General features: G+C 39.1%; 92 protein-coding genes, 8 tRNA genes, 1 rRNA gene, 2 pseudogenes and 2 riboswitches (1 of these 105 cut by a window edge). Of the genes and pseudogenes, 44 read left to right on the forward strand and 59 right to left on the reverse strand.

Translation table 11 applies throughout. The annotated features are described in order from the left end of the window. The 3 genes from ASU03_RS09215 to ASU03_RS09225 all read left to right on the forward strand — a co-directional run. Positions 1-75, forward strand: partial view of an NADH-quinone oxidoreductase subunit N gene (locus ASU03_RS09215; protein ID WP_057831557.1) — the end only. 1,353 nt of this gene lie to the left of the window's left edge; 75 of the gene's 1,428 nt are visible here — the last part of the coding sequence; its start codon lies beyond the left edge, outside the window; it ends in the stop codon at positions 73-75. A gap of 207 nt (positions 76-282) precedes the next feature. Further along, positions 283-1,728 (forward strand): exodeoxyribonuclease I, encoded by a 1,446-nt coding sequence (gene sbcB, locus ASU03_RS09220; RefSeq protein ID WP_057831558.1) that lies wholly within the window; start codon positions 283-285, stop codon positions 1,726-1,728. A 92-nt stretch (positions 1,729-1,820) separates the two neighbouring features. Beyond that, the gene (locus tag ASU03_RS09225; RefSeq protein WP_057831559.1) at positions 1,821-2,330 is read left to right on the forward strand and encodes a DUF2780 domain-containing protein; all 510 of its coding nucleotides are present in this window, start codon (positions 1,821-1,823) and stop codon (positions 2,328-2,330) included. 102 nt (positions 2,331-2,432) lie between these two features. Here the strand turns inward: ASU03_RS09225 and ASU03_RS09230 are convergent, their stop codons facing one another. Then, positions 2,433-3,296, reverse strand: coding sequence for an NAD(P)-dependent oxidoreductase (locus tag ASU03_RS09230; protein WP_057831560.1), 864 nt, complete (start codon positions 3,294-3,296; stop codon positions 2,433-2,435). Between the two features lie 220 nt (positions 3,297-3,516). On the opposite strand from ASU03_RS09230, the gene ASU03_RS09235 reads away from it, so the two are divergent. Together ASU03_RS09235 and ASU03_RS09240 are read left to right on the forward strand one after the other, a co-directional pair. Next, the gene (locus tag ASU03_RS09235) at positions 3,517-4,017 is read left to right on the forward strand and encodes a glutathione peroxidase (protein WP_057831561.1); all 501 of its coding nucleotides are present in this window, start codon (positions 3,517-3,519) and stop codon (positions 4,015-4,017) included. Between the two features lie 16 nt (positions 4,018-4,033). Beyond that, entirely contained in the window at positions 4,034-4,465 is a 432-nt protein-coding gene (locus tag ASU03_RS09240; protein WP_057831562.1) for a MarR family winged helix-turn-helix transcriptional regulator, read from the forward strand. 97 nt (positions 4,466-4,562) lie between these two features. On the opposite strand, the gene lysC is transcribed toward ASU03_RS09240, so the two are convergent. Beyond that, a complete protein-coding gene (gene lysC, locus ASU03_RS09245) occupies positions 4,563-5,933 on the reverse strand; it encodes a lysine-sensitive aspartokinase 3 (RefSeq protein WP_197411232.1) in 1,371 nt (456 codons plus the stop codon). 171 nt (positions 5,934-6,104) lie between these two features. After that, positions 6,105-6,326, reverse strand: a riboswitch (Lysine riboswitch). A gap of 170 nt (positions 6,327-6,496) precedes the next feature. On the opposite strand from lysC, the gene ASU03_RS09250 reads away from it, so the two are divergent. Continuing rightward, a complete protein-coding gene (locus tag ASU03_RS09250; protein ID WP_057831563.1) occupies positions 6,497-7,261 on the forward strand; it encodes an ElyC/SanA/YdcF family protein in 765 nt (254 codons plus the stop codon). Positions 7,262-7,302: 41 nt separating this feature from the next. Here the strand turns inward: ASU03_RS09250 and ASU03_RS19870 are convergent. The 5 genes and pseudogenes from ASU03_RS19870 to ASU03_RS09260 all read right to left on the reverse strand — a co-directional run. After that, positions 7,303-7,482 (reverse strand): annotated as a pseudogene (locus ASU03_RS19870) (Nif3-like dinuclear metal center hexameric protein); the annotation flags it as partial. A 69-nt stretch (positions 7,483-7,551) separates the two neighbouring features. Further along, entirely contained in the window at positions 7,552-7,725 is a 174-nt protein-coding gene (locus tag ASU03_RS20720; RefSeq protein WP_442855134.1) for a Nif3-like dinuclear metal center hexameric protein, read from the reverse strand. 74 nt (positions 7,726-7,799) lie between these two features. Beyond that, positions 7,800-7,979 (reverse strand): annotated as a pseudogene (locus ASU03_RS19875) (Nif3-like dinuclear metal center hexameric protein); the annotation flags it as partial. Positions 7,980-8,056: 77 nt separating this feature from the next. After that, entirely contained in the window at positions 8,057-8,815 is a 759-nt protein-coding gene (locus ASU03_RS09255; RefSeq protein ID WP_057831564.1) for a Nif3-like dinuclear metal center hexameric protein, read from the reverse strand. A 66-nt stretch (positions 8,816-8,881) separates the two neighbouring features. Further along, positions 8,882-9,658, reverse strand: coding sequence for a class I SAM-dependent methyltransferase (locus tag ASU03_RS09260; protein WP_057831565.1), 777 nt, complete (start codon positions 9,656-9,658; stop codon positions 8,882-8,884). A gap of 128 nt (positions 9,659-9,786) precedes the next feature. Here ASU03_RS09260 and gloB point away from each other — a divergent pair, with 128 nt between their 5' ends. Together gloB and ASU03_RS09270 are read left to right on the forward strand one after the other, a co-directional pair. Continuing rightward, positions 9,787-10,584 carry a hydroxyacylglutathione hydrolase gene (gloB, locus tag ASU03_RS09265; protein ID WP_057831566.1) on the forward strand — a complete coding sequence of 266 codons (798 nt, stop codon included), beginning with the start codon at positions 9,787-9,789 and terminating at the stop codon, positions 10,582-10,584. A 104-nt stretch (positions 10,585-10,688) separates the two neighbouring features. Next, a complete protein-coding gene (locus ASU03_RS09270) occupies positions 10,689-12,338 on the forward strand; it encodes a lytic transglycosylase (RefSeq protein ID WP_057831567.1) in 1,650 nt (549 codons plus the stop codon). A gap of 68 nt (positions 12,339-12,406) precedes the next feature. Here the strand turns inward: ASU03_RS09270 and ASU03_RS09275 are convergent, their stop codons facing one another. Further along, a complete protein-coding gene (locus ASU03_RS09275) occupies positions 12,407-12,964 on the reverse strand; it encodes a hypothetical protein (RefSeq protein ID WP_231731546.1) in 558 nt (185 codons plus the stop codon). A 505-nt stretch (positions 12,965-13,469) separates the two neighbouring features. Here ASU03_RS09275 and ccoN point away from each other — a divergent pair. From ccoN to uspE, 10 genes are all read left to right on the forward strand, one after another. After that, positions 13,470-14,894 (forward strand): cytochrome-c oxidase, cbb3-type subunit I, encoded by a 1,425-nt coding sequence (gene ccoN, locus ASU03_RS09280; protein ID WP_057831568.1) that lies wholly within the window; start codon positions 13,470-13,472, stop codon positions 14,892-14,894. 11 nt (positions 14,895-14,905) lie between these two features. Beyond that, positions 14,906-15,550, forward strand: coding sequence for a cytochrome-c oxidase, cbb3-type subunit II (ccoO, locus tag ASU03_RS09285; RefSeq protein ID WP_057831569.1), 645 nt, complete (start codon positions 14,906-14,908; stop codon positions 15,548-15,550). An 8-nt stretch (positions 15,551-15,558) separates the two neighbouring features. Then, a complete protein-coding gene (locus tag ASU03_RS09290; protein ID WP_442855135.1) occupies positions 15,559-15,765 on the forward strand; it encodes a cbb3-type cytochrome oxidase subunit 3 in 207 nt (68 codons plus the stop codon). Next, on the forward strand, positions 15,758-16,729 hold the full coding sequence (gene ccoP / locus ASU03_RS09295) for a cytochrome-c oxidase, cbb3-type subunit III (RefSeq protein ID WP_057831570.1): 972 nt from the start codon (positions 15,758-15,760) through the stop codon (positions 16,727-16,729). Before ASU03_RS09290 ends, ccoP begins: the two co-directional genes overlap by 8 nt. A 301-nt stretch (positions 16,730-17,030) precedes the next feature. After that, positions 17,031-17,525, forward strand: a complete 495-nt coding sequence (locus ASU03_RS09300; RefSeq protein WP_057831571.1) for a FixH family protein — start codon at positions 17,031-17,033, stop codon at positions 17,523-17,525. Positions 17,526-17,626: 101 nt separating this feature from the next. Next, positions 17,627-20,107: a heavy metal translocating P-type ATPase gene (locus tag ASU03_RS09305; RefSeq protein WP_057831572.1), complete on the forward strand. Its 2,481-nt coding sequence runs from the start codon at positions 17,627-17,629 to the stop codon at positions 20,105-20,107. Positions 20,108-20,135: 28 nt separating this feature from the next. After that, positions 20,136-20,342 (forward strand): cbb3-type cytochrome oxidase assembly protein CcoS, encoded by a 207-nt coding sequence (gene ccoS, locus ASU03_RS09310; protein ID WP_442855136.1) that lies wholly within the window; start codon positions 20,136-20,138, stop codon positions 20,340-20,342. Positions 20,343-20,345: 3 nt separating this feature from the next. Further along, positions 20,346-21,092: a sulfite exporter TauE/SafE family protein gene (locus ASU03_RS09315; protein ID WP_057831574.1), complete on the forward strand. Its 747-nt coding sequence runs from the start codon at positions 20,346-20,348 to the stop codon at positions 21,090-21,092. A 53-nt stretch (positions 21,093-21,145) separates the two neighbouring features. After that, on the forward strand, positions 21,146-21,865 hold the full coding sequence (gene fnr / locus ASU03_RS09320; protein ID WP_057831575.1) for a fumarate/nitrate reduction transcriptional regulator Fnr: 720 nt from the start codon (positions 21,146-21,148) through the stop codon (positions 21,863-21,865). A 159-nt stretch (positions 21,866-22,024) separates the two neighbouring features. Then, the gene (gene uspE, locus ASU03_RS09325; RefSeq protein ID WP_057831576.1) at positions 22,025-22,972 is read left to right on the forward strand and encodes a universal stress protein UspE; all 948 of its coding nucleotides are present in this window, start codon (positions 22,025-22,027) and stop codon (positions 22,970-22,972) included. Between the two features lie 88 nt (positions 22,973-23,060). On the opposite strand, the gene ASU03_RS09330 is transcribed toward uspE, so the two are convergent. From ASU03_RS09330 to ASU03_RS09365, 9 genes are all read right to left on the reverse strand, one after another. After that, positions 23,061-24,041, reverse strand: a complete 981-nt coding sequence (locus tag ASU03_RS09330; protein WP_057831577.1) for a biotin-dependent carboxyltransferase family protein — start codon at positions 24,039-24,041, stop codon at positions 23,061-23,063. A gap of 79 nt (positions 24,042-24,120) precedes the next feature. Beyond that, a complete protein-coding gene (gene pxpB / locus ASU03_RS09335) occupies positions 24,121-24,837 on the reverse strand; it encodes a 5-oxoprolinase subunit PxpB (RefSeq protein ID WP_057831578.1) in 717 nt (238 codons plus the stop codon). A gap of 36 nt (positions 24,838-24,873) precedes the next feature. After that, complete coding sequence (locus tag ASU03_RS09340) at positions 24,874-25,599, reverse strand: 5-oxoprolinase subunit PxpA (RefSeq protein WP_057831647.1); 726 nt, start codon at positions 25,597-25,599, stop codon at positions 24,874-24,876. A gap of 335 nt (positions 25,600-25,934) precedes the next feature. Then, the gene (gene rimO, locus ASU03_RS09345; RefSeq protein WP_057831579.1) at positions 25,935-27,380 is read right to left on the reverse strand and encodes a 30S ribosomal protein S12 methylthiotransferase RimO; all 1,446 of its coding nucleotides are present in this window, start codon (positions 27,378-27,380) and stop codon (positions 25,935-25,937) included. 311 nt (positions 27,381-27,691) lie between these two features. Continuing rightward, entirely contained in the window at positions 27,692-28,021 is a 330-nt protein-coding gene (locus ASU03_RS21920; protein WP_331456667.1) for a transposase, read from the reverse strand. Positions 28,022-28,111: 90 nt separating this feature from the next. Further along, on the reverse strand, positions 28,112-28,240 hold the full coding sequence (locus ASU03_RS21925; protein WP_331456668.1) for a transposase: 129 nt from the start codon (positions 28,238-28,240) through the stop codon (positions 28,112-28,114). Between the two features lie 626 nt (positions 28,241-28,866). Further along, a complete protein-coding gene (locus tag ASU03_RS09355; RefSeq protein ID WP_057831580.1) occupies positions 28,867-30,444 on the reverse strand; it encodes a transporter substrate-binding domain-containing protein in 1,578 nt (525 codons plus the stop codon). Positions 30,445-30,515: 71 nt separating this feature from the next. After that, positions 30,516-30,602: riboswitch (cyclic di-GMP riboswitch) on the reverse strand. A gap of 719 nt (positions 30,603-31,321) precedes the next feature. After that, entirely contained in the window at positions 31,322-33,514 is a 2,193-nt protein-coding gene (locus tag ASU03_RS09360; RefSeq protein WP_057831581.1) for an OsmC domain/YcaO domain-containing protein, read from the reverse strand. A gap of 306 nt (positions 33,515-33,820) precedes the next feature. Then, complete coding sequence (locus tag ASU03_RS09365) at positions 33,821-35,425, reverse strand: SulP family inorganic anion transporter (RefSeq protein ID WP_057831582.1); 1,605 nt, start codon at positions 35,423-35,425, stop codon at positions 33,821-33,823. A gap of 672 nt (positions 35,426-36,097) precedes the next feature. On the opposite strand from ASU03_RS09365, the gene ASU03_RS09370 reads away from it, so the two are divergent. Next, positions 36,098-37,552 carry an NCS2 family permease gene (locus ASU03_RS09370; RefSeq protein WP_057831583.1) on the forward strand — a complete coding sequence of 485 codons (1,455 nt, stop codon included), beginning with the start codon at positions 36,098-36,100 and terminating at the stop codon, positions 37,550-37,552. A gap of 166 nt (positions 37,553-37,718) precedes the next feature. After that, entirely contained in the window at positions 37,719-38,270 is a 552-nt protein-coding gene (gene hpt / locus ASU03_RS09375; protein WP_057831584.1) for a hypoxanthine phosphoribosyltransferase, read from the forward strand. A 365-nt stretch (positions 38,271-38,635) separates the two neighbouring features. Here the strand turns inward: hpt and ASU03_RS09380 are convergent, their stop codons facing one another. The 6 genes from ASU03_RS09380 to ASU03_RS09410 all read right to left on the reverse strand — a co-directional run bounded on the left by ASU03_RS09380 (position 38,636) and on the right by ASU03_RS09410 (position 42,203). Next, positions 38,636-38,836, reverse strand: coding sequence for a response regulator (locus ASU03_RS09380; RefSeq protein ID WP_057831585.1), 201 nt, complete (start codon positions 38,834-38,836; stop codon positions 38,636-38,638). Further along, positions 38,837-39,169 (reverse strand): response regulator, encoded by a 333-nt coding sequence (locus ASU03_RS09385; RefSeq protein ID WP_157465877.1) that lies wholly within the window; start codon positions 39,167-39,169, stop codon positions 38,837-38,839. Next, positions 39,141-39,812, reverse strand: a complete 672-nt coding sequence (locus ASU03_RS09390; protein ID WP_057831587.1) for an ATP-binding protein — start codon at positions 39,810-39,812, stop codon at positions 39,141-39,143. Before ASU03_RS09390 ends, ASU03_RS09385 begins: the two co-directional genes overlap by 29 nt. 30 nt (positions 39,813-39,842) lie before the next feature. Further along, positions 39,843-40,604, reverse strand: a complete 762-nt coding sequence (locus tag ASU03_RS09395) for a CHASE3 domain-containing protein (RefSeq protein WP_082627227.1) — start codon at positions 40,602-40,604, stop codon at positions 39,843-39,845. 297 nt (positions 40,605-40,901) lie between these two features. After that, positions 40,902-41,522 (reverse strand): PEP-CTERM sorting domain-containing protein, encoded by a 621-nt coding sequence (locus ASU03_RS09405; protein ID WP_057831590.1) that lies wholly within the window; start codon positions 41,520-41,522, stop codon positions 40,902-40,904. 222 nt (positions 41,523-41,744) lie between these two features. Next, on the reverse strand, positions 41,745-42,203 hold the full coding sequence (locus ASU03_RS09410) for a Spy/CpxP family protein refolding chaperone (RefSeq protein ID WP_057831591.1): 459 nt from the start codon (positions 42,201-42,203) through the stop codon (positions 41,745-41,747). Between the two features lie 232 nt (positions 42,204-42,435). Here ASU03_RS09410 and ASU03_RS09415 point away from each other — a divergent pair, with 232 nt between their 5' ends. Continuing rightward, positions 42,436-43,164 (forward strand): response regulator transcription factor, encoded by a 729-nt coding sequence (locus ASU03_RS09415; RefSeq protein WP_057831592.1) that lies wholly within the window; start codon positions 42,436-42,438, stop codon positions 43,162-43,164. Between the two features lie 2 nt (positions 43,165-43,166). Next, positions 43,167-44,591 carry a sensor histidine kinase gene (locus tag ASU03_RS09420; protein WP_057831593.1) on the forward strand — a complete coding sequence of 475 codons (1,425 nt, stop codon included), beginning with the start codon at positions 43,167-43,169 and terminating at the stop codon, positions 44,589-44,591. A gap of 101 nt (positions 44,592-44,692) precedes the next feature. Here the strand turns inward: ASU03_RS09420 and ASU03_RS09425 are convergent. The 20 genes from ASU03_RS09425 to ASU03_RS09515 all read right to left on the reverse strand — a co-directional run bounded on the left by ASU03_RS09425 (position 44,693) and on the right by ASU03_RS09515 (position 59,412). Beyond that, a tRNA-Ser gene (locus ASU03_RS09425) sits at positions 44,693-44,782 on the reverse strand. 351 nt (positions 44,783-45,133) lie between these two features. Next, complete coding sequence (gene nadA / locus ASU03_RS09430; protein WP_057831594.1) at positions 45,134-46,192, reverse strand: quinolinate synthase NadA; 1,059 nt, start codon at positions 46,190-46,192, stop codon at positions 45,134-45,136. Positions 46,193-46,462: 270 nt separating this feature from the next. Further along, positions 46,463-46,590 (reverse strand) — tRNA-Met (locus ASU03_RS20725). A 161-nt stretch (positions 46,591-46,751) separates the two neighbouring features. Continuing rightward, positions 46,752-46,827, reverse strand: a tRNA-Lys gene (locus ASU03_RS09435). A gap of 35 nt (positions 46,828-46,862) precedes the next feature. Continuing rightward, positions 46,863-46,938, reverse strand: a tRNA-Lys gene (locus ASU03_RS09440). Between the two features lie 110 nt (positions 46,939-47,048). Further along, positions 47,049-47,124, reverse strand: a tRNA-Lys gene (locus ASU03_RS09445). A gap of 113 nt (positions 47,125-47,237) precedes the next feature. Beyond that, positions 47,238-47,313 (reverse strand) — tRNA-Lys (locus tag ASU03_RS09450). Positions 47,314-47,349: 36 nt separating this feature from the next. Then, a tRNA-Lys gene (locus tag ASU03_RS09455) sits at positions 47,350-47,425 on the reverse strand. 113 nt (positions 47,426-47,538) lie between these two features. Continuing rightward, a tRNA-Lys gene (locus ASU03_RS09460) sits at positions 47,539-47,614 on the reverse strand. A 172-nt stretch (positions 47,615-47,786) separates the two neighbouring features. After that, on the reverse strand, positions 47,787-48,578 hold the full coding sequence (gene ybgF, locus ASU03_RS09465; RefSeq protein ID WP_057831595.1) for a tol-pal system protein YbgF: 792 nt from the start codon (positions 48,576-48,578) through the stop codon (positions 47,787-47,789). Between the two features lie 43 nt (positions 48,579-48,621). Continuing rightward, positions 48,622-49,176, reverse strand: coding sequence for a peptidoglycan-associated lipoprotein Pal (gene pal, locus ASU03_RS09470; protein ID WP_057831596.1), 555 nt, complete (start codon positions 49,174-49,176; stop codon positions 48,622-48,624). A 57-nt stretch (positions 49,177-49,233) separates the two neighbouring features. After that, entirely contained in the window at positions 49,234-50,583 is a 1,350-nt protein-coding gene (gene tolB, locus ASU03_RS09475; RefSeq protein WP_057831597.1) for a Tol-Pal system beta propeller repeat protein TolB, read from the reverse strand. A 112-nt stretch (positions 50,584-50,695) separates the two neighbouring features. After that, entirely contained in the window at positions 50,696-51,640 is a 945-nt protein-coding gene (tolA, locus tag ASU03_RS09480; protein ID WP_057831598.1) for a cell envelope integrity protein TolA, read from the reverse strand. Between the two features lies 1 nt (position 51,641). Next, entirely contained in the window at positions 51,642-52,067 is a 426-nt protein-coding gene (tolR, locus tag ASU03_RS09485) for a protein TolR (protein ID WP_057831599.1), read from the reverse strand. A gap of 2 nt (positions 52,068-52,069) precedes the next feature. After that, positions 52,070-52,762 carry a protein TolQ gene (gene tolQ, locus ASU03_RS09490; RefSeq protein ID WP_057831600.1) on the reverse strand — a complete coding sequence of 231 codons (693 nt, stop codon included), beginning with the start codon at positions 52,760-52,762 and terminating at the stop codon, positions 52,070-52,072. Then, the gene (gene ybgC / locus ASU03_RS09495; protein ID WP_057831601.1) at positions 52,752-53,186 is read right to left on the reverse strand and encodes a tol-pal system-associated acyl-CoA thioesterase; all 435 of its coding nucleotides are present in this window, start codon (positions 53,184-53,186) and stop codon (positions 52,752-52,754) included. The genes tolQ and ybgC overlap by 11 nt, the downstream gene beginning before the upstream one ends. Before the next feature lie 203 nt (positions 53,187-53,389). Next, complete coding sequence (locus ASU03_RS09500; protein ID WP_057831602.1) at positions 53,390-55,222, reverse strand: DEAD/DEAH box helicase; 1,833 nt, start codon at positions 55,220-55,222, stop codon at positions 53,390-53,392. 401 nt (positions 55,223-55,623) lie between these two features. Continuing rightward, complete coding sequence (locus ASU03_RS09505) at positions 55,624-56,229, reverse strand: hypothetical protein (protein ID WP_057831603.1); 606 nt, start codon at positions 56,227-56,229, stop codon at positions 55,624-55,626. Between the two features lie 132 nt (positions 56,230-56,361). Further along, positions 56,362-58,779, reverse strand: a complete 2,418-nt coding sequence (locus tag ASU03_RS09510; protein WP_057831604.1) for a Lon protease family protein — start codon at positions 58,777-58,779, stop codon at positions 56,362-56,364. Positions 58,780-58,926: 147 nt separating this feature from the next. After that, positions 58,927-59,412 (reverse strand): zinc ribbon-containing protein, encoded by a 486-nt coding sequence (locus ASU03_RS09515; protein WP_057831605.1) that lies wholly within the window; start codon positions 59,410-59,412, stop codon positions 58,927-58,929. A 196-nt stretch (positions 59,413-59,608) separates the two neighbouring features. Between ASU03_RS09515 and leuS the strand changes: the two genes are divergently transcribed. The 13 genes from leuS (at position 59,609) to lipA (ending at position 73,333) form a co-directional block, all read left to right on the forward strand. After that, positions 59,609-62,203, forward strand: a complete 2,595-nt coding sequence (gene leuS, locus ASU03_RS09520; RefSeq protein ID WP_057831648.1) for a leucine--tRNA ligase — start codon at positions 59,609-59,611, stop codon at positions 62,201-62,203. A gap of 15 nt (positions 62,204-62,218) precedes the next feature. Then, on the forward strand, positions 62,219-62,737 hold the full coding sequence (locus ASU03_RS09525) for an LPS-assembly lipoprotein LptE (protein ID WP_057831606.1): 519 nt from the start codon (positions 62,219-62,221) through the stop codon (positions 62,735-62,737). 65 nt (positions 62,738-62,802) lie between these two features. Then, positions 62,803-63,867 (forward strand): DNA polymerase III subunit delta, encoded by a 1,065-nt coding sequence (gene holA / locus ASU03_RS09530; RefSeq protein WP_057831607.1) that lies wholly within the window; start codon positions 62,803-62,805, stop codon positions 63,865-63,867. A 5-nt stretch (positions 63,868-63,872) separates the two neighbouring features. Beyond that, a complete protein-coding gene (gene nadD / locus ASU03_RS09535) occupies positions 63,873-64,556 on the forward strand; it encodes a nicotinate-nucleotide adenylyltransferase (RefSeq protein WP_057831608.1) in 684 nt (227 codons plus the stop codon). A 93-nt stretch (positions 64,557-64,649) separates the two neighbouring features. Then, the gene (rsfS, locus tag ASU03_RS09540) at positions 64,650-64,970 is read left to right on the forward strand and encodes a ribosome silencing factor (RefSeq protein ID WP_057831609.1); all 321 of its coding nucleotides are present in this window, start codon (positions 64,650-64,652) and stop codon (positions 64,968-64,970) included. Between the two features lie 197 nt (positions 64,971-65,167). Further along, positions 65,168-65,638, forward strand: coding sequence for a 23S rRNA (pseudouridine(1915)-N(3))-methyltransferase RlmH (gene rlmH, locus ASU03_RS09545; RefSeq protein WP_057831610.1), 471 nt, complete (start codon positions 65,168-65,170; stop codon positions 65,636-65,638). 65 nt (positions 65,639-65,703) lie between these two features. Next, positions 65,704-67,665 (forward strand): penicillin-binding protein 2, encoded by a 1,962-nt coding sequence (gene mrdA, locus ASU03_RS09550; RefSeq protein WP_057831611.1) that lies wholly within the window; start codon positions 65,704-65,706, stop codon positions 67,663-67,665. Then, positions 67,665-68,780 carry a rod shape-determining protein RodA gene (rodA, locus tag ASU03_RS09555; protein WP_057831612.1) on the forward strand — a complete coding sequence of 372 codons (1,116 nt, stop codon included), beginning with the start codon at positions 67,665-67,667 and terminating at the stop codon, positions 68,778-68,780. Before mrdA ends, rodA begins: the two co-directional genes overlap by 1 nt. 52 nt (positions 68,781-68,832) lie before the next feature. After that, entirely contained in the window at positions 68,833-69,696 is an 864-nt protein-coding gene (locus ASU03_RS09560; RefSeq protein ID WP_057831649.1) for a septal ring lytic transglycosylase RlpA family protein, read from the forward strand. Positions 69,697-69,900: 204 nt separating this feature from the next. Continuing rightward, complete coding sequence (locus ASU03_RS09565; protein WP_057831613.1) at positions 69,901-71,100, forward strand: serine hydrolase; 1,200 nt, start codon at positions 69,901-69,903, stop codon at positions 71,098-71,100. Positions 71,101-71,330: 230 nt separating this feature from the next. Continuing rightward, positions 71,331-71,594, forward strand: a complete 264-nt coding sequence (gene ybeD / locus ASU03_RS09570) for a DUF493 family protein YbeD (RefSeq protein WP_057831650.1) — start codon at positions 71,331-71,333, stop codon at positions 71,592-71,594. Positions 71,595-71,646: 52 nt separating this feature from the next. Next, positions 71,647-72,354 (forward strand): lipoyl(octanoyl) transferase LipB, encoded by a 708-nt coding sequence (gene lipB / locus ASU03_RS09575; protein WP_269433005.1) that lies wholly within the window; start codon positions 71,647-71,649, stop codon positions 72,352-72,354. Further along, on the forward strand, positions 72,347-73,333 hold the full coding sequence (gene lipA, locus ASU03_RS09580) for a lipoyl synthase (protein WP_057831614.1): 987 nt from the start codon (positions 72,347-72,349) through the stop codon (positions 73,331-73,333). Before lipB ends, lipA begins: the two co-directional genes overlap by 8 nt. 198 nt (positions 73,334-73,531) lie before the next feature. Here lipA and ASU03_RS09585 read toward each other — a convergent pair whose 3' ends face one another. Both ASU03_RS09585 and ASU03_RS09590 read right to left on the reverse strand, forming a co-directional pair. Then, a complete protein-coding gene (locus ASU03_RS09585; protein ID WP_057831652.1) occupies positions 73,532-73,888 on the reverse strand; it encodes a HopJ type III effector protein in 357 nt (118 codons plus the stop codon). 20 nt (positions 73,889-73,908) lie between these two features. Next, positions 73,909-74,169: a DUF2999 family protein gene (locus ASU03_RS09590; RefSeq protein ID WP_057831615.1), complete on the reverse strand. Its 261-nt coding sequence runs from the start codon at positions 74,167-74,169 to the stop codon at positions 73,909-73,911. A 309-nt stretch (positions 74,170-74,478) separates the two neighbouring features. On the opposite strand from ASU03_RS09590, the gene ASU03_RS09595 reads away from it, so the two are divergent. From ASU03_RS09595 to ASU03_RS09605, 3 genes are all read left to right on the forward strand, one after another. Continuing rightward, entirely contained in the window at positions 74,479-75,018 is a 540-nt protein-coding gene (locus ASU03_RS09595) for a M48 metallopeptidase family protein (protein WP_057831616.1), read from the forward strand. Positions 75,019-75,132: 114 nt separating this feature from the next. Next, positions 75,133-75,954, forward strand: coding sequence for a substrate-binding periplasmic protein (locus ASU03_RS09600; RefSeq protein ID WP_197411233.1), 822 nt, complete (start codon positions 75,133-75,135; stop codon positions 75,952-75,954). Positions 75,955-76,096: 142 nt separating this feature from the next. Next, a complete protein-coding gene (locus tag ASU03_RS09605; RefSeq protein WP_057831618.1) occupies positions 76,097-76,294 on the forward strand; it encodes a hypothetical protein in 198 nt (65 codons plus the stop codon). A gap of 96 nt (positions 76,295-76,390) precedes the next feature. Here ASU03_RS09605 and ASU03_RS09610 read toward each other — a convergent pair whose 3' ends face one another. The 6 genes from ASU03_RS09610 to ASU03_RS09635 all read right to left on the reverse strand — a co-directional run bounded on the left by ASU03_RS09610 (position 76,391) and on the right by ASU03_RS09635 (position 83,388). Then, positions 76,391-77,107: a response regulator gene (locus tag ASU03_RS09610; protein WP_057831619.1), complete on the reverse strand. Its 717-nt coding sequence runs from the start codon at positions 77,105-77,107 to the stop codon at positions 76,391-76,393. Between the two features lie 59 nt (positions 77,108-77,166). Next, positions 77,167-78,765: an ATP-binding protein gene (locus tag ASU03_RS09615; protein WP_057831620.1), complete on the reverse strand. Its 1,599-nt coding sequence runs from the start codon at positions 78,763-78,765 to the stop codon at positions 77,167-77,169. A gap of 116 nt (positions 78,766-78,881) precedes the next feature. Next, positions 78,882-80,414: a tripartite tricarboxylate transporter permease gene (locus ASU03_RS09620; RefSeq protein ID WP_057831621.1), complete on the reverse strand. Its 1,533-nt coding sequence runs from the start codon at positions 80,412-80,414 to the stop codon at positions 78,882-78,884. A 4-nt stretch (positions 80,415-80,418) separates the two neighbouring features. Further along, positions 80,419-80,901: a tripartite tricarboxylate transporter TctB family protein gene (locus ASU03_RS09625; RefSeq protein WP_057831622.1), complete on the reverse strand. Its 483-nt coding sequence runs from the start codon at positions 80,899-80,901 to the stop codon at positions 80,419-80,421. Between the two features lie 83 nt (positions 80,902-80,984). Next, positions 80,985-81,968: a tripartite tricarboxylate transporter substrate binding protein gene (locus ASU03_RS09630; protein ID WP_057831623.1), complete on the reverse strand. Its 984-nt coding sequence runs from the start codon at positions 81,966-81,968 to the stop codon at positions 80,985-80,987. An 82-nt stretch (positions 81,969-82,050) separates the two neighbouring features. After that, complete coding sequence (locus ASU03_RS09635; RefSeq protein WP_082627229.1) at positions 82,051-83,388, reverse strand: OprO/OprP family phosphate-selective porin; 1,338 nt, start codon at positions 83,386-83,388, stop codon at positions 82,051-82,053. A gap of 391 nt (positions 83,389-83,779) precedes the next feature. On the opposite strand from ASU03_RS09635, the gene ASU03_RS21100 reads away from it, so the two are divergent. Further along, entirely contained in the window at positions 83,780-83,950 is a 171-nt protein-coding gene (locus ASU03_RS21100; RefSeq protein WP_197411234.1) for a hypothetical protein, read from the forward strand. 137 nt (positions 83,951-84,087) lie between these two features. Here ASU03_RS21100 and ASU03_RS21105 read toward each other — a convergent pair whose 3' ends face one another. Further along, positions 84,088-84,255 carry a hypothetical protein gene (locus ASU03_RS21105; RefSeq protein WP_197411235.1) on the reverse strand — a complete coding sequence of 56 codons (168 nt, stop codon included), beginning with the start codon at positions 84,253-84,255 and terminating at the stop codon, positions 84,088-84,090. A gap of 383 nt (positions 84,256-84,638) precedes the next feature. After that, positions 84,639-85,556, reverse strand: coding sequence for a universal stress protein (locus ASU03_RS09640; protein WP_057831624.1), 918 nt, complete (start codon positions 85,554-85,556; stop codon positions 84,639-84,641). Positions 85,557-85,997: 441 nt separating this feature from the next. On the opposite strand from ASU03_RS09640, the gene ASU03_RS09645 reads away from it, so the two are divergent. The 4 genes from ASU03_RS09645 (at position 85,998) to ASU03_RS09660 (ending at position 90,209) form a co-directional block, all read left to right on the forward strand. Next, positions 85,998-86,291 carry a DUF1294 domain-containing protein gene (locus tag ASU03_RS09645; RefSeq protein WP_269433006.1) on the forward strand — a complete coding sequence of 98 codons (294 nt, stop codon included), beginning with the start codon at positions 85,998-86,000 and terminating at the stop codon, positions 86,289-86,291. Beyond that, the gene (locus tag ASU03_RS09650) at positions 86,288-87,094 is read left to right on the forward strand and encodes a DUF3108 domain-containing protein (protein ID WP_057831654.1); all 807 of its coding nucleotides are present in this window, start codon (positions 86,288-86,290) and stop codon (positions 87,092-87,094) included. The genes ASU03_RS09645 and ASU03_RS09650 overlap by 4 nt, the downstream gene beginning before the upstream one ends. Before the next feature lie 1,418 nt (positions 87,095-88,512). Further along, on the forward strand, positions 88,513-88,806 hold the full coding sequence (locus ASU03_RS21475) for an L-rhamnose mutarotase (RefSeq protein WP_057831626.1): 294 nt from the start codon (positions 88,513-88,515) through the stop codon (positions 88,804-88,806). A 185-nt stretch (positions 88,807-88,991) separates the two neighbouring features. Then, positions 88,992-90,209 (forward strand): HD-GYP domain-containing protein, encoded by a 1,218-nt coding sequence (locus tag ASU03_RS09660; RefSeq protein ID WP_057831627.1) that lies wholly within the window; start codon positions 88,992-88,994, stop codon positions 90,207-90,209. Between the two features lie 360 nt (positions 90,210-90,569). On the opposite strand, the gene ASU03_RS09665 is transcribed toward ASU03_RS09660, so the two are convergent. From ASU03_RS09665 to ASU03_RS09680, 4 genes are all read right to left on the reverse strand, one after another. Continuing rightward, positions 90,570-90,872 carry an antibiotic biosynthesis monooxygenase family protein gene (locus ASU03_RS09665; RefSeq protein ID WP_057831628.1) on the reverse strand — a complete coding sequence of 101 codons (303 nt, stop codon included), beginning with the start codon at positions 90,870-90,872 and terminating at the stop codon, positions 90,570-90,572. Positions 90,873-91,063: 191 nt separating this feature from the next. Then, a complete protein-coding gene (locus tag ASU03_RS09670) occupies positions 91,064-91,537 on the reverse strand; it encodes a hypothetical protein (protein ID WP_157465879.1) in 474 nt (157 codons plus the stop codon). 24 nt (positions 91,538-91,561) lie between these two features. Next, positions 91,562-92,245 (reverse strand): 2OG-Fe(II) oxygenase, encoded by a 684-nt coding sequence (locus ASU03_RS09675; protein WP_057831630.1) that lies wholly within the window; start codon positions 92,243-92,245, stop codon positions 91,562-91,564. A gap of 118 nt (positions 92,246-92,363) precedes the next feature. Then, positions 92,364-92,867 (reverse strand): regulatory protein RecX, encoded by a 504-nt coding sequence (locus ASU03_RS09680; protein ID WP_057831631.1) that lies wholly within the window; start codon positions 92,865-92,867, stop codon positions 92,364-92,366. A 769-nt stretch (positions 92,868-93,636) separates the two neighbouring features. On the opposite strand from ASU03_RS09680, the gene ASU03_RS09685 reads away from it, so the two are divergent. Further along, positions 93,637-95,049, forward strand: coding sequence for an MATE family efflux transporter (locus tag ASU03_RS09685; RefSeq protein WP_057831632.1), 1,413 nt, complete (start codon positions 93,637-93,639; stop codon positions 95,047-95,049). A 236-nt stretch (positions 95,050-95,285) separates the two neighbouring features. Here the strand turns inward: ASU03_RS09685 and ASU03_RS09690 are convergent, their stop codons facing one another. Then, on the reverse strand, positions 95,286-96,473 hold the full coding sequence (locus ASU03_RS09690; protein ID WP_057831633.1) for a hypothetical protein: 1,188 nt from the start codon (positions 96,471-96,473) through the stop codon (positions 95,286-95,288). Positions 96,474-96,615: 142 nt separating this feature from the next. Further along, a 5S ribosomal RNA gene (gene rrf / locus ASU03_RS09695) occupies positions 96,616-96,730 on the reverse strand. Positions 96,731-96,737 lie beyond the last annotated feature (7 nt).

The raw sequence follows: 96,737 nt of genomic DNA on the forward strand, positions 1-96,737 counted from the left end.
ATATTATTTTTAGTGATAGGTTTCGGTGTATTCCCCTCTTCATTAAGCCAATTTATTCAACAAATATCAGGTTAAAATGAATTAAAATCACAGCTGTAAGCGCGACTTTGCAAACGCTCACATGTTTGTTACCAGGAAATATCAGGATAACGTGCCAATGCAATGCGAGATGGTTTATCATGGTAAAATATTGAAAAGTAATTGTTCCAAAATGCGTAAAACAACTAACAACAATACTAAACACTTTGATTAAAAGAACTAAAAAGATAAGAGTTAACATTAATGAACAACACCGAACAGCCCTCAATTTTTTGGCACGATTATGAAACCTGGGGTATATCACCAAAGTTTGATAAGCCTTCTCAATTTGCCGGCATTCGTACCGATCTCGATTTAAACATTATTGGCAAGCCAGAAATGTTTTATTGTCAACCGCCGGTTGATTATCTGCCGCACCCTGAAGCATGTTTAGTAACCGGTATAACGCCGCAAAAAGCACAACGTGAAGGGTTAACCGAAGCGGAATTTGCTGCGCGCATACATGAATTATTTTCAGCGCCTAATACTTGTGTCGCCGGCTATAACAATATTCGCTTTGACGATGAAGTTACTCGCTATTTATTTTACCGTAACTTTTACGACCCTTATGCGCGTGAATGGCAAAATGGTAATAGCCGCTGGGATATTATCGATATGGTGCGGGCCACTTATGCCCTACGCCCTGAAGGTATTAACTGGCCAACCGTTGATCGCGACGGCGAAGAAGTTGTTAGTTTCCGCTTAGAGTTATTAACCAAAGCCAATGGAATTAGTCATGAGTCTGCCCATGACGCCATGAGTGATGTTTACGCCACTATTGCCATGGCAAAGTTGATCAAAGAAAAACAGCCGAAACTCTATGAGTTTATTTTTAACTTAAAAAATAAAAACCACGTTAAAGATTTGATTAATACTGCAGACATGACCCCCATTGTGCATACCTCAAGTAAAATATCCTCGGCACACGGTTGTACCAGTTGGTTTGCGCCGATAATTTATCATCCCGTTAATAAAAATGCGGTAATTTGTGTCGATTTGGCCCAAGATATTTCACCATTATTGACACTTAGCAGTGAAGAAATAAAAGCGCGTTTATATACCCGTCATGATGAGTTAGCGCCGGACGAAAAGCCTATTCCGGTCAAGCTTATTCATGTAAATAAATGCCCGGTTATTGCGCCAGCAAAAACATTATTACCTGAAAACGCCAAGCGTTTGGCCATACCAAGGGATTTTTGTTTAGAGAATTTAGCGTTATTGAAAAAGCATGCTGATCTAAGAGATAAACTCAGTGATGTTTTTGCCACCTCTGATTTTGATAATACTGACGTAGATGCCGAGCAAGCGTTATACGGTGGTAGTTTCTTTAGCCATAGCGATAAAGCGCAAATGGATATTTTACGTGATTTACCGCCAGAGCAATTAGGCAGTCATCCTTTTAAATTTCAAGACCAGCGTCTTGCAGTCATGCTTTTTCGATATCGAGCACGAAACTACCCACACACCTTAACGAGTGAAGAACAACAAAAGTGGCAGCAGTATTGTAGTAACAAATTACAAGATGGTGAAAAAGGGTTATTGAGCATTGAAGAGTATATGCAAAAAGTTGAAAATTTAGCTCATCAATATGAAAATAATGATGAAAAGATGAAGGTATTAAAAGCACTATATCTTTATGTTCAACCTTGATTAATTTAACTACCTTAGCTCTTAAAATAAAAGGCTAACGTCAAATCAATTAACTTGCTAGACTTACTTTTTAAATTAAAGGAATAACGTCAATGAAATTACCAGCGCTACTAATATCAAGCCTTTTTATCGTTCAGGCTATGCCTGCACACGCTAATGACTTTACTAAATCATTAACCAGCCAATTACAAAAAAGTGATACTAAAAAAGTAGAATCAAATGCATTAGTTAGTTATGCAGCTAATCAATTAGGCATGTCTGAAGATACCGTTACCTCGGGTTTAGGCTCTCTTTTTAAAGTGGCTAAAGATAACTTGAGTAAAGATAATTTTGCGATGATCACTAAGGCTATTCCAAGCATTAATACTTATATAAACCAAGCGCCAAAATCTTCTAGCTCTTCTTTTACCTCATTATTAAGCAAAAGTAGTGATACCGGTAAAGCAGCTGTAGGCATGGATTATTTAAATTCTTCTTTTAAAAAATTAGGCATTTCTCCAGATAAACTTCCGGCCATGCTTAACTCAGTTACTGGCTATTTAGATAAATATGGTTACGGTGAAGCATCCGGCTTACTTAAAAAAGGTTTGAGCTTTCTATAAATAATATAGTGCTAACTTGCGATGAATAATAAAAACCAAAGTCGTTCGATCTCTTTGGTTTTTAGCTTTTTATCCTTCGAACCTTTAATATAAATCAGTTTGTTAGTTTTTAAAACGTGATATCAAGCTTGAGGTATCCCAGCGGTTACCACCTTTTTCTTGAATTTCTTGATAAAAACCGTCCACCATTTTGGTCATAGGTAGGTCTACTTGTTTTTTCTTTGCTTCTTCAAAAGCAATAGCTAAGTCCTTACGCATCCAGTCAACGGCAAAGCCAAAGTCATACTCACCGGCAAACATAGTTTTATAGCGATTTTCCATTTGCCAAGAACCCGCAGCACCTTTGGCTATGGTTTCTACTAATGCTTCTGGATCTAAACCAACTTTTTCAGCAAAATTAAAGCCTTCCGCTAATCCTTGTACTATGCCGGCAATACAAATTTGATTGACCATTTTAGCTAATTGGCCACTGCCTACTGGCCCCATTAATTTACTAAATTTTGCATAGGCCGCAATTACCGAGGAAATTTTTTCAAATTCCGCTTCATTACCCCCTAACATTACTGTTAATTGACCATTTTCAGCGCCCGCTTGGCCACCTGATACTGGCGCATCTAAAAAATATTTTCCTTGGCTATTAGCATTTTCTGCTAATTCACGAGCGACTTCTGCGGATGCCGTGGTATGGTCAACAAAAATAGCACCTGGAGGCAAACCGGCTAATATACCATGTTCACCTAAAGATACTTGGCGGACATCATCATCATTACCGACACAACAAAAGACAATCTCACAATTTTGTGCAGCTTTAGCGGGTGTTTCAGCATAACGTCCACCATATTCAGCTTGCCATTGCTCAGCTTTTGCTAAAGTACGGTTATAAACACAAACGTCAAATCCTGCTTTTTGTAAATGCCCGGCCATTGGGTAGCCCATGACACCTAGACCAATAAACGCTACTTTCATATGCCAACCTTTTCTCATTAATTTGTTAATTCATTCAATAGCGTCAGTTTACGATAGTTTACTATTTTGCTCTAGCAACTTTGCAAACCAGCAGTTTTTCATCTAGAATAACAAATGAGTTGTACACAATCAAATAGCGCAAAATTTAAATTGGCACTATAATATCGACCGCTTGCTTAGTAAAACCAGCTTGCTATTTTATCTTTAGGAGATAACCAATATGAGTAATATTTATCAATTTTCAGTTGAGAACAATAAACAAGAAAAGACTGATTTAACTCAGTTTACCGATAAAGTATTACTTATCGTTAATACTGCCAGTCAATGTGGTTTTACCCCACAATATCAGGGTTTACAAACACTGCATGATACTTTTAAAGCAAAGGGTTTTGAAGTTTTGGCCTTTCCTTGTAACCAATTTAAGCAACAAGAAAGTGGTAGCAATGAAGAAATTCAGCAGTTTTGTGATTTACACTTCAACATTAAATTTCCTTTATTTAATAAAATAGAGGTCAACGGTAATAACGCTCACCCACTGTTTAACTATTTAAAACAACAAGCGCCTGGCATCCTCGGCTCTACATCAATAAAATGGAACTTTACTAAATTTTTAGTTAATCGCCAAGGTGAAGTCGTACAACGTTATGCACCAACAACTAAACCTGAAGCAATAACCGCTGATATTGAAAAGTTATTGTCAGTGCCGCTGAAAACCAATTGAGAATAAGTAATTGAGAATGAGTAATAATTTACAGCTAGAAAAGCAATTGTGTTTTCGCCTGTATAGTTTGAATAAATTAATGTGCCGCCTTTATGCTCCGCTATTAAAAGAGTTAGCGTTAACCTATCCGCAATATTTAGTCATGATGGTGTTATGGCAATATCAAGAGGGGATTTCGGTTAAAGACTTAGGTGGTCAGCTTGATTTAGATTCAGGCACCCTTTCGCCGTTATTAAAACGTATGGAAAAGCAAGCGCTTATCAAGCGAGAACGTCAGACAAAAGATGAACGAGTAGTGCTTATCAAGCTCACTCAAGCAGGCATTAACTTGCAACAAAGCGCCGAACATATTCCCGCTAAAATGTTTGCTGTGACAGGCTTGTCTGCCGAAAATCTGCAAGCATTAAACCTGACACTTGATCAGCTTATTGAGAATATAGGTAATTAAACGCTGAACATTTAAGTAATTAGGCGGGTTGCGCTATGTATAGCCCAAGGCTGTTAACATAAGCTTGGGCTAATATAAGGTGTTATTAATTTATAGTTTAGGAAAATAAGCTGTTATGCAATTTCTCAACCACAGAGTTAGCATCAGCTTCAGCAACTAAAAAGCATATATTATTGGCACTAGCGCCATGGCAAATCAAACGAATATTGATATCATTTATCGTTTGAAAAATGCTTTGGCCTATCCCTTTCGCAGACGTTAAACCATTACCAATAACCGCAACAAGTGATAAACCATGCTCGACAGTCACTTCACAAAGCTGTTCTAATTCAGTAACAACTGCATTGGTAATTAATGATTGTGTTGAGCCACTTGGGTTATCAAAGGTTAAAGCAACACTGATCTCACTGGTAGTGATTAAATCAACACTCAGATCATGTTTTGCTAACACAGTAAATACTTTCGCTAAAAAACCACTGGCATGTAACATAGCAGGACTTTTTACCGTCACTAAGGTTTGCTCACGTCGCAAAGCAATTGAGCGATAGGTAGGGTTTGAGTCGACTTTCTGCTTAATTTGGGTACCACCCTTTTCCGGCTCTTTACTTGAGCCGACAAAAACAGGGATATTACAACGCATTGCCGGAATAAGTGTCGCTGGATGTAATATTTTAGCGCCAAAAGTTGCCATTTCGGCCGCTTCACCAAAACTGATTTCTTTAATCGCTCGAGCTTGATCGGTAATACGTGGGTCGGTAGTAAAAATACCCTCTACATCGGTCCAAATAGACAAATTATCGCCATTTATCGCTTCAGCCAGTAATGCGGCTGAATAATCTGAGCCGCCTCGCCCTAGCGTAGTGGTATGGCCTTGACTATCTTGACCAATAAATCCTTGGGTCACAATAACTTTATCATGAAGTTTAGGGACTAATAATTGTGCACTTTGTGTTGCCAGCAGCTTGATATCAACTACAGCTTTACCATATAAGCTATTGGTTTTCATCACTTGTTGAACATTAAAATACTCAGCCGCTACGTTAATCGACTGGAGAACTTGGGTAAAAACACGTGAGCTTAATTGCTCGCCAAAGGCAAGGATCGCATCGGTAGTTTTACGACTAAATTGTAGTGATTGTGTTAAAGCCTGCTGGGTTAATGCATCAAGCAAGCTATTAATTTCTTGATTAAGCTCACTGGCAACGTCCTTGGCTAGGTGCTGGGTAATATTAACTTGAATGGTACGAATATTTTCCACAATGTTTTTTTGCTCATCAACAGCAACATTTTCCTGACTTAAGCGCACCAAATAGTTGGTTACGCCGGCACTGGCGGAAACAACCACTAAGCGATTACTGGTATCGTTTTTAATAATATTGGCGCAGCGCAGCATGGCTTGGAAATCAGCGACACTGGTGCCGCCAAACTTGGCTACGGTTAATGATGATATAGATTGTACTGGATTCACAAATTTCTCCCCTAAAAACACTAGCTAGTTACCGAGCTTTTGCGGAACTCTTTACTGAATTAATAATTGAGTAAACTAGCGATTGGAAGAGCATGACTGAGTAGTTAGCGCATGGGTATTCTGCCTTGTTAGCAGACCCAGCTCATAAACGGCAAAAGAGACGAAACTTTTTCAGCCAGAAGCTCTCCACCCTTTTATTTAATGTTAATGATGCCTAATAAACTAGGCTATATTTAACAAATACGTCAGGTGACAGCCATAAGGATTCAACCTTAGTGACCGAGTATTTAAGCCCACCATCAAATACTCTCGGCGATAACCTCCCTCAAAAACGGTCATAGGAAGTGTGGTTCCTCACGTTTTCTACCTAAGTTTCGCACCTCTTCTGGTGTATTGAAATATAGAGTATTAACCCTAAACCACAATAGGCTATATTAGACCCGATTTTGGCTATTATTGCAACAGTTTTTTGTTTATCCAATTGACATTTTTCAACAAGCACTTTAGCAAAATACTTGATATAGTAGCTTTATATCAATGTTGTCGGTAAGTTAGCAAAAATTATGGATTTATTTCTCCTTAAAAAGATCATCACTGTCTTAATCATGCCTATTAATATAGTGCTGTTATTACTTATTCTTGCCCTCTTTCTTCATGGGAGAAAGCCAAAAAAAAGCATAAAAAGCTTATCGGCGGCAATTTTCATCTTACTGATCAGCGCTTTTCCGCCCTTTTCTGATACTGTTATGACCGCGATTGAAAATGATTACCCAGCTTATGTTAACAGCAATGACAGTATCGATTATATTGTCGTGCTAGGTTGTCGCCATACTAACAATAGCAATTTACCGGTTACCAGCCAATTAGCAACGTGTTCATTACAGCGCATGGTTGAAGCCTTGCGACTATATCAATTACATCCTGAAGCAAGAATAATCACTTCAGGCTATGGTGGAAAAAACCTGATATCTAATGCTGAGATCGTCAAGCAATCATTGGTACTTTTAGGTGTGCCGGCACAAAAAATCATTACGGAGAACTTCCCCAAAGATACTGAAGAAGAAGCTGAGCTGATTGCGCCTAGGGTGCAAGGTACAAAAATAATACTGGTGACCAATGCCGACCATATGCCTAGAGCGATGAATTACTTTCAGGCACAAGGTATTTACCCTATTGCGGCACCCACAGGTTACTGGGTTAAAAATCCAGACAGTAGCAAAAACTGGGCACATTATGTACCCGACAGTAAAAAATTACAGCAGAGCACTATTGCCTGGTATGAAAGTTTAGGATTATTAGTGCAGTGGTTTAAGTCGCTGTTTAATTAGCAAACTACATTAAAAAACGACCACTAGCTTTTTGTTAGTTACTAAACCGGGTTATCAATATCAACAAAGAGCACTTCAAGACCGTGCTCTTTCGCCAAATGCTCGCCTAAAGCCTTTATGCCGTAACGCTCAGTAGCATGGTGACCGGCCGCAAAACAATGAATATCCATCTCATGAGCAATAATAGGACTAGTACGGCTGGTTTGCTCAGACACTTCCCCCTCGTTAGATAGTTGCTTCTATTGAATTGAGTTGAGTTAAGCTAAGTTGAGTTGAGCCCAGCTTAAACCTTAAACGGGATTATCAATATCAACAAAGAGCACTTCAAGACCGTGCTCTTTCACCAAATGCTCACCTAAAGCCTTTATGCCGTAACGCTCAGTAGCATGGTGACCGGCCGTAAAAAAGTGAATATCCATCTCATGAGCAATAATATGACTAGTACGGCTGGTTTGCTCAGACATTTCCCCCCGTTAGATAGTTGCTTCTATTGAATTGAGTTGAGTTAAGCTAAGTTGAGTTGAGCCCAGCTTAAACCTTAAACGGGATTATCAATATCAACAAAGAGCACTTCAAGACCGTGCTCTTTCGCCAAATGCTCACCTAAAGCCTTTATGCCGTAACGCTCAGTGGCATGGTGACCGGCCGCAAAAAAATGAATATCCATCTCATGAGCAATTATATGACTAGTACGGCTGGTTTGCTCAGACATTTCCCCCCGTTAGATAGTTGCTTCTATTGAATTGAGCCCAGCTAAGTTGAGTTGAGCCCAGCTTAAACCTTAAACCTTAAACCTTAAACAGGATTATCAATATCAATAAAGAGCACCTCAAGCCCATGCTCCTTGGCCAAATGCTCGCCTAACGCCTTTATGCCGTAACGCTCAGTAGCATGGTGACCCGCCGCAAAAAAATGGATATCCATCTCATGTGCAATATGGGTGGTTTGTTCAGAAACCTCTCCCGTTAAAAAGGCATCAATACCTTGCTCAGCAGCAAGTTCGATATAACCTTGCCCGCCGCCAGAACACCAAGCAATGGTTTTTATCGGCTTATTACTCGGTGGGGCTATATGCAAACATTCACGCTCAAGGGTTGTGTTTATTAGCGTGGCAAAGTCTTCGCCACGCCACTCTTGTTTAAAGCAGCCCTGCATAGCCACACTTAATGGGTTGCCCAGCTCAAGTGGCGCGACATTTTCAATGTTAAATAACTTAGCAAGCTGGGCATTGTTACCCAAGGTAGGATGAATATCTAGCGGTAGGTGGTAAGCAAATAAGTTGATGTCATTGACCAATAACGATTTGATGCGATCATGCTTCATGCCGCGAATAACATAGGACTCATTTTTCCAAAAATAGCCATGGTGAACCAGAATGGCATCGGCTTGTTCACTGATTGCACGTTCAATAAGGGCTTTAGAGGCGGTAACCCCAGTGATCACTTTATTGATGTCTTTACACCCTTGAATTTGTAAACCATTAGGGGTGAAGTCTTTTATTTGCTCTGGCTTTAATAAAGCAGTTAAATAATCTTCTAAATCTTTACTTTGCATAAGTCAGGTACTTTTTAAGTATGGGCAATAATGAATAGCTAATCGTTCATTTCAAAAGATAAATAGCTATCTACTCTTAGGGATTTTTTTGTTATTTTCGACTGACTCTCTATGTGTATTCATAGTAGTCACTTTTACTGGATTAAACTCAGGCCGTATTTGCCATTTAGGTTTAATGGGTGTTAGCGGTAACACGCGTTTTTTCGCTACAATCACATAAACAGAGCCCAAGGCAGGTAAATAGTTTTTAGCAAAATTATGCCAACTGCTATTTAAGGTGTCAGTGCTCAACTTCCCTGTTAATCCGGAATGTAAACAGCGTTGGTCGGCTAAAATTTCAAAGCCCATTAAGTGCAGCCAATCTTTGACTCGCATCGGTGAGAAAAAATGTTCATTCCATGGTGTTTTACTGCGCCGATAGGGTAATAGCCGATTTAAACCGACCAGGCTTAACGGATTAAAGCCCGTTAACACTAAATAGCCATTAGGGATCAACACTCTATTAGCTTCACGTATGACATGATGAGGATCAAGAGAAAACTCTAAGGCATGACTCAACAAACAAACATCGACACTATGCTCTTGCAAGGGTAAATCATCAATATCTCCGAGCACATCCGCTAAATTACTTTTACCGCTGATGCTGACTTGATGGTTTATGGTGCAATTGCTTATCTCTATTTCACTACTTAAGGCACCCAGTTTAACCAAATGATAACCGAAGAATTTTTGCCACCAAGGAGCAAGCTCTTGCTCAATGGCTTTTTTAATGACCTCACCATTAGGTAAAGCCTGCCACGAGCTTGGATAATACGGTTGTCGAAAAGCTAACGCTGGTTTCATAGAGTCTTCTTTAGGCGTATAATGAGAAAAATTGTTGTGATGCCACAAATAGCGCCAATGTAAAAGCTTTATTTGCAAGTTAACACGGTAAACACTAAGTATATAACGAACGAAAGGTAAAATCTCATATGTCTAATACTCATCATATTGTTAGCGCAATAAAGGCCTTTAACGATAATTATATTTGGGCGCTAGCAAGTGAAAATAGTGATAAAATTGCCCTAGTTGATCCCGGTGATGCCTTGGTATGTATTGAGTATTTACAAACGAATAAGTTAGTTTTATCAGCCATTTTGATCACCCATCATCATCGCGATCATGTCGGTGGTATCGAAAAATTACTGGCTTATGCCAAAAATAATGCATGGCCGGTGACTGTTTATGGCCCAGCTAATGAAAATATTGCTCAGCTCGATGTTACCCTTAAAGAAAACGATATTGTCACCTTAACAGAGCTCAATTGTCAGTTGCACATACTCGACCTTCCCGGTCATACTAGCGGCCATATTGCTTATTACAATAATGACCTGCTATTTTGTGGCGATACCTTATTTTCAGGTGGCTGTGGTCGGTTATTTGAAGGCACAGCGGAGCAAATGCATAGTTCACTGACTAAATTAGCAAATTTACCCACAAATACCCTAATTTACTGTGCCCATGAATATACTCAAGCAAACTTAGCATTTGCCTTAGCTGTTGAGCCCAGTAACAGCGACCTGCATACCTATGCCGAGCAGGTAAATTTAAAACGTCAGCAAAACCAAACAACTCTGCCCAGTAATATAGCGTTAGAACGTCAAATTAATCCTTTTTTACGTTGTCATAAAGCCAGCATTAAATTAGCAGCACAAGCTTATACTAACCAAAGTCAAAGTAGCGACAGTGAAGTTTTTGCCGCTATTCGAGCGTGGAAAGATAATTTCTAGCAACTTAGCTTATATCGGAAGTTATTTACCGCCCAAGACTAGTTAGGTGAATTATGCTAATCTGCTAAATCATTTTTATTTCCCGCTGATTTTACTGGTTATCCATGAAGTATTTATTATTACCTGCAATTGTTCTTTTAGCTGGCTGTCAAAGCCTTTCCCCAAATGATGTTAATACCGATAATGACTCCGTTGCTACCCCCCATCTTGAAGCGGCAAATTCCGTAGAAATTAATCAAGCACTGTTAGCCGACGAAAACATTGATGTTATTCACCCCTTTGCTGATGTAGACATCGTTTTAACAGACCAAGACAGTGTTGAACAGCATAACATTTGGCCACGCATTCGCAGCCAACTAAGCTTTGATATTCCTGAAGAAAAGCGCCTTATAGCGCAGCGTAATTGGTATGTTAACCACCCAAGTTACCTGAAACGTGTCGCTAAACGCGCCGAGCCCTTTCTTTATTATATTGTTGAAGAATTAGAAAAAAATGATATGCCTATTGAATTGGCTTTATTACCCGTGGTTGAAAGTGCCTTTGACCCTTTTGCCTATTCACACGGCAGGGCTTCAGGTATGTGGCAATTTGTCCCAGCCACAGGTGAACGCTTTGGCATGAAACAAAACTGGTGGTATGACGGCAGGCGAGACATTGTAGCCTCGACCGAAGGTGCCATTAAATACCTTAAGTATTTGCATAAATTTTTCGATGGCGACTGGATGTTAGCGCTGGCCGCTTATAACTCAGGTGAAGGTCGAGTCAGGAATGCCGTTAGAAAAAATAAACGTTTAGGTAAACCAACCGACTTTTGGTCGCTCGACTTACCAAAAGAAACTCGCGCTTATGTGCCAAAACTATTAGCCTTAGCCGATATTATAAAGCGCCCGGAAGATTTTAATTTATCACTTTACCCCATAGACAATAAAAGTGTTTTGACACAAGTTGATATTAAATCACAACTTGATTTAGCAAAAGCGGCAACATTGGCAGGTTTGTCATTAGCAGAATTACAACGCTTAAACCCTGGTTTTAATCGTTGGGCAACGGATCCTGACGGACCACATAGGTTATTATTACCCTCGCATACGGTAGAAAAATTTGAGTTGGGCTTAAGTAAACTCAGTAAAAATGACCGTCTAGCTTGGCAACGCTATAAAATCAAAAACGGTGATAATTTAGGTGTCATTGCCAATAAATTTAATACTCGTATTGATTTGATACAACAAGTTAATAATATCAACGGTAATCAAATTCGTGCTGGTAAATATTTACTTATTCCAGTAGCCGCGAAGTCACTCGACAGCTATGTATTCTCACAAGATCAACGCATTGCAAAAAAACAAAATAGACCTCAAAAAGGTCGTAAGATTGTCCATACAGTAAAATCCGGTGATAACCTGTGGGACATTGGCCGTAAATATAAAGTCAATGGTAAAAGTATTGCTAAGTGGAATGGTTTTGCCCCAAGAGATACCTTAAAGCTAGGTCAAACATTAGTAATTTGGCAGAAGAATGGCCGTAAAACCAACGCATCGAACTACGCCAATAGTAAAATGGGTAACATTGTAGAAAATGCAATCATACGTAATATTACTTATAAGGTACGTCGGGGTGACTCTTTTGCTCGTATAGCGGATAAATTTAATGTCCGTATCCGTGATATTGAGCGGTGGAACAACCTTGATAGAAAAAAATACCTTCAACCAGGTCAACGCTTAAAACTATCGGTTGATGTGACCAATAATATTTAACACTTAGCTCAATAACTTATTCAAGCCCTCCTCTGACAAAAAAGCGAGCAACACGGCTCGCTTTTTCCTTATAGACGCTGACTGGTAAAGTCGACAAAAAATGTTTGCTCCTGCCCCTTTAACTCTACCGTAAGCCATAAACGCCAAGCCATATGTTCATCACCGCAACTGGCCAGCAAGCTTTGCGCTATAAACACCCCGGTATTATCGGTTTGTTCAAAAAAAACCGGCACCTTGCCCATAAACATTTCCTTACCCTCTAAATAAGCTGAGATGTGAGTTATGTTTTGCTTAGTAACTTGTTCAGATTGAGATGACTCAGCTAATTCAACTAATTCAGTTAACTCAATGAAAAAAGGTAACTCTGTTTTAATCTTATCGGCTAACTGCGGCTGCGAAAATTTAATGGTAAAATCAGCCAGATCTGTATTGATTTGGCATTGACTCTGACTAGTAATGCATAAGGGCGCCAAGGTATGCAGACTATCAGCCAAACCCTGTTCACTTACTGGCTTACAAGCACTAATAAAGAATAAAAAACCTACCAGGGGGAGTTGTTTGAACACGTTATAGCCTACCTTCTCTGAAAAAAAGCTATTATCCACTAACGTCAATAAACTAGCCACTATTAGTCTTAGCGGGTTGAGCTTAATGCAGAACATCATTCATCAAAGCAACGGACTAAAGCTATTAATAGTCACCTTGCTAACGATTAATAGCTTAGCCGCACTGTTAATTTGTTGAGAAACGTCTATAAATAAGGTTATTCCGGTGCGTGGCAATGTTGGTGAATTGATAAAAAGTGAACCACATCGAATGTTTTTTAACTCATTGAGGTTACTATTGTATTTTTATTGTTCAGTTAATATCCACCCCTAATTACAGAGTAATTATCATTTATTGATCTACATCAAATTAAAACGCGCATAGTTGTTGATTTATAGCCTCGCCAAAGGGTAAAATTACTGGGATTTTGACACATTTGCTTACAGCGATGCTACATATCTCACGGCTCAATGAGCAAACACATAGAATTAGTATAAATTGTGTCCTATACCTAAGACTTTTCACGTTTAGGTATTACAGCAAGAAATACTTTCTGATTAATAATAACACTGCGGAATTCTTAACATGACCACAAGTAATACGTCAGCAGTAGACTACAACTTCGATGTTGTACGTCAGTTTACTGTAATGACTGTAATCTGGGGAATCTTTGGTACACTTGTAGGTGTACTTATCGCGGCACAATTAATTTGGCCTGCGTTAAACTTTGATACACCTTGGTTAACCTACTCCCGTCTTCGTCCACTTCATACTAATGTTGTAATTTTTGCATTTGGTACAAGTGCTTTATTTGCCACATCTTATTACGTTGTCCAGCGTACCTGCCAAACACGACTGTTTGGTGGTAAGTTAGCAGCTTTTACCTTCTGGGGCTGGCAAGCAGTCATTGTAGCCGCAGTTATAAGCTTACCTTTAGGTTATACCTCTTCAAAAGAATACGCTGAGCTAGAATGGCCAATCGATATTCTTATTGCCGTGGTTTGGATTAGTTATGCTGTTGTATTTTTTGGCACACTGGTCAAACGTAAAACCTCACACATCTATGTAGCTAACTGGTTCTTTGGTGCCTTTATTCTGGTTATTATGGTTTTGCATATTGGTAACAGTATGGCGATACCTATTTCAGCAATGAAATCCTACTCCATTTATTCTGGTGCCATTGATGCCATGATGCAGTGGTGGTATGGACATAATGCCGTTGGTTTCTTATTAACTGCTGGTTTCTTAGGTATGATGTATTACTTTGTTCCTAAACAAGCAGAGCGTCCAGTCTATTCTTATCGCTTATCCATTGTACATTTCTGGGCGTTAATCTCGCTTTATATTTGGGCCGGTCCTCATCACTTACATTACACGGCATTACCTGATTGGGTACAAACCGTGGGTATGACCATGTCTATCGTATTATTTCTGCCTTCATGGGGCGGCATGATTAACGGTATTATGACGTTATCGGGTGCTTGGCATAAACTTCGTACTGACCCTATTTTACGTTTCTTAATTGTTTCTTTATCTTTCTACGGTATGTCTACCTTCGAAGGACCTATGATGGCAATTAAATCAGTTAATGCTTTATCTCATTATACTGACTGGACTATTGGCCACGTTCATTCTGGTGCCCTAGGTTGGGTTGCTATGATTTCAATTGGTGCCATGTACCACTTAATCCCAATATTGTTTAACCAAGGTCGCATGTACAGTATTCGCCTAATCAACGTGCATTTTTGGATTCACACCTCGGGTGTTATTCTTTACATTGTCGCCATGTGGATTTCAGGTGTTATGCAAGGGTTAATGTGGAGAGCAGTTAATACGGACGGTACCTTAACTTACAGTTTTGTCGAAAGTTTAACCGCATCATACCCCTTCTATTTTATTCGTTTCATTGGTGGTGTGTTAGTCGTGTCTGGCTTTATCTTAATGGGCTACAACATGTTTAAAACCATTTATGCGAAAGACGGAAGTCTGCAGCCTGTTGAAGAAACATAAGGAGAACAAAGATGAAAAACATACATGAAAAAGTTGAAAAGAATGTTGGCTTGTTCTTTCTGTTTACGGTAATGGCTATCAGTATTGGTGGTTTAGTCGAAATAACCCCCTTATTTTTTCAAAAAGAGCTAGCACAACCGGTTGATAACTTAAAACCTTATACTGCCTTGCAAATGGAAGGACGTGACATTTATATTCGTGATGGTTGTCACGTATGTCATAGCCAAATGATTCGTCCATTTAGAGCAGAAACCGAGCGTTACGGTCACTATAGTGTTGCGGGTGAACACGTTTGGGAACATCCATTCTTATGGGGTTCAAAACGTACTGGCCCTGATCTAGCACGTGTTGGTGGCCGTTACAGTGACGATTGGCATAGAGCACATTTATTAGACCCTCGTTCGGTTGTACCTGAGTCTAATATGCCCTCGTTTAAATGGTTAGCTGAGAATATCCTTGATGGTGAATTAACGGGTAAGAAACTAGCTACCTTTAATTGGTTAACAAAAAACCGTAGTCATAAAGACGAAAATGGCAAAGCAATTCCGCTTTATACTCAAGCAGAAATTGATGGCGCTAAAGATGCGGTTAAAGGTAAAACAGAAATGGATGCCTTGATTGCTTACTTGCAATCACTTGGCCATGCTTTGAAGTAGCCGGAGTAATGATGGATTACGGAACACTTAGAGGGCTAGTGGCCCTCCTTATATTCGCCTTGTTTATTATTATTGTCATGTGGAGTTATTCGAAAAAACGAAGTGCTGCATTTCAAGATATAGCAAATTCTATTTTTGAAGAAGATGAACTAAACAAGCAAACAAAACAAAGCCACCTTGGCATAAACAACAAACAGGAGACTAATAATGTCTAGCTTCTGGAATATATGGATTTGGGTGCTCACCCTAGGTTCACTCGTTGGTTGTTTTCTACTACTACGTTGGTGTTTAAACGACCATACTGGTGTTAAAGAAGGTGAGTCTATGGGGCACTCCTTCGATGGTATAGAAGAATTAAATAATCCACTACCAAAATGGTGGAGCACATTTTTCTTATGTACCATTGTTTGGGCCTTTGGTTATTTGTCACTTTATGGCCTAGGCAGTTGGGGTGGGCTTTTAGGTTGGAAAAGCTCGAATCAAGGCATACTAAACCTGGCGGAATCAAAAGCTAAAACGGCCGCAAGTTTAGCGGAAGGCTCTCAGCTTTTGGTGCAGTATGACCGTGAAGTAGCACAAGCAGATGCTAAGTACGGTCCGATTTTTACGGCTTACGCAGCGCGTAGCATTGAAGATTTAGCCACTGATGAGGAAGCATTAAAAATAGGCCAACGCTTATTTATTCAAAACTGTTCACAATGTCATGGCTCTGATGCACATGGTACGACAGGCTTCCCTAACCTAGCGGATAAAGACTGGTTATACGGCGGCAGTCCGCAAACCATTAAAGAAACCATTATGAATGGTCGTAAAGCATCTGGCATGATGGCTTGGCAAGGCGTATTAGGCGGCGAGCAAGGTGTTAAAGAAGTTGCCGCTTACGTTATTAGTTTAAGTGGTCGCTCTGTTGACCCTGAATTAGCGAAAGCGGGTCAAGGTAAATTTGCTTTATGTGCTGGTTGTCATGGCCCTGAAGGCAAAGGTAGCATAGCCTTAGGTTTACCAATGGGTGCTCCAAACTTAACCGATAACATCTGGTTGTATGGTGGTTCAAAACGGGTAATTGAAGAGTCAATCCGTAATGGTCGTGCCGGTGTTATGCCTCCTTGGAAAGACATTCTTGGTGAAGAGAAAGTTCACCTAATTAGTGCCTATGTTTATAGTCTTTCTCAAGATTAATAATCAAAAAACACTAAGGTTAAGCGGTGTTGCTTACAGCCATCAGGACAATGTGCATCCTGCATTGCCTAGTAAGCTACATCCGTGTAGCGTCATGGCACCGTGAGCTACCGTTATCCTGAACATACTCTCTCCTTCACATCCTTGTGATCGAGAAGTACCGTTCATCCTGAACATAAAGCCCTTGTTACACATTGTAACAAGGGTTTTTTTATGCCTTTAACCGAGGAGAAAACTAGCTGCTAGTTGATAAAAAAGGTATAATCACACCCCCTATCCTACTGTCAAAATAAGCTATTTTATGAAAACCTCTTGGTACCGCGAGCCTTGGGCTTGGTTAGTTTTTATCCTTCCTTTTACTGCTGTTGTAGCAGGTATTACTACTTATATTATTGCCAATACTAATCCCGATACCTTAGTTATTGGTGATTATTATAAAAAAGGCAAAGCCATCAACTTAGAAGTTGGCAAAGTAAAAATGGCGCAAAAATTGGGTATGCGCTTTGCGCTGCAGCTAAAGGATAATGAGTTAATAATTAAACCAACGGGTATTGAAAAATCTTTTCCGTTACTCAATGTGACTTTTTTTCACCCTACCCTTGAAGACAGAGATTTTTATCTGGCGCTAACACAAGATGGTAATGGTTATTTCAGACACCACTTTGAGCAAGCAGTTACCGGCAAGTGGAAACTCACTATCAGTCCTTTTGAAGGCCATTGGAAAATTCAAGACACCATTTACTTACCACAAAGTGATTTTATCGATTTAATTCCAAATCCGATTAAAGCTCAGTAAATGCTCAATAAGTTAAACTCCGCTAAACATATCAACATTACATTATTATAGTGAGCACCTATCGCTCACTATTTTATTCCCAGCCCTTAAGAAAGTAAGCCATGACTAGCCAATGTTTTCACTGCAATGAAGCAATTCCCTCGGGTATTAAGCTGTTTGTTACCATTAATAACACAGCAAAAATAATGTGTTGTGTGGGTTGCCAAGCGGTAGCTCAAACCATTGTTGATAATGGTTTAACGCAATATTATGCCGTAAGAACTGAACCGGCGCATAAAAGCCAAGCGTTAGTGCCTGAACAATTACAAAAGCATAAATTACTTGATGAAGCGGTATTGCAAAGTGAGTTTATTTATCAAGATAAAGAAAGTAAAGAGGCGATACTAAGTATTGATGGCATGAGTTGTGCTGCCTGTGCTTGGCTTATCGAGATGAAGCTAGGTAAACTAACCGGCCTGCTTAGTATTAACGTCAATGCGACGACCCAAAGAGCCACGGTTAAATGGCGAGATAGTGCGATAAAATTAAGTGCTATTTTATTAGCTATCGAAAAAGTTGGCTACCAAGCACTGCCTTTTAAAGCCAATGATGCGGAATTAAGCAATAAAAAACAAAGTAAAGCTTTTATTAAACGCTTGGGTATTAGCGGTATTTTAATGATGCAAATCATGATGATAGCCTTTGGTCTTTATTTTGGTGCCTTTACAGATATGACTGAACACAATAAAGTCTATTTACGCTGGGTCAGCTTTATATTGACTACACCCATTATTTTTTATGGTGCCTGGCCCTTCTATATTGGGGCAATAAAAGCCCTTAAAGCCAAGCGTTTATCTATGGATGTGCCCGTCTCTATTGCCATTATTTTAGCCTTTACCGCCAGTGCTTGGGCAACAATTACCCAACAAGGAGAAGTGTACTTTGAGTCAGTTGCTATGTTCACCTTCCTGCTGCTTATTGGTAAATTTTTAGAATTTAGAGCCCGCTCGCGCGCCGCACAAGTATCGGCTAACTTATTAAAATTAATGCCGATGATGGCAACCAAAGTGCTTTCTTTAAATGATAGCAAGGTGGGCGATAGTATTGACGCTAAAACGCAAAACAAAGAAACTTACAGCAAAGAAGTATTAGTAGCCGCAAAGCAGTTGCTTAAAGGCGATATCGTTATTATAAAACCCGGTGAAGTAGTCCCCGCTGATGGTGTTATTATTTCGGGTATTAGCCAATTAAATGAGGCCATGCTCTCGGGCGAGCAATTACCTATTAGTAAAACAATAAATGACAGTGTTTTCGCTGGTACACTCAACGGTGACGGCAATATTACCGTACAAGTAAAACAAGCGACTAGCCAATCTTTTTTGAGCCAACTGATTCGTTTAAGTGAGCAATCACAAGCCCACAAACCCAAAATTGCCCAGTTATCGGATAAAATAGCTCAGTACTTTGTTGCCCTTATTCTATTAACCTCCATTGCTACGGCAATTTATTGGCAGCAACACCTGCCAGAAGAAGCCTTTTGGATTACCCTTTCCGTTTTAGTCGCTACCTGCCCTTGTGCACTTTCTCTTGCAACACCTACCGGCTTAACGTGTGCAACCACGCGGTTAAATCGCGCTGGCATTATGATTAAAGGCGGTCATGTTATGGAGACCATGCCAAAAATAAATTGTTTTGCTTTTGATAAAACGGGTACCTTGACCACGGGTGAATTTACCATTCACCAGGTTGAGTTAATCGATAACGATGCAAGTATTACTGGTTCAAAATACAGCAAAGAGCAAGTACTCGCCATTGCCGCAGCATTAGAAGCGCACTCTGAGCACCCTATTGCCAAGCCTTTTGGCGAACATAGAGATTACAGTTTAACGACGCAACAGATAAAAGTACATTCTGGTCAAGGTGTTAGTGGTATTATTGATAACATTGACTATGCCATTGGTAAACGCTCCTGGTTAGAGAAAAACGCTGTTCTAAAGGATAGTCATACACCATCATTTAATGGTACCAGCTGCCTTTTAATGGCTAATAAAAGGATTATTGCTGCTTTTTACTTAATTGATAAAGTTCGCGATGAAGCCTTTGCCACCATATCTAGCTTAAACAAAGACAACAAAACCTTATTGTTATCGGGTGATGGTCAAATAGCTTGCGACAATTTAGCGCAAACACTGCCGCTTAATATCGTCTTGGGCGGATTAAGTGCCCAAGATAAAATGCAGCAAATTAAATATGCCCAAGAGCAAGGTTTTAAAGTCGCTATGATCGGAGATGGTGTTAACGATTCACCGGTATTTGGCGCGGCCCATGTGTCTATTGCCATGGGCTGTGGTGCAGATATTACTAAAAGTGGCGCCGATGTCATATTGCTTAATAACAAACTAAGCAGTATCAATACCTTGATAGAAATCTCTCGTAGAACGCGTCGAATAATTTTCCAAAATTACTTATGGGCCTTTGGTTATAATGCTATGGTATTACCCTTAGCTGTGACAGGTTATATAACACCTTATATGGCAGTCATTGGTATGTCGGCCAGCTCGATTCTAGTGATTACTAATTCATTACGTATACTTAAACAGTAAGTTACAGGGTAAATTAAGAATGAGCATTATGTATATTTTAATCCCAGTCGCCGTTATATTAAGCATTTTAGCGATTTACCTATTTTTCTGGGCGGTGAAGGCTGAACAATTTGATGACCTTGAAAAACAAGGCATGAGTATTCTTTTTGATGAAGAACAACCGCCTAAAAGTAACAAAGAAAGGCCTGATGATGAAATAGCAAGCAGTACCAGACCACAGAAAAGTCCCAAATAACCAATGAGCTTAGATCTATTTTCCGCTTTTATCATCGGTTTACTCGGCTCTGGTCACTGCTTGGCTATGTGTGGAGGCATTACCACTATGCTGACCTCGGCTATCAAACCGACTCACTTAGCAAGGGCTAAAAACACCAGCCCAGGCGATATCCCAGTTAAGGTAAACCTTGCACCGTCTAACTGCTCCCCACCAACATCTCGTTTGAATTTAGTCTTTTTCTACCATATGGGACGTATTGCCAGTTATTGTTTAATTGGCGCGATTGTCGGTTTTACTGGTTCTATTGCCGCTAAGAATATTGGTGTACCTATTGCTGGCTTGCGTTTACTCGCCGCTGTTTTCCTTATTTTATTGGGTTTATATATAGGACAATGGCTTTTCTGGCTTAACCGAGTCGAATCACTTGGTAAAGGTTTATGGGCTTTTATATCGCCCTTGGCCAAACATGTGATCCCTGTTGATAATAGTAAAAAAGCACTGGGCTTAGGCGCTTTATGGGGCTGGTTACCTTGTGGCTTAGTCTATTCGACCCTAACGTGGGCACTCGCTAGCGGTAGTAGCCTAACAGGCGCAGCCATTATGCTTTTTTTCGGTTTAGGCACATTACCTGCCTTAATAGCATTATCACTGGGGATCGTTAGCATAAAAAAACTACTAGTCAACCACGTTTTTAGGAAAATCATGGCAATTACACTTATTGGCTATGGCTGCTATAGTTTTATTGTTGCATATCAACTTATGTTCTAATAACATAGACTTGCCTTATTTTAGTGTAACTAGTTAGATCACAGAGTAATAACATGCCCAATATAAATTGTCCTTCGACACAACATATCAATTGTCAAAACTGTAGTATTAGTGAGCTATGTTTACCCTTTTCTCTCAATGATAAAGAACTTGATACCCTTGACGGAATTATTGACCGTAAACGTCCGGTTCATAAAGGCGATAAAATTTTTCATGATGGCCAAAAATTTAATGCCTTATATGCCATACGTTCAGGTACATTCAAAACATTCACCGTTAATAAACAAGGCGAAGAGCAAATTACTGGCTTTCATTTAGCGGGTGATTTACTTGGCTTTGATGCCATCGCTGAAGATTCTCACCCAAGTTTTGCCCAAGCACTAGAAACCTCAATGGTCTGTGAAATTCCATATACTCAGTTAGATGTATTATCTAATACTATGCCTAAGCTGAAAAAACAGGTATTACGCTTGATGAGTCACGAAATTAAAACCGATCAGCAAATGCTTACCCTGCTTAATAGGAAGAATGCCGAACAACGTGTCGCCACTTTCATCGTTAACTTAAGTGAGCGCTACCATGCCCGTGGTCTATCTGCGACAGAGTTTCGTTTGACCATGACCCGTAGTGACATTGGTAATTATATTGGTTTAACCGTGGAAACGGTTAGCCGCTTATTTAATCGCTTCCATAAAAGTGGTTTAATCAAAGTCGATGGTAAATTAATTACCATCTTAGATACCGAAAAACTCTGTGAGACTGCCGCGCTCTAACGCCCCCCAACTAGTTTCTTGCTCTTGATTTTATTTCTTTTAACAAAGAATAAAACCAAAGAAAATTAAACTTGATTTAAAACAAGCATTAATTTGTCAACTTTGCTATAAATAAGCTAGCGTTGCTGAACTTTACATTTTATTTTGCTAGAGGTTGCCATGGACATGTATCAAAATATCCTTGTTGTGATTGATCCGACAACAGAAGAACAAAAAGCACTTAAAAGAGCTATAGACCTTGCTGAAAGAATTCACACGGCTCGCCCTGATCAGCAAATAAATATTACCGCTTTTTTTAGTATTTTTGATTTTTCTTATGAAATGACCACTATTTTATCCAGTGTCGACCGGGATAACATGCGCCAAATGGTTATTAATGAAAGACAAGTATGGCTAGATGACATTATCTCAGAAACAAATTGCCAAATGAAGATTACCAGCCAAGTGGTTTGGCATAACCGACCTTTTGAAGCCATTATCAAGCAAGTTATTGCACATAATTATGACTTGGTAATTAAAGGCACACATCAACATGATAAGTTTAAATCGGTGGTCTTCACCCCAACTGATTGGCATATATTGAGAAAATGTCCTTGTCCGGTGTTACTCGTTAAAGAGCACAAGTGGCCACTACAAGGCAATATATTAGCGGCGGTCAATGTTGGTAGTGATGAAACTGAACACTTATCTTTAAATAATACCATAACCACACACGCAAAAAATCTTGCGCAGTTAATTACTGCAAATGTGCACTTAGTTAACTCTTACCCGGGCACACCAGTCAATATTGCTATTGAAATCCCAGAGTTTGATGCCAGCGAATACAACAGTACCATGCAAATACACCATCAAGAAGCGATGAACCAGCACGCGAATAGCTTTGACATTCCCTTAGCTAACACTTATGTTGAAGAAGGCTTGCCCGAAAGCGTTATTGAGCAAGTCGCGTTAAAAATTGATGCCGAATTAGTTATCTTGGGTACTGTTGGTCGTACCGGCATCTCTGCGGCGCTGATTGGTAATACTGCCGAACATGTTATTGACCAGTTAAACTGTGATGTACTGGCCCTCAAACCTGATGGTTATGTGTCACCACTTGCTGATTAAACGGACCGCGCAGACGAATAGCTTAAATGAACGGCAAAACTACCCTAGTGTTGCCGTTTTGTCTTTTAAATATTGGTAATGCCGCTAGTTATAAGTGAATAAGCTGCGTTTGTTTAAGTCGACTTAAGCTAAGGTGAAATAAGTTATCTGCTTGTGACATGGAAATAGCCTCAAAGTGCACACTATCACCTTGGCGTAATTGCGAAAGCTTCGCGCAATCGGATGAAATAACCGCACCAATTTTAGGATAGCCGCCAATAGTTTGTCTGTCATTAAGTAACACTATCGGCTGACCATCTGCCGGTATTTGCACCGCGCCATAACAAATTCCTTCCGATAATATGCCATTAATATCAGCCTTTATCGCTCGCCCTTGCAAACGATAGCCCATACGATCCCAGTGTTTACTAACTTGATATTCATTAGTAAAGAACAACCTTTTCTCTATCGCAGAGAAATGTTGCTGCTGATAACTGAGTACCGTGTGTAATAGCACCTCTTTAGCATAGTGAGGTTGTCGATGCTCAGGTAGCATTAATTGTTTTCGCTGATAACCTTCTCTCGACACAATATGGCAAGGTAATACCTCATTGACGGCAAGTTTCTCACCATTTAAGCCGCCGACCGACTCTCGACAAACGGTGGCTGTGCTACCAAAACTGGCTTTAATGACAAAGCCACCCGCTACCGCTAAATAGCAACGTACACCAACGGGCGCAAACCCAAAGCAAACACTATCACCGGCTTTAACAAGGAAGCTTTGCCAAAGTGCTTTTGCGCGGCCATTGACGGTTAGCGGCATGGGTGCACCGGTAACCGCAATAATACAATCGACTTGTGCTATTAACTGTAAACCACCTAAACTAATTTCAATAACGGTCGCATTAAGTGCATTACCACATAAGCTATTGGCCCAATAAAAGGCTAAGGAGTCTGCAGGGCCGCCGTTGGTCAATCCTAAATTAAAGACGCCAAAACGGCCAGCATCTTGAACTAAGCTCAACACCCCTGCATTAGTGACTAAAAAGCCGCGGGGCTTATTATCCGCTTTAGTTAGTACTTTACTCATAAGGCTATAACCTTCATATCCGTACTCACCGGCCCTCGTCTAACCTTATTTAAATAACTATTGAATATCGTCACAAACATCAAGATAATTTACCACCTAGGTTAAGATACTGCTGTCTATCAATGGCGATGAACTTTACCCTATCGCCTACTGCAAGTGGCATTACCGGCTTTGCCTGCGGATTAAACATATCAACAGGACATAAACCTATGATATTCCAACCACCGGGAGATTGGGCTGGATAAACTGCTGTTTGTCTATCCGCAATAGCGACCGCTCCTTTGGGCACTTTTAATCTAGGGCTAGTTAGCCTTGGCATGGCAATGCGCTCATCAACTTCACCTAGATAAGCAAAACCTGGGGCAAAACCTATGGCATAAACACGATACTCTTGCCCTTGATGTAAAGCGATAACTTGCTCGACACTCAGCTTGGCGTGTTTAGCAATGCGCACTAAATCCATGCCTGATTCGAGCGAATAATAACTAGGTAGCTCAATTAACCTGCCCGGCTTACTGTTGGCCTGGTTACATTGCTTTAATAGTTCTTGCAGCTGGTTACGTAAATGGTGATGGTCAATTTTAAGTAAATCGAATACCACTAAAATAGAGGCATATGAAGGGATAAGATCAACAATCACGGCTGATAGATGTTGCCGAATAAGCTGCTCTGCTTGCTGAACTGTGCGGTTAATTTCAGCAGAAACAACAAGCGAACTCTGCTCACGGGGTGAGAAATAAAGTATCAGAGCATTTTCACCGGCAACGTCGAGGTGGATAGTATCGTTAATTTTCATCGGCGGTAAGTATCATTAGTCTTTACTACCATGGTATCAGCTCAGTAAAGCTTTAATTTCGCTAATGGCTTGCACCCCGGCAAGGTTATCTCCATGAACACATAAACTATCGACGTTCAGTGCAAGTACCTTACCTGATACAGTAGTGATTGTGCCCTGTTCAACTAGTTGCTTAACTTGCGCCAACATGGCAGATTTATTTAACACGGCCCCTGCTTGACTACGTGCTAGTAACCGACCTTCATCGTCATAACAGCGGTCGGCAAAGGCTTCTGCGTATACTGAGATGCCAAACGTATTAGCTTGTGTTTTAAACGCCGCCAACTCGGGCGTAGCTTGTAACATCAGAGTGAGTTGCTGTGGATATTGACTTAAGGCCATTAAAATAGCGGTAAATACTGCCGGCTTTTGCATCATATCGTTATAAAGCGCACCATGTGGCTTTACATAATCTATCGACAGTCCTTGTGCCCTTGCCATACCGTCTAATGCTGCTACTTGATAGTGGATTAGGGCAATAATTTCCTCGGTTGAGCAAACCATAGCACGTCGGCCGAAACCAACTAAATCAGGGTAGCTAGGATGTGCACCGACACTCACTTGATGTTGTTTTGCTAAGGCCAATGTTTTTTGCATGACTAAGGGGTCGCCGCCATGAAAGCCGCAGGCAATATTTGCTTGGTCAATATGGGGTATGACTTCATTATCGAGTCCCATGGTCCAAGCGCCAAAGCTCTCCCCTAAATCACAGTTTAATTTCATTGCCATTATTTGTCGCCAGTGTTTTATTTAATGAATCATCTAATCAATCAAAACATATTGTTATCAAGGATTATATACCCAAAATTAGTGGTTAAAATAGTAACTGAATATATGTTTAATAGAAAGAAATTGGCAAGAACAACGATTGGCGTGGTTAACTAAGTTAAGATGATTCAGTTAAGTCGACTTTTTAAATATATTTATTACAGACGCTGTCAGCACTTAGTTAATGCCAAAGTGCAGGGATAATATAAAGCAACAACCCAAATGATTATTGCTTTATATTGATAGCGAAAACTTAACTTGGGTAATTCAGCTTTTATAGGCGACTAGAGTTAAGCCTCTTCATCTTCTACTCTAACGCCCCAAACATCATGTTCATCGGCGTGAATAATTTGTACCCAAATCAGATCGCCAGGCTTGGCATCAAAATCATCAGACAAATAAACTTTACCATCAACTTCTGGAGCATCCGCATAAGATCGCCCTACCGCACCAAGCTCATTAACTTCATCAATGAGAATTAAATATTCTTGGCCAATGCGTGCTTGTAATTTATCAGCACTAATTTTGGCTTGCACCGCCATAAATTTTTGTAAACGGGCTTGTTTAGTCGCTTCATCAACATGGTCTGGCAAATTATTGGCGGTAGCGCCGTCCACATCGGAATAGGCAAAACAGCCAACACGGTCTAATTGTGCTTCTTCTAGAAAATCTAATAACTCTTGAAACTCGTCTTCGGTTTCACCTGGAAAACCAACAATAAAGGTTGAACGAATGACTAATTCAGGGCAAATTTCACGCCATTTTTTAATGCGCTCTAGTGTTCTATCTGAACTACCAGGGCGTTTCATTAACTTCAAAATACGTTTACTGGCATGTTGTAATGGTATATCGAGATAAGGAAGGATTTTACCTGCCGCCATTAACGGAATAACTTTATCAACACTTGGGTACGGATAAACATAATGCAAACGTACCCAAATCCCTAATTTACCAAGCTGCTCACATAACGCCAGCATGCTTGTTTTTACCGGCATACCATCCCAGAAATCAGTTTTATTTTTAACATCAACACCATAAGCCGAGGTATCTTGAGAAATAACCAATAGCTCTTTAACGCCAGCATTCTTTAATCGCTGCGCTTCTCCTAAGACATCACCAATGGGGCGTGAGTCTAAATCGCCACGCATTGATGGAATAATGCAAAAAGTACAACGATGATCACAGCCCTCTGATATTTTTAAATAAGCATAATGCTTAGGCGTAAGTTTAACCCCTTGTGGCGGAACCAAGTCAATAAATGGATTATGTTCAGGTTTAGCAACATGTTCATGCACTTGTTTTAATACTTCATCATAAGCATGGGGGCCAGTGACACCGAGGACATTAGGGTGAAGTTCAATAATTTCATCTTTTTTAACACCTAAACAACCAGTAACCAACACTTTGCCATTTGCAGCTAAGGCTTCACCGATGGTATCTAAAGACTCTTGTACTGCGCTATCAATGAAACCACAGGTATTAACAATCACCAGTTCAGCATCTTCGTAGCTATTGGTTACATCGTAACCTTCGGTACGAAGTTGAGTAAGAATACGCTCTGAGTCGACTAAATTTTTTGGACACCCAAGAGAGACGAAGCCTATCTTTGCAGCGCGAACTGGACTTTGCTCACCTTGATTAGCTTTAGAGGTGAAAATAATTGACTGCTCTTCAATGACCTTTTTAGGTGTTTCTAGGGTGGTAGTTTGTTTCGGGTCAAATTGAGTAACTGTCATAGGGCGCCTTTACAATAGTAAATGATTCAGGTGAATTTTAGTGCGCAGATTATACAGGAAATTGACGGAGATGTCTTTAGTGTTTGGACTTGGTGATTACAGCACCATAAGTGGTTGTTTAACTGCCTTTATTGCAAATTCAATGATCACATAGGCATTTATTTAAAGCACGGGAATTACAGGAATCTATTAGGGCCTAGCTATTAGCACTTGTTAAATGATAACGACAATAATAATTACTTACGATTATTTAAGTGTCTGATTACTTTAATCCTTTTAAACTTAATTTTTCAACAAAACGAATCAAGGGGTCAGAACCCTTGATTTTTTTGTTTATACACTGAAGATTTTCGATCACCGCCATGGCTATCAGAAATAACTTTTCTTCCTAATAAGTTTTCAAGTTCAACAATGAACTTTTTATTACCAAGCGCTTGTGATTTATGTGCCGATAAACGCAACTCAGTAAGAACTTTTAATGGAATTGTATTTTCAAATAGTGATTTGTAATTTTTTTGTCTTTCTAAATTCGTTTTTCCCAACATCATGAAGCATTGGTGGTGTGTTATTAGTTCATCAAAATATCCTAATGCATTAGTACGATAACTCGACCAATCATAGTTTTCTGGTTTTTCAACCATATTAGCCCTCACTGGGTTTAACTCGAGGTAACGACTAACAATCAAGAAATAATTTTCACTGTCAATCAATGAAGATTTGAAACGCCCTTCTCACAAGGTGCCGCTTCGCTTATAACTTTTGTTAAAATAACGTACATAACTTCTACCAAGGGACTGCATTAACAGACTTACTGAAAACTTTTCTTCTGGTGAAAGCAATAAATGGACATGGTTATTCATCAGCACATAAGCATGAATTTTGACTATATTCTTGCAGTTTGTTCAAGTAATATTGCCTATCCCTGTCTAATAAAAAACAAGCATTTCGATTATTACCACGTTGTATCACATGCTGTGGAATATTTGCTAAATTAAGGCGGGGTAATCTAGGCATAGTGTAAGTCCATTTACGTGATGATAATTTAAACTTAGCGTGTATTTAATTAATTACTATGTACTTGGCTAGTAAGTAAATTAAATTAACAGTTCTGACCCCTTGAATATACAAAACAACGCTTGGATTAGTTTAGGTCGCCAAGAGAGACGACTCCTATCTTTGCAGCGTGATTTGAACTGTGTTCACCTTGGCTAGCATTGGCTGTGAAAATAACTGACTGCTCTTCAATGACCTTTTTAGGTGTTTCTAGGATGATTGTTTAACTGTCTTTATTGCAAAGTGAAGACATTTACTAGGGCAATTGTCTAATTCGAGGGAATATACTGGAAAAGTCCATTTATTGTCAGAACTTGAAACGCCTTTAATTACTCATTACGGGGGTTGTCTAAGGTTTGTATTGTTGCTTAATAGTAATGGATATTTAATAGCAGCTTTCAATTACTTACTCCTACTGTGGAAAATAAAGTGCTCAGTATGAGTTAAATACCTGCTGATAATACTGTTCGAATAGGACAGAGTCCTGCATTGCCACTCCTTTTCGTAAGTTTTTTTTGAATATGTCTTTACCATAAAGCCCTGTTAAATAATGGTTTAATTGCCCAATAAAATCGTTATTGGCAGGGGTTTTGTTACACATTATATGACCTACGGCGTAAGCAGAAGATGCTGCCAAAGGCGCATTGCTAAATTGCACTTTATCATCTGTTTGACTTAAAAAGTTATTGGCTATGTTTGGATATTCAATAAGGTAGTCAAATTTACCCTGTACCAATAATTGCAACATGCTATCTTCACGCAAGGCCTTTTCGGTGGTATATCGACTACTTTCAGGTAGGTGGGAAATTTGTTGGTCCAGTGCCTTGCCATAAGAGCGCGCTTTGACCAGTCCTAGGCGTTTACCCGGTTGTTGTGCCATAAATGCAGTTAAGAAAATAGGCTCCTCTGTTTTGTTATTATGTTTTGCCACATAATACAGCCTTTGCCCTAATGAAAAAGTATATGGCTGGCTAAACAGGTACTTACCTACCCTTTCTGGGGTTTTTAACTGCTCCCCCATACAAACATTGTAATTTTGTTCCAAAAGCATTGAGGCTTGGTCCAAGGATATTACATGGGCTTCAATGTCATAGTTATTCAGTTGAGAAAACAACAGCTTGCGGCTCTGTAGCTCGCTAGACAAATATTTATAATCAATTTGACCTATATAAGATTTAGCATTATCAACCAACCAGATTATTTTGGGCTTTTTTACATCTACTGTAGCCAGTATGCTTCTATCATATAGGTCACCAAATATGCGCTGTAACTCACCACTTTCTCTTAGTTTAGCCATACCTAAATCCAATTGCTTGGCTAGCTGCTCCCCCTTTGGCGAGTTTTGAAATGCAGCATAAATTCGTTTAGCTGGCGCAATTTCAAAACTCGTCAAATTTTTTGGTCGAGTACCAGGTAACATATAATCGTAATCAATAAAGGCATCAATCCTGTTGCCCTGTAATAATTTCATACCCAGTTCAAAGTTGTCCACTGGGTAGTGCTGTAAATGCTCACCAATAAAGCGATTAATATTGTAGCCATCAACCCAAGCAAGTTGTAAATTTTTGAGTTGCCATTTTTTGCTCAGATGCACACGATTTTTGTTATAAAAAGCTAACAAGGGGGCTTCCATATCCAGGTGCCACCGAGGAAGTACAGCATGCTCAACATCTTCACGATAAACCCCAAGAATGATGTCGACATCACTGTCTGCGAAGCTACGTAATGCACGGTTATACGGTAAGACATCGAATTGCAAGGGATATTCCCCGTATAGTGCACGCATCAGGTTCCAGTAAATACCGGTGCCGTCAACTTCACTGTAACCTTGCCATTCGCCGCTGACGACACGCAATGACTCATTTGCAAACGTAGTGCTAATACATGAGCATGTCAGTATCAATAAGAGTATTAATTTTTTAAGAAAACTACTCACGGATACACTCAAAATGGCATGCAACTTGACTAAGGAAGGTTTTATCTGAAAAGTTTTGATTTGGAAAAATGGCATTTATTACACTCCCTAAAAACATCTAAAATTCAGGGCGCAATAATGTTAAGACAAAAATCAATCATTCCGTTCGATGAAGCCCCGCTGTCATAAGTATTAACCCACAGACCGGTTGCTTTGCGTGCGTAGACTTTCGTCAATGCTTGCCCTGAAGAACTAGGCATATCTTATAGTTAATTGTTATACATGCAACATAAATATCAACTGATACAAAGCAAATAACAACCATATTGTTGGTAATTCATACTAATTATTAGCTAAGCTTGTACTATATCAGCAATATTTCTTAAAAAATATCTGTGCTTTTTTGCAAGTTTTAACTTTTTCCTGTGTTATTCCTATACTGGGTAATGGAAGATTATTTGATGACCATTTTATCCGCATGAATTTGAGGGTTGCTAATGAGCGCAGTGTGGCAAAAGTGAATATTAGATTGTCTTAATTGAGTTTCCCCCAAAATCACATACTATAAAACCAAGTTTGAGCAATGCAACTTACCATGCCATTTATTGAAATCAACTCAAAGTTCGACTGTCAAATTTTAAAACTAATCAAAGTCTAGTTTCATCAAATCGTTTATGATTTGTTATTAAAGGAGTTATAGGAACGATTGAAATGGGTATGCGCACTGTTGTATCTCTACAACAATTATAGTGTGTCCACGAAAACGGGCTAAGACAACAGAAAAGTCATTACAGCTTATTCATTAAATAACTATATTTGTATCAAAACAGTAGATTATGAGATTGTTTTTTACAGACAAAAAAGCCAATATTCATTACAAATATTGGCTTTTCATCATTGAGTTTTCTACCGTACTAGTTTTCTCACATAAAGGTTTTCTATCAAGTAATTTTTATGTCTGAAATGTGACTAATTAGGCTGTTTTCTCTGCCGCAAGTTTACGTGCTTGATGCAGTTTCTTGTAGCTCTCAATCAAACGTTGGTGTTTATCTAAACCTTCAAGTTTCATGCTCGTAGGTGTTAGACCAAAGAATCTTACTTCACCAAATACTGAGCCAACAACATTGGCCATATTCTCTTCACCAAACATGCGATTAAAGTTGCCGATAAAGTCTTCCAGTTCCATCTCTTCATCGATAGTAACTTCAAGGACAGCATGAATTGCTTGATAGAATAAACCGCGCTCTACGGTATTATCGTTATATTGTAAAAACTCGGCGACTAACTCAATAGCATCTTCAAGTGCGCCTAATGCTAAGCAGATGAGAATTTTCAATTCAAGAATCGTTAACTGGCCCCAAACGGTATTTTCATCAAATTCAATACCAATTAAGGTTTTGATGTCGATGTAATTATCTTGTTGGCTTTCTTCTAAACGGTCAAACAAACTGGTTAATTGCGCTTCACTTAAGCTGTGTAGATTTAAAATATCTTCGCGATAAGCAAGTGACTTATTAGTATTATCCCAAATCAAGTCTTCTACTGGATAAATTTCTGAATAATCTGGTACTAGAATACGACAAACAGTAGCACCCAGTTGATTAAACTCAGCAATATACACTTCTTTACCTAGGTCTTTTAAAATGGCCATTAAACCGGCGTTTTCTTCTTCATTGCTGCCAGAGAAATCCCATTCAACAAAATCATAATCATGCTTGGCACTAAAGAAGCGCCATGAGATAACACCGGTTGAGTCAATAAAGTGATCAACAAAGTTTTCCGGCTCAGTTACCGCCATGCTATTAAACGTTGGCTTAGGTACGTCATTTAAACCTTCAAAGCTACGACCTTGCAATAATTCAGTTAAGCTACGCTCTAACGCTACTTCGAAACTTGGATGGGCGCCAAAGGAGGCAAATACACCACCATTTTTAGGATTCATCAAGGTGACGCACATCACTGGGAATTTACCGCCTAACGAGGCATCTTTTACTACCACAGGAAAGCCCTGTTTTTCTAAGCCTTCAATGCCCGCTAAAATAGCAGGGTATTTAGCAATAACTTCTTTAGGGACATCAGGTAAAACAATTTCTTCGGCGATAATTTGCTTTTTAACCGCACGTTCAAATATTTCTGACAAACATTGTACTTTCGCTTCGGCTAAGTTGTTACCGGCGCTCATGCCATTACTTAAAAATAAATTTTCAATTAAGTTGGATGGAAAGTAAACCGTTGCACCATCAGACTGACGTACATAAGGAATTGAACAAATACCACGTTCAGTCATACCTGAGTTAGTATCTATCAGATTTGAACCGCGCAACTCGTCTTCAGGATTGTATATAGCTAAACAATAGTCATCTAAAATGTCCTTGGGTAGCGCATCATCATTGCCCGGCTTAAACCATTTTTCATTGGGGTAATGCACAAAGTCACTGTTAGCAATGTCTTGACCGAAAAATTGATCGTTATAAAAGAAGTTACAGTTAAGGCGTTCAATGAACTCACCTAAGGCTGAAGCAAGTGCACTTTCTTTGGTTGCGCCTTTACCATTAGTAAAACACAGTGGCGATGCCGCATCACGAATATGTAATGACCATACATTAGGGACTATATTGCGCCACGATGAGATTTCGATTTTCATGCCAAGGTCAGCCAAAAGGCCTGACATATTGGCAATGGTTTCTTCTAGTGGTAAATCTTTACCTAAAATAAAGGTGCTAACACCATCTTCAGGTCGTTGCATCAACATAGCTTGAGCATCTTCTTCAAGGCTAGTAACGGCCTCAACTTTAAATTCTGGCCCATTCTGCACGACTTTTTTCACGGTACAGCGGTCAATTGACCTTAAAATACCTTTTTTGTCTTTTTCAGAAATACTGTCAGGCAACTCCACCTGAATTTTAAAGATTTGCTTATATCTGTCTTCGGGATCAATAATATTATTTTGTGACAAACGAATATTATCGGTTGGGATATCACGAGCATTACAATATACCTTAACAAAGTACGCTGCACAAAGCGCCGAAGATGCTAGGAAGTAATCAAAAGGACCTGGTGCTGAGCCGTCACCTTTATAGCGAATAGGCTGATCAGCAATGACAGAAAAGTCGTCAAACTTGGCTTCAAGCCTTAGGTTGTCGAGAAAGTTAACTTTGATTTCCATTGATATATTTCCGAAGTTGTATGCAGCCAATCTATAGACTGGTGTTAATGGCGTTAATTATCGGATTTTTTGCGCCATTAGTCTTGGATTAATTAAGCAATAATGAAATAAAATGAATAAAGCGCTATTTCTCGATGAAATAGCGCTTACTTCAGGTTAAGTTTTAAAAGTAAAGCTGACCGTCTGTTCTTCAGCTTCTGTTGGCTTAATAGTAAAATCTTGATCAGAGTAGTTACCATCAGGCAATGAGGTTGCCAAACCTTATTCAGTATTTGTTAACAGTCTATATTTTCTTTAAACTCTTCCTTAAGCCCTTTCCTTAAGGTAAGTCAGTGCATCTAAGCGGGTTGCAAAGACATGCTCAGCAGGAATTTTATCAAGTAATTTTAATTTATTAAAATCTTCTCGTACACGCTCACAGACACTCGATAGTAAAATATCGCGCCCTTGATTTCGATAACTGACAATAATTTCTTCGATAGCAATGGTACTGGTAATACCAACAAAGCGGGCATCGGTTAAATCAATCAATAACGTTTTATTTTGATCCGTCTCTGAAACACTTTGTTTTAATCCGCGCGCCACACCAAAGCCGATTGGACCTGAGATATTAAGTAATAACACGCTATCATCCATAGATTCTAATAACTGTCTCTCTGGCTTTGATAGATGCTCGGCCTCTTTGGCGGTGCATAGCTTTATATTATCGAGTTGGATGTCTGACAAACGGCGAATTGTCACTAGGTTTGCTATAAAAACACCCACTAATACCGCGGTAACTAAATCAAAGGCGACTGACATTATCATAGTAGAGATCATCAAGCCGACACTAAACAAAGGCACTTGATGAAGGCGTTTAAGGAAGTTCCAATCAATAATGCTGATGCCAACATGGGTCAAAATTGCCGCTAACACAGCCACAGGAATATACGCTGTGTATTCCCCTGCCCATAAGACAATAGCTAAAATAAACAGTGCATGAAGAATGCCCGATAAAGGCGTAGTACCTCCAGCCCTTAAATTGGTTACTGTGCGCATAGTCGCGCCACCACCCGGTAATGCGCCAAAAAGGCCGGCAACAATATTACCAATACCCTGGCCGACAAGCTCTTGGTCAGAGTCATGTAATTCGTTGGTGATACTATCCACCGTTAATGAAGTCATTAACGAATCTAAAGTGCTTAAGGTGGCAATTAATAACGCCGATTTAATCATTTCACTGGCTAAAGAACTCTCCCACACCGGCATATTAAAAGCAGGTAATTCGCTGGCAATAGCGCCTACAACCGGCATTTCTGCGCCAGAAAAAACATAAAAACAGGTTGCGCCAGCAACCGCGATAATACTGGCGGGTACTACCCGACTATATTTTTGCGGCCAAATGAAGAGTATTGCTAAACAAGCTAAACCCAATAAAGTATTCGTGCTAGTTAAAGTGCTTAATGACAGCTCTAATTCAGCTAATGAGTGACCAAATAAGGGCTCAATTTGCGAGAGAATAATGAGTATGCCAATACCCGAGGTAAAACCTGAAATAACCGGATATGAGACTAAAATGAAGTACTTACCTAGCTTAAAAAATCCAAATAACATTTGAAATAAACCCGCCAGACTGACCACAGTAAATGCTGCGGCAATACCATTGTCCGGAGATTGCGCGACAAAGCTGGTTAATATAGCAACCATAGCAACCGTTAAACCGGTATTAGGGCCCGAAATTTGTTGATTGGTACCACCAAATAAAGAAGCAAATAATCCGGTTATAATCGCACAATAAATACCGGCACTAGCACCCGCGCCCGAGGTGACGCCGAAAGCTAAAGCAAAAGGTAGAGCAACGATGGTTGATGTTAACGCACCAAAAATATCACCTTTAATGGTTTTTCGGTTAAAATGTGCTAGAGAAAGCATGGCTACCTAATTTAATTTATTGTTAGTGGCATTTACTTACCTTAAAAGTATTCTCGCAGATAGATATCGCATACTTTTCTCGCGTAATGCCATGAAAACACTATTACTAAACGATTTACAACATTATTGCTATAACTCGAATCAGAACCTAATTCAAATTGTACACTAAAAAGACATTCTTGACACTATTGACAAGTTTTCTATTTTAAGGATAGGATGAAGTGGTAATTATCAGATAAAAAACCAAAGACAATAACGACTTTAACAAGAATGAAATTCTGAGAGCCATGTTTAAACCTTTGAATTTATATAATTAAGTTCAACTCGATTTACCAAGTAAAATTGTAACATTTAATTTTTCACCGTACTTCTAGTCAACTTAAATTTTATAGGCTATAGCGAATACCCTATAGTTTCGATGAGTTTCACCATGTGGAATTAACAAACTGTTATACTTATTAACTTTAAATTTTATTTGTGCACTAATGAGTCAGTTAAACGGAAATGGGTCTAACACAACCTCTTTCTAATACTTAGCAAGCGCTGGCATTACCTGCTTTATCGGTAGCACTACGACAAACAGGTCAAACTTTAAAATCATTACAAGCAGGTCACACTTAAAAAAACACTAATAAACGACCTTAAATATAAACCAATGAGAGAACTGTACTTATGGAACAGGTTAGTAAATCTTACAAAAACGAAGAAGACCAAGAAGATAAAACTAATGACGTCGGTCTGTTAGAACGTCTTTTTAAACTATCAGAGCATAATACATCGGTAAAAACTGAGCTTATGGCCGGTCTTACCACCTTCGTGACCATGTCATATATTATGTTTTTAAACCCGGTTATTATGTCAAATACCGGCATGCCATTTGATGGTTTGTTCTTAGCAACCTGTTTAGGTGCTGCTATTGCCACTATCATAATGGGTATGTACGCAAACTGGCCTGTTGGTCTTGCGCCAGGAATGGGCTTAAATGCCTTCTTCACTTTCTCCGTCGTCGGTGGCATGGGTTATAGTTGGCAAATTGCTTTAGGTGCGGTATTCCTGTCAGGGGTTCTTTTTGTTTTTATGAGTGTTACCCGACTTAGGGAATGGATGCTTGACAGTATTCCCATGAGCTTGCGGCTTGCCATGACCGCAGGTGTTGGGCTTTTCTTAGGCTTCATCGGCCTACGTTTCACCGGTATTATTGTTGCTAGTCCTGATAACATAGTTGCCCTTGGCGACATGACTCACTTTGGCTTTGGTCAATTTGGGCCAGAAGCACCAGCACTAGGTTTCTTAAGTTTCTTACTTATTTCTGTGCTTAGCTATCGTAAAGTCTTTGGTGCGGTAATCATTGGTATTGCGTCAGTAACCTTACTTGCATTTGTTATGACTTGGGTGTTACCTGTTGATTTCTTTGTTGTTGCAGAGGCTGCTGAATCTTTTGCTCCTCAATCTGGTTTTGTTGCTTATAATGGCATACTAGCTGTTCCTGAGTTTTCTGCTCTTGAACCCATTTTATGGAAAGCCGATATTGCTGGCGCTTTTCAAGTAGCGTTAATTCCTGTCATTGTAACTTTCTTATTCGTTAACATTTTTGATACCGCGGGTACCTTAATGGGTGTTGCTGAGCGCGCTGGCTTACAAGACAAAAATGGTAAGATTAAAGGCTTAAGCAAGTCTTTAAAAGCTGACTCTATTGCTTCTGTTATTGGTACAGGTTTTGGTTGTCCTCCGGTAACTTCTTATGTTGAGTCTGCTGCTGGTGTAGCTGCTGGTGGTCGTACTGGTCTAACCGCAGTAACCATCGGCTTATTATTTGCTGTTGGTATGTTCTTCTTACCCCTGGCAAAAATGCTACCTGCCTTTGCCGTAGATGGCGCGCTTATCTATGTAGCTATGTTAATGATGAGTTCACTTAAAGGTTTAGATTGGGATGACTTGACGGAATACGCTCCAGCTGTGTGTACTACGATTATGATGGCGTTTACTTTCTCTATTGCTAACGGTATTGCTTTTGGTTTTATCACTTACACTGTCTTAAAAGTGGGTACAGGTAAATCTAACCAAGTATCTAAAGGTGTTTGGGCGTTAACTGTTTTATTTATTGCTAAGTTTATCTTCTTAAACTAATAAAACAGCATTTCCTTAACGTTAATAAAAAGCCTTTGCTCGCAAAGGCTTTTTTACATGAATAATAGTTACAAAAAGCTAACACCTACTATTGATATCAGTTCGATATCCGACCAGGCAGCTAATCGCTGCCTTTAATAATTAATTCAATAAGAAATAAATAACAATGAAACATACCATTGAGGTAATGATCTCAGAAGAGCAAATCAAAACACGGGCAAGCCAATTAGGCCAACAAATCAGTGAACATTATCAAGATAGTGATAACTTAGTTATGATTGGTTTACTGCGAGGTTCCTTTGTATTTATGGCTGATTTAACCAGAGCCATTTCTGTTAATCATAGCGTTGATTTTATGACCGCATCGAGCTATGGCAATAACACGGAAAGCTCTCGTGATGTTCATATTCGAAAAGACCTTGATGATAATATTGAAGGAAAAGATGTTTTGCTGGTAGAAGATATTATTGATACTGGCAATACTTTAAGTAAAGTGCTGCAGATATTAAATTTACGTGGCCCTAATTCTATCCAAATATGTACTTTATTAGATAAACCGACTCGCCGTAAAAAACATGTCGATGTTAAATGGGTAGGTTTTGAAATTGCCGATGAGTTTGTCGTTGGTGTCGGCATTGATTACGCGCAAAAATATCGTCAGCTGCCTTATATACCCGTTACCATTCAAAGTGCTCGATTTCAGTGGGAATTTAAATGACTTTAGGCAAGGAGAAAAACGTAAACATAGTCAGTCTATATTTTTGTTATTTAACGCTGCATAAAGTCGTTTAAAACCCATCGCAGAAGCGCTTGAGCAAAATCACTTCATCGTTACATCCATTTGAAATGGAATAACCATGGCTACATTGATATGCCTTGAATTGAAATAGCTCAAGCACTCTGAAACATGCATCTTGAGTGGTAACGGGTATATAGGTAGATAATTGCTACTGAGTAACTTAGCTTTTCTATACAAGTCAGACGATGAAGTGTCACTTGATAAAATAGCCAATGGCAAGCTTTGATGGCAAAGGTTTGCCATTGCTAACGGCTAACAACAAGATGCATTGACACCTATTGTCGCTAACTCTTTAGCCGGACAATTTCACTGATAACATCCCCAATATTAATAGGTTTACCAACAAAACCCACCATGCCAGCCTCAAAACATCTATTTTTGTCTTGTGGCAAGACATTGGCGGTCATGGCAACGATGGCAATATTATCGCTGCCAGGGAGTTTCAGGATTTCTTTCGTCGCTGTGACACCATCCATTTCTGGCATTTACATATCCATAAACACCATATCGTACGTTTTATTTTCTATGGCTTTTACCGCTAATAAACCATTGACGACAATATCTACTTTATAACCCAGTTTGCTAAATAACTTACCCACAATAATTTGATTAATTTTATTATCTTCTGCAACAAGGATAGTTAATGGAATGTCACAGGCTAGATCATCTTGATGATTATCGGCTAAGGTCCGCTTATTTAGCTCTACACTTTTTTCTTTATGGTCAATGACTAAGCTTAGCTTTAATGAAAAAGTAGAGCCCTGTCCCATTTTACTTATAACGGTGATACTACCCCATCTGCTTAACAAGCTGCGCACAAATGATTAACCCTAGACCTGTACCGCCGTATAATCGAGTTGTTGAATTATCAACTTGAGAGAATGGCTTAAATAATTTATCAATATCCTCGGTAGAAATGCCAATACCTTGATCAATAATTTCTAAATTAATATTGCAATGATTATCAGTCATTGAGTCAATAGTAAGGATAATTTGAACATCGCCTTGATTGGTAAATTTAATGGCATTACTTAATAAATTTAATAATATTTGCCTTATGCGTAATCTGTCCCCTACGAGGTAACCAGGGAGATTATTATCCATTGAGATGGAAATAGTTAACCCTTTTTGTGATGCTAAACTATCCAATAAAAAACAAATTTCATTAATCAATGCCCTCAAATCAAACGATTGCTGCTCAAGCGCTAACTTGCCTGCCTCTAATTTTGAAATATCAAGAATGTCATTGATAACAACCAATAAACCGTCACCGCAAGAACGAATACTTTCAATATACTCTGACTGTTGTTTATCAAGATGAGTATCTTCCAACAAGGTAAGCATACCTAATATGCCATTCATTGGTGTGCGTATTTCATGAGACATATTTGCTAAAAAGTCAGTTTTGACCTGAACCGCCGACTCCATTTTTTCAATCGATTGTTTTACCGAGGTTGTCATGCGGTTAAAACTATCGGCAAGTAAAGAAAACTAATCTTGAGAGTTTACTTGTATTTTATGGTCATAGTCGCCCTCTGATATTTTTTCGGTGCTACTTACTAGAATTTTAAGGTTTTTGACAAGCTGAGTGGTTATGTACAAAGCAATTAATATTGCTAGCATAACGGCTGATGCACCGCCAACTAAAACCACTAGTTTAGCATGGTTAATCGCTTGACTTGCTGCCTGTTGCCGCTCGGTCATTAACCTTTGTTCTACCTGAATAAACTGCTGTTTAATTTGCCTAATTCGATCAATAATATTTTTGCCCGTTTGCGCTTCAATTAACTGAATGACTTTTTCCATAGTCGCTAATTCAGTATCATTTATCTGCCTTCTCGCCGTTATTTCTTTCTCTGCAGCTTGTGTTAACCACTGTTGTTGTAAGGCATCTATTTTATTTAATCGCTCTACCTGATCTTGATTATCGGCAACCAACTCGGTTAAATTAGTTATTTTAGCTGACCAAACCTCTAGTGCATTATCAAAGGGCTCTAAAAACAATGAATTTCCTGTGATAAGGAAACCACGTTCACCCGTTTCCATATCCACTAATAATTTTATTAACTCATGCCCTTGTGAAATAACCTGATGGGTATGCTCAACCCACTTAGCCGTAGCATGTTGTCGCTCGGTGCTCACATATAAAAGCGTAGAAATAACCACCATAAGCAACAAAGGTACACAAAAGCCCAAAATTATTTTATTGCGTATTGATAAATTAAAACGCTTTAAGAAGTTATTAGCTGGCAAAGTTATTTACTCGGGCGTAGGTTTATCTTTTTTTATCGATGTGAGAATCGAAAAAAACTGATTTTAATGCTAGTAAAAATGGCAGGTTTTTTAGGATTTTGCAAGGTTAGCAAAGTAATATGCTATTGATTAATTGGCTTAATTGGATTTGATGGCTTAGTTGACTTTACCTTGAATAAACTCAATACCAGGAGTGATGTTCAATTAACAGGGGGGTTAAGAAATAGCTGAATAAAAAAATCCGACACTCGGTCGGATTTTGTATATTTTACAGGACGTATAGTTTAAAACTACAGTTTAGCGCTTACTTTTACGACGAGAAGCACCAATACCTGCAAGACCTAAACCAAGTAATAATAATGAAGCTGGCTCAGGTACCGCTGTTGTTAGCGTAGAGATATTTACTTCAGTACCAAAACCGGCTAATTGCGATAAAGTATAAGTACCGACTGTTTTTAAGCCATTATCAAAATACGCGGTAACAGTTGCGCCAACAAATTGATTGCCATCAATGCCTGGTTGGTCAATGGCATTAAATTTATCGGTATCAACACCAAACGTGAACGTTTCACCAACACTAAAATTTAAGAATGAAATTTCTAAAATACTAGACCCATCAAGAGCTGAATTTGAGGGGAAAAGATGACCAACATTGTCAGATAAACTACCTAAAGTTAGCGGCTTAGGTTGAGTACCTGGCGCAGTGCCATAACTATCAAAAAAACCATTAATAGGACTTAAATCCCATACTAGTTTAATAATACTCTCACCAGCGTCAGAGGTATTAGTAAAACGAAAAGCATTAGTATTATTGTAAGTAGAGCCATCCTGAATAAGGCCAGTTGCCATTGGTGTTGCTTGAGCAAAACCTGCCATTGACATTAAACCAACAACCGTAGCAATTTTTAAAAGATTCATTTTTCATCCTAATTAATGAGTTTGTTATTTTAATAATAACATTACAAAGTTACTCGCAACATGCAAATACCAGACCAATAATAATTAACACATCAAAAACAATAACTTAGTATCACAAAATTATTTTAAGCTATTAAATTTTCACCTAGGTGTAAATTTATCGGACACCTTTATTGAATTCAAAAAGTTCAAACAATTCAAACAATTCAAACAATTCAAATCTTAACGCTGTGAACGTTTATTTTTCATGGTGCGAAATTTTTCACGTTGCTCCTTAGTCAAGATACTTTTCATGGCAAACTTACTCTTAGCCTTAATTAGCGCCATAGCCGCAAACACATCTTGGTTACTTGCTTGTAATTGGCTAAAAGCTTGTTCATCTAAGCTTTCTGCCGACATTAAGGTTTTAACTTGTTCTCGAAAAGCAAGCATTGCTGGCTTTAATGCTTGCATATCTATCTTCGCTTCACTTTTAAGGGCCTTAAACTCAACTAGTTGAGACTCTGACAACCCCAGTTTTTTGCTAAGTTTAGCCAGTTTTTTTTCACTCATTTGCTGATGGTTTTTATCATGGCCAGCTTGATGGGTTGAACTGTCATTACCAGCAAAACTTACCGGCGTTAAAACCAGCGCTGAACAAAGTGACGTGGCAATGGCAATATTTTTAAGTACATTTTTCATGTGATGATTCCTTTGATAACTATTATGAGTTTATTGATAAAGAGCTAACATTAGTTCTCTTCAGTTTTAGTTCTGTTTTAGTTCTGTTTTAGTATATCGAGGTTTTTTGCAAATACAGTGCAAGGCAGTGTAAAGCTATGTAAAGTTATTTTCTGCTTAGCTAAGATGACGTAAACTAGTAATGTGCAACCGACGGTGATCCCCGCTTAACATTCAAAAAGAAGCCATTGAAATGACCCCGCAGCCAGAGCAAACTAAACACATTTTACTGATAGATGGTGATAATGTACTTGCCGAGCTACTTACTGAGTACCTTGCCTGCGAAGACATCCGCGTGACCTATTGTTTAGATGGTGCCAGTGGTTTAGCGAAAGCATTTGACGACTGCTTTGATTTGATTTTACTTGATGTCATGATGCCAGTACTCAATGGCTTTGAAGTGCTAAAAGCATTAGGAGGCAATCATAAAATCCCTATTTTAATGCTAACAGCTAGAGGCGATGATAATGATGAAATTTTAGGCCTAGAGTTAGGTGCCGATGATTACCTAGCAAAACCGTTCAAACATAGAGAGTTATTAGCACGTATAAATGCCATTTTTAGACGTATCGCCATTGTAAAAAACCAAAATACCACAGCGATAAATGAACCGACCGAGCAACTTTTCATTAATCAGGTCAGGATAAACCAAGCGACTCGTGAAATATTTTGTCGAAATAAATTACTTGAACTAACGGGCACTGAATATTTAGTACTGGTTTATATGCTTAAACATCACGGTAAAATTCTCAGTAAAGCAGAAATATCCGAGCAAGTGTTACAACGTAAACTAAGCCCGTATGATAGAACTGTCGATGTGCATGTCGGCAATGTCCGTAGAAAGCTACTCGCTATTGACCCAATAGATAAGATAAAAACAGTGCGCGGAGCGGGTTATGTGTTTTTACAAGGAGAACAGTAACTATGCTCAAGCAATTATCACAGTGGTATAAAAATTTTTCTTTAGGCATTAGCTTAAAGCTCTTTCTGGCGTTTTGGCTGGTCATTCTCACCTCAGTACTGATCAGCTACCTAGTGACCATACAATTTAGGCATACTCCCACTCAGGAGCAAGCCAACCCTGAGCAATTAAAGCTATTAACAAACTACCAGCAGAAACTGGCGGGTAAATCGCACATTAGACTTAGGGAAATACAGCATAAGTTTCACCAAAAACATCAACAGTATTTAATTTTTAAAAGACTAAGTACCAACGATATCTATACACCAAGGCAGCGTATTTGGTCAAAAGTAAAAAACTATTTAAAAAGACACCCGTTAGAGAACCCAGTCACTATTGATTTTGCCTTTACCCAAGTGACCAGTTCGCAACCTATGATGCTCAATGGTCAATGGTTTCAATTATTTATTGCCAGTGAACCACACCATAAACGCTTGGTTAGCTTGGTCTACCAACTCCCGGTTGCTTTGCGTCTGATCTTGTTGCTTGCTATTAGTTTTTTGTGTTGCTGGTTACTAGCAAAAAGTTTTACTAGCCCCTTAATCGCACTGCAAAAAGCCAGTAAAGCCTTAGGTGACGGTAAATTAGCAACCCGCATCACAAAATTTGATCAACGCTCAGATGAATTTGGTGATCTAGCACGAAGTTTTAACCAAATGGCGCAGCAATTAGAAAACAATATTACCACGCATCAACGTTTATTAGGTGATGTCTCCCATGAACTAAGGTCGCCACTAACGCGCTTACAGTTAGCCATCGCTTTAGCAGAAAAAAATATCGGCAATAGCGCTGAGCAACAAAAACATTTGACCCGTTGTGAAACTGAAGTCGACCGTCTAGATGAAATGATAGCCGATGTACTCACGCTCTCAAGACTCGAGCATAGCCATAATAATTTTACTGTCGATGAGGTAGAGTTAAAGACATTACTCACCCAGGTTGTTAATGATTGCCAATACTTTGCTACCAGTAAAGATGTCACGATAGCGATAAAGGGGCTAGTTAGCTGCACCCTTTTCGCCGACAGTAAACTGCTCGCCAGTGCTATTAGTAACATATTAAATAATGCGATAAAATATTCGCCTAATGGACAAGTAGTGACGGTAGCATTATCTCAGCAAGATGAGAAAATAAGGCTAAGTGTTGTCGATCAGGGTTCTGGTGTACCAAGTGATATGATAGCAAAAATTTTCACGCCATTTTTTCGAGTTGCTGATGGTAGAGAACGCAGTAGCGGTGGCACAGGTTTAGGCTTAGCCATTGCCCAGCAAGCTATCCATTTACATCAAGGTCAGATATTGGCACAAAACCAACCAAAAGAAGGATTAAAAGTAACCATTACATTACCGGCATTATTGAATAAAAATAAAAGCAATACGTCATTCTAGACAAGAAGAAATTCAAGCTTTCTATTGTCGATTTTAATCAAGACCTCTTCGAATAGGTCTAAAAAAAGGGTCTCAGATATTAATCTAAGACCCTTTAATAATGGCGGAGAGCATGAGATTCGAACTCACGGAAGGGATAAACCTTCACTCGCTTTCCAAGCGAGCGCCTTAAACCACTCAGCCAACTCTCCAAAACTTTCTCAATCCCGATAGTATAAAAAACTGTCTATCGAAATTGTATAATTACTGTATAACAATCTCTTTTTCAGCATTCTAAGTTATTTTTTTAGTAATAACTCTACACGTGATGGTGTGCATTTAAACTCTCGTTAGGGAGTAAATCTAAACACTCTTCCATGTGTGTCAATTCAACTTACCAACCACTCAGCTAGCGCACTACAATTTAACAAGCGCTATGGTAAAAAAAAAGCTGCACAGGTGCAAGGCTATTTTAGCTTAATTGTTGTTTAATTTGAGCAAAACAGTTTAACTGCTGTTTATTTATTCATAAATACCAAGAAATGAATAAACTAGGCGACTAACTAAGTATTACCTTTAACTTTTAACTTATTTTTAGCAGCAAAGTTAAGCATTCTATTTAACGGAATTAATGCTTTTTCAGCTAAGTCTTCATCTACGTTTATTTCTTTACCCACTGGACTTACTAACGCATCATGAATCGATTTCAAGCCATTCATTGCCATCCAAGGGCAATTAGCACAACTACGACAGGTTGCGCCGTTACCGCCTGTAGGTGCAGCGACAAAGGTCTTTTCTGGGCTGGCTTGTTCCATCTTATAAAAAATGCCTTTATCGGTTGCGACGATAAAATGTTTATTCGGCATATCTTTACTTGCTTGAATTAGCTGACTAGTAGAGCCCACTGCATCAGCAAGCTCTATGACATTGGTAGGCGATTCAGGGTGTACTAATACCGCAGCATCCGGATATTGCAGCTTAAGGTCACGTAGTGCCGAGGCTTTAAACTCATCATGGACAATACAAGTGCCCTGCCACATCAGCATTTTGGCACCGGTTTCTTTTTCTATATATGCACCTAAGTGACGGTCAGGACCCCATAAAATCGGCTTACCTTGACTATCAAGCATATCGACTATTTCTAAGGCTATACTCGAAGTAACCACCCAGTCAGCTCGCGCTTTAACGGCAGCAGAGGTATTAGCATAAACTACCACGGTGTGATCTGGGTGCTGATCACAAAAAGCTGAGAACTCTTCAATGGGACAACCTAAGTCTAATGAGCAAGTTGCTTCCAGTTCAGGCATCAATACTCTTTTTTCGGGCGTTAAAATTTTAGCCGTTTCGCCCATAAACTTAACACCAGCAACGATTAATGTTTCTGCTGAGTGTTGCTTACCAAAACGAGCCATTTCAAGAGAGTCAGCAACACAGCCTCCCGTTTCTTCGGCAAGCGCTTGAATTATAGGATCAGTATAGTAATGAGCAACCAATACGGCATTTTTTTCGACTAAGAGCAGTTTAATTTTCTTTATGTATTGCGCCTTTTCATCATTTGTTAAAGGCTTTGGCTTAGCTGGGAATTGAAAATCAAAATCTACCGCGATATTACTTACACTCATGGGTTCTCTCTAAATCAGGACACGTTCAAACGCGGTAATTATAAGGGAAAGTGCTACTAATGTGTAGTATAGAATAAGCAGTATAACCGCTTCGCTATAGAGTAACTGTCAGCTATCTATCAAGACATGTTAATAAAGTGTTTTAACTGAGTGAAATTGGCTTAAATAAGCTAGCTAGGGTAAATGAGGTGTATTAAATTTTATTCAGGGAGTTATAAGTAATAATTTTTTATTTATTAGTAGGGCTGGGGATTTTATCTGTATTAGCAGTGGTCAGCCGTGAAGGATTTGAACCTTCAGCTAACTGGTTAACGGTTAAGAGCTTGGCTTGAATTATGAGTAAGTGCTTTCAATTAGGAGTGGTCGGCCGTGAAGAATTTGAACCTTCGAGCTAACTGAGTTAACGGTTAAAAGCTTGGCTTGAATTATGAGTAAGTGCTTTCAATTAGGAGTGGTCGGCCGTGAAGAATTTGAACCTTCGAGCTAACTGAGTTAACGGTTAAAAGCTTGGCTTGAATTATGAGTACTTGAATTACCAGTAAGTGTTATCAATTAGGAGTGGTCGGCCGTGAAGGATTTGAACCTTCGACAAATTGGTTAAAAGCCAACTGCTCTACCAGCTGAGCTAACGGCCGTGCCTAATTGTGAGTAAACGATAAATAGTCTTGAATGGTCGGCCGTGAAGGATTTGAACCTTCGACAAATTGGTTAAAAGCCAACTGCTCTACCAGCTGAGCTAACGGCCGATTCAAGTTTCTACTTTACATTTACTTGCTCCACTACCTATGACGATAAGGAGACTTTTTATTCAAACTCAACTTAACAACTTTTAAAGTCATTACTTTGAATTAGAAAGTGGTCGGCCGTGAAGGATTTGAACCTTCGACAAATTGGTTAAAAGCCAACTGCTCTACCAGCTGAGCTAACGGCCGAGTCAAATTTTCTATTTTACAATTTACTTGCTCCACTACCTATTTACGATAAGGAGACTTTTTATTCAAACTCAACTTAACAACTTATAAAGTCATTACTTTGAATTAGAAAGTGGTCGGCCGTGAAGGATTTGAACCTTCGACAAATTGGTTAAAAGCCAACTGCTCTACCAGCTGAGCTAACGGCCGTGTCTAATTGTGAGTAAACGATAAATAGTCTTGAATTGGTCGGCCGTGAAGGATTTGAACCTTCGACAAATTGGTTAAAAGCCAACTGCTCTACCAGCTGAGCTAACGGCCGATTCAAGTTTTCTATTTTACAATCTACTTGCTCCACTACCTATTTACGATAGGGAGACTTTTTATTCAAACTCAGCTTAACAACTTATAAAGTCATTACATTGAATTAGAAAGTGGTCGGCCGTGAAGGATTTGAACCTTCGACAAATTGGTTAAAAGCCAACTGCTCTACCAGCTGAGCTAACGGCCGACGTTGTGTTGAGTCACTGCCTCAACGCGGGGCATATAATACTCATAATATATTTAAGTGCAACAATAAATTCAATTTTTATCGATATTATTTTCTGTTAGTGCGTTTTCTCAACAATACGCTAGTTTTATCGACAACGAAAACCAATAACTGTGATTTTTGTCCAATTAGCTTAATTTGTTAAACTAGCTAAGCGGGGCTTGGCAAGTTTTGCTGCAGTTGATTCCGGGTATTCTTTTAATAATTGCTGATAGCGAGCAATGGCTTTTTTATTATCATTTTGCTTTTGAGCAACAATAGCAAGTTTTAATAGCGCATCAGGACGCTTAGATGAGCCTTTATGCTGGTTAACGACAATGATAAACTCTTGGCTTGCTTGGGCAAGTTTCCCTTGATTAAAGAGCAACTGACCTAACCAGTAATGGGCATTGGGTGCGTAATTAGAATTTGGAAAGTGCTTATTAAAGCCTTTAAATTCTAGAATAGCTTGCTGATAACGTTTATCCTTTAACACTAAATTAAGGGCACGGTCATACGCTTCATTTTCAGTTAAATTATCGCTATAACTGCCCGCATTGACTACCGTATTAAGACTCGTACTAAGACGAGTAGTCACTGAAGCAGGCTTACTGGTTGAGGCAAGTACTTCATTGACTCGTCTATCAATTTCTTGATAAAGCTCTCGTTGGCGCTCTAATACTTGGCCTAATTTATGAGTATGTAATTCTGTTATACCACGAAGTTCATTGACTTCGCTTTGTAATTGGTCCAACTGACGCTGAATATTTACTTGCGCCTTATTACGTGAGTCTAACTTACGTGACAAGGTGCTTAATTGCTCTATCAATGCAGCAGAATCAATAGAATTAGCGTTAACATCAATGACTGGCGCTTTAGCTACAGCTAACGCACTCATGGCGCTAGCTGTAATCATCATGCCAAATAAAACTTTATTTAGTTTCATTCAGTTACCTGTTTAGTTGAGACGTATTAAGTCTTAGTAAGTATTAGTAAACTAATACGGCACGACGGTTTTTAGCAAAAGCATTTTCGCTACGATCTTTAAGCATTGGTTTTTCTTCACCATAGCTAACCACAGTAATTTGGCTAGCGGCAACACCCATATTTTCTAAATAAGTAACGACAGCTTTAGCACGACGTTCACCTAAAGCGATGTTGTATTCTGGCGTACCACGTTCATCGGCATGTCCTTCAACTAAAATTTTAACCTCTGAATTAGCAGTCAAAAATTGAGCATGAGCATCTAAAATTGCTGAAAATTGCTCATTTACATTTGAAACATCAAAGTCAAAATAAACAATGTGCTCTGCACGTAATGTATCTAACTCTTGACGTTTTTGTTCTTCAATTTCTGCAGCACGTTTAGCAGCAGTAACGAGTACGGCTTCTTGCTCTTTTTGAGCGGCTTCAGCATTTTGAGTAACTTGGGCATTAGTATCTACTTGGCTTTGCTCATCTGTATCTGAGTTTGAGCTACAAGCTGACAAAACGGTAAGAGGTAAAGCAATTGCTAAGCATTTTACTATGTTATTAAAGCGCATTTTATTTTCCTTTATTCTAAAATATAAATTAAAAGTTCATTCGATTTTTGTATATTATTATAAAAATGGCGACCAGGCTGGTGCCTTCACTTGACCATCAAGTGCCGGCAATCTAGCTTTAAATCGTCCATCTACCGACACTAAACCCAACACTTGTCGATTATTATGTAAGGTACTGTATATGATCATACCACCATCAGGTGACACACTTGGCGACTCATCTAACCGTGTTTCGGTTAGTACCTGGAATAAGCCTGAAGCTAAGTCTTGTTTCGCTAAACGATATTTACCGCGAGTTCTATTGACCATGATCAGCTGTTTACCATCAGGGGTTACTGAACCTCCAAGGTTCATTTCACCATCAAATGTCAAACGTCTTACTTTTCCCCCGGCTAAATCTACGCGATATAGCTGAGGTTTTCCACCCCGTTCTGAACTAAATATCAATGATTTACCATCAGGGGTCCAACTTGGCTCAGTATCAATAGCTCTATTACGAGTTATACGACGTAATTTCATCGTAGCTAACTCCATAATATATAAATCAGGATTGCCATCTTTTGACAATACCATAGCCATACTTTTGCCGTCAGGAGAAAAACGCGGCGCACTGTTTATGCCTTTAAATGAGCTGATCAGCTTTCGCTCACCAGTATAGATATCAATGGTATGTATTTGTGCTTGACGATTTTCAAAGGAAACATACGCCAACTGCTCGCCATTTGGTCGCCAGGTGGGCGACATTAGTGGTTCTTTAGAACTTAACAAGACGTGTTCGTTAAAACCATCATAATCAGAAAAAGCGAGTTGATATGGGTATTTCCCTTGATCGCGAACAATAATATAGGCAATTTTACTTAAAAAGGCCCCTTTGGTGCCGGTGAGTTTTTCATAGATAACATTACTAATACTATGAGCATAACGACGAGCCTGGTTAGTATTAATATTGGCACTGCTTTGCGCTAAAATATGATCTTGCGCTTGCACCAGTTTACCATTACTGAGCATTGACGTTTGACCGCCGGTAATTTGACCGCGAATAACATCAACTAATTGGTAGCTTACTTGATAACGGCCGATGGAAATTTCTTTGATTTGACCAATAACAAGGGCTTCAGCACCCAAGCTAGCCCAAGCACTGTAATCAATATTTTTCTCATCAATAATAGTCTCAGGAAATTTGTTTGCTGCAATAGGACTAAATTTACCACTGCGCAATAAATCATCACTAATAACCTGTGCTAATGACTCAGGTCTGACGCCACTACCCATCCATTGAAAAGGAACTATAGCAATAGGACGAGCACTATCTACGCCGCCGGTAATGACTATTTCTAATGCTGCCATCGCACGAGGTGAGGCCAACACTATAAGTGCGCTGATTAGTATGCTTGGTAATAATCTCATGTTCTCTATTTTATTCCTTTTAACTAGATGCACTTTTAACGTAATACCTAGGGCAAAACTACGTCCTGCACTAAATATACTCTACTTATAACCACGTTATCGCTAATGAACGCTAAAACTCAGGTACAACGGTTACCGCTAATCGACGCATTTCTTTAAAGACTTCAGGATCTTTAGATACAGGTAACGTACCCGCTTTATAAATAGCATTTTTAGCCGCAGCACATACCGTTTTATCACCTTGCCCCACTTTAACGTCGGTAACAAAGCCTGAAGGCGCCAAACTGATGGTCAATTTACAAGACTTATCAGCCATGGTGCTACGATCTTTTCTCATATGACGGTTAATACTCTGGGTGATCAAGGCGGAATACCGTGCTATCTCGGTCATCACTTGTTGCTGACGAGCTTGATTACGACTTACCATTTCAGCCGCCATTTGTTTTGCTAACATATCATCTTGAATTGCTTGTTCTTTAGCGGCTATTTCTTGTCTCTTACGTTCAGCAATTTTTTCAAGACGAAGCTCTGCTACTTTTTTAGCTGCAGCTTCTTCTTTTAAACGCTTTGAGCGAGCAACAGCAGCCGCTTTTTCAGCCGCTTGCTTTTCTTGCTCCTTTTGCTGACGAATTTTTTCAGCCTTGGCCGCTTTTGCATTCGATAACTTAGCCGCTTTATCCGCTTTAATTTTTTCTTGTTCTTTTTGCTTACGCTGACGCTCTAATTTCTTGATACGAGCTTCTTCTCTGGTCCGACGTTTTTTGGCATCAGTTGCCCGTTTTTCTACCGCCTTTAAACGTTTTTTCTCTGCATCAAGTTGTGCTGATTTTTGTTGCTGTATTCTCTTTATTGCTTGTTCAAATTTTGCTTTGTCGATAATCACAGCTTTTATCGGCTCTAAAGTTTGTGCTGACGGGGTGGGTTTCGGCTCGGGAATGGAGGAAAAATCCCCGGCAAACAAGCCAAAAAGTAACACTAGGTGTAAAGCAATACTGAACAAGATAGCTTTGAAGTAAACTGATTCAACAGTAAAAATTGAAGCTCGTTGCTGTGCCACGCTATTCCCCTATAGAGTCTGTCATTAAACCTATCGATGGCACACCGGCAACAGTTTGCAACAAGACCATAAGTTGAATAACCGCATTATAAGAAACAGCGCCGTCACCATTTACCAGCACAGGTGTTCCCGGTTCAATCGCTAGATGCGCTTTTACTAATATTGCCACTTCTTCTGCCGACATAGGTTCTTTATCGTTGGCCCCGACGGTGAGGTAATACCGTCCTTGCGCATCAACACTGGCCACTAATGGCGTTTTACTTTGCTCATCTAAGGGCTCGGCGTCCGCTTGTGGTAAGTCAACTTTAACCCCTTGGGTAATTAACGGGGTGCTAATCATAAAAACAATTAGCAATACCAACATTACATCGATATAGGGTACTACATTAATTTCAGCCACTATACGGCGTCTAACTCTTTTGTACATAGTTATGCCTTACGTGCAGATTGCTCAGCGGCGGATTGACGTTGTAATATACTTGAAAATTCATCCATAAAATTGCCATAGCTGTTCTCCAGCTTTTCTACTTTATGACTAAAACGGTTAAAAGCAATGACGGCAGGAATAGCAGCAAAAAGCCCCATGGCGGTAGCGATTAATGCTTCGGCAATGCCGGGGGCCACCATAGCAAGTGTCGCCTGTTTTACCGCACCTAAAGCAATAAATGAAGTCATGATACCCCACACGGTACCAAATAAACCAATATATGGACTAATAGAGCCAACGGTTGCCATAAAGGGCAAGTGGGTCTCTAAACTATCTACTTCTCGGGATAATGCGACACGCATGGCACGATAAGTACCATCGATAATAATTTGTGGGTTATCAATATGACTTTTTCTTAATCGGGCAAATTCTTTAAAGCCGGCAATAAATAAGGTTTCAATACCTTGCACTTGAGGTTTAGCCGAGATATCACTATAGAGCTTACTTAAATCGGCACCACTCCAAAATTTATCTTCAAACGCCTTTAACGCTAACTCGGCCGTTTTCAGTACGTTTCTCCGCTGGAATATCATTGCCCAGCACATAATTGAGAAGATGAGTAAAACAAGCATAACAAATTGCACTAATATGCTTGCTTCTATGACTAATCGAAAAAAGGAAATTTCAGCTGACACGTTTAAAGGCTCCTAGTATTTTTTTGGGAATAGCACAGGGTTTATGCTGGCTAAAGTCAACACAAGCAACACGTATTTTAGCGGTACAAAGTACTTGCTGTGCTTGGTTGGTTATTTGTTGTTGAAACACTAAACTGGCACGTTTCAAGGTTATTATCGTTGTCTTTACCTCAAGTAAATCATCGAGCTTGGCTGAGGCTAGGTTATCCATTTCAACCTTTCTGACCACAAAACCTAGTTTTTGTTGCAAAAAACTTTGTTGATTTATCCCTATTTCTCGTAACCACTCGGTACGTGCTCGCTCAAAAAACTTTAAGTAATTGGCATAATAGACAATACCGCCAGCATCCGTATCTTCGTAATAGACCCGAATAGCGAAATGATGCGCTGTTGCTTTTGATAATTTAGAGACTTCTTCAGACATATACTATGGGTATTATTTTGTAGTTGATTGATGACTTAAGCGAGATGGCTCTATAGTAATAGATAAAGCAACAGGCAAACAAGGTGGCAGAGATAAAAACTTACATTATTTAGCATAAAAAGTGATAAAAATACTTTTCTTATATTAAAAAACAAAAAAAGCGCCATCAGGCGCTTTTTAAAAGACAATTAAGTCATTATCAACTAGTTATTACGTGGCGCTCGTTCAGCACGACGAGGGGTACGATTTTGGCTAACAATAACTTCGTCTGAAGTAGTTATAGCAAGAGGTTGACGACGAACACGTACACTTTTCAATTGATTGAACAAGTCAGCCGGGATGCCTTTTGGCAATTGTACAAATGTATGCTTCTCGTGCAAGTTAATCGCACCAATATAGCTACTATCAAGTGAAATTTCGTTGGCGATAGCACCAACAATATCACCTGGACGTGCCCCATGATCTTTACCTACTTCAAGACGGTAAGTCTGCCAATCGACATCGTTACGGTTTACTTTTTCTTTACGAGGTCTGTCATCACGTGAACCACGGTTGCCATTTCGGTCGCCACGGCTATCACTACGGGCGTCACGACGATTATCTCTACCACCGCGGTCATTACGATCTCGGCTGCTTCTGTCGCGATTATTATCACGAGAATCACGAGTATCTCGACGCGGCTTAGGATCTTCTTTCGGCTGTAGTGGTTGCTTTAACTGTTTTTGATATAACAAAGCAGCGGCTAAATCAGTCATTGACAACTCAGACTCTGCAGCCATGGCTTCAATAATTTCGCGCATATTAGTTAAGTCTTTATCACTGACAATAGTTGAAATTTCAACACGAGCACGTTCAATACGTTTTTTACCAAGTTCTTCAATATTTGGTAACTCATACATATTCACTGTGCCAGAGGTTAAACGCTCATAGTGACGTAATGAATACATTTCACGAGGACGAACAAATGAGATTGCCGTGCCTTCACGACCTGCACGTCCGGTACGACCAATGCGATGCACATACGCTTCGTTATCACCAGGCAAGTCATAGTTAATTACATGAGAAATACGTGGGATATCTAAACCACGGGCAACAACGTCGGTTGCTACTAAGATAGACGATTGACCCGACTTCATTTGAGTAATACAACGTTCACGTTGTGCTTGGTTCATATCACCATTTAAGGCTAGTGCTGGATAACCAGCACGCTCTAACTTTTCAGCAACATCAACGGTATCATTACGTGTACGAACAAAAATAAGCATGGCATCAAATTCAACAGTTTCAGCAATACGCTCCAATGCCGTCATTTTGCTAATGCCGCTAACTTTCCATGCATATTGAGTAATATTTGCTTTGGATTTTTTTAATGCTGCAATTTTTATATGCTCCGGATCTTTTAAGAAACGGTTAGCAATTTTTCTGATTGCTGGTGGCATAGTTGCCGAGAACAAACACATTTGTGTGGCTTTTGGTAAGTGATCTAAAATCCACTGGATATCTTCTAAGAAACCCATGTTTAACATTTCATCGGCTTCATCTAATACACAGACGCGTAAGTCATCTAATTTTAAGCTTTTACGACGTAAATGGTCCATTAAACGACCTGGAGTACCGACAACAACTTGTGCGCCACGTTCTAGTTGTTGAAATTGTGGTCCATAGGATTGACCACCATATAAGGTAGCAACACGTAAACCTTTCATGTTTTTACCGAAAGATTCTATGGCTTCAGCAACTTGCATTGCTAATTCACGTGTTGGTGCTAAAACCATCAATTGTGGTTTTTTAATTGAAGTATCTATTTTTGCTAGTGCAGGTAAGCCAAAAGCGGCGGTTTTACCTGTACCTGTTTGCGCTTCACCTAAAACATCTTTACCAGCTAAAAGCGGAGGAATAGTTTGTACTTGAATATCAGTTGCTGAGGTGAAACCGATAGACGTTATCGCTGATAATAAATCTTTAGGTAAACCTAAAGAATCAAAAGAAACAGCTTCAGTATTTTCGGTATTTTCAGTATTGCTTTGATCGGTCATAATAAATTTTCATCTTCTCAAGGCAGGCATATTACTTGGGAGCAATATTAAAAATCAATCACAAAGATGCCGCTAAATTAACGGTTGTTAATTAGCTGCACTTATATAGCATTTGATTTAAATTGCTAAGTCTTAACCTGCGTAAATATACGAGGAAACCACCAGGAAGACTTTAGGCATATAGCGTGCTCTTGACGCTATATTTCTTGCTAATTCTAGGGGCGAATTAGCTGGGCAAGTCTATTGGGCGGTAAAACCCCACTCATCTCGATATACTTATACATTTGTTTAACTATTTGATAATTAGTATAAGTAAGCCGTCGGACTAACTTAAGGTGAAAAACATTCACCTTGTTATCGAGGCGCGCATTATACAGAGAACGATACAATTAACAAGAACTTTATAAAATAACGTCTTGATATAGGTTGGGGTATTTGATTTTGTGTGAATTAAATAGAAAGGTTCTTAATGCCTCCCGACCTTGTTGTAAGTCTTTAAATTTAGCGGCAACAACATTTTTTTCATGTCGAACCAAGTCAAGTTCGAGTTTTAGCGGCTCTTCACCCGCTAAGCTCATTTCTAATGAAGCCTGCTGTAGATCTAAGATCTTACCCTCGGAGCTAGCAATTTTTAACGTTAACCCAGTGGCAGAAAGTGATAGAATTTCAATTTTTCGCTCATGAAATACGTCAAAGATTGCCACATTTTTAGGTGTATTAACTCGCCAACTACGGCCACTACCATTGACATCAATTATTTCGGGAGTACCTAACTTAGGTGAGAACTCACCTTGTTTATTCAGTGATAGTGAGACAGGAAACAATAATTGATAGTGACTAATTTCTGCTAATAGTGTTAATTTACTGCCAACTAACACTTGTTTTAATGATTGAGGCACATCTGTCTGCGTACTGAGCTGGTGTTGTGTACCAGTCTCCATACAATCAGTTGATGTTTTAGTAAAAATATTATTGAAAAAATCCAATTCTTCCGTCGAGAATTCCATTTAAATGTCATGCCGCAGGTTTTGTTAGGTAAAATACCATAACAAAAACCTGGACACAGTGCAATTATTGAGCTACCGAAGCTTATATTTCCACTAGGCATGAATACAAATAAGATTACTCTTCGGCGCCATTTATTCCTCAGCACCATTAAGTAAATCGGCAAAGTTTTTGAGTTTATCAAGGGCTAAACCATGAATAGATTTACGTGGATAGCGCCCAGTTCGACTAATAACACCGGCATCAACTTTCATTAAGAGTTCCAGTGCTTGATCAATAGTTTCAACGGCATAGATGGAAAATTCACCGCGAGTAACCGCCGCTATCACCTCATCATTAAGCATTAAATTAATAACATTGGTTTGTGGAATGATGACCCCTTGGTTTCCAGTTAAACCTTTGTCTTGGCACAACTGGAAGAAGCCTTCTATTTTCTCATTAACACCGCCAATAGATTGCACTTCACCATGTTGATTAATGGAACCTGTTATCGCGAGGCTTTGATCTATCGGTAATAAGGTAATGGCAGAGATAAGTGCACAAAGTTCAGCCATTGAGGCACTATCACCATCAATATGGCCATAGGATTGTTCTATGGCAATATTAGCGGAAATATTTACCGGAAAATTTTGCCCGTATTTATGGCCTAAATATCCCGTTAACAGTAAAACCCCTTTTGAATGAATAGACTTGCCTAAATCTACCTCTCCTTCAATATCGGTTACGCCTTCACTACCCGCATAAACGGTTGCGGTTATACGAGCTGGGGTACCAAAAACACTATCACCTATTTCTAATACAGTTAAACCATTTACCTTAGCGAGGCACTCCCCTTCTGTATTGATTAAAACTTGCCGCTCTTTAATTTCACTGAGCCAGGTTTCACTGATTCGACCAATACGACGTTTTTTAGCCGCTTGTGCCAAAGCAATATGCTGTGCGGTTAAATTACCCGTAGCGCCTTGCTGTTGCCAGCAATAATTTGCTTCATCGAGTAAATCATTTACTTGCACTATATTGGCTGAAATTTTGTATTTATGTTCACCGCGTCTTAGTGCATAACGAACTAGCTCTAATACGGCTTCATTACTAACCTCGGGGTAATTATATTGCTCAGCACGTCGCCTTATTAAACGACCAAAAGCAATTAAATTACTATCTGTTTTATCGAGATGGCGATCAAAATCAGCTAACACCCGAAAAAGTTCAGTAAACTCTTGATCATAATCTTGTAAGGTATAATAAATTTCGGCATCACCAAGTAGTACCACTTTAACCTGCAGAGGGATTTTTTCTGGCTGCAAGCTATAGCCATTTGGCTGACTATATTCCGAATGAGGATTTTCAATGGTAATTTGCTGAGTTTTCAAGGCAAGTTTTAAGCGCGACCACACCATAGGTTGGCTTAACACTTTATCGGCATCTAATAATAAATAGCCGCCATTAGCCTTATGTAAAGCACCAGGTCTGATTAAACGATAACTCGTATAACTACTGCCTTGAAAGCTAGCAAAATCGACATGACCAAATAGGTTTTGATAGCTTGGGTTTTGCTCATAAATGACCGGAGCGCCTTGAGATTCATCACGAGGCACAAGTAAATTGGGCAAAAAACGCTCCACCATCAATTTTCGTAACTCTTTATCTGTTGGTGCATCATCAGATTCGCTGACTAAAATCTCTAATACCACATCTACTACATGGTTTTTTACTGTCTCTAAATATTTCAATACATCTTGATTATTACTAAACGATTTTTCTAATTCAGTTAAATAAGGTTTAATGGCTTTTTCAGCGGTATCATTTTTAAGTTTTCTTAATTGTTCAAAAGACAGCCGTTTCCACAGTGGTAATTCTAATAATTGCTCAGAAAGAACATTCTCTAACACGCTCAGTAGTTGATAAAACTTGGTTCGTTCTGTTTCCTTTAAATTAGCAAATTCTTTATCACTTAAGGGTTTACCGTCAACCAAAGGCGAGAAGCCCAATTCGCCATTTTCTTCATATAAAACCACGTTATCTTTTAAGGCGGCGTCTTCCACAATACCAATGGCCTGATCGTATTTTTTATTAAACTCCCTATCAATGGCTGATTTTTGTCTTTGGTAACCTGGGTTATCGAAAACATCAGGGAATAAACTGAGTAAACCATCAATAAACTTATTCATGCTGACTAATAATTGCTTACCTTCGCCAGGTTTAAGGGACAAGGTTAATGGAATATGGCTTTCATCAAAATTATTGATGTAGCACCATTCATCAGGTGCTTTTTTCTCAGTGGCCAGCGAGGTTAACATTTGCTTAATTAATGTTTGTCGCCCCGTGCCGTGTTCACCCATAGCAAAAACATTAAAACCTATGGTCGACATTGATAAACCGAATGCTAAGGCCTCTTTGGCCCGTTCATGGCCAACAAAGCCTTGTGAGTCAGCATCAAGGGCGGTACTGGCTGATTTTTGATTATCGGAAAATAATGAAGCTGACAAGGGAGACGTTAGATCATCTACCCCAATACGGGTTTGATCTGCAAGGGAAGTAAAAGTTTTAGTCATATAAATCCTTTAAAGAGCGTTATTAAATAACGAGTCTAATAAATAACGAATCGACGCTAATATTTGGAAATCATTGCATCGAATTAAGGTATCGGAAATTGCGCTAGTGTACTGGCAAACATTTAGGCTAACAAGTTGATTATAAAACTAAGGGTTGAGGGGCAGACGAATAAAGTCTGTTGAGCCACAATGAACACAGTCACCAATTTCACTAAAATGCAAAATAGTTATTTTTTCATCGCATTGTTGACATTGCAGCTCACCAAAGCCAATGAAGTCACCACTTTTGTATAAACCATCATGATTAAAGTCTTCAATAAGCTCTGCCCATTCCACTTGTGATTTATCGGTTAACTTGGCAAGAGTATCCCAAAGGCTTTCATTTAATAAACCCAAGTAGAGCGAATGTTTGGCTTGTGAGCGATTTAATTGATAAAAATCATGGAGATCATATTTTAAATTATCGGTAAATTGTTTTAGCTTTTCTTCAGACATAGCTTCAGCGGCATTAGCATACAACTTTGCCTGTTTAATAAACTCATCAATGTGTGGCTTTTGCTCAGCTTTTACTGAGACTAACCAGTTATTGAGACTTTTGTAGATATCAGCAAAGTAATCATTTTGATGTGACATTAGTATTCTCCCTCACGCGTATTACTTTCACTATAAATTCAAGTATAGGAAAAGTTGAAATATATGCTTGTTGTTACCCAACGAGATAAGGTATTCTACTGCGATAATCTAACATTGGTTTATTCACTATTCATGCAAATTCCCCTTGGGTAGTAAGCAAGCTGGTAACACCTTAAAAGCATTCGAGAAAACCTTAATGGAAGCCATTTATAATCATCAAGCGATTGAAGCAACAGTACAAAAATTTTGGACTGATAACAACACATTTAAAGCGACCGAAGACCCTGACAAAGAAAAGTTTTATTGTTTAGCTATGTTCCCTTACCCAAGTGGTCGGTTACACATGGGACATGTGCGTAATTACAGCTTAGGTGATGTTATTTCTCGCTACCAACGTATGCAGGGCAAAAATGTTATGCAGCCTATGGGTTGGGATGCTTTTGGTTTACCCGCTGAAAATGCCGCCATTAAAAATAAAACCGCACCCGCTAAATGGACCTATGAAAACATTGATTATATGCGTAACCAATTACAATCATTAGGTTTTTCTTATGACTGGTCTCGAGAGTTAACAACATGTAAAAAAGATTATTACCGCTGGGAACAGTGGTTCTTCACTAAGCTTTATGAAAAAGGTTTAGTTTATAAGAAAAATTCTACCGTCAATTGGGATCCCGTTGATCAAACTGTGCTAGCAAACGAGCAAGTGATTGACGGTCGTGGCTGGCGTTCAGGCGCTATTGTCGAGCGTAAAGAAATTCCACAATGGTTTATCAAAATTACCGATTACGCCGAAGAATTACTCGATGACTTAGATCAGTTAACTGAATGGCCTGAGCAAGTAAAAACCATGCAGCGCAACTGGATTGGTCGTTCGCAAGGTGTTGAGATGACTTTTGTGCTTGCAGATTCAACAGAAAGTTTTGATATTTACACCACCCGACCTGATACCTTAATGGGTGTTACCTATGTAGCGCTCGCCGCGCAGCATCCATTAGCGCTAGCAGCAGCAAAAGACAATGCCGATTTAGCGGCTTTTATTGCTGAATGTAAAAACAGTAAAACCACTGAAGCCGACATGGCAACAATGGAAAAGAAAGGTGTCGATACCGGTCTTAAAGCTATTCACCCTATTACGGGTAAGTTAGTTCCTGTTTGGGCGGCTAACTTTGTCTTAATGGATTATGGCTCAGGTGCAGTTATGTCAGTACCCGGTCATGATCAACGCGATTATGAGTTTGCCACTAAATATGGCTTAGCCATAGAGCAAGTAATTGCTGGTCAAGAGTCTGATGATATTAGCAAAGCCGCTATCACAGAAAAATCGACCTTAATTAATTCTGGTGAGTTCGATGGTTTAGATTTTGAACAAGCATCTAAAGCCATTAGCGATAAATTGATCCGTGAAAATAAAGGTAAAGTTACCACAAAGTACCGTTTGCGTGACTGGGGCGTTTCTCGTCAACGTTATTGGGGTACACCTATTCCAATGATCAACCTTGCTAATGGTGAGTCTGTCCCTGTACCTGAATCTGAACTGCCGGTAGTATTACCAGAAGATGTGGTAATGGATGGTGTTACCTCACCTATTAAAGATAATTCTGCTTGGGCAAAAACCACCTATAATGGCGAAGACGCTTTACGTGAAACTGACACCTTTGATACCTTTATGGAATCATCTTGGTATTACGCGCGTTACTGTTCACCCAATGACGATAGCCAAATGATTGATCCAGAAAAGGCCAACTATTGGTTACCGGTCGATCAATATATTGGTGGTATTGAGCATGCTATTTTACATTTGTTATATTCACGTTTTTTCCATAAATTATTACGTGATTTCGGGCTAGTAAAAGGCGATGAACCGTTTAAAAAGCTGTTATGTCAAGGCATGGTATTAGCTGAAACTTATTACCGTGAAGCTGACAATGGCGCGAAAGATTGGATTGCACCAACTGATGTTGAAGTATTAGAGCGTGACGATAAAGGTCATGTTACTTCAGCAATAAGTAAACTTGATGGTCAGCCAGTATTATCTGCTGGCATGAGCAAGATGTCTAAATCGAAAAATAACGGTATTGACCCACAAAAAGTGATTGAAAAATACGGTGCTGATACCGTGCGTTTATTTATCATGTTCACTTCACCACCAGAGCAAACTTTAGAATGGTCTGATGCCGGTGTCGAAGGCGCGTATCGTTTTGTTAAACGTGTTTATAAATTAGCCCATGATTTCGTTGAAATGACCACGGATACCCCCGTGGCTGATATTACTGGCTTAACCTTAAACAGTGACCAGAAGAAGTTACGTCGTGAGTTACATAAAACCATTGCAAAAGTAACCGATGATATAGGTCGTCGTAATACCTTTAACACGGCTATTGCTGCCATCATGGAGTTAATGAATCACTTAGGCAAAGCTAAACTTGAAAGCGCTGAAGATAAAGCGGTAATGCAAGAAGCTATTCGTGCTGTGGTGTTAATGCTAACACCTATCACCCCGCATGTATGTCATCACTTATGGCAAGCGGTTGGCGGTAGCGACTTACATGTTGAAGATGTCAGCTGGCCAGTCGTTGACCAAAGTGCTCTCGTTGAAGATGAAAAATTGATTGTGGTACAAGTGAACGGCAAGTTACGGGCAAAAATCACCGTTGCTATTGATGCCAGTAAAGAAGAGGTTGAAACACTGGCTTTAAATGATGTAAACGTGTTGAAATTTACCACGGGTAAAACGGTACGAAAAGTTATTTATATCCCAGGTAAGTTACTTAATATTGTCGCTAATTAACGTGGTAAATGCCCAATGACTAAATTAAGCCTTGTCATTAAAAGCTTAACCTTTAGAAAATTAGCTATCGCTCTGTTAACCACAAGCTTATTGTCTGCTTGTGGTTTTCAACTTCGCGGTGATTATTTACTCGACGATGAGTTGCAAACACTTTACCTTAGTTCAAGTGATGTGCACGGTGAATTAACTCGCTTAGTTAAACTCAGTTTAACTCGCAACCAAGTTAACGTATTAAAGCACGCTAAAACTGACATTCCTGAATTACGTATTCTTGCTGATAAATTAGATAGACGAACCTTATCAGTATTTTCTAACGGTCAGGTGGCAGAATATGAATTGATTTATTCAGTGCATTATCAAGTACGCTTTACCGGCGAAGATGCGCTAGATTTTCGCTTTGAACTCTATCGCGATTATCAAGACGATCCTAACCTCGCCCTAGCAAAAAGTCGCGAGTTATCATTATTGTTGAGTGAAATGAGAACATCAGCGGCCGATAAAATACTACGTGATTTAGCAAGAATCCAACGTTAGTTATTTGTTATTAGCAAAGCGATTTTGTTAAAAATCCCGTTACTGTAAACTTACCTAGGGTATTTATGAAAATTTACCATAACCAGCTAGACAATACCTTACGACAGGGGTTAAAACCTGTTTGGTTGGTTTTTGGTGATGAGCCTTGGCAAAAAGATAATAGCCTAGCGGTTATTAAAGCTCATGCAAAAAACCAAGGTTTTAGTGAAGTTATTCGTTTTAGCAGTGACGCCAGCTTTGACTGGCAACAATTACTTGATGAGTATCAAGCGTTAAGTCTTTTTGCCAGTCAACGTATCATTGAAGTGGAGTTAACTACGGTAAAAGTAGGCGATTCAGGTAATAAAACCTTATTAGCTTTAGCAGAACGATTAACACAAGACTTCACGGGTGCCCATGCCCCACAAGATGTAATGTTCATATTTCACGGCGCAAAACTTGATGCGGCGAGTGCTAATCGAAAGTGGTTTAAGAGTCTATCGCAATTAGGCTGCTATTTACCCTTGTACGATATTGAATTAAAAGCCATGCCGCAATGGTTGAATAATCAAACCAGACAGCGGCACGTTAATATATCTAGCGAGTTAAACGCGCTACTTATTGAACTTTATGAAGGTAATTTACTCGCCCTTGCCCAAGAGCTAGATAAACTTGCTTTAGTATTTGGCTCACAACCCATCAGCATTGAGCAAGCCGAGCCGTTAATACTAAAACAAGCAAAGTTTAACCCCTTTCAAGTTATCGATGCCTTACTTAGAGGAGATTGCGCAAAATGTATCGTTATGCTCGATCAACTACAGCAAGAAGGCATGGCACCCGCACAATTAATTTGGGTTTTCCATAAAGAAGTAAACCAGCTCTACACTATGCTAACTCAATTGGCTCAAGGTGAGAGTCTTGCTAATATTTATAAACAATATCGTATTTGGGACAAGCGTAAACCCTTGTACCAACATGCCTTAACTCACATCAAACTTGATAACATAAAACGTGCCATCAGTCGTATTGCAGATATAGATTTATTAAGTAAAACCAGCAGCGAATTTAATGTTTTTATCTTGTTAGCTGACTTGTGTATCACTGTGTATCACGGCGAAAAAACTGCCGCCTTTAGCCTTAACTATGGCTAATACTGATGACTAGTGACATGACTTCAGCAACGCTTGCTATGACTAAGGGTATCGGTATTTTAGGCGGTACTTTTGATCCAATCCACTTAGGGCACACTCAATCAGCGCAAGCGGTTGCCAATGAATTGGGTTTAACTAAGGTACTGTTAATTCCTGCCCATATCCCCCCCCATAAAGCCTCAGCAGAGCTTGTGCCCAATGCCAGTGCTGAGCAACGCGCTGCTATGGTAGAAATTGCTTGCCTGGACAGTAGACTATTTAGCTGTGATCAACGAGAAGTAAAACGTGCTGGCCACTCTTACACTGTTGATACCCTGAAAGAGTTAAAGCTGCAGTACCCTGAGCAACCCCTTTATTTTATAATTGGTATGGACTCACTGATGAGTTTTACCTCCTGGTATCAATATCAGCACATATTAACCCTTTGTCACCTAGTGGTTAATACCCGGCCTAACTACCCCATGGCACAGTTTAATGAGGCCACAAAAAAGTTGCTCGCTAATTATCAAACAACTGATATTACACAGTTATCTTGTAAAACATCCGGTAATATTTTTTTTGCCCAAGCGAATTTCTTTGATATTTCATCAACACAAATTCGTCAACGTTTAGCGCATCAACAAAGTTGTCAGCAGCAGCTACTACCGGCAATAGCAGAATTTATTCACAAAAATAAGCTTTACCGTTAACCCTGAGCGTAAAAAGTGTTAATATTGCAATATTATGTATTGTTGCTCGTAAAGAGCAGCTCAAACGTTACGATTAACGATAGGAATAACACCTTGCAAACTGAACAACTTAAAGCATTTGTCATAAAAACACTTGAAGACATGAAAGGCAGAGATATCATCGCCCTTAATATTAGCGACAAAGCAAGCTTTGCTGATTACATGATTATTTGTTCAGGTAATTCAAAACGCCATGTAAAATCTATTGCGCAATCGGTAGCTATTGAGTATCGAGCTCAAGGCCAAGAGCCGCGTGGTATGGAAGGTCTCGATGTTGGTGAGTGGGCATTAGTCGACTTAGGCGATATCATTGTTCATGTAATGACGGATGAACAGCGTGATAAATATAACCTAGAGCAGCTTTGGGCAGAATAGTTAACTTTGCTTAATGAAAAAACGAGTGCGAGTGGGTTTTAAACGAGAGGACGTACTGTCCTCGGTCAACCGCCAGCTCTCGTTACTTTTTTCAGTAGCATTTCGCTTGAGTCTACTTTGCAGCGCGTTAGTTTTAACCGAACAAAGAATGCAATAACCTTTTCTATGATAATAAACCTAATAATCAAAATAGATTTATGAAACTCACCTTATATGCTGTTGGCAACAAAATGCCTGCATGGGTTAGCCTAGGCTTTGCTGAATACAGCCGTCGCTTCCCCCGTGATTTAAGCTTTCATCTAGTTGAAATTCCCGCAGGAAAGCGCGGTAAAAATGCAGATATCACCCGTATCCTAGCGAAAGAAGGTGAATTGTTATTGGCGGCAATCCCTAAGGGCAACCGTATTGTCACCCTTGAAGTTGAAGGACAAGCATGGACAACACCAAAACTTGCCAAGCAACTGCAAAGCTGGCAACTTGATGGCAGAGATGTCGCTTTACTTGTCGGTGGGCCTGAAGGTTTAGCGCCCGCGTGTATTAAAGCCTCTGAGCAAAAGTGGTCATTGTCCGCCTTAACACTACCTCACCCCATGGTACGAATACTCATCGCAGAGAGTCTATATCGCGCTTGGAGTGTCAATACTAACCATCCTTATCATAGAGAATAGCTTGTGTTGATGACTACGTTAGCCATACTTTTAGTAAATAATTTTATTTTTGATAGCGTGCGCTAGTGTCTCCACGTCGTATTGTCATTCGCAATCGCTCCGCTGAAGCAAACTTATTTGCCCGACGGACTTTTATTGCTTTTATCGGCGTGGTGCTAGTAGTGCTGATACTCTTTGCCAATATTTATAACTTACAAGTTGAATCTTTCGAGAAATATCAAACACGCTCAAACTCTAATCGTATTAAGCTACTGCCGGTAGCGCCAAATCGTGGTTTGATTTATGACAGAAATGGCGTATTACTTGCTGATAATAAGCCAGTATATAGTTTAGAAGTGATAGCCGAGGATGTCGACGATATAAAAGCCAGCATAGCGCAAGTAAGCCTGTTGCTAAATATCAGCGCAGACCGACAACGTAAGTTTTTCAAATCGATGAAACGCAAGCGTCGCTTCAAACCTGTAGAATTGCACTCGCGTTTAAGTGATCAACAAGTGGCTTTGTTCTCGGTAAATCAACATAAATACCCCGGAATTTTTGTTAATGCCCGTTTAAAACGCTATTACCCTTTTGCTGATTTAACCACCCATACCCTGGGGTATGTGGCTCGTATCAATAGAAAAGATCTCAATAAATTAGAGCAAGCAGATCAGTCTGAAAACTATGCAGCCACCTATGCTATTGGCAGGTTGGGTATTGAAAGATATTATGAAAACATGTTGCATGGCACCATTGGCCATCAAGAAGTAGAGGTCAATAACCAAGGCCGAGTGATCCGCACGCTAAATTACACGCCGCCTATACCGGGCAAAGACCTGACCTTGACCTTAGATATTGAATTACAAATGATCGCTAAACGTGCCTTATCCGGAAAACGAGGTGCTGTAGTTGCTATGGACCCACGAACGGGGGGCATTTTAGCCATGTATTCAAATCCAAGTTACGACGGTAATTTGTTTGTTCATGGTATTAGCACTAAAAACTATAAAAAGTTACTTGAATCAAAGGATCTACCGCTTATTAACCGCAGTGTACAAAGTGGTTATCCACCCGCCTCTACTGTTAAGCCCTTTCTGGCGTTAACCGGTTTAGAAGAGAATGTGATCACGCCAAGCACAACCATTAACGATCCAGGCTGGTATCAGTTGGCAGGTTTACCTAATAAATACCGTGATTGGAAGCCCTGGGGCCATGGTATAGTGAATTTAAACAAGGCGATTGAACAGTCTTGTAACATCTACTTCTATGATCTCGCCTTTAAATTAGGTATCACCAAAATCAGTAATATGATGCAACGATTTGGCTTTGGCGAACGTACCGGTCTCGATATTCACGGAGAAAGCAAAGGTATTATGCCCAGTATCGCTTGGAAGCGTGCCCGTTATAATGAACCTTGGTACACCGGAGAAACACTTTCAGTGGGCATTGGCCAGAGTTTTTGGACCGTTACACCACTGCAACTAACCCAAGCGTTAACAACCTTAGTAAATCATGGTGAGCGTAAAATCCCACACCTATTAAAAGCCAATACTGAGTTGATTATTGAAAGTAATGGCAATACTTATCATCAAATTACGCCCATCAATTATGAGCCACCCGCTCCTTTAGTATTAAAGCAAGAAAAAAATTGGGATCTGGTCTTAAATGCCATGCATAATACCGTGCAAAAATTTGGTGCTACCGCTTACAAACCGTTTAAAGGCACTACCTATGATGTCTCAGGTAAAACTGGCTCAGCTCAGGTTGCACGTATCAAACAAGATGAAAAATATGACGCTAAAACCACATCCGAAAACAAACGTGATAACGCCATGTTTATTGCTTTCGCTCCCTTTGATAACCCTGAAATTGTCATTGCGGTAGCCATTGAAAATGTCGCCAAAGGTGGTGGTGCCACTAATGCTGCGCCAGTGGCAAGGCAGATTATGGATCAGTATTTTGGTGACAGAGTGATTACCAGCCAAGCGTCTACCATGACATACCAAATACCTGCAGCCATAGCAATGTTACCCCAAGAGGCTGACTAATGCGCAGAAACAGACAAGAGCAACAAAAAAATCACAGTATTGCCCAGCGGCTTCATATAGATATACCCTTGTTGTTAGGTATTTTATCCTTATTAGCTTTAGGGCTTTTTCTGGTCTATAGCGCTGGTGGTCAGGAAACCGCCGTGGTTTATCGAAAAGCTCGAAGTATCGGTGTAGCTCTGGTTGGCATGTTTGTTGTCGCGCAAATTCCGCCACTGGTATATCGTAAGTGGGCGGTACCGGTTTTTGTCTTAGGTTTATTATTGCTGATCAGTGTCTTAATTTTTGGTCATGTCGGTAAAGGTGCACAGCGTTGGCTTGATTTAGGTTTTATAAAGTTTCAGCCCTCTGAGATTATGAAATTGATCGTCCCTATTATGATTGCTTGGTTTGTTAGTCAAGAAAACTTACCGGTAAAAATATCAACGGTGATACTTGCTTTTATTCTAGTACTACTACCCACATTACTTATCGCTAAGCAGCCTGATTTAGGCACATCCTTGCTTATAGCAAGTTCAGGGATTTTTGTTATTTTTCTTGCGGGTGCCAGTTGGCGGTTAATTGTTGTTTGTCTTGGTTTAGCTTCAGCCTTTGCACCTATTTTATGGTTCTTCTTGATGAAAGAGTATCAAAAACAACGGGTTTTGACCTTTCTAAATCCAGAGAAAGATCCCCTAGGCTCAGGCTACCACATTATTCAATCTAAAATAGCCATTGGCTCAGGGGGTATTGACGGTAAAGGCTGGTTACAAGGTACCCAATCTCAATTAGAGTTTTTACCAGAACGCCATACCGACTTTATCTTCTCGGTATTCAGTGAGGAGTTTGGCTTAATTGGTGTTGCCGCCCTGCTTGGCGTCTATTTATTTGTGGTAATGCGCGGTTTGTGGATTGCCGTCAATGCTCAACACGCCTTTACTAAGTTACTCGCTGGCAGCCTGACGCTAACGTTTTTTGTTTATGTTTTTGTCAACATAGGTATGGTGTCTGGCTTATTGCCGGTTGTTGGTGTGCCATTACCTTTAGTGAGTTATGGCGGTACTTCTATGGTGACATTAATGGTAGGTTTTGGCATATTAATGGCCATTAGTACCCATAGACGTATCCATGTTTAAGCTGAGCTTAAAAATGTCCCCTATTCCCTGTACGATGAAAGTAATAAAAGTGATGAACCAAAAACTGCTACTGCTCTTGTTAATATCCATGCTAACTTTGTTAAGTGCTTGCAGCTCTGGCCGCTATCAACAAAAGCATGACAGTATACCTACGCGTCTACCAAACCAAGCAGAATTGAAAGATGCTATAGCCCGCGCAGAGCCCTATAGTCGCGGCGGTAATAAAGATTATCAAGTATTTGGTAAACCTTACCAAGTTTTAACCACGGCGCAAGGCTTTGAACAAACCGGCACTGCCTCTTGGTACGGGAAAAAGTTCCATGGCCATCTCACCTCCAATGGTGAAATCTATGACATGTATGCCATGAGCGCCGCCCATAAAAATTTACCTTTACCCACCTATTTAAAAGTCACTAATACTGCCAATAATAAATCGGTTATTGTCCGCGTGAACGACAGGGGTCCTTTTCATCAGTCACGTATTATTGATTTATCCTATAGTGCCGCTTATAAGCTCGACATGTTAAAAACTGGCATCGCAAACGTAAAAATAAGCGCAATCACTGATTTCGACAAAAAAACGGGTAAAGTTAAAGATATCACCACTATCCAAGCAACATCTCAAGTCATAGTAAGTCCAGCCATTAAGAAAAAGCCGGTCCCCCCAAACACACAAGATAATATGGGCATTGCCACACCTTTTATTCAAGTTTTGGCAACCCGCAACAAAGCGCTAGCTAGCAACACAGCCAAACAGCTAAAAACTCAATACAAGCAAGAAACAAGCTATGCCAAACATCAAGGGCTTTATCGTATTCAACTTGGACCTATTAGCGATCTTGCCACGTTAAATGCGCTTTTATTGGCCTTAAAACAAAATGGCTACCCTAATGCTTATCCAAGAACCTCGCCATAACCAGGCTAAAAAGAAGCCAGCACCAAGCTTGAGTCAAATCAGCAGCAGTAGCTACAACAAATGGTTATAAACCTTGTTACATTTATAACGATTTTTCTGCGAATTTATTGATAATATCGGTTTTTTTCCCGTAGCCAAGCTTTTTAGAAGTGGTATACTTTCGTGCAGTTGCTTTCCCTTAACTTTTCACACACGACTAATACTATGACTAAAACAACAAATTTCTCTGGCAAATATAACGTCAACAAATTATTTACCTTTTTCAGTGGCGCTGTTTTTAGCGCGGCGGTTATTCTTACGCCAACGGCTTATGCCATTACCATTATCCCCGATGCACCACAAATTAATGCCAAAGGTTTTATCTTAATTGATTACACCACAGGTAAAATTATTGCTGAAGAAAATGCAGATACTCTATTAGCGCCAGCAAGTTTAACCAAAATAATGACCAGTTATATTATTGGTAAAGAGCTTCAGAACGGTAATATTAAAAACACTGACAAAGTGATGATCAGTGAAAAGGCTTGGGCGAAAAATTTCCCTGACTCTTCTAAGATGTTTATTGAAGTGGGCACTGAAGTATCGGTTAGCTTGTTAAACCAAGGAATAATCGTTGCCTCGGGTAATGATGCTTGTGTTGCTATGGCTGAGCATATTGCCGGCAGTGAAAGTGCCTTTGCAGATTTAATGAATGCCCATGCCGAACAACTTGGTATGACCAGCAGCTTCTTTGAAAATAGTCATGGTTTAGACAGCGACTCACATATGACTACGCCTAGAGATATGGCAACACTAGCTATCGCGTTGATCCGCGATGTGCCAGAAGAGTATGCGATATATAAACAAAAATCTTTCACCTATAACAATATCAAACAGTATAACCGCAATGGTTTATTATGGGATAAAAGCTTAAACGTTGACGGTATGAAAACCGGTCACACATCCAATGCTGGTTACAGTTTAGTGACCTCAGCAACTAAAGGCGATATGCGTTTAGTTACCGTTGTTATGGGCACTGCAAGTGAACGAGCACGAAAAGTAGAAAGTAAAAAATTATTAAATTATGGCTTCCGCTTTTTCGAAACCATCACCCCTTATAAAGCCGGTGAAATATTTATTGCTAACCGTGTTTGGATGGGCGACAAAGAGAATGTTGACTTAGGCATTATCTCTGATACGCCGATCACTATTCCTCGCGGCCAACGTAAAAATTTAAAAGCAAACTTTGAATTAAACCAACAATTAACAGCGCCATTAGCTAAAGGTACGGTAGTTGGTACTTTATTTTTACAACTCAATGATAAAGATATAGCGCAATACCCTCTGGTAACACTGGAGGAAATAAATGAAGGCAGCCTATTTAGTCGTTTGGCTGACTATGTAAAACTACAGTTTGCTAATTAATTAACGCTCCTTATGGTATAAAAGAAATTATTAATAATGAATGAATAAAAAAGCCTCTTGATAGAGGTTTTTTTATTTTTACCAAGAAAAAATTGCCCCCTTAAACACGACTAATGCTGCCCTAGCAACAAAACGTATAAGGCAAAGAATAAAAACAATATCAGCACATGATAATTGATGATAAAATGGCGCTAAAGTAAAAACCTCGCTAGATAAAGAAGTAAATGACTATGAAAACCCATTTTGACGAATTATTAGAGTTCCCAACGGTATTAAATTTTAAAGTGATGGGCCTTGCCTGTGACGAATTACCGGACTTGATCATTGCGGAACTACAAAAGCACACACCCGGCGATTACACGCCCAAAATCAAAGCCAGTTCCAAAGGGACTTATCATGCGGTTTCTATTGCGGTAACCGTTACCAGTAAAGAGCACATTGAAACTATCTATAAAACCTTAATGGCTATTGAACAAGTACGATACGTTTTATAACCCCCTTTAACGCTATCAGTTTTCAACACCCTAGATTAACGAGGTTTGCCGAGTGCAGTCAAATTCAACCGTCGAGCGAGACATTATTAACCTTGCCGACTCATTAGTCATCCGACAATTAGATACCATGGATTACTGCCAAGTTTGGCATGCCATGAAAAGCTTTACCGATAATCGTGATGACAGCATTGCTGATGAATTATGGTTAGTGGAACACCCTGCTGTTTTTACCCAAGGCCAAGCTGGCAAAGCCGAACATCTGTTACTACCTGGCGATATTGAGGTAGTACAAGTTGACCGTGGTGGTCAAGTCACTTATCACGGTCCAGGTCAGCTCGTTATTTATTGTCTGATTAACCTGCGCCGCAAGAAAATAGGCATAAGGCAGTTAGTCACTTTGATCGAAACCAGTATTGTCTCGGCTTTAGCGGATTATAATATTGCCGCTTATGCCAAAGCCGACGCACCGGGTGTATATGTTGATGAGAAAAAAGTTGCCTCCTTAGGCTTAAGAGTTCGCAAAGGCTGCTCTTTTCATGGCTTAGCCATCAATGTGAATATGGATTTATCACCTTTTTTACGTATCAACCCCTGTGGTTATGCCGGTCTGAAAATGGTGCAAACTGCTGATTTACAAGGCCCACAAGATACCGCTAGTGCAAGTACTGCGTTAGTGAAACATTTAATAAACTTACTTGATGCTAATAATATTAGTTATCAAAGCGGTTTACCAAACGAGAATAACACGCATCATGAATAGTGATTTAACCTCAGTAACAAAAACAGCTAATCGTGCCGCTGGCGAAAAATTTCGCGATGCCGATAAATTAGCTCACATTCCAATTAAAGTAGTTAGCTCAACAAAAGCGACGATGTTACGTAAACCAAGTTGGTTACGTATCAAGTTACCTCGCTCTAGTGAACGTATTGATGCCATCAAAGCTAATTTACGTAAACACGATCTGCACTCGGTCTGTGAAGAAGCATCATGCCCCAACTTAGCAGAATGTTTTAATAACGGTACGGCTACCTTTATGATTTTAGGTGATCTATGTACCAGACGTTGCCCATTTTGTGATGTTGGCCATGGCCGCCCACTACCGCCCAACAAAGATGAACCGAAAAAACTGGCCAATAGTTTAAAAGATATGGGCTTAAAATATGTGGTTATCACCTCGGTAGATAGAGATGATTTACGAGATGGCGGCGCTCAACAATTTGCCGACTGTGTTAGAGAAATTAGTAAACAAGCACCCAATACCAAAATAGAAATTTTAGTACCTGATTTTCGTGGTCGTATGGACCGAGCGCTTGAAATCCTTAATCAACATCCCCCTCATGTGTTTAACCACAACATGGAAACTGCGCCACGCCTTTATACTAAGGTACGCCCAGGCGCCAACTATCAATGGTCGCTAGACCTATTAAAACGTTTTGGTGAAGCAAATCCAGGCGTTACCACTAAATCAGGTTTAATGGTCGGTTTAGGTGAAACTAACGAAGAAATATTGGAAGTAATGCAAGACTTACGCAACCACGGCGTAACTATGTTAACCATTGGTCAGTACCTGCAACCGAGTAAAGATCATTTAGCGGTTGAGCGTTATGTTCACCCTGACGATTTTGCCATGTTTGAACGCGCCGCACACAAAATGGGCTTTGAACATGCGGCTTGTGGTCCACTTGTTCGCTCAAGCTACCATGCTGATAAACAAGCGGCTGGTGAAGAAGTAAAATAAGCTTATCCAAGCCACCTCAAAATGCGAGTTTCAGGATGCGAGCACATACGGCACCGAACAAGTAGGCGTATTTACTTTAGCGTCAGTAACAAAATCAGTTTTTTCGGGTGAGTTAAACAAAGCGTTTAAGGTAAAAGCTTAAGCGCTTTGTTTACAGTAAAGGACACTAACTAAATAGCTTAAACTAGAGGGTTTAAATTACTGGATTTTCACTACAGGAGTCAGTGCAGTAGAGTTGAACTCAACCTTACGCCAACCACTTTTAATAAAATTACGAATATTACCGTGATCACTGCCCTGAGGGTTTTGTAAAACGTCCTCATGATAATAACGGCCAAAACACGCCAATGTTTGTTGCTCTGTTAATTCATTTAATTTGGCAAAATAAAATATTTTACAAGAGCCTTCATTGGTGCCGGCTTCATTAAGAAAATCACCATTACTAAAGGTTACTGGTGTATAACTGTAGTTATCACTGACTACTTGCATCACTTGCTCAAAGGTCACTTCATCTGAATTTAAGCTCAATTGGCTAAGTAAATGTGCCAAGGTCATGTTTTTCTGTGCGCTAGCCACTAAGCATCACCGGCTTTTAATTTAGCTTTTGCTTCCTCAACTTTAGAGAAGTCTAAGCCTAATTCATTAACAGCCTGCTCAATAAGACCCGGATCTGCCATCACTAAACTCATAATGGCTTGAAGTTTTTCTGGCGGAATGCCAAGTTGACCAATGAATGCCATAGCCATCATAGGGTTTTCAGTCAGCGCTTGAAACAACTCACTAATTTTTTCATCACTGATATTTAGTTCTTTTAAAATTTGAATAATTGGGTTCATTTAACAATCTCGTATTAGGATATAATAAAATACAGAACTTAAGTTCTGTATTCATTTTGGGGTATGTTAACAAATATAACGCTTTGATAAAGATTAAAGAGCACTTATCAAAAAATTGCTTATTCGTTATTATCTATTTAATTTTATCCTGTAGAGTTTGCCTTCCCTAAAGCCATTTTAATTCCCACTCAAATCCTGCATTTTGAAGTAATTTGGGTATAATAGCGTTGTACCGACCTAGGCTAAATTAAAAAACCTGAGTTAATATTAAATCTCAACGCCAACCTTGCTAACTATCTATGAAGAATTATGCCATCAAAATTTAAACCTCTAGTATTGGGACTAGCCAAATTAAAATATTTATCTGCCTACTCCACACAAGTGCAAACACAAGTTCAGCAAATGCTTGAGCAAAAGAAATTAGCGCAATACTTATTAACTAAATACCCAAATACTCATCAGATAAGTAATGATAAAGCTTTACGCACTTATGTGATGACATTCAAAAACCAATATTTGAAAAAAACAGCGCCTTTAAGCCAAATAAAATACGATGATAAAATTCATATTATTAATAATGCGCTAGGCCTACACAGCTATGTTTCCCGCGTACAAGGTAATAAGCTTAAAAGTAAACATGAAATTCGCATTGGTAGTCTATTTAAAAAAGCGCCCGAGGCTTTTTTAGCCATGATCGTTGTTCATGAATTAGCTCACTTAAAAGAAAAAGAGCATAACAAGGCTTTTTATAAACTTTGCCAAAGCATGCTGCCCGATTATCACCAATTAGAATTAGATCTGCGCATTTACCTCACCCACTTAGAAGAATTAGCTAGCATCTCCCCTTAAAAGTCCACATTAATAGCGAACAGATGACCTAGGGTGATAGTGATGACCAGCAAATGCTATTTCACCCGCTATACTTAAGATTCAGCTAATACTGAGGCTTAGCTAGTTATGGGTATGAAGTCGATAATATTGTGCTTACTGTTACTGTCCAGCAGTGGTTTTACCGAGCCAGTGCACATTGACCTTCGTCACCGCCCCCCCGAAATGTCGATAGTTGATAAAAAGTATTATGGCCCTTTAATCGATATTATTAAGCTTTTACTCCTTGATGCTAACCTAGAGCCGCAATGGTTAGTAATACCTTGGCCAAGAACCTTGCTCAGAGCTAAATTGGGTCAGGTCGATATCATTCCCCGCCACTCAATGACTGCTGAAAGAGAGCGCTATTTATTACCTATGTTGTTAGGCTACGAACAACGAAGTATTCATTACTTACTAGCGCCTACTATCAAAAATATAGAACGGTATCACTCGCCCAAACACTTTGGCCCTTTAATTTTTGGTTTATTACGAGGGTCATATTACGGACCTTATATTGACAACATCAATACCAAGGTCAGTACCATTTATGCACATGATATTAATCAATTGATGTCATTATTACTGGCTGGCCGTATAGATGTAATGCCAATCCAAAATCTAAGTTGGGCTGAAGCGGCTTACCAACAAGTCAGGCATTTATATACTGGGCTACATTATCAAATAGCAGAGTTTAAAGAGTCCTTTGTCAGTGCTAAATACATCAGTATTCCTAAGCGTTCTCCCTTAGCGACTAGATTCCATCAACTCAATTGCAAATTATTTAAGCTGCGTAATGCCGGTACCATTGATAGCCTTTACCAAGAGTATGGCATCACGCCCTACCTTCAAATTTTTGAAAATAAAGAAAGCAAGCAGCAACTATCTTCTTGTTTAAAACCCCATGTAGAACAATAAAACAACCCATAGCCAAAATGAACTTTATTGCACTTTATTTCGCTAAAGTTCATTATGGCGAAATTATTTACTTCAATTGAAATTCCCCACATGATATTCCTGAGCGTGTAGCAGAACGAATTATTACTAGGGAATATTAATAATGAATAAGAGTAGCGAGACATCAGTCCAAGCATCAATGCAAGCAGTTGCGATAAGTACTAAACAGGTAGAGTCTAGTGATGACTTACCAATGACGGATAAAAGTGAGCAAAATAAAGCCACGTTATCCGCCAATAAGGTAGAAAAAATGGAGCAAATTGACTTAGATAGCCCAAGTTTTATTCTGGGCTATAACTAGTTGATTTTTATAAATGATGAGGGTTAATAATGAAAAAGCATCATAGCCGTGCGGAGCATTCGTTGCTCGATTTCCTTAGCGGCTATTTCAATAGGTTTATTTTAATAAGTAATGGCGTTCAGGTCGTCCGACTGTGCCATATTCAATATCGGCGATAATATCATTACAGCTTAACAAGTACTCTAAATAGCGCCTTGCTGTGGTACGGCTAGTGCCAATACATTCAGACATAGACTCAGCGGTATAAGCAGTGCCAGCATTATCACTTAACACAGTACGAATTTTATCTAGCGTTAACGAATCAATTCCCTTAGGTAATGATGCTTGCTCATTGATGATTATTGCTGGGTTTGACTGACTAATTAACTTACCCTTATTATGAAATAATTCATCAAGATCATCTTGTTCAAAGGGTTGATCAGCACTTAAACGCTCACGGTATTGCAAATAACGCTTTAGTGTTAACTTTAACCGAGAGAATGCTAATGGTTTTAAAATATAATCAAAGGCACCGTATGACATAGCCTCTTGAATCACTTCGCTATCTTTGGCTGCTGTTAACATAACAATACTGATATCAGCGGCACTTAAGTCTTGTCTGACATATTTTAATACGTCCAAACCATTACTATCTACTAAGCTGACATCAAGAAAAATAAGTTCCGGCTTAAAGCTGTCAAGTAGGTCTTTTGCCTCAGTGGTATTTTGCGCGATACCAATAACCTCAAAACCCTCTTCATTATTAATAGTCTTCGAGATGATGTTAGCAATACGCATGTCATCTTCAACAATCAGTACACTGTTTTTTTTCATCACCTAATTCACTCCTGTTCGATAGCTACTTTTAGTTATTATTATTCGTTCTTATTGGGCTATTTAGGTATATAAACCGTCATAATGGTACCACCTGTTTTTGCCCGAGTTATGGCTAAAGTACCGTCCACTTGATCTAAGCAGTTTTTCACTAAAAACATACCTATGCCATGACCCATGGCACGTTTTGTAGTTTGACCAAAGGTAAAAATGTCTTTAATGGCCGCATCACTCATACCGACGCCAGAGTCTTCAATTTCAAAGATAATATCTTCACCCATATCGGTAAACGATAATGTCACTTGAGCCGGTTGCGCTTTATTGCTACTGGCGGCATCAAAGGCATTTTCGAGTATATTACCGAGTATAGTCACCAATTTTGAGCGTGGTAGCTTACTCGGTACTTGCAACAAACTGCTATCCTTATCAATAATCAACTCAATTTTTCGTTCCTTAGCTACATCATATTTACCCAGAATAAGCCCTGCTATTATCGGGTCTGGCACAATGCGCATTAAAAAGGCAATTATCTCCTGATAACCTGAATTTTCCACCATAATCAAATCTAAAGCATCTTCATAAGAGCCAATTTGTATAAGACCCCCTATGGTATTTAATTTGTTCGAATATTCATGGGTCTGAACTCTTAACATGGTTGAGAACTGTTTTACTTGCGACAGTTTCTCACTTAAATCAACTAGGTCATCTTTACGGCGAAAGGAAACAACCACGCCGTGTTGTTTATTACCAATCATTAACGGCGTTTTTGTTAAGATTATCGTCCCAGCTTCAATATCAACTTCTACATCTCGCCATATTCGGGAAGAGTTACTGGCAAAAATAAACTGGTAATCGGGTAAGAGTTCATGCACCGCGGAGCCAATTAAGCTCTGCTCGGTAATATTGGCTAAAATCTCAATCGCAATAGGGTTGCAACTGGTAATAATACCCTGTTCATTAATAACCACCACACCTTCAAGAATTGATTCGAGTACCGCTTTGCGTTCACTATAAACCCGTGAAATCTCCTCGGGCTCTAAGCCAAATATTTCATCACGATAACGTTTAGCAATATACAAAACCAAACAACAACCGGCGATCAAGGTAATACCAAAAACCCATAAGAAAGTATCACGGTAATTACTAATACTGAGCATCATACCGTGCTCTAAATAACCGACCGAAACCAAGCCGATGATGGTACCGTCGTCTAATACAATGGGCGTTTTCCCACGAATAGATAGCCCTAATGAGCCCTCGGCTTTGGAAATATATGACTGTCCGAGCCTAAGTGCTCTAATATTATCGCCACCTATCATGGCATGGTTTATTTTTTTCGGATTAGGGTGAGAATATCGAATACCCTGACTATCGCCAACAACAATAAAAGAGGCGGCTATAGCTTGGCGAATGGGTTCTACATAGGATTGAATAGGTTGGCTTTGTTTATCGAGCAGCGATTGCTGAATAATAGGATTTTTAGCCAACGTTTGTGCCACGGCAAGTGCTTTTTCACCGAGTTGCTGTTCAAACTCTTGTTCAAGATAGGCAACGCTGAACATACCCAAAAAAATGATCTGTAACATAACCAATAACACCGACACTAAGGCTAACTTGTTATGCAAGCCCATTTTTTTTAACTTATTGGCGATCTTCATCGGTATTTCTTGTAAATAAGCACATAAGAGCATCCATCAATAGTACTTTAAATATAGTTCAGACTGATAAACGAAGCAGTATACCATTGCTGCGCTTATCAGTAAAACTAACTCATTTAAATATCAGCCTCCTTCTCTTGGCTAGTTGAGCTAAGAGCCTGTCTCAGGGTAGAGATAATTGGCATAAGTAACACTAAGGCCGTCACCGTTAATATACCAAGGGTAATAGGTCTATCCCATAAGAAAGAGATTGAACCATCAGATAAGGTTAATGAACGACGTAGATTTTGTTCTAACATACCACCTAAAATAAAACCAAGGATCAACGGAGACATACTAAAGTTCAATAAACGTAAACCAATGGCTATTACGGCAAAACCGGCCATCATAAAGATATCAAAGGCATTAAATGATACTAAATAAACACCAATCAGTGAGAAGAACAAAATTAACACGGTTAATAATTGCTTAGGTAAGGTCAATGCTTTAGCAATATAAGGAATCAAGGGTAAGTTGATAAACAATAAGACGACGTTGCCAATATACATAGAAACAATGACTGACCAAAACACTTCTGGGTTATCAACAAATAAGCGTGGACCTGGCTCAATGCCATAGGACATTAACGCACCTAACATTACCGCGGTAGTACCCGAGCCTGGAATACCTAAGGTAAGTAAAGGTACAAATGAGCCACTACAAGCAGCATTATTTGCGGTTTCAGGAGCGGCTAGGCCACGTAAACTGCCTTTACCAAATTTTAGTTTCTCTTTCGCTGAAGCTAAGTTTCGTTCCATACCATAAGCAAGAAATGAAGCTATCGTAGCACCGGCACCAGGTAACACACCAACAAAGAAGCCTAACACTGATGACCTAGCAACGGTAGGCGCCATCTCTTTTATTTCAGCTCGAGTGAGTTTTAAGCTACCTACTTCTGTAGTAACCGAAGCAATACCTAACTTTTTATCTCTATTATTACTGATGATAGAGAGTAAGGCCTCTGACAAAGCAAACATAGACATAGCTATTAATAAGAAACTAATACCATCAAGTAAGTCAATTTGACCAAAAGTAAAGCGCTCTACGCCAGAAGCTTGATCCGTACCAATCGTTGATAACATTAAACCAAATAAGGTCATCATGATTGATTTAAGGAAACTACCTTTATTAGAAAAAGCCGCAACAGCAGTTAAACCCAATAATAATAAGGCAAAATAATCCGGCGATTGAAAGCTTAAAGAAACTTTCGATAACATAGGTGCAGCCACTAGTAAAAAGACGGCAGCAATAGTGCCACCACTAAATGAAGCATAAGCGGCAATAGCAAGCGCCTTGCCTGCTTGACCTTTACAAGCCATAGGGTAGCCATCAAATGATGTCGCTACTGTGCCCGCAACACCTGGCGCATTAATCAAAATAGAGGAGGTAGAACCACCAAAAATAGCACCGTAATAAACACCTGCCATTAAGATCATACCCGATGAAGGGTCAATACCATACGTAATAGGAATCATTAAGGCAATGGCAGTGATAGGCCCTAAGCCCGGCAACATACCAATAAAAGTGCCAACAAAACAACCAAAAATAACAAACATTATGTTTTGCATTGACATCGCGGTTTGAAAACCGATAATTAAGCCGTCTAACATAGTATTATCCCCAAAGGTCGCCGGGTGATAAATAAATCCCCAGCAGTTGCGTCATAATTGCCCAAAAGACAATGACAACGGGTACGGAGGCAAGGAAAAGTCGTTTTTTACTTCGCTCACCCAGTATAAGAAAACCAAATATAAGAAAAGAAATGGTTGATAAAATAAAGCCAAACTGCTCTAAGGTTGCGCCGTAATACACCATTAACGCAATAAGACTTGCCACCTGAAGCCAGCTTTTCTTGTCAAAATCATCGGCCGATTTCTCTGTGTCATTAGTCGTGCGACTATCGTTAAGAACAGACATGATAATGGCCAAAATTGAGACTATAATCCCTAAGAATGCGTAGAGTTTAGGCATGGTTTGTGATGTAAAGACATCATATTCTTCACCAGGATATAAAGGAATTTGGTAGGCATGGTAGCCATAACTGACGCTAAAAATAAAAAATATTAATGCACCAATGACATTTTTACTGATTTTCATAATTCACCTCAAACTGCATTACCCGGCTAAACAGATAAAACCGAATAATACAGCAGTCAACTAAAACGTTACTTCAACAAACGTTACTTCAAAAAGCCTAATTCACGCATTAGTACACCCAGATCTTTTTCTTGCTTCTCTAAGAAGGCATAGAACTCACTGTCTGGGTTGTACATATTAACCCAGCCGTTACGCTCTTGGATTTCGGTCCACTCAGGTGTCTCTTGTACATCACCCAATAACTTTGCATAAGCGGCAACTTTTTCATCAGACATTGTAGGTGCCGCAAAAAAACCACGCCAGTTGGCAAAGACTACGTTATAGCCCATTTCAGTTAAGGTCGGGGTATCAGGTAATACCTTCAGGCGCTCTTTTGAAGTAATAGCGAGTATGCGCACATCACCACTTTTTGCCATGGTAAGTGCTTCACCAACACCAGTAGAAAGAATGGCTGTCTCACCTGAAAGTAAAGCGGCCATGGCTTTACCACCGCCATCATAGGCAACATAAACTAATTTACGTGGTTTTGCGCGACCGGCTTTAATTGCCATAGCCGCGACGAGATGATCTAAGCTGCCACGTGATGAACCACCAGAGAACTTCACTTTACGTGGGTTTTGCTTAAAATCAGCTAATACATCGCGCCAATCATAGTATTTAGAATCTTTACGTACCACAAAGGCACCAAAGTCAGCAATAGTACCGGCAACAGGCTTAAGATCACGGAATGATTGCGGGAAAACACCACTTAATGAACGCACAACAATGGGGGTAGAACTAACCATCAGGGTGTTTTTTTGTTTTTCTGCGGTTTCAATCATATAAGCGATGGCTTTACCACCGCCACCGCCAGACATGTTTTGATAAGAGGCATTTTCGAGTTTCCCCGATTTCATCAAGGCTTCGCCTGTACCACGAGCCGTACCATCCCAACCTCCACCAGGGCCACCTGGGATAAGAAAATGTATCTTTTTGATATCTATTTTTTCGTTCGCCACTACTGAAGTTGACACAAACGAAAGAAGACCAATAGCCATTGAGGCTAAGGTAAGTTGTTTAATATTCATATTGAATCCTAAAATTTTAGATTAAGGTTAACTTGCACTTATTCCTAAGCCCAAATAATCATTTGCTGGTAAAAAAGTACCGCTAAAATAAGTACTGCACACGAGCGGTCAAGGCTTTACCATCCGTGATCTCGCCAACTAAATCTGCAGCGCCAGGGCCAGAAACATCAGAGAGCAAGTAATTGACCATGAATTTTATTTTTTTATTGAGGTAATAAGTAGTACCCAATGTTAGTACTTCAGCTTCTGTACCTTGATTATTTGACGTAGCATCAAATTGACTAATACGGGCAAACACTTCCCAAGCGCCACTGTCGGCAATAGGTGTTGGTGAATTGAAAACACCACGTTTCTTATATACTCTATGCTCACCCGTTAAGAAGTAACTGGCGGTAACATAATAACCATCGTAGCTGCTGTCATTAATACTCTCAACGGCATCGACATCTCTCACGGCATATTCCGCCTGAATAGACAAAGGTCCGTAAACTCCAGCAAACTCCAAGCCAAATTGAGTCATGTTATCTACCGAAAAAGTATCACCACCGGCGGCATAGTTAACCAAACGAACATTGGTATTACGCACTTCACCACGAGCAAACTTGGCACTCAGTTTATCACCACCCATGTCACGTTGTGATCCCCAAACACCAAAGTGTAAGGTTTCACCTTTATTATGAATTGGTGACCAAGTAAAACGACCGGTCAATGACAAATTAAGATCGCCATTTTCATCTTGTCCGTTAGTACCAAAACTGCCACCTTTGTATGCGCCAACAGCATAACGAAGACCTGTGCTTTTAAAGTATTGATATGCAGAAGCACCATATTTAAAATAAGGTGACATTACGTTAGCTAACATAGGTCGAGAAATAGCAGTAATGTGTTTACTACTCGTTAATGCTTCTAAACTGATATCTTCACGAATTTTACCTAACTTTATGGTTGGGCCATTTTCAAAACCCTTATAACGTAAGCGAGCTAAAGTAATTTCACCTTTGTCTTCAGAAAAATCAAGCAATAGCTTGTAATCCCAATTATCGACCTGACCTTGAACATAAGTTCGAACACGACGCGGGAAAAGGTCTGAACCTGTTTTACCATTATTATCCGCATTATAGGCACCATCAAAACGGTTATAGTCCAGTTGGAATCGGCCTCCTATTTTAAAAGATTTGTTACCATCATTGCTTTTAATCTTAACACCACCGCCTTGGGTTTTAACTTTGGGCGCTTGTTTGATTTCTGCTACCGCTATGCTTAGTTCTGCAATTTTTTGTTGAAGTTTTTTCACTTCAGCACTTTCATTCGCTTGTGCAACCATAGGTAATGCCATAGCCACCGCTAGCGCTATACTGACACTAGCTATTCTATTTTTCGGTGTGAAAAATACCTTTGTCTTTTGATGTTTATCTATCATGAACTTAAATCCTTCTATTTGTTGTAATATAATTTTTATAAAGGTTTACAAGTACAATACCAAGCACATGCCATTCAAAATTGGCATCAGCCCCAACATTGGAAGGCTATATTTAAAGGATGAGTCGTTAAAAATATACAATGAGCAACTAAATAACTTTAAGAGCATAAAAACAGTTAACAACATAAAGTTCACGGTCGGTGGTATTTATGCTTTAACAGAAAAATAATCGCTAAATAGCAAGCACTTAAACAGTATAGAAGATAAAGGTATAAACTCACCTGAGGGGCATAAGGTCAAAAGCGATTGCACGGAAGTTTTTAGCTTAAACCTCGACAGCTACTTTATATAGCTTACAATAACGGCACTTTCGCTTAGCTAAACAATCAAAATGTCTGAAACTAAAATCAAGTTTGAACTAGAAAAAGAAAACAAAAACAGTGTTCGTTATAAAGAAATCCCCAAAGATGGCATGCCACCCATTTTAGGCGCTATTTATGTACAAAAATGGTATGCGGGTAATAGTAAGTATCTAGAAGTGACGGTTACTAAGGTAGATTAACGCCTAGTGTTATCGCTCAGCCAATCTACCTTTAGCAAGAAAAGACGTTAAAACGAAAAAACCAGAATACCCTATTAAGGTAACTCTGGTTTTTTGTATAAACCGTCGGTTTTACTGACGGTTTTGATTTGTGCTAGTTATGCTTGATATAACATAGCTAGAAAATCTTTAGACTCATTCACTTTGGTAAATTTAAACAATTGCGAGCCCGCTTGGTCTTTAACAACAACATTTAATTTGTTGATTGAAATAGACTTTACTGGTGTTGTAATGGCATAAACCTTACCTTGATAAGTATAAGACATAATATAACTCCTTTATAACGCTCCGTATAAAAAAGGATTAACTTCTTTATGCTCAGAGGTATGATTGCGCAAAAACGCAATATTATAAAGCTCTATAGCTGTACAGTGTAAAACGAAAATAATACGATGAATTGACCGAAAAAAAATCGGAATTTCATACAGCAAAAAGCTTTAATTAAATAACTTTTATAAGGTGTTGGCTGACTGTGAAAGGGAAAGACAAAACACGAAAAATCACTGAGGATTTACGTTATTTAGCCGAGGATTGCTAAATAACAAGGATAATCTACAATGTTTTGTTTAGAAAGTAAACATTTATTTTTAAGTAGTTAAAAAATGTCATTGCCGACTATGTGACTAGGGCAATGACAACGGGTCTTGTTTTAGCACTTTATCGATAAAATATCACAACCGACATTATCGAGTATTTTTTCTATGGTATTGCCAATAAATTTACCGTTATTTGCCATGCCCATCACTAATAAGTCCACTTGCTGCGTTTTAACCAACTCAGGTAATTCAAACTCGGCAGAACCAGCAATAAGATGAGTCGACTTTTCATCAAAGGCATAGTCACTTAGTAATTCATTAAAAGCGACTTGGTGATGATGCTTAATTGCATCGCTATACTCATGAAAATCACCATTCATTAAACTATGATCCATACCCACAGAGCTCATGCCTTGCCACAGCTCTACTCCTATTGGCTGATAGCAGTGACAAATAAGGGTTTTCCCGTCAAATAGCTCTGCCATGAGCAAACCAGCTTGGATGATTTCAGCATCTAATTTTTCGGCTTTATTGTGGCTTCTTTCCGGATCAACCGCCGCCATAACTCTACGGTACGAATAGTCGCTAATATTTTTAGTTAATAATAAAGGCACTGGGCAATGCTCCAGTAACTGCCAATCACAAGGAGTAAAAAATATTTTATTGATAATTGAGTTTTGCTTGGTTGACTTAACCACCAGTGACACGCCATTACTTGCTACCTGAGCCAACACGGCACAACTAACATCAGCATGCCAAACAACAGCCATGTTAACGTCTAGATCACATAATTTAACTTCAGGTAAATACGTTTCTAACCAACGTAACTTAGAGGCTATGTATTCTTTTTTCAAAGCCGCTAATTGCGCTTGATTAAAGTTCCAATGACTAACAAACTCACTATTATAGGCTACTAAGAAAAGCTCGATACTTGCTGAAGTTTTCTTCGCTATATTAATAGCTTGCACTAATGCGGCTTGGTGATCAGAACTCGAATCCATAACCACCAAAATTTTGTTAATTAATTTCATAATTTCCTCCTAAGTATCAAGCCTATAAATACAAATACTTTAATAAACATCTCTATTAACTTAGACAATAACCTTAATGATTCCCCTTACTTTAAAAATTAGTTGAACTGACAACTTTTAGCAACGTATACCGAATAAACTAGCCAACAAATACGCTAACTAAACAAAAAGACCAACTTCATCACCGAAAATAGCATTAATAAAGCGCAACACCTTTTGCTTATGCTCGCTAGCAAATGTCCTTATTATTTATCTACGTTTATGCTAGTTATTATCAAAACAATTAAATACAATTGACGACATCATCATTTTGTATAACTAACTTTTATAACTAAACATCAGCTTAATGGAGCTTGGATAAAGTGTTGGCAATTTTTTTTAAGTGTGGTTTACCGGTTAGCTTTTGCTACTTTATCTTTTTATCAGTATATCCCTAAGTTTATGTTCAGCTTATTGATAAGCATCAATGTGTTTTGCTTTATGTTTTATCTAGTCGACAAATACAAAGCAAAAAATGGCTATTGGCGTATCAAAGAAACAACACTGCATATACTTGCTTTGTTAGGTGGCTGGCCAGCTGCGGCCATCGCACAGCAATGGCTCAAACATAAAAATAGAAAAAGAACTTTTCAAATAAGGTATTGGCTTACTATTGTGGCAAATATAGCTGTGCTAACCGCACTGCTATATTGCTGTGCCACGGCTAACCAACATACCTCTAACAGACCATGGTGATTAAATTGAGCGGATTAACCTTTTTTACTAAGCATGTATTAACACTGTTAACCGTATTTAGCTGTGGCTTAATGGCATTCATAGTAAAAGCACAAACGATTGTGCCTAGCACGTTAACCGCAGAAGAGTTTAGCGAACTTCATCAATGTGATAAAAAGTTTGCCTATGATATTTATTTTCTAGGGAAAAAGGTTGGTTATTTACATCGAACGATACAATGGCATAAGAATTCAACCTCGCCTCAGGCAGTAATAACCTCTTACGGCGAAGTAAGCTTCCTTTGGATTGACTCCACTTACCAGCAAAAAAGTACTATGCAATATTCGCCTCAGTATCAGCACTTTTTAACCGCCAGTTTTTCACAAAAACTAACTGGTATTAAAGCCAGAGCAATGAAAACGAAAATGTCGGCTAATGGCCTTTCATCAACCGTAACGTTAAACGGTGAAGTTTCTCACTACCAAAGTATTAATGAAAGTGAAAAACAGCCGCTATACGATATTGATAGCTTAGGGGCGCAAATTCGGCTCAATTTACTGCAAGGGAAAGTACACTTTAACCTATCTAGACAAGCAAGTAGCAGAGTGGAGAATTATCAATTTGAAGTGGCCGGCTTGGAAGTTATTGACCATAAAAAATGGGGTAAGCTAACCACGATTAAAGTGATTGAAGTTGGCGAGCATAAAGATATCGTTTTATGGTTTTCACCTAAACATGACCATCAACTGATAAAGGCACAACTTGATATGATGTTTTCTCCTGTAGTTTGGTTATCTCACTTTAGTAGGCAATGTGAGCAATGAGCATTACTTTAACACGAGTAGGTTTATACCCAACCCACCTCAAAATGCAGGATTGAGCTAGAATGAGAAACGCCTTGTAGGCAAGGCATTGATTGAAGAGAATAGTGATTCTATTATCGAAATCAATAACGATGGATAAAGCGTTTCTAAACCAGCCCTACGGGGACATCTGAGCAAATCATGTTCCTCGTTGCGTATGTAATTAAGGACGCTGCATGGATGCAGCTTAATAGAGAATGCAGGAGCATATTTTCCTGAACAACCATGAATAAAATACGCGCCTTGATCATGAGTCGCTCAGGTGTCCTCAAACGAGCATATTGAAGTCGCTTGGGTATATAACCCTCGTTTGCCAAAAATTACAGTCGCAGCTAATACCTACTAGTGCCGTTTGAACGATAGCAAACGTATTGTTAGAAAACTTTTACCCGCTAAGCAAACCATCGCGTATAAAGGCTAGCTAAGATCAACTCTATATTTTCATCACCATTGAGTTCTCCGCGACTTTGCCGTACTGGCCGCGATAGACTCAGGTGCAGCTAGACTTCCTGCGCAAAAGTAATATTCAATGAACAGCATTAAGGCGAGTTTTATACAGTGCTCCGCTTATTTGTTGTTCACAAATCACTCACAGGTTGGACCGTTAGTTAGCTAAGTTTTCCACATTTATTGTGGATAACTCTGTGAATAACGATTTAATAGTGCCCTCAAACCCCGTCGGTGTACCATTATATTGTACATGCTTGAAATATAGTCAAGACCAATAAAACTCCACTTTACTAAGTGGCTGATTTTAATAGTTCAGCTCAAATGATAAGGAATAGCTGTAAATCCAAAAATCTATAGCTAACGTTGTCGGGAATATTGTAGTACTTGAGTCGCCTTCATCTGATTAACAATGATAAGGTACATATTTATGATGACCGAATGAAAATATCATTTACATATAAAACACGCCATACAATCAATCACTAGGGTTACAAATTACTTAGTTACCCTATATACCCAAGCCACCTCAAAATGCAGGATTGAGCTGGAATGATAAACGCCTTTAGGCAAGGCATTGATTGAAGAGAATAGTTATTCTATTATCGAAATCAATAACGATGGATAAAGCGTTTCTAAACCAGCCCTACGGGAACATCTGAGCAAATCATGTTCATCGTTTCGTAGGTAATTAAGGACGCTGCATGGATGCAGCTTAATAGAGAATGCAGGAGCATATTCTCCTGAACAACCATGAATAAAATACGCGCCTTGATCATGAGTCGCTCAGGTGTCCTGAAACGAGCATATTGAAGTCGCTTGGGTATAAATTAAAAACTGTTTTTTATTACTCCCGTTTAAAAACATCAAGAAATTACTTTATTTGAGTCAAACTAAGGTATGAATACTTATGTTTACCTGCATCTCACCTGGTGATTACTGAAGGTGTACCTTTTGACCAATTAGCCGTAGTTGAGTGTTTAGCTATTGGCGCTCACTCGGTTCGCCGTGGTGAAGTATCGAAAAACGATACGATAATGGTATTAGGTGCTGGCACTATCGGTTTAGGCACTGCACAATTTGCTAAAGTTGCCGAGGCTGCTTGCCCAGAAGTACAAAGATGGGAAACCTTGATGTGGCAATTTCATCAAGCTTTACCATGGGCCAAAGATGGCGAAAAATGGTTACCCATGGAAGAACTTTTAAAGCTTACTGAGCAGCCCTAATAACGGTTCATCTTAATAGCACTTGTCACGATTTAAACGCTACTATCTCGGACAAAATGTCACTAAAAAAATCAATAGCCCATCGAAAAGGTGACATGACAGGTACTTATACTATGATTACTAAACGCATATGCTGGGGTTTTATCGTTTACTTTTCCTAAGTACAAATTTATGAGTAACATCTTATGAACAAACAACCTGAATCCTCCATACAGAAAATAGCAGTCCATCAGCTTGAACCTGGCATGTATGTTTTGTCTGTTCGTACTAAAGGTAAAACTGTCAGCGTAAAATCTGAAGGCTATGTAAGTTCTAAAGAAAGTATTCTAAAACTGATTAAAGCAGGCATTACTCACTTAACCATAGATGCCAGCAGACAAAAACAAGTAGATAAAATCCGGCCTGAAGTTAAAGAAAAAAAAACGCAAAACGAGTCAAAAAAATCCGGTAATGGTATTTCATTAGATCAAGAAATGGCCAAGGCAAGTAAACTGTATGATGACGCAAAAAAATTACAACATAAAATGCTGAGTAGCCTGAGCGAACACAAGACTATTAATGTAGTAGAAGCAAAGGAGTCTACCGATGCCATCGTCGACTCCATCTTTCGAAATCAAGATGCCTTAGCTTGCATGACACGACTACGTATAAAAGATGAGTATTTAGTAGAACATTCCCTCAATGTTGCCATCTTAATGACTTTATTTGCTAAACATTTAGCCTTTGACCGTGAAATTATTGAACAACTGGCACTCGGGGCATTTTTACATGATATCGGTAAGGTATTAGTCCCGCCAGAAATATTACACAAAACGGGCAAACTCACTGCCCAAGAATTTACAGTGATGAAAAGCCATGTTGACCTAGGTATGGAAGTGCTAAAGGAGAGTGCAGACTTGTCTGAACTTGTCATAGAAGTAGTGCAACAACATCATGAACGCCTCGATGGTAAAGGCTACCCTAAACAGCTAAATGACCAACAAATCACCCAGCATGGCCGTATGATAGCTATTGTCGATAGTTATGACGCTATGACGGCAGAGCGAGTTTATAAGGCCGGTATGCATCCAATCAAAGCCTTTAATCTTTTAATGAAAGATGCGCCAAATAGTTATGATAAGGTTCTAGTTGAACAATTTGTTAACTGCCTTGGCATCTACCCAATAGGAACATTAGTAAAACTTACCAGTGGTAAACTGGGCCTGATAAGTCGTTTAAATAAAAGTAAGCCTTTACTACCCTTTGTCCGAGTGTTTTATAACACTCGGCTTAATCAAGCCATTGCCATGAAAGAACTAGATCTTAGCCAGGCTAAGTATAAAGATCAGATTGATTGCTGTATCAAACCTGACGAATTCAATATTAATTTACTCAGTTTTTTCAAGGCGGCTTTTTATAATTAATTCAATCATAGGTTATAACATCCTGCCATATTTTCAAAAAGATATGGCCTTAGCAATAAATGACTAAGGTTGAGTTTGCCGCCATCATTTGACTGATGGGACAAAAACACATTAGACTTGATGTTGAGATTTGAAATTTTCGTGTGGTAACGTAAAATTAAATTAACAATTTCATGCACACTGCCTGACGAGGTAACTGAATCGTCCAAAGTTCGCCTTCGGGTTAAATAAATATTAAATTTATCTCTCAATATATTGATAATATTCCCTTCAGAGTTAAGAACTATTTATTGCCCTGGCCAACACCTATCCGTTGAAATATAATTTTTTTGTGCATAAGCAATTATTTCCCACCGATTTTTATTGAGTAGAAATAACTACTTGGTGTTTTTCCATCACAGGTTTACCGGTAAAAGCTTCTCTTGGTAAAGGGTTTTGATGGGCCAGTTTAAAATCGTCGCTATTAATCCATTCTTTAAAAACGTTTTCATCCTGCCAATGAGTAAGTACTACATAGGGGGCATCGGCACTTAGTGGTTTTAATATTTGCATGGAGACAAAGCCTGGTTGCTTATCGATTTCTCCAGCACGCTTGCGGAAACGATTTTCAAACTCATCTTGCCATTCTTCTGCTATTGGGATGCGATTTGCCACTATAAACATATTATTTCCTTTTCAAGTATCACAGGTGAATTCATACGGTCATTTTCGTATAGAGGGTTAAAAATTCAAAGCAAAGTTGTAACGATTTTTCGTTTAACCTTAGATCAAAGCGGTAAATAGGCAAGTCATAAACAGCTAATATTCTTATATTAGCTTAAAAAATGCTTAGCGAATCAATAAAGTTTGGATAACTATAAACCGACTGTTCTAATTAAAAAGTAAGAGGGCCAAATTTCTCGAACTTGAGCTTGCCAATTTGGCTCAACGCTGCCATCAGCCGATTGTAACAGCCAATATCTAGCCCATTTTTGCACCGTTTTTCCTGACTTGCTTAACTTTAGCGGCGAAAAACGACGTTGATAACAATTACCTTCATACTCAACAGTAGCATTACTTTTGGCTCTCTTATATAAGCTATCTAAGGCTGTAGTTATTAACTCAACCTCTGATAATGGCAATATTTTTTGTCTTTTTAAACACGCTAATATCGCTGCCCTATCAACACTGACCTGCATATAATCATCTAGATAAGGAGTATAAACCATTCCAGTTAAACCATAAATAGAGGCAAGTTCTCTATCTGCTAATGCTTTTAAAGGAATTATTTTTTTATTAATCTCATTTAATTCACTGAGTAAATGAGGCTTTTTTTGCAATTTAGACAATGGATACTTTCCCATAAATTAACATTAACTTGGTGGGTCAATATTATTGGCAATACTGTTATTTAAGCGAAACCAGCCAGCAATAGAATATCGGTCTCGCCTAGCGGGTAATACTTCATGAGGAAACTCTTCACTTAAAAACACCACAACAGTGCCAAAAGTAGGTGTTACGCGAATATGATTGTTATCACCAACGGGAGAATCTGGTGATTTCTCATCATAAATGACTAACTCGCCGCCATCATCTGCAGACCAATTTTGATTAAGATACACCACAATAGATAACACACGGTTACCTTCACCTTTAAAAGCGTCTTTGTGTTTCTTATAAAAATCGCCTTTAGCGTAATGAGAAAAATGACTTTCAAAAGAGAATAAACCAAGAAACAAATGGCTATTTAAATAAGCTTGTAGTGACTCAGACCATTTTATCCAAGAGCAACCCGCTTCGCTGTTGCTGGTGATCCAGCTAATTTCGTCTGTGCGAATAAAATCGTCAATAATATGGTCTTTGCTGCGACCAATACCTGCACGTTTAAAGTCTTCATCAGGCAGTTTGCTAATATGTTGTAATAACAACTGACTTAAGTTTTCGGGCAAAGCATGAGGGTGAATACTGTACCCCTTTTCAACAATGTCATTAGCTATTAATTCAAACAGTGATTTGTCACCACCAGAATGAGTTGTTTGCGCTTGGCTCAACGACATGCTGTCTTAGCAGGTAAAACTAACATTTAATTAATAATCTAATAAAGTGGAATATAGCTCATAATAACACTTTGCTGTCACATTAGCGTGGGATTTTGTTATCAAAAACTGTGCGGCACTAGTCTTCGTTAGATGAATAGCTGACTGCTTTATTGGCGATTGAATATGAAAATCCTTTCGATACCAAATACCGTAACGCTTTCTGTTTTAACTTTATATCGTCAATGGGTTCGTCAGAAAATTTTCTTGTTTTTAGGATTAGCGCTTTATCAAAATACTCTTCCTCGGTTGTTGCTATGGCACTAACGCACTCATTAATTGTTTGCGATGAGAACCCTTTTGCATACAGTTTCTCTTTTATTTTATTAGGGCCTATTTTTTTCTCTGAAAAACTAAGCGTTAAACGTTCCGCAAAGCGAAGATCATCAACAATTCCTCGCTCTATTAGATAATTTAGTGCCGGTTCATTGAATTGTGTATCGGCCTTAAACAGTAAATTAGCCTTTTGCAGTAATGTTTTAGCTGAGTAAGCACCATACCGCTCGATCAGCCACTGCATATAAGATAAGACGCGTTTATAAGAAATATCTTCAGGCTCGATATTTTTCTTTTTGTTATACATGGTAATGTTAATCCTATTACTCTTGCTCAGTATTGGTTCGTTCTTGAAAGTACACGAAATATTTTACTATTAAATTCATTATTCATCTGTGCTATATACCCAAGCCACCTCAAAATGCAGGATTGAGCTGGAATGAGAAACGCCTTTAGGCAAGGCATTGATTGAAGAGAATAGTTATTCTATTATCGAAATCAATAACGATGGATAAAGCGTTTCTAAACCAGCCCTACGGGCATCTGAGCAAATCATGTTCATCTTTGCGTATGTAATTAAGGACGCTGCATGGATGCAGCTTAATAGAGAATGCAGGAGCATATTCTCCTGAACAACCATGAATAAAATACGCGCCTTGATCATGAGTCGCTCAGGTGTCCTCAAACGAGAATATTGAAGTCGCTTGGGTATATGTGTCAATAAAGCCTCTATTGCTGAACGGACACGTTGCATTGATCATAACTCTTCTTATTGCTCTGGTCTTGTATAAAGATAATCATCACTGGCTTTAAACAATACACATCAACTGGTTATGCTTCATCTAAAGTCAAAACTCGAAAACCCCAGCCATTGTTAATGCCCCGCATAAAAGTGGCTCAATAAATATATATATCCATGTTACTTCAAAATGCAGGGTTCAACTGGAATTAGAAACGCCTTTAGTGACAACTTGTTTATCTTATGACAAAAATTGTTACATTGAATATTGAAAGTTAATTAATATACTGCGGTTCTTCTTGTATGGTTCCATAACAACAAATCAGCAGACCTATAAATGACAGAAAAAGACCACACTAGCTTACTTGAAGGAAACATATCATCGATAATATGGCGTAATAGCCAGCCGATGTTTATGGCTATTCTATTGTTATTAATGTACGAATTATTGGAATCAGGCCTGATTGCATTAAGTAGTACCGCCACCTTAACCGCCTTTGGTTTTACTGTCCCCATCACAGCAGCAATGACAGCACTTGCCGTTGGCACAAGTATTCGTTGTAACAATAAAGTGGTGAAGTCTGCTTGCCTTGAAAAAAACAACCTCAGTCAGAACATAAGCCTAACACTACTAACCTCAGCACTAACCTTGCTAATAATGACAATATTGGCATTAACTTTTTCCGAACAACTACTTTCTTTATTAGGAAACAATAACTGGCTTTCAACCGAATATATCATTAACGGGCAACAATTAGCCGCAGAGCAATCGAGTTATATCAATAATAGATATTTTACTTGGCTTTTTTTAGGTGCTGTTTGGCAAATTAATGGTATTTTGCGAGCGTTAAATTTCACCCAGCTTGCCAGTAATATTATGGTTGCTTGGGTAGTACTTAAGGCTAGTTTGGCATTATTACTATTGCTGCCACAAAGCCCTTGGTATTACGACAGTTTAGTCGCCCTATCACTAATTCACGCTATCAGTGATATTAGCTTTACCCTTATTTCTTGTTATATATTGCATAAAAAAGTAAAACTTAGCTGGCCTTCAGTCAAAGCATTTAAAACTCAATGTAACCAACCTAAACTAACCAGCTTTCTAGTTATTGGCCAACAGTTGATTACCCCCTTAAGTTTAGCGATATTAACGATAATTGCCGCTAGTTATAATCACACCTATGTCGCCGCATTTGCGTTAATCTTCAAACTCGAAGCCATAATTTTGTTAATCCCTATGGCGTTAACAACATCAATGCCAGCAATAATTGGCTTTAATTACTGGACAGGTCATCATGATAGAGTAAAACAGGCATACCGATATATGTTTGCCACTGTACTAATCGCACAGCTTGTTATTGCCCTAGTGTTAAACTACACAGTTGATTTTTGGGCAAACTCATTATGTCCACACGATAGCGTAACCATACACTTAAAACATTATCTTACCTGGTTACCTTGGGGTTATATTGGCGCAGGCTGCGTCATTGTTTATCAATCAACATTGAACGCCAAAGATAAAGCCATCAACGCCAGTGTATTAGGGATCATACACCGTCTATTACTGCTAATACCCCTTGCCTGGTTTGGCTTCAGTGATGGTGAATATTCACTTTACCCTGCGTTAATGCTAGGGCATTTATTTGCTGGAGTATCTGTGCTGTATTTATTTAGAAAAGCCAGCATTATCAAAATAAGGACAATTCCAATAAAAGAACAGCTTGCTACTTATAGCAAACGGATTAATTAAGTGGCCAAGTTAGCGCTGTATTAGCGAGATTGGTGGCGAACTACCTTGTGCTTACTGATTCAGTTGAATAGATCAAATGTGAATTAAGTTAATTATATTTGCTTCTGAGTAGAATGATGTTTACTGAAAGCACCTAAAGGGCAGTAAGTCCCTTAAGTTAATTCGAATGAGTGAAGTAAAGAATGAAAATTAACTTAGCGAGATAAAACTGCTTTATCCCGCTGTTAAATGGAAATCTAGCCAAAGATGGCTCGCATTAAACCAATTACGTGTTCTACATCCTTACCGGCTTTAACTTGTTTAAGAATGGTATCTCGATTGGTTTGAATATAGTCAGGTATACCCTCTTGTGCCAGTGCTTGTTCAACAACTTCCTCAGGCGTTAATTTAACACGACTTCGACGAGTTGACTTGTAGGTGCTTTTAACACTATTTAATTTTTTGTCACGAATGCGAAGGTAATTAGAGCCAAAGGCAAAGTCTTCATCGGCAAACATAAATAGGTCAACTAAAATGGCACGGACTTGCCAAAGTTTGGCTTCCCTTTCATCTTCAGGCTCTACTTGATGCCACCAGGCAAAAGTCCTAAGAGTACCAATCATATCTCGCCAATAGCTGTCAAAGTCAAAAGCATTAAACTTGGCTATCGATAACCCTTGGCAAAGAACATCTATTTTTGCATTGGTTAAGGCAATAAATTGATCTGGACGTTTCATGGCTAATAAACGGGTCGCCGGTGCTAATGGCGCCTTTTCACCTGTTTGCTTTTCAACGGTGTAACGGGTGAATATTTGTTTGTAGGCACTGACAAATTTTTGATACTGCTTGGGTGTGACATCACCAGACTCTGGAATATGACTTAATGCTAGATCAAAGCTTTCAGGTTGCTGCGCTAATAAAGTATGAAACACTTTAGCGCCTTTGGTTGAAGCAAACCATTCGACATCAAAATTAAATTGGGTATGACAATGCTGATTAGTATGTTTACCGGCAAAGGCAAGACGCTCTAGTTCAGTCATTTCGGTTAAACTTTTTACTTTTATCAGTTGAATATAATCAAGTAAAGCTAACCGTTCTTCCAGAGCATGTAAACTGGCTTGCTGTTCGATAAAAGCGGTAAATATAGGCCAGGGCGCAATACGGGCCATTTTAAACTGGCTCACACTTGCACCTAATACAAGTACTTGCTCTAGCTTTTTTAGAATGGGTAGTTGATGTTCTTCAAGCAGATTCATATTTATACGGTTACGACAGACATCTATTAATTCTGTACACCAACCAAGAAAATCTTCAGGTCTATTTTCCACTTTAACAGCAATAAGGTTTAAACTTAATTCAGTAACATGCTTTAAAGCATTTTGGTACGAAGCATTTTCGGCATCACTTAGTGCCATTTTTACAGGGGAAGATAAAAACTTTCTCATTTACGAATACAACTCCAGAAATTAGATCAGCATAATTTGACGAAAATAAATAGAAAACCCGCAGTGTTAACTACGGGTTTATATAAAGCAAAAAGCCCGTTACTTTCGTAACGGGCTTCTCAGTGCCTAAGCACAAATAGAAGTTTAGCAATGTCCTACTCTCACATGGGAACTCCCACACTACCATCGGCGCAACTGCGTTTCACTTCTGAGTTCGGAATGGGATCAGGTGGGGCCACAGCGCTATGGTCGCTAAACAAAAAA

It is taken from the genome of Colwellia sp. TT2012 (assembly GCF_001440345.1).
Lineage (GTDB): Bacteria > Pseudomonadota > Gammaproteobacteria > Enterobacterales > Alteromonadaceae > Colwellia.

What these genes read in the sequence shown, in the direction of transcription:
- sbcB (WP_057831558.1), top strand. Translation starts at nt 283, where the DNA reads ATGAACAACACCGAACAGCCCTCAATTTTTTGGCACGATTATGAAACC.
- ASU03_RS09225 (WP_057831559.1), top strand. Translation starts at nt 1,821, where the DNA reads ATGAAATTACCAGCGCTACTAATATCAAGCCTTTTTATCGTTCAGGCT.
- ASU03_RS09230 (WP_057831560.1), bottom strand. Translation starts at nt 3,296, where the DNA reads ATGAAAGTAGCGTTTATTGGTCTAGGTGTCATGGGCTACCCAATGGCC.
- ASU03_RS09235 (WP_057831561.1), top strand. Translation starts at nt 3,517, where the DNA reads ATGAGTAATATTTATCAATTTTCAGTTGAGAACAATAAACAAGAAAAG.
- ASU03_RS09240 (WP_057831562.1), top strand. Translation starts at nt 4,034, where the DNA reads ATGAGTAATAATTTACAGCTAGAAAAGCAATTGTGTTTTCGCCTGTAT.
- ASU03_RS09250 (WP_057831563.1), top strand. Translation starts at nt 6,497, where the DNA reads ATGGATTTATTTCTCCTTAAAAAGATCATCACTGTCTTAATCATGCCT.
- ASU03_RS20720 (WP_442855134.1), bottom strand. Translation starts at nt 7,725, where the DNA reads ATGTCTGAGCAAACCAGCCGTACTAGTCATATTATTGCTCATGAGATG.
- ASU03_RS09255 (WP_057831564.1), bottom strand. Translation starts at nt 8,815, where the DNA reads ATGCAAAGTAAAGATTTAGAAGATTATTTAACTGCTTTATTAAAGCCA.
- ASU03_RS09260 (WP_057831565.1), bottom strand. Translation starts at nt 9,658, where the DNA reads ATGAAACCAGCGTTAGCTTTTCGACAACCGTATTATCCAAGCTCGTGG.
- gloB (WP_057831566.1), top strand. Translation starts at nt 9,787, where the DNA reads ATGTCTAATACTCATCATATTGTTAGCGCAATAAAGGCCTTTAACGAT.
- ASU03_RS09270 (WP_057831567.1), top strand. Translation starts at nt 10,689, where the DNA reads ATGAAGTATTTATTATTACCTGCAATTGTTCTTTTAGCTGGCTGTCAA.
- ccoN (WP_057831568.1), top strand. Translation starts at nt 13,470, where the DNA reads ATGACCACAAGTAATACGTCAGCAGTAGACTACAACTTCGATGTTGTA.
- ccoO (WP_057831569.1), top strand. Translation starts at nt 14,906, where the DNA reads ATGAAAAACATACATGAAAAAGTTGAAAAGAATGTTGGCTTGTTCTTT.
- ASU03_RS09290 (WP_442855135.1), top strand. Translation starts at nt 15,559, where the DNA reads ATGATGGATTACGGAACACTTAGAGGGCTAGTGGCCCTCCTTATATTC.
- ccoP (WP_057831570.1), top strand. Translation starts at nt 15,758, where the DNA reads ATGTCTAGCTTCTGGAATATATGGATTTGGGTGCTCACCCTAGGTTCA.
- ASU03_RS09300 (WP_057831571.1), top strand. Translation starts at nt 17,031, where the DNA reads ATGAAAACCTCTTGGTACCGCGAGCCTTGGGCTTGGTTAGTTTTTATC.
- ASU03_RS09305 (WP_057831572.1), top strand. Translation starts at nt 17,627, where the DNA reads ATGACTAGCCAATGTTTTCACTGCAATGAAGCAATTCCCTCGGGTATT.
- ccoS (WP_442855136.1), top strand. Translation starts at nt 20,136, where the DNA reads ATGTATATTTTAATCCCAGTCGCCGTTATATTAAGCATTTTAGCGATT.
- ASU03_RS09315 (WP_057831574.1), top strand. Translation starts at nt 20,346, where the DNA reads ATGAGCTTAGATCTATTTTCCGCTTTTATCATCGGTTTACTCGGCTCT.
- fnr (WP_057831575.1), top strand. Translation starts at nt 21,146, where the DNA reads ATGCCCAATATAAATTGTCCTTCGACACAACATATCAATTGTCAAAAC.
- uspE (WP_057831576.1), top strand. Translation starts at nt 22,025, where the DNA reads ATGGACATGTATCAAAATATCCTTGTTGTGATTGATCCGACAACAGAA.
- ASU03_RS09330 (WP_057831577.1), bottom strand. Translation starts at nt 24,041, where the DNA reads ATGAGTAAAGTACTAACTAAAGCGGATAATAAGCCCCGCGGCTTTTTA.
- pxpB (WP_057831578.1), bottom strand. Translation starts at nt 24,837, where the DNA reads ATGAAAATTAACGATACTATCCACCTCGACGTTGCCGGTGAAAATGCT.
- ASU03_RS09340 (WP_057831647.1), bottom strand. Translation starts at nt 25,599, where the DNA reads ATGAAATTAAACTGTGATTTAGGGGAGAGCTTTGGCGCTTGGACCATG.
- rimO (WP_057831579.1), bottom strand. Translation starts at nt 27,380, where the DNA reads ATGACAGTTACTCAATTTGACCCGAAACAAACTACCACCCTAGAAACA.
- ASU03_RS21920 (WP_331456667.1), bottom strand. Translation starts at nt 28,021, where the DNA reads ATGGTTGAAAAACCAGAAAACTATGATTGGTCGAGTTATCGTACTAAT.
- ASU03_RS21925 (WP_331456668.1), bottom strand. Translation starts at nt 28,240, where the DNA reads ATGAATAACCATGTCCATTTATTGCTTTCACCAGAAGAAAAGTTTTCA.
- ASU03_RS09355 (WP_057831580.1), bottom strand. Translation starts at nt 30,444, where the DNA reads ATGCCATTTTTCCAAATCAAAACTTTTCAGATAAAACCTTCCTTAGTC.
- ASU03_RS09360 (WP_057831581.1), bottom strand. Translation starts at nt 33,514, where the DNA reads ATGGAAATCAAAGTTAACTTTCTCGACAACCTAAGGCTTGAAGCCAAG.
- ASU03_RS09365 (WP_057831582.1), bottom strand. Translation starts at nt 35,425, where the DNA reads ATGCTTTCTCTAGCACATTTTAACCGAAAAACCATTAAAGGTGATATT.
- ASU03_RS09370 (WP_057831583.1), top strand. Translation starts at nt 36,098, where the DNA reads ATGGAACAGGTTAGTAAATCTTACAAAAACGAAGAAGACCAAGAAGAT.
- hpt (WP_057831584.1), top strand. Translation starts at nt 37,719, where the DNA reads ATGAAACATACCATTGAGGTAATGATCTCAGAAGAGCAAATCAAAACA.
- ASU03_RS09380 (WP_057831585.1), bottom strand. Translation starts at nt 38,836, where the DNA reads ATGCCAGAAATGGATGGTGTCACAGCGACGAAAGAAATCCTGAAACTC.
- ASU03_RS09390 (WP_057831587.1), bottom strand. Translation starts at nt 39,812, where the DNA reads ATGACAACCTCGGTAAAACAATCGATTGAAAAAATGGAGTCGGCGGTT.
- ASU03_RS09405 (WP_057831590.1), bottom strand. Translation starts at nt 41,522, where the DNA reads ATGAATCTTTTAAAAATTGCTACGGTTGTTGGTTTAATGTCAATGGCA.
- ASU03_RS09410 (WP_057831591.1), bottom strand. Translation starts at nt 42,203, where the DNA reads ATGAAAAATGTACTTAAAAATATTGCCATTGCCACGTCACTTTGTTCA.
- ASU03_RS09415 (WP_057831592.1), top strand. Translation starts at nt 42,436, where the DNA reads ATGACCCCGCAGCCAGAGCAAACTAAACACATTTTACTGATAGATGGT.
- ASU03_RS09420 (WP_057831593.1), top strand. Translation starts at nt 43,167, where the DNA reads ATGCTCAAGCAATTATCACAGTGGTATAAAAATTTTTCTTTAGGCATT.
- nadA (WP_057831594.1), bottom strand. Translation starts at nt 46,192, where the DNA reads ATGAGTGTAAGTAATATCGCGGTAGATTTTGATTTTCAATTCCCAGCT.
- ybgF (WP_057831595.1), bottom strand. Translation starts at nt 48,578, where the DNA reads ATGAAACTAAATAAAGTTTTATTTGGCATGATGATTACAGCTAGCGCC.
- pal (WP_057831596.1), bottom strand. Translation starts at nt 49,176, where the DNA reads ATGCGCTTTAATAACATAGTAAAATGCTTAGCAATTGCTTTACCTCTT.
- tolB (WP_057831597.1), bottom strand. Translation starts at nt 50,583, where the DNA reads ATGAGATTATTACCAAGCATACTAATCAGCGCACTTATAGTGTTGGCC.
- tolR (WP_057831599.1), bottom strand. Translation starts at nt 52,067, where the DNA reads ATGTACAAAAGAGTTAGACGCCGTATAGTGGCTGAAATTAATGTAGTA.
- ybgC (WP_057831601.1), bottom strand. Translation starts at nt 53,186, where the DNA reads ATGTCTGAAGAAGTCTCTAAATTATCAAAAGCAACAGCGCATCATTTC.
- ASU03_RS09500 (WP_057831602.1), bottom strand. Translation starts at nt 55,222, where the DNA reads ATGACCGATCAAAGCAATACTGAAAATACCGAAAATACTGAAGCTGTT.
- ASU03_RS09505 (WP_057831603.1), bottom strand. Translation starts at nt 56,229, where the DNA reads ATGGAATTCTCGACGGAAGAATTGGATTTTTTCAATAATATTTTTACT.
- ASU03_RS09510 (WP_057831604.1), bottom strand. Translation starts at nt 58,779, where the DNA reads ATGACTAAAACTTTTACTTCCCTTGCAGATCAAACCCGTATTGGGGTA.
- ASU03_RS09515 (WP_057831605.1), bottom strand. Translation starts at nt 59,412, where the DNA reads ATGTCACATCAAAATGATTACTTTGCTGATATCTACAAAAGTCTCAAT.
- leuS (WP_057831648.1), top strand. Translation starts at nt 59,609, where the DNA reads ATGGAAGCCATTTATAATCATCAAGCGATTGAAGCAACAGTACAAAAA.
- ASU03_RS09525 (WP_057831606.1), top strand. Translation starts at nt 62,219, where the DNA reads ATGACTAAATTAAGCCTTGTCATTAAAAGCTTAACCTTTAGAAAATTA.
- holA (WP_057831607.1), top strand. Translation starts at nt 62,803, where the DNA reads ATGAAAATTTACCATAACCAGCTAGACAATACCTTACGACAGGGGTTA.
- nadD (WP_057831608.1), top strand. Translation starts at nt 63,873, where the DNA reads ATGACTAGTGACATGACTTCAGCAACGCTTGCTATGACTAAGGGTATC.
- rlmH (WP_057831610.1), top strand. Translation starts at nt 65,168, where the DNA reads ATGAAACTCACCTTATATGCTGTTGGCAACAAAATGCCTGCATGGGTT.
- rodA (WP_057831612.1), top strand. Translation starts at nt 67,665, where the DNA reads ATGCGCAGAAACAGACAAGAGCAACAAAAAAATCACAGTATTGCCCAG.
- ASU03_RS09560 (WP_057831649.1), top strand. Translation starts at nt 68,833, where the DNA reads ATGAACCAAAAACTGCTACTGCTCTTGTTAATATCCATGCTAACTTTG.
- ASU03_RS09565 (WP_057831613.1), top strand. Translation starts at nt 69,901, where the DNA reads ATGACTAAAACAACAAATTTCTCTGGCAAATATAACGTCAACAAATTA.
- ybeD (WP_057831650.1), top strand. Translation starts at nt 71,331, where the DNA reads ATGAAAACCCATTTTGACGAATTATTAGAGTTCCCAACGGTATTAAAT.
- lipA (WP_057831614.1), top strand. Translation starts at nt 72,347, where the DNA reads ATGAATAGTGATTTAACCTCAGTAACAAAAACAGCTAATCGTGCCGCT.
- ASU03_RS09585 (WP_057831652.1), bottom strand. Translation starts at nt 73,888, where the DNA reads ATGACCTTGGCACATTTACTTAGCCAATTGAGCTTAAATTCAGATGAA.
- ASU03_RS09590 (WP_057831615.1), bottom strand. Translation starts at nt 74,169, where the DNA reads ATGAACCCAATTATTCAAATTTTAAAAGAACTAAATATCAGTGATGAA.
- ASU03_RS09595 (WP_057831616.1), top strand. Translation starts at nt 74,479, where the DNA reads ATGCCATCAAAATTTAAACCTCTAGTATTGGGACTAGCCAAATTAAAA.
- ASU03_RS09600 (WP_197411233.1), top strand. Translation starts at nt 75,133, where the DNA reads ATGAAGTCGATAATATTGTGCTTACTGTTACTGTCCAGCAGTGGTTTT.
- ASU03_RS09605 (WP_057831618.1), top strand. Translation starts at nt 76,097, where the DNA reads ATGAATAAGAGTAGCGAGACATCAGTCCAAGCATCAATGCAAGCAGTT.
- ASU03_RS09610 (WP_057831619.1), bottom strand. Translation starts at nt 77,107, where the DNA reads ATGAAAAAAAACAGTGTACTGATTGTTGAAGATGACATGCGTATTGCT.
- ASU03_RS09615 (WP_057831620.1), bottom strand. Translation starts at nt 78,765, where the DNA reads ATGAAGATCGCCAATAAGTTAAAAAAAATGGGCTTGCATAACAAGTTA.
- ASU03_RS09620 (WP_057831621.1), bottom strand. Translation starts at nt 80,414, where the DNA reads ATGTTAGACGGCTTAATTATCGGTTTTCAAACCGCGATGTCAATGCAA.
- ASU03_RS09625 (WP_057831622.1), bottom strand. Translation starts at nt 80,901, where the DNA reads ATGAAAATCAGTAAAAATGTCATTGGTGCATTAATATTTTTTATTTTT.
- ASU03_RS09630 (WP_057831623.1), bottom strand. Translation starts at nt 81,968, where the DNA reads ATGAATATTAAACAACTTACCTTAGCCTCAATGGCTATTGGTCTTCTT.
- ASU03_RS09635 (WP_082627229.1), bottom strand. Translation starts at nt 83,388, where the DNA reads ATGATAGATAAACATCAAAAGACAAAGGTATTTTTCACACCGAAAAAT.
- ASU03_RS21100 (WP_197411234.1), top strand. Translation starts at nt 83,780, where the DNA reads ATGTCTGAAACTAAAATCAAGTTTGAACTAGAAAAAGAAAACAAAAAC.
- ASU03_RS21105 (WP_197411235.1), bottom strand. Translation starts at nt 84,255, where the DNA reads ATGTCTTATACTTATCAAGGTAAGGTTTATGCCATTACAACACCAGTA.
- ASU03_RS09640 (WP_057831624.1), bottom strand. Translation starts at nt 85,556, where the DNA reads ATGAAATTAATTAACAAAATTTTGGTGGTTATGGATTCGAGTTCTGAT.
- ASU03_RS09645 (WP_269433006.1), top strand. Translation starts at nt 85,998, where the DNA reads ATGTTCAGCTTATTGATAAGCATCAATGTGTTTTGCTTTATGTTTTAT.
- ASU03_RS09660 (WP_057831627.1), top strand. Translation starts at nt 88,992, where the DNA reads ATGAACAAACAACCTGAATCCTCCATACAGAAAATAGCAGTCCATCAG.
- ASU03_RS09665 (WP_057831628.1), bottom strand. Translation starts at nt 90,872, where the DNA reads ATGTTTATAGTGGCAAATCGCATCCCAATAGCAGAAGAATGGCAAGAT.
- ASU03_RS09675 (WP_057831630.1), bottom strand. Translation starts at nt 92,245, where the DNA reads ATGTCGTTGAGCCAAGCGCAAACAACTCATTCTGGTGGTGACAAATCA.
- ASU03_RS09680 (WP_057831631.1), bottom strand. Translation starts at nt 92,867, where the DNA reads ATGTATAACAAAAAGAAAAATATCGAGCCTGAAGATATTTCTTATAAA.
- ASU03_RS09685 (WP_057831632.1), top strand. Translation starts at nt 93,637, where the DNA reads ATGACAGAAAAAGACCACACTAGCTTACTTGAAGGAAACATATCATCG.
- ASU03_RS09690 (WP_057831633.1), bottom strand. Translation starts at nt 96,473, where the DNA reads ATGAGAAAGTTTTTATCTTCCCCTGTAAAAATGGCACTAAGTGATGCC.